Here is a 112,897-nt window from a genome sequence, read left to right as displayed (position 1 = left end):
TCGCGCACACGAAGATTCTCATGGCTGATGCGCTGCGAGCGGGTGAGCAGCGAATAGTTGAACTGAACTGGATCAAGTCCGAGATATCGTTCGACTTCCTCGAACCATTCGAGAGAGTTTCGCGCCGCCGATTGCAGCTTCAGCACCTCGGTGCGCCGCGCATCCTCATATTTGCGGAAGGCGGCTTCGAGGTCAGGCTCGGATTCGACATAGTCGGCCAGCGCCACAGCACTCTCCAGCGCCAGCTTGGTACCGGAGCCGATCGAGAAATGCGCCGATGCCGCCGCATCGCCCATCAGCGCCAGATTCTTGTATGACCAGCGCTCGCACAGCACGCGCGGGAAATTGATCCAGGCCGAACCTCTGATGTGGTTGGCGTTGGTCATCAGCGCATGGCCGCCGAGATGTTTTTGGAAGATGCGTTCGCAGACCGCGATCGATTCCTGCTGCGTCATCTGGCCGAAGCCGAAGGCGTTCCAGGTCTGCTCGCTGCATTCGACGATGAAGGTCGCCGTCTCGCTGTCGAACTGGTAGGCATGCGCCCACACCCAGCCATGCTCCGTCTTCTCGAAAATGAAGGTGAAGGCGTCGTCGAATTTCTGCGTGGTGCCCAGCCACACGAACTTGCATTTGCGGGTGTCGATGTCGGGCTTGAACACATCGGCGAAAGTGGCGCGGGATTTCGAGTTCAGCCCATCCGAAGCAACCACCAGGTCATGCGTTTCCATGAAGGGCCGGGGATCGGATATCTCGGTCTCGAACTGCAGCTTGATGCCCAGCTCGCGCGCCCTGCGCTGCAAAAGGATCAGCAGCCGCTTGCGGCCGATGCCGCAAAAACCATGGCCGGAAGACACGGTGCGCACGCCGTCATGGATGACGGCGATGTCGTCCCAATAGGCAAAATGCTTCTTGATCCAGACGGCGCTGACCGGATCGTTTTTCGTCAGATTCTCCAGCGTCTCCGCCGACAGCACCACGCCCCAGCCGAATGTGTCGTCCGGGCGGTTGCGCTCATAGACCGTCACCTCATGCGCGGCGTCGCGCAGCTTCAGCGAGATGGCAAAGTAGAGTCCGGCCGGTCCGCCGCCGAGAACCGCAACCTTCATGTCTTGCGATCTCCTCTTCGCTTCTGGAACCGCCGGATCGGACCAGCGGTTCCGACTTTCAGTATTGCGCCCGGGGCTAATTATTTCAAGCTTAAAGTTTTATAATTGAACGATGGTTTGGGCGCGGGCGGTCGAGGTCATTTGGCCGGATCTTTCGGACTCCACAATACGGTCTCCGCACTCTTCTCATAGGCCATACCCTGCGGGTAGCTGATCGCTTCGAGCTGCAGGCCCCAGGGCGCCTGGAAATAGAGGATGGTCTGGCCGGCCGCTGGTCCTTCCTTCACAGGCAGTGGTCCCAGCCTGGTCTTCACGCCCTTGCCGTCCAGATAGGCTTTCGCGGCGGCGACGTCGTCGACATAGAAAGCGATGTGGAAGCCGCCGATGTCGCTGTTCTTCGGCGTCAGGTCCTTCTGATCGGGCGCGGTGTATTTGAACAGCTCGATGTTCGATCCGGTGCCGCAGCGGACCAGGGTGATCTCCTGGATCACCGCCTTCGGATCGACGCCGAGCAGGTCCTGCATGAAGGTCCCCTTGTCGTCGGCGAACGGCCCGAACGACATCGCCTTCTTGCAGCCAACGACGTTGGTGAAGAAATCGACGGCCTGCTTCATGTCGGGCACGGTGATGCCGGTATGGTCGTGCCCGCGCATGCCGGGGATCGAATCCGCCGATGCCGCTCCCATTGCGCCGAACAAGGAGGCCGCGAGGACCGCTGCCTGGATTGCGTATTTCATGTCACCCTCCGTTGGCGGGCTGACTTGTCTTTGCGCACATCCGAGGCCCGCTGGTCGGCGTGCGGATATCGAAGCTCAATTCATGCCGGCCTTGGGCCGTAGCCAGTCCGCGTCGATCTCCGGCAGCGGAATGGCGGCGAGCAGGTCGCGCGTGTAGGTCTCCTGCGGATTGTCGAACAGCGCATCCGTTGCGCTGGCCTCGACGATCCTGCCCTCGCGCATGACGATGACCTGCTGGCAGAGCCGCCGGATCACCGACAGATCGTGGCTGATGAAAGCGACCGTCAGCCCCATCTCGCCCGCCAGCTTTTCCAGCAGCGTCAGGATCTGCGCCTGTGTCGAGACATCGAGGCCGGAGACGATCTCGTCGGCCAGCACGAATTTCGGCGACAGCGCCAAAGCCCGCGCTATGCCGACGCGCTGGCGCTGGCCGCCCGACAGTTCGTGCCGGTAGCGGCTGGCGAAACTCTGCGGCAGGCCGACGCGCTGCAGCGCTTCCGCGACGCGTTCCTTCAGCTGGTCGCCGAGGCCGTTCTGCCGCAGCGGCGCCGCGATGATGTTGAAGATCGTATGGCGCGGATTGAGCGAGGACATAGGATCCTGGAAGATCATCTGCAGGTCGCGGCGCAGCGGCCGAAGCTCTCCTTCCGAAAGACGGCTGATGTCGCGCCCCTCGAAGCCGATCGAACCGGCGCTCGGCTCGAGCAGCCGCACCAGCGCACGGCCGAGCGTCGACTTGCCGGAACCGGATTCGCCGACGATGCCGGTTACCGAACCCCGGGGCAGGTCGAAGTCGAGACCTTTCAGGATCTCGACCAGCGGCGCGCGGCCGATCAGCGGCTTGCGCGTCATGTCGGGCAGCGCCACTTTCAGCCCGCGCACCGAAAACAGCGGCTCAGCCATGGCTTGGCCTCCACGCCTTGTCGGCCGCCGCGATCTCGGCAGACAACCCGGCAAGCACGCTCTCATCCACCGGCTTCAGCGATGCATAGGGATCGGTGTAGCGTGGCGTCGCCGCAATCAGCGCCCGTGTGTAAGCGTGCTGCGGAGCCGCGAAGAGCCGCGCGGTCTCGGCCTCCTCCACCACCTTGCCGGCATAGAGCACGGACACTTTCTGGCTGAGTTTGGCGACGACGCCGAGATCGTGGGTGACGAACAGGATCGCCGTGCCGTGGTCGCGCTGCAGTTGTGCGATCAACCGCAGGATCTGCTTCTGCACCGTCACGTCCAGCGCTGTCGTCGGCTCGTCGGCGACGATCAGCCTCGGCTCCGCCGCAAAGGCGGCCGCGATCAGCACGCGCTGGCGCATGCCGCCGCTGAGCTCGTGCGGATAGCTTTTCAGCACCCGTTCGGGCTCGCGGATATGCACCTCGTCGAGCAACTGACGAATGCGTGTGCCGGCTCTCTCGCCGCTCCAGCCAAGGATGCGCACCAGCCGGTCGGTCATCTGCGCGCCGATGCGGCGCGACGGGTTGAGCGCGGTAAGCGGGTCCTGCGGGATCAGCGCCGTGCGCGCGCCGATCAGGGTCCGCCGCGCCTTGGCATCGAGGCGGCCGAGATCCTCGCCTTCGATCAGCATCTCGCCTTCGACGATGCGCACGCTTTTCGGCAGCACGCCGAGCACCGCCTTGCCGATCATCGTCTTGCCGGCGCCGCTCTCGCCGACCAGAGCGCGCACCTCGCCCGGCTGCACGCTGAGCGATACAGAGCGCAGCACGCGTTGGCCGTTGGGCAGCACGGCGCTAAGCGAGCGGATGTCGAGACATGGTTCCATATTGGCGCTCATCGCAGCACCGGATCGAAGCGCGCCTTGAGCGCTTCGCCGAACTGGCTGAAGGAGAGCACGGTGAGGATCAGCGTGATCAGCGGGAACACGAGCACCCACCAAGCCTGATGGATCGACAGCCGGCCCTCGGCGATGATGCTGCCCCAGGTCGGATCGTCGGTCGAGATCGACAGATTGACGAAGGACAGGATCGCCTCGACGATGACGGCGATGCCCATCTCCAGCGACAAGAGCGCCACCACCGACGGCAGCACATTGGGCAGCACTTCGCGCAGCATGATGCCGATGCGGCCATAGCCGGCGATGCGGGCGCTCTCGACATAGTCCATGCGAGACTGGCTCATCGCTTCTGCGCGGATCACCCGGCAGAAGCGCGTCCAGTCGATGATCGCAATCGCAAGGATGACGGAGCTCAGGCCCGTGCCCAGCACGGCGACCAGAAGGATCGCGAACAGCACCGGCGGGAAGGCCATCCAGACATCGACGATGCGCGAGATGATCCGGTCGGCCCAGCCGCCGAAATAGCCGGCGATCAGCCCCAGCGCCGAACCGATGAGGCAGGCGGACGTCGCCGCCGCGAAAGCGACGATGAAGGCGATACGCCCGCCGAAGATCAGCCGCGACAACAGATCGCGTCCCAGGCTGTCGGTACCCAGCCAATAGCCGGGCTCGGCGCCGTCCAGCCAGAAGGGCGGCAGCCGCTCCAGCATCAGGTCCTGCGCCAGCGGGTCCTGCGGCGCGATCAGCGGCGCGAAGATCGCCGCGAGCAGCGCCAGCAGAAGCCAGCCGCCGGCCAGCCACAGCCTGGGGCTCAAACCGCGTCGGGCGATACGGGCCTCATCCATGGCGCAGCCTCGGATTGAGCAGCGCATACATCATGTCGACGGTGAGGTTGATCAGAACGAAAAGCAGCGCGAACACCAGCACGATGCCCTGGATCAGCGGCAGGTCGCGGTTGATGACAGCGTCGATCGCCATATTGCCGAGGCCTTCATAGGAGAACAGCCGCTCGACGATGACGGTTCCGCCGATGAGGAAGGTGAACTGCACGCCGACCAGCGTCAGCGTCGGCAGCGCCGCGTTCTTCAACGCTTCGCGCAAAATGACCTGCGTCTCCGAGAAGCCTTTCACTCTGGCCAGCACGACATAGTCGAGGTCGAGCACTTCCTTCAGCGACTGTTTGAGCAGCTGCGCGATGATCGCCGCCAGCGGCAGCGCCAGCGCGAGGGCGGGCATCAGCATGTGCTTGAGCAGATCCCAGGTGAGGTCAAACCGTAGCCTGAGGATACTCTCGACCAGGTAGAATTGCGTTACGAAGGGCAGGTCGAGCTCGGGCGACACCCGGCCGGAAATGTCGAAGACAGGCACCAGCACGCCGAACAAAAGGATCAGCACCAAGCCCCACAGGAAGTCGGGGATGGAGAGCGTCGCACCGCTGGCGACGTCGATGCCGGCCTCGACCGCCGTGCCGCGCGACCGTGCGCCGAGGATCGCCGCCGTGGCGCCGATCGCGATCGCCATCAGCAGCGCCACGGTCGCCAGCTCCAGCGTCGCCGGCAGCCGGTTGAAAACCAGGCCGAGCACGTCCTGGCGCAGCGAGATCGAGGTGCCGAAATCGCCATGCAGCACGCCGCCCAGCCAGATGAAGAATTGCTGCACGATGCTCTTGTCCAACCCGTAGAGCGCGCGCAGCCGGGCGACGTCGTCGTCGCTGGCGCCGGGCGGCAGCATCATGGCGATCGGGTTGCCTGGGGCGACGCGGATGACGACGAAGACGACGATGGCGACGCCGAAAAGCGTCACCAGCATCGTCAACAGACGAACGAGGAATCTCTGCAGCAGCATGCGTGCGTAATCACTCTAAACGGACTCCCCCTCATCCGGCCCTTCGGGCCACCTTCTCCCCGAGGGGAGAAGAGGTCGCGGAAGGCTGAGCTAGTCTCTTCTCCCCACCGGGGAGAAGGTGGCCGCGAAGCGGCCGGATGAGGCGGCCTGCCGGGCGAAGACCGGCAGGGGTAAGGCCGACGATCAGGCCGGGGTCATCAGCGCCGGCAGCAGTGCGCCCGACACATGCTGGACGACATTGACCTTCTTCGAATGCACGATCGGCTGCGCATATTGGATCAGCGGCAGCACGTAGGCCTGTTCGGCGATATATTTGTCGACCGCCTTCCAGCCGGCGATGCGCTTGGCCTCGTCCTTCTCGCCCCAGAGCGGGTTGATCATGTCGACAAGGTCCTTGCTGTCCCACACCGAATGCGGGCTCGGCCCGTACATGGCGAAACCGGTCGAGGTGGTCGGGTCGCCGATGGAGTTGCCCCAATTGTAGAAGGCGGCCGGCGCCAGCTTGTCCGCGGCGCGCAGCTCGTAATGCTTAGCGATCTCATAGACCTCGATATTGGCCTCGATGCCGACCTTGCGCCACATGCCGACGATCGCCTGGATCATCTCATAGTCCTTGGGCTTGAAGCCCTTGGTGGTCTGTATGGTGAACTTGACCGGCTTCTTGGTCGAATAGCCGGAAGCGGCAAGCAATTCCTTGGCTTTCTCCGGGTTGTGCTCGACCTTGATCGAAGGATCGAAGGCCGTGTATTCCGGCGTCTCCAGCGTTGCGATCGGCTGGCCGTAGCCGCGAAGCAGCCGCTTGACCAAAAGCTCCTTGTCCACCGCCATCACGGCCGCTTGGCGGACGTTCTTGTCCAGCATCGCCTCGATGTCGTTGAAGAAGATCATGCCGATGTCGGAGACGTTCTTGATCGAGCCGGCGAGCCCGCTCTTCTTGATGAGGCGGTCATATTCCTCATAGGGGATTTCGAGCGTCACCTGCGAGGAGCCGGATTCGATCTCGGCGACACGGCTCGCCGCGTCGGTGACGAACTTGATCGTCACATTCTCGAAAGCGGGCTTGGTGCCCCAGTAGTTCGGATTGGCCTTGAGCCGCAGGAAGGCGTTGCGCTCGAACTTGTCGACCATATAGGGGCCGGTGCCGATCGGCGCCTTCTCGAAACCTTCGGCGCCGACCTTCTCGTAATAGGCCTTCGGCAGGATGTAGCCGGTCAGGAACGACATCCATTTGAAATAGACCGGGTCGAACTGCACGACGTCGCCGGTGATCTTGTTGCCGTCGATCTTGAAATTATTGACGTTCTTCCAGACGAACTGGATCGGGTTGCCGGTCTTCTCGTCGCCGGCGCGGGTCAGCGACCACACCACGTCTTCCGGCGTGAAGGGCGAGCCATCATGCCATTTGACGCCCTCGCGCACCGTCATCGTCACCTTGGTGCGGTCGTCGTTCCAGCCCCATTCGGTGAGCAGCCCGGGCGTGAAGGAGAGGTCCGGCTTCTGACCGATGATCTGGTCGAACACCGACTGGTAGAGCCCCTGGATGGTCGGGTTGACCGCGGAAGGGCCGGTGGTCGGATCCCAAGACGGCAGGTTGACATTGTAGGCGATGGTGAGCTCGCCAGCCGCCTTGGCCGCCCTCGGCAGGCCGAGCGTCGCGGCACCCAGCGCCACGGCGCCATATCCAAGCAAGTCACGTCTGTTGATGGTCATGGTCGTTCCCCTTGTTGGTTGTCATTGTACGCGCGGCGTTTTCATTCGGTGGTGGGCAACCGCGCCTTGTCCATCCCGGAATTCTTCGGCTCAACTTCCTCCCAGCTGTTGGGCGAGCATGAAGCCGGAGCCCGCGCCCGCGCCGGCACCCGGCCATGTCGCCGCGCCGGTGAGGTAAAGGTTCGAGACCGGCGTGTTCCAGCGTGCGAAGGAGCGCGCCGGACGGAAAAGGAAATTCTGCGCCAGATGGTGGCTGCCGCAGATCTGGTCGCCGCCGACGAGGTTTGGGTTTTCGCGCTCGAGGTCGAGCGGCGAGAAGATCGCGCGGCCTAGAATCTTTTGCCTCAAACCTGGCGCATAGCTCTCGATGATATCGAGCACGTGCTCGGCATAGGCGTCCTTGACCGCATCCCAATGGGCAGGGGCGATCTTGCCGGCTGCATCGCCGAGGATCTCCGCCGGCAGCATGCGCACCTGCACCCACAGCACATGCTTGCCCTGCGGCGCGCGCGAGGGATCGACCGCCGTCGGCTGGCCGACGACCAGCACGGGCTGGTCGGGCAGCAGGCCGGCGATCGCCTGCTGGTAGGTGCGCGACATGGCTTCGAGCGAGGGCGCCAGATGCACATAGGCGAACCGGCGAAGCTCGGCGCCAGCGCTCCAGTCCGGCAGGTCGTCCATCGCCAGATGGATCATCATCGTGCCCGGCGCGTGACGGAATTTCTGCATCGCCGCGTCGAAGCCGGCGTCGCCGGAGCCGTTGGGCAGCAGCTTGCCCGTCAGCGCTTTCGGCGCGACACCCGCAATGACGGCCTTGGTCGCGACATGGGTTTCGCCCGATTCCAGCCGCACCCCATTCGCCTTGCCGCCCGAAACCGTGATCTCGACGACATCCGCGCCGGTCGTGATCTGGCCGCCGGCCGCCTTCACCATATTGGCCAGCGCGCGGATGATCGTATCGGCGCCGCCCTTGCCCAGCACCATGCCGAAACTCTGGTTGGCCATCGATTCCAGATAGGGGAACACAGCACCCCCGGCGATGTCGGGCGCGAAGTCGAGATGCATGCCCCAGGCCGCGAGCGTCGTGCGCACATGCGGCGTCTCGAAGTTTTCCTCCAGCCATGCGCGGGGCGAGGAGAGCAGCAGTCGTCCCGTATCCAGCGCGCCGGCCAAGCCCTTCTTGCGCCAGAGATTCCAGCCCGTGCCGGCCAGCGCCCTCGCGCTCATCGGCGATCCGAGCAGCCGGAACAGATGCTCGGCTTCGCCCGGAAAGGCCGACACCAGCCGGCGCCATGTGGCCGCGTCCGCCGCGGAGAAGGCGGCCAGCCGGGACGCGGTCTTTTCGACGTCGTTGCTGACGCCGAACCACTTCCCGTCCGGAAAGGCGCTGGCGAAACAATCGGCCACGGGCGCGAACTCCAGCCCGTGGCTTTTCAATTCATTTGCATATTTCCGGTGGAAGGCGGAGCCGGCGAACAGGCTCAGATTCATCGCGCCGAAATCGTGCCGGAAGCCGGGAAGCGTATATTCGCCGGTTTGCACAGCGCCGCCGATCGTCTGGTTGCGCTCGAAAACCGCTATTTTCCAGCCCTTGAGCGCCAGATGCGCGGCGCATGCCAGACTGTTGTGGCCCGCCCCGACAAAGATGGCGTCGAACTCGCTCACGCCCCGCCCCGAAAATGCTTTATGCTTAAAGATAATTGCAGATGCATATGTTTTCGTCTAGTAGGTATATTAAGGGCCGCAACGAGCCTTGATGATCACCAGAAAGAGGGAACGAAAGACCATGGACACGCAGAAACTCCTCGGCGAGGTCGCCGGCCAGCTGCTCTCGGGCGCCATCAAGGTGGTCGACCTGACGGCGCCGCTCGGACCGAACACGCCGCTGATCAAGCTGCCGCCGGAGCTCGCCGTCGATACTCCGAAGGTCGAGATCCACGCTATTTCCAAATATGACAAGAACGGTCCGTGGTGGGCCTGGAACTGGCTGAAGCTCGGCGAGCATTCGGGCACGCATTTCGACGCGCCGCAGCACTGGATCACCGGCAAGGACTATCCGGACGGCGCCACCGACACCATTCCGGCACAGAATTTCGTCGGCCCGGTCAACGTCATCGACTGCTCGAAAGAGGCCGCGGCCGATCACGATTTCCTGCTCACCGTCGACCACATCAAGGCCTGGGAAGCCAAGCACGGCGCCATCAATCCGGGCGAATGGGTGGTGATGCGCACCGACTGGTACAAGCGCAACGGCTCCGAAGCCGAGTTCCTCAACGCCAACGAGACCGGCCCGCACACGCCGGGCCCGACGGCGGAAGCCATCCAGTTCCTGATCAGCAAGGACATCAAGGGCTGGGGCTCGGAGACGATCGGCACCGATGCCGGCAAGGCCGGCGGCATGGAACCGCCATTCCCGGCGCACACGCTGATGCACAAGGCCAACCGCTATGGCCTGGCGAGCCTCTGCAATCTCGACCAGCTGCCGCCGAGAGGCGCGATCCTGATAGCTGCCCCGCTCAAGATCGAGCACGGCACCGGCAGCCCGATCCGCGCGCTGGCGCTGGTGCCGCGGGGTTAAAGCCAAGGCCACGACGATGAGCGACGTCGATCACATCATCGTCGGCAGCGGCATCAACGCCCTGGTCTGCGCGGCGATGCTTGGCGCCAAGGGCGCCAAGGTGCTCGTGCTCGAGCGCAACGACCGCATCGGCGGCTGCATGCGCACCGAGGAGGTGACAGTGCCCGGCTTCGTCCATGACGTGATGGCGACGACCTTCGTGCTGTTCATTACATCGCCGGCCTTTGTCGCGCTCGGCAAGGACCTTGCGCGGCACGGGCTGGAATTCTGCCACACGGCGACGCCCACCGGCGTGCTCATGCCGGATGGCAGCCATGCCGTGCTCACCACCGACCGCGCCAACAATATCGCGGCGCTCAACCGGATCGCGCCCGGTGACGGCGATCGCCATGGCGGCGATGTCGGCGACATCGAGCGCAATGCCGGGCTACTCTTCGGCCTGCTCGGCGGCGCGCTCTGGTCCTATCCGACGACCAAGCTCATCGCCGGCGAGGCCTGGCGGCGCGGTCCGCGCAACCTCGCCGCCTCCATGGGCGAGGCGCTGGTGCCCGCGCGCGGCTGGCTGGAAACGACCTATACATCCGATACTGTCCGCGCGCTCTGGGCCCCCTGGGTGCTGCATGCCGGGCTCGGACCGGAAGACGCCTTCTCCGGCCAGATCGCCAAGGTCATCGCCTTCGCCCTGGAGGCGGCAGGCGCGCCGATCGTCAAGGGCGGCGCGAAGAATCTGCTCGCCGCCTTCGAGGGGCTGATAAGGGAACGCGGCGGTGAGATCCGCGTCAATGCCGATGTCGCCTCGATCGTCCAGGCCGGTGGCCGCGCCTCCGGCGTGCGGCTCGCGTCCGGCGAAACGGTGACGGCTACGAAGAGCGTTATCTGCTCGGTCACGCCGACACAGCTTTACGGCCGCCTGCTCGGCAGGGACGCGCCGGAGGCGGCAACCATGGCCACGCAGGCCTATCGCTATGGCAAGGGCAATTTCCAGATCCATTATGCGCTGAACAAGCCGCCCGCCTGGCGCGGCGAGGGCCTCGACAAGGTGGCGCTGCTGCATCTGACGCCGGGGCTCGACGGCGTCTCCAAAGCCTGCAACGAGGCGGTGCGCGGCCTGCTGCCCCAGGTGCCGACCATCTGCGTCGGCCAGCCGCACGCGCTCGACCCGTCGCGCTGCCCGGAGGGCAAGGCGATCCTGTGGCTGCAATTGCCGGAGGCGCCGCGCCACATCAAGGGCGATGCCGCCGGCAAGCTCGAAACGCCCGCCGACGGCCGCTGGACCGAGGCGTTGCGCGAAGCCTATGCCGACCGCGTCGAGGCGATCCTCGCCAACCATATCGACGGTTTTCGCGAGACCATCATCGCGCGCCGCGCCTATTCGCCGGCCGATCTCGAAGCGATGAACATCAACCTCGTCGGCGGCGATCCCTATGGCGGCTCGTCGACCATCGACCAGTCTTTCCTGTGGCGGCCGTTCAAGGCCAGCCGCAACCACGAGACCGGCGTCAAGGGCCTCTACCACATCGGCGCCTCGACCCATCCGGGCGCCGGCCTCGGCGGCGGCTCCGGTTTCCTTTTGGCGGGGAGGCTGTGATGGAACAGAAGCTCCCGGAAAAACGCCAGCGCATCTCGACCCTCGGCCAGATCGGCCTGCAGCAATTCGCGCCCTATCTGATGAACCGCATCATGGGCCGCTACAACGCCACTTTGCGCGACGATTTCCGCAAGCAGGGCCTGACCATCCCGCAGGTGCGGACGCTGGCCGTGCTTTCCGTCACCGACGGCGTCACCGTCAATGACCTCTCGGTCTACACGGTGATCGAGCAATCGACGCTTAGCCGCACGCTCGACACGCTGGAAGGCCAGGGCCTGGTGCGCCGCGAGCAGGGCGTGACCGACAGCCGCTTCCGCCATGTGTTCCTGACCGATGACGGCCGCGCGCTGTTCACCCGCGCCTGGCCGGCGATGCACGACGCGTTCGAGGCGATGTTCGATGGTGTCGACGATGCCGAATATGCGGCGCTGATCGCGACGCTCCAGAAAATGCTGAAGAACATCCGCAGACACGAAATCTAGATGTACGCGCCGCCCGGCAACGGCGGCAACGGAAGGAGGCAGACATGGCCGAACGGTCTTTTGCCAAGGAAGTCGAAAAGCTGAGGCTGGGCGCCGGCGAGGAGTTCGCCGGCGAGGGCATCCTCGCCATCACCAAGGCGCTCTTGCAGTGCGGCGTCGGCTATGTCGGCGGCTATCAGGGCGCGCCGATCAGTCATCTGATGGACGTGCTTGCCGACGCGCAGGACATTCTGGGCGAACTCGGCGTGCATTTCGAGGCGAGCGCCTCGGAAGCGACTGCAACCGCCATGCTTGCGGCCTCCGTGCATTATCCGATCCGTGGTGCCGCCACCTTCAAGTCGACCGTCGGTACCAATGTTGCTTCCGACGCGCTGGCCAATCTGGCGTCCGGCGGCGTCACCGGCGGCGCGCTGATCATCGTCGGCGAGGACTATGGCGAAGGCTCCTCGATCATGCAGGAGCGCAGCCACGCCTTTGCCATGAAGAGCCAGGTCTGGCTGCTCGACCCGCGCCCGAACCTGCCCTCGATCGTCAAGGCGGTCGAGGACGGCTTCGAATTGTCGGAGGCCTCCAACACGCCGGTGATGCTGCAGGTGCGTATCCGCTGCTGCCACGTCCACGGCCACTTCATCGCCAAGGACAACAAGCGTCCGCCAATGTCGGTCGCCGACGCGCTGTCCGCGCCGCGCCGCGACACGGGTCGCATCGTCCTGCCGCCCGCCTCCTTCCTGCACGAGAAGGAGAAGGTCGCCAAGCGCTGGCCGGCGGCGGTCGATTTCATCAAGAGCCGCAAGATCAACGAGATGTTCGGGCCGGACCACGGCTCGGTCGGCATCGTCATGCAGGGCGGCATGTATAATTCGGTCATCCGCGCGCTGCAGCGGCTCGGCCTTGCCGACACCTATGGCGACACCGACGTCCCCCTCTACGTGCTGAACGCCGTCTATCCGCTGGTGGACGACGAGTTCCTGTCCTTCTGCGAAGGCAAGCAGGCCGTGCTGGTCGTCGAGGAAGGCCAGCCCAACTATATCGAGCAGGCTTTCGCAGCCATGCTGCACAAGGCCGGGCGCGGCACGAAACTGGTCGGCAAGGAGGATCTGCCGATGGCCGGCGAATATACCGGCCAGGTCATGCTCGACGGCATCGGCTCCTTCCTGCGCGCCAACGCTCCGCATCTCTTGCCGGGCGAGGTGCGTGCTCCGAACAAAACGGGTGAGGGCGTCGATACCGCCGATCTCACCAATGTCGTCCCGGGCCGCCCGCCAGGCTTCTGCATCGGTTGCCCCGAGCGGCCGATCTTCGCCGCGACCAAGCTGGTCGAGCAGGAGCTTGGCAAGCACCACATCGCTTCCGACATCGGTTGCCATCTGTTCTCGATCATGCCGCCCTTCGAGCTCGGCGCCACCACCATGGGCTACGGGCTAGGGCCGGCCTCGGCCTCCGCCTTCAACTCGCCGGAAGCAAAACGCCGGTCGATCTCTTTCGTCGGCGACGGCGGCTTCTGGCACAATGGCCTGACCTCATCGATCGGCAACGCCGTCTTCAACCGGAATGACGGCGTCATCGTCATCGTCGACAATTTCTACTCGGCCGCCACCGGCGGCCAGGACATCCTGTCGTCGCGCGCTTCGAACCGCACCAAGTCCACGAAACATCCGATCACCGAAGCGGTGAAAGGCATGGGCGTCAAATGGCTGCGCCACATCGACCGCACCTATGATGTCGGCAAGATGCAGGCCACTTTGCGCGAGGCGCTGACCACCGACGAGAAGGGGCCGAAGGTCATCGTAGCCTCTTCCGAATGCATGCTGAACCGCCAGCGCCGCGAAAAGCCGCTGGTCGACAAGGCGATCAAGGGCGGCGAGCGGGTGGTCAAGCCGAAATTCGGCGTCGACGAGGACATCTGCACCGGCGACCACGCCTGCATGCGCCTCTCCGGCTGTCCGTCGCTCTCGGTGAAGACACTCGACGATCCGCTGCGGGACGATCCTGTCGCATCGATCGACCAGAACTGCGTCGGCTGCGGCAATTGCGGCGAGGTGGCGGATGCCGCCGTGCTCTGCCCGTCCTTCTACCGCGCCGACGTCGTCCACAATCCCGGCCGCTGGGACCGCTTCCTGGAAAGCGCGCGCCGCGCCGTGATCGGCCTGTTGCAGCGGCGCCGCGAGAGCCGCCGTTTGATGTTCGCCGATGCTTGACCCCAGTGCACCGCTGCGCCCGAAGACGGGCGCTTCAAACGACGAGCGGGTGATAAAGCTCGCCGTGCTCGCCGTAGGCGGCCAGGGCGGCGGCGTGCTCGCCGACTGGATCACCGACGTCGCCGAGCGCAGCGGCTACATAGCCCAGTCGACATCCGTGGCGGGCGTCGCCCAGCGTACCGGCGCCACGATCTACTATATCGAGATGGCCCGCGACACCGGCCGCCTGCCGGTCTTCGCGCTGTCGCCCTCGCAGGGTGACGTCGATATCCTGATCGCCGCCGAGCTGATGGAAGCCGGTCGCGCCATCATCCGCGGCTTCGTCACGCCCGAGCGCACCACGCTGATCACCTCATCGCATCGCATCCCCGCCGTCTCGGAAAAGATCGAGCCGGGCGATGGTCGCGCCTCGTCGGAAAAAGTGCACGCGACGGCGCAAGCGGCGGCCAAGCGCTTCATCGCCTTCGACATGGAAAAGATCGCCGCCGACAACGGCACCATGATCTCGGCCAGCCTGCTCGGCGCGCTGGCCGGCTCCGACGCGCTGCCGTTCCCGCGCGAAAACTACGAACAGGCGATCGGCGCCGGCGGCCGTGGCGTCAAGGCGAGCCTCGCCGCCTTCGGCGCCGCCTGCGACCGAGCGCGCGGCATCGCGGCCGCGCCAGCCGACGATAAGGCAGCGGCGCCTGCCGCTTCCGAAGCCCAGCTGACGCCAAAGGTCAGCGGCCCGGAAACCCTGCTGAAGGGGTGGCAGGGTCTCGCCGCCCGCGTCGCGGCGCTGCCGGAGCCGGTGCGCGACATGGCCGAACGCGGCCTGAAGAAGGTCGTCGACTTCCAGGACATCGCCTATGGCGGCGAATATCTCGACCGGCTGGACAAGGCGCTCGCGCTGGATACGCCGGAACGTAACTATGCGCTGTCGATCGCCGCGGGAAAGCATCTCGCCAACGCCATGTGCTATGACGATATGATCCGCGTCGCCGATCTGAAGACGCGCTCGACGCGCGACAAGCGGGTGCGCAAGGAGATCGGCGTCAAGGAAGGCGCGGTGCTGCAGGTCACCGAATATTTCCATCCGCGCATCGAGGAGTTCTGCGGCACTCTGCCGGCAGGCCTTGGCAGCTATATCGAGAGCCGGCCGAAACTCGCCGCCTTCCTCGACCGCCGCATCAATCGCGGCCGTCACATCCGCACCGACAGTTTCACTGGTTTTGCGACGCTGTGGTTCATCGGCGGACTGCGCCGCTGGCGTCGCGCTCTGCTACGCCACAAGGTCGAGGTCGAGCATCTGGAGCGCTGGTACGAACTGGCGCTGAGCCACGCTCGCCAGGACTACGCTTTGGCCACCGAGATCCTGAACTGCCGCCGCCTGATCAAGGGCTACAGCGACACCCATGCCCGCGCCCAGTCGAAATTCGACCGCGTGCTCTCGGCGCTGCCCATGCTCAAGGGCCGCGACGACGCCGCCGACTGGATCCGCCGCCTGCGCGAGGCCGCGCTGAAGGACGAAAAGGGCGAGATGCTGGATGGCGCGCTGAAGACGGTGGCGACGCTGGGCGACAGCCGGGTTCAATAAGCGTCGAGCTGCTTATTCAGAAGCCTCTCGTCCCGAGACCTGCTCGACGAGGATCCGGAAAAAGACGTGCGGCAGGCTGTCCGACGGGGGTGGCGTGACGGGCTTGAGCGCGCCCGGTTCCCACCACTCCGTATGCTTGCTCAACACCGCCCAGGCGTGGTCGCGCTGAACCTTGTGGCCGACCCGGTCCGGCAGTTCCTCATAGCGGCCCTCGACGATCACGCTTCGCCAACCGCGCCCCTGCGTGTGTTCTCCCACCTGCGCGCACACCAGGGGATTCTCCCGCATCCAGTCGATCTTCTTGCCGAGCAGGGAAAAGGCGTAGAGGTGGCTGTCGGCGTAGGCGTAGTTGAAGGGCACGACATAGGGTTGTCCGTCCTTCGCGCATGCCAGATGTCCAGTGCGGTTTGCCGCCAGCATTTTCGTGCATTCCAAGGTGGAGAGCGTGCGGATCATCATCGGTGTGATCTCCTGTTTCAGCGGGCCTTCGGTCTTGACGATCTCCGTCGGTCGCTTCTCATCGACCCTAGTGCGAGACGCGTCCAGGCTCATTGATATGGATCAATTCGATATGGTGCCGAGGGTCTGCGAGACCGATCGCTTCGGATCGAAACAATCGACCGGCGCTGCCGCGAACCGATCTAACGAACATGTGATCCATCCCGCTCCGACGGATTTCGCCCCGGTCCTCCGTTTCAGGGAGGTAGGGACGAATTACGGAGAGAAGCATGTTCACAAAACACTTGCTGCCCATTGCCTTGACCGCCGGCACTTTGATGCTGCCCGGCGTCGGCTCGCAGGCCATGCCGCTTGTCAAGCCGGGTGCCGCCCCGCTGCCGATCGAGACCGTCGGCTGGCGCTGCGGCCCCGGCTGGCACATGAACCGCTGGGGCAGGTGCGTGCCGAACGGCCGGGTGATCATCCGCCCGATGCATGTGCGCCATTGGCACCCCGGCTTCTGGTATCACGGCCGCTGGCACCCGGGTTTCTGGAGTTGATGATCGCTTTGGAGAGCGACGAGAAAGCCCGCGCTGGCAACGGCGCGGGCTTTTTTTGTCCTAACAGGGGCGAAGTTCGGTCATTCGCGTCCGTAGCTTAAGCGCGTTGCAGTGGTGGAGAGGCTTTGAGACCTCGGCGGGACAGCGCCCCCCTCTGTCCTGCCGGACATCTCCCCCACAAGGGGGGAGATCAGCCGTCACGCCCGCTTTCGCCAATCTTGTACGTCGTAGATTTGGGCGGAGCGCCGCAGCTGCCAATCTTCCCCCCTCGTGGGGGAGATGTCCGGTAGGACAGAGGGGGGCGCGAAGGATCGCGACCGATCTCATTTTGCATTGCTTCGTCCCAGGACAAATTGACAGACACTTGGCGCCTGTCACCGATGGGCCAAGTCGAGGCTCACATCACCAGATCCCGCATCGGCTTCACCGCCGCCGACTCCGGAAACACCTTGTCGCCGAGCACCGCGGCGGACAATCCGAACTGATCCGCCAGCAACCCCTTCAGCACCGCGCGCACATCGCTGGTCGGCGCAAGGTCGCGGCCATCATAGAGCTGCGCCGGCTTCAGTCCTGGCCAGTCGGCGATGACACGGCCGCCTTTGACCGCGCCGCCGGCGAGCAGCACCACCGTGCCCGTGCCGTGGTCGGTGCCGACCGTGCCGTTGATGCGCGCCGTGCGGCCGAATTCGGTGATGGCGACGATTGCCGTGTCTTTCCAGCGTTCGCTCAGCCCTTTCTCGAATTCCTCGAAGGCGCCGTCGAGGCCGCCGAGCAGGTTGGCGAGCCGGCCGGTGGCGCCGCCTTCGTTGACATGTGTGTCCCAGCCGTCGAAGGCGAGCGCGGCGATGCGCGGGCCGTCATCGGCCGCCATCAGCCGCGCGGCGCCTTGCGCCGACTGCCGCATGCCGGCGGCATTGCCGAGGCCGCCCTTCGGATTCATCGTCTGGCCGTCGAGCTGGTCGCCCATCGCCATCCGGTCGGCGTCGAGACCTTTCTGCAGGGCTGCAGCCAGCACCGGATCGCGATGGTTGTAGAGGTCGAGCACGCGCTCGGCCAAGGCGTCGCCGGGGGTCGGCAGCGCCTGCGGCGCCCAGCCGAGAACGGGGGCGGCACCGCGGATCACCAGCGGCGTCGAAGGCCCGACCGCCAGCCCGCCGGCCTTCGCGATCCTGTCGCCCGCCGGCAGGTTGGCCAAAGCTCGGTTGAGCCAGCCGGTTGTCGCATTGCCGGGGCCGGGGAGGCCGCTCTCCAGCACGTCCTGGCCGTCGAAATGCGAGCGGTCGCGATAGCCGGTCGCCGCCGCATGCACCACCGCCGCCTGGCCGGCCTTGAAAAGGCGCGCAAACACCGGCATTGCCGGGTTGACGGCGAAGAAACCGTCAAGCGGCAATGCCGGGTTGGCGCCTGAGAGCGAAAGCGCGATGTCGCCATGCAGGCCGGCATAGTCCGGGTCGCCGACCGGCCCGACCGTCGACAGCCCGTCCAGAGCGCCGCGCAGCAAGATAACGATCAGGCGTGGATCGCGGTTGTCGGCCGCGCGGGCAAAGCGCGGCAGATAAGCCCAGGCGAACAGCGCGCCGCCGGTCATCAGTACCGCCCGGCGGGATGGATTAGGGGTTTCGCAAAGAAGGCTCATGGCCGCATCTCCACTAACTCTTTGTTTTTACGCAATTCCGGACGGAAAGCCGCTGCACACTTTTCGTGGAATTGCTCCAGGTCACCGCCGTTGGAACTCGGGCGCCATCAGCAGCAGCGCCAGGCTCTGCTGTTTGGACTCGGCGCGCGAAATCGCCTGCCGTGTCTCGGCCGAAACGGAATTGCCGATCAGCGACGCCAGCGTCTCGTCCGGATCGCCGATATCGTTCGCCTGCTTCGCGGCCTGCCAGGCGATGTCCAGCCGCGTCTTGAGGCCCTCGGCGGAAGCCCATGCATCCGTCTGGTCGGAAAAGCCGTTCGGCCCCGGCGGCTGCCACAGCGGTTGACCGAGCGCCCTCAGCCAGCGCAGCGACCGTTGCGGTTCGTTGCCGGTGGAGGGGCCGACCGCGCGCCGCAACGCGACCACATAGTCCAATGGCGTGAGCAGCTTCGTGAGCGGCGCCGACCAGGCTTCTGGCAAATCGATCAGCGTCAAGGCGATCGAGCGCAGATCGCCGTCGGTCTTGGTGAAGACCGCGGCCAGGCGAGCGACAGCCGCAGGCGGCGGATCGTCGGCGATGAAATGCCGGGCAAGCTTGTTGGCAATGTGCCGCGCGGTGGCCGGGTGGCGTGCAATGTCGTTGAGCGCTGCCTCTGCCTGGCCCATGCCGCCGCCCGGATAGGTCTTGCCGAGCAGCATTGCCTCGCCCGGCTGATGCGCATTGGGGTTGAAGACGAACGTGCCGGGTTCTCCCAGACGTCCCTCGCGGCCTGCCATGGTCCAGCCGGTCAGCATGTCGGCGAAGCTGGTGACGTCGGCCTGGGCATAGCCGCTGCCGACGCCCAGCGTATGCAGCTCCAGGATCTCGCGGGCAAGGTTCTCGTTGAGGCCGCGTCCGCGCCGCCGGCCGGCGCGCGAGTCCGGCCCGATCGACTGCTGGTTGTCGAGATAGAAAAGCATCGCCGGATGATGCTCGACCGCCAAGAGCATATCGGCGAAACGGCCGAGCACGAAGGGGCGAATTGCCTCGCGCTCGAAGGCGCCGGCGCTCGCCCGCACCACCGGGGCCTTGGCGGCTGAGACGCAGAAATGGTTCGACCAGAAGCCGACCAGACGCTCGACGAAGCCGGGCGTCGCGGCAAGTGCCTTGTCGAAACGCGCCTGTGCCTCGTCGCGGTAGATATCGGCCTCGATACGCGGCACCGCGGGCCTGGCTTTTGCCATGGCCGGGCCGGCTGGATCATCCGCCGGCTGCATGGCCACCGCCGCCTTCTCGTCCCGCGCCGCCTTGCGCTCCATGGCGGCCGCCATGCTGGCCTGGATCGCCGCGGTGCTGTCGAGCAGCCCGGCATTGCGCGGATCGTCGGGAGGGATGAGCGTGATATCCTGCTGCTTGACCTCTGCCTTGAGGTAGCCGCGCGGATCGGCGGCGATCTTGCCGAGCTCGTCGCCCGGTCTTGCGCCGAGGCCGAAGCGGTGAAGCGCGACCAGGGCTTTATCCGGTGGTACGGGATTTGAAACCGGTGCGGCCAACGAAGCCTCCGTTCGAAGCCGGCTCGAATTCAAGGGATTGCGCCGGCCGGCATGTTCCAGGGATCGCTAAAGGGCGCTCATGATGCCGGCCGCAGCACCGGCATCACGAGGCGGTTCTTACCAGCGGCGCAAGTGGTGCCAGCGGTGGTACGGATGCCAGACCGGGCCGATATAGACGCGCGGTCCGCCCCAGTAATAATAGCCGGGATAGATCACGCGGCGATTGGGCACGCAGCGGCCCCAGTAGTTGGGATGCCAACCCGGACCGCAGCCCCAGGCGACATGCTCAATCATTGCGGGCGCCGGCGCGACCGGTGCGACCGGCATCGCCGAGGCAGCACTTGCCGCGGCCGTCCCGCCGATGGCGAGCGCTGCCGCGAGCGAATATTTCGTCAGACGTTTCATGGGATACTCCCGAAAGGGTTTCGAGGTTGAAGAGAACCTGCCGGCATCGATGGACGGCAGGCCTGTCCCTCTTTCCCTTGAACGGAGCGTGTTCGCCCTTTCCGTCGCTGCCTATGGCGATTTTTTTGCCGGCCTGCCGGCGCGTCGAAGCAGGGCATCCGCCAGCAGTTGGCGATCCTCAGGCGAGCTCGACGCCGCGAAGTCGATGATGCGCTGTTCCAGCCGCGTGCGGATGGTGGCATCGGCGTTGCGCGCCCGCTCCAGGGCGGCGGCAAGCGCGGCACGGTCGAGGGTCGGCTGTTGCAGGAGGCTGGCGGCCTCGCGCCGCGCGGCCTGGCCATCGAGGATGACGTCGCGGGAGTCGCGGCGCACCTCGCGCAGCGCCTGGCGGAAGGCCTTGCGGTCGGCGGCGGGCAGCCTGCCCCCCGCCGATTCCAGCGAATAGCCCGGATTGGATTTACCGATCAGCCAGCCGGCTCCGCCGGCGAGCGCGCCGATTAGAAAGACGTTGAGCACCAGGGATGCGGCGACGAGACGGGGGTTCATAGGTCCTCCTCGGTCTGGTCGGCGTCGGGACCGGCATCGCCGAACGACGTCGCATTGGCGTCCATCACATAATGGTCGGACTGGATATCCGGATTGACCACGGTGACCAGCGCCAGGCCGGCCACGGCGCCGGCGAGACCGACGCCGGCAAGCCCGAAGCCCAGCCACCAGAACCGCCGACGGCGCCCTTGCCTGACGTCTGCCGTCGCCCTGGCGACGATCGCGCCATAGAGCGCTGGGCTAGGGGCCTCGACGCGATGCCGGTCGAGCACGGCGTCGAGCCTGCCGGCGCGCCGCAGAATGGCGCGGCCTTGATTGGTCTCGGCAAACAGCGTGGCGGCGGCCTGCTCGGCCTGCGGCCAGCGGTGCAGGGCGCTGCCATAGGCGTCCGCCAACACGGCGAAGCGCGCTGCATCCATCAGCCCTTTCGTAGTCTTCTCAGCCATCTCGTTCCCCCTTCCACCGTCTTGACGTGGCCCCCCACGTCCTCATCCGCGAGGCCGCCAGTTCCCTTGCTGTCTCAGTCATCGCCATCGTCTCCGACGAGCATCGCCTGCAAGGCGCGGCGGCCCCGCGCGAGCAGGCTTTCCAATGCATCGACGCTGACCCGCATGGCGCTGGCGGCCTCGATGTTGGACAGGTCCTGATAATACACCAGCACGATCGCCTCGCGCTGGCGCGGCGCGATGCGCTGCAGGGCCTGGCTGACCCGCCGCTCTTCATCGCCCGGCAGGGCATCCGGAAGCGGCGTCTCATCGGCTACCTCCGGCAGCTCGTCCGTTACCCATTCGCGCCGGCGCCGCAGCCGGTCGTAGCAAAGGTTGAGCGCGACGCGGTGGACCCAGGTGTCGAAGCGCGCGCCCTTCCAGCGCCAGCCCGAGGCGTGGCGCCAGATGCGCACGAAAGTCTCCTGGGCGACATCCTCGGCCTCCGCCGCGTCGCCCAGCATCCGCCTGGCCAGCCCCAGCACGCGCGGCAGCTTGCGCGCCACCATCGCCTGCACGGCGGCGGGGTCGCCGGCGCCGATGCGCCGTACCAGTTCCTCGTCCGGATCGGCGCCCATCAATCAAGGCGCTCGCGACTGTCATTATGCAGCATAGCCTCTTGGTCATTGCTCCTCATTGGAAGCGGATTTGTGGCCCGGCCTCTCGTCGTCGCTGAGCACGCCGTCTCCGTTCTTGTCGAGCTTGGCGAAGCGTTTTGCCAGGAAGGCGTCGAGCTCAGCCTTATCGACGAAGCCGTCCTTGTTGGTGTCCAGGTGCGCGAAGGTTTTAGCCGGATCGCCCTTGGCCTTGCGCGCGCTCTGGAAAGCGGTCCATTCCGCGAGGCTGACCTTGCCGTCGTTGTCGGTGTCGGCCCGCATGAAAGCCTTTTCCCGCCGCTTCTCGAACTTCTCCAGCGTCAGGCCGGACTTGGCGGCGGCGGGAGCCGAGCTGGTCGGGGCCGGTGCAGGGGTAGGTGTCGACGTCGTCGTCTGCGCGACCGCGGCCGCGGTCTGCAAACCAAGGGCAACGATGAATAGGGTAGGGCGGATCATGCTCTCGTCTCCGGTTGGGCGCGGCCATTGGCGGCTACGCTTCAGCCGTTAAACGCGGGGCAGAGCAAAATCCGTCGGTCGTTCAGCGACACAAAAAGCCATCTCCGGCCAAGCCGGAAACGAGCTACTTCCGGGTAAAATCTACCTCGGTTGATCGACCATCACCAGTTGGTCCGGCTTGAAGCCGGCATGCTGCGGGATCCAGACGTCGCCCTCGCGGTTGAACCAGTGGCACAGATACATGCCCGAGGCCGCCCCGTCGCTGACGGTCATTTGCGGGCCTCCGGACTTCAGCCTGACGACGTCTCCGGTCTTGAAACTATTGGGCATTTCGACCTCCCATGCTGACAAAGGGAGTGTCCCACCAACGGCGATTCCCGACAATGGCCGAGATGCGCCGAGGCGTTGTGCGGAAGCAGGAAACGCAAGGAAAACTGGTGCCGCTTGCGTGACTCGAACACGCGACCCCATCATTACGAATGATGTGCTCTACCAACTGAGCTAAAGCGGCCCGGGAAGCATCGCGCTTCCAGAATGCGCTGGGTGATAGACTCAACCGCTCGCTAATTCAAGATGGGCAGCGGCGAATTCCGGCCCTGAGCCCGGCAATTCCCGTATACGGTTAGCGCGCAACGGAAGCGGCCGAGGCCTGTGGCAGCCTGCGAGCCAGCTTGTGAATGGCGGCTCTGCCGATGGATTGCGGCAGCGCCTGCGAGGAAAAATGTTGATTCTTCAACAAAAAATGCCGAAATGGTTTTGAATGCGGCAAGGCAGCCGCCCGCCCGTTGATTGATCGGTCGCCTGCGGCTAACGATCGGGCAACCGGGAGCGGACGCTGAGAGGGAGCTCGCTTGGACGCCATCGAGAAAGCGATCCGCAATGCCTTCGAGAAAGGCAATGCCGAGGACCGGGCGTTTCGCGAGAAGGTCTATCGATCGGCCTTTGCCGCGCTCGACCGCGTGTTGCAGGCCAATCCGAACGTCACCGTCGAGGCCGCAATCAGCCGCCGCAAGGCGGTGCAGGCCAAGATCACCGAGATCGAATCCGAGTTCCTGCCGGCCGTCCCCGATGTGACGCTGCCGCCGGAAAACGTCGCGCCGGCCGGCAGTGCCGCGCCGGCTCCTGGCGTCGAGGCTCCTGCCGATTCGGCCGCGCCTCCGGTCGATGCGCCGCTGCCGCCATCGCAGACCGCGCCGTCGCCCTCGATCACCGTCGACGGGCCGGTCCAGCCCGATGATTCCGACCAGCCGCGCTCGCGCGTGCTGCCGCGTGTGCCCGACATCATGCCGGACGAGAATGCGCTTCCCGACGCGCCGTCGCTCGATGATTCGCCCGGCACTCCGGTCGGCAATGGCGCCGAGGTCACGCCCGACCGCGACGAGCGGCGCATCAGGGGCAGGCGGCTGCCGCTGACCGCGATCTTCGTCGTCGCGACGCTGCTCGCGGCCGCAGGCATCGGCCTCTATTTCGCCAAGCAGACCGGTGTCTTCAAGACGGCGGCAGAGCTCAACACCGGCCCGCCCGAACCGACGCCGACGCTGGATGACGAGGATTCCTCCTCGCAGCCGGTCGAACCCGGCTCGCCGCAGAAGACAGGCCAGGCGGACCAGTCGAAGAACTGGATCAACGTCTTTTCGCCGGCCGACCCGACCCGCGTCAGCACGCCTTCCGACGCCAATGCCGAGGTGATGAAGGACGACACCGGCCAGTTCCTGCGCATCCGCTCAGGCGCTTCCGGTTCGGCCATCGTCTTCGATGTCGGCCAGGGTGTGCTGGAAAAGCTGGCCGGCAAGCATGCCGTGTTCGACGTCGTCGCCCGCTCGGAAGAGGGCAAGGAGACGCAGATCTCGATCGACTGCAATTTCGGCGACCTCGGCGATTGCGGCCGCAAGCGCTACGCGGTCGGCCATGAGCGCAACGAATATCTGTTCGACGTGCAGTTCCCCAACAAGCATCCGGGCGCCGCCGGCACCATCGCCGTCAACTCCGACTTCGACCAGAAGGGCAAGTCGGTCGATATCTACGAGATCCGCGTTTCGATCGCGGAGTGAGCGCGCCGCTCTACCCACGGACGCTCGCGCTCCACCCCGCCCGCGCCTTCGGCGCGACCTCCCCATCGAGGGGAGGTAGGGGTTGGCGCGGCCTTCTACCTCCCCTTGATGGGGAGGTCGGCGCGAAGCGCCGGGTGGGGTGACGGCGCCGATGCTGGTCTACTACCGATCCAGCAGTGCCTGCAGCGTCTCGATGCGATCGGCCTCGGCCGCCGGCTTGTCCCAGCGCAGCCGCGAGATGCGCGGAAAGCGCATCGCGACGCCCGATTTATGCCGGGTAGAGCGGTTGAGGCCTTCGAATGCCACCTCCAGCACGAGCCCGTTCCGGCGGTCGGCGCGCACCGAGCGCACCGGCCCGAACCGCTCGATCGTGTTGTCGCGCACGTACTTGTCGATCTCTCTCAGCTCCTCGTCGGTGAAGCCGAAATAAGCCTTGCCGACCGGCACCAGCTCTTCAGCGCCCTCCGGTCCGGCCCAGACGCCGAACGTGTAGTCGGAGTAGAAGCTCGAGCGCTTGCCGTGGCCGCGCTGCGCATACATCAGCACCGCATCGACGGTATGCGGATCGCGCTTCCACTTGAACCACGGGCCCTTCGGCCGGCCGGCGAGATAGGGCGAATCCCAGCGCTTCAGCATCACCCCTTCGATGATCGGATGCGGCGGCGCCTGGCGCAGCCGTTCCAGCGTCTCCCAATCGGTGAACGCGACCAGCGGCGAGAGGTCGAAGCGGCCGGGATCGAGTGTCTTGACGAAGGCTTCCAGATGCTTGCGGCGCTCGGCGAAGGGCAGCGCGCGCAAATCCTCGCCATTGATCTGCAGCGCGTCGTAGCAGCGCATGAAGGCCGGATATTGCTGCTGGATCTTCGGCGATACGCTCTTGCGGTTCAGCCGCTGCTGCAGGTCGGAAAAGGTCCCGGTCGCCTCGCGCGGATCGCCGACCAAAAGCTCGCCGTCGAGCGCGGCTTCGAAAGTCATCGCCGCGGCAAGGTCCGGGAAGGCGCCGGAGACGTCGTCGCCGGTTCGCGAATAGAGCCGGCGCACGCCGCCTTCGCACACCGCCTGCACGCGGATGCCGTCCCATTTCCATTCCGCCGCATAGTCGGCCGGTTCGAGTTTTTCGAGGTCGCCGTCGTCGACGGCGTTGGAGAGCATAACCGGCCGGAACAGCGCGAGCGCCGCGCTCCTCGGCTTTTCCGCCCGGCCTTCCAGCCAGGCGAACAGCTCGGTGTAAGGCGGCGCCAGCCCGTGCCAGAGCTCCTCGATCTCGGCGATGTCGACCTTGCCGAGGTCGGCCAGCGCCTGCTTGGCGAGCCGCGCCGAAACACCGATGCGCAAGCCGCCCGTCACCAGCTTGATGATGGCGAAGCGCGCCGAAATGCTGGCGTCGTCGAGAAGGCGTGCCAGCACCTTCGGCCCGTCGGACCGGCTGGCCGCCTGCAATTTGCCGACCACCTCGGCCAGCGTCGGCACCTGGTTGGGAATGTGCCCTTGCGGCTGCGGCCAGACCAGCGACACGGTCTCGGCGAGGTCGCCGACATAGTCGTAGGAATAGCCGAACAGCACCGGGTCCATGCGCTCGACCACCAGCGCGCGCAGCATCGCCGGCTTCACCGCGGCGATGTTGAGATCGCCCGTGATCGCCGCCAGCGCCAGCCCGCGGTCGGGGTCCTCGACGCTGTGGAAATAGTCTCTGAGCAGTGTCAGCTTACCGTTGCGCGACGGCGTCAGAACGAGGCGGTCGAGTAGCTCGGCGAAGCGGTTCATGCGCGCCACGCCAAGGGCAAAAGCCGGCGCGAGGCCCCCCTCTCTGTCCTGCCGGACATCTCCCCCGCAAGGGGGGAGATTGGCAGTTTCGGCCCTGCCGCGCACCTTGCAACGTTGATGGTTGGCGAAAGCCGTCGCGACATCTGATCTCCCCCCTTGCGGGGGAGATGGCCGGCAGGCCAGAGGGGGGTGTGAAGGATCGCTGCGTTCGCGATTTCTGGATCAAAAGACTGCATCAATCGCCCTCGTCCTCATACCCCACCAGATGCAATGGCCGCGCCGCGATCCCCTCCAGCTCGCACCAGCGCACCAGCGCCTCCTCGCGGCCATGCGTGACCCAGATTTCCGCAGCACCCGTTTCCTTGATGGTGATGATCAGCTCGTCCCAGTCGGCGTGGTCGGAAATGATCAGCGGCAGCTCGACGCCGCCCTGCTTGGCGCGCTGGCGGATGCGCATCCATCCCGAGGCGAAGCAGGAGATCGGGTCCGGAAAACGCCGCGCCCAGCGGTCGGCGAAGGCCGATGGCGGCCCGACCACGATCGCGCCGGCGAAATCGGCCTTGGCGCCGCTCTCCACCGTCCCCGGCTCCAGCCTGCCGAGATCGATGCCCTGGCTCTGGTAATATTCGCTGAGCTTCGCCAGCGCGCCGTGGATATAGATCGGCCTGTCATAGCCCGCGTCGCGCAGCAGCCGCATCACTCGCTGCGCCTTGCCCAGCGCATAGGCGCCGATCAAATGCGAGCGTTCAGGAAACTGCGCCGCCGATTTGAGCACGCGCGCAATCTCCTCATGGTCCGGCGGATGCCGGAACACCGGCAGGCCGAAGGTCGCTTCGGTGATGAAGACATCGCAGGGGATCGGCTCGAACGGCAGGCAGGTGGCGTCCTTCTGGCGCTTGTAGTCGCCGGAGGCGACGATGCGGATGCCCCTATGCTCGACGCAGATCTGCGCCGAGCCCAGCACATGCCCGGCCGGATGGAAGGTGACGGCGACGCCGTTGATGTCGGTCGTTTCGCCAAGCGTCGCGGCCTGCGTCGTTCCGGCGAAATCCTCGCCATAGCGCAGCCCCATGATGTCGAGCGTTTCCTGTGTGGCGAGCACCGAGCGGTGGCCGGAGCGCGCATGGTCGGAATGGCCGTGCGTGATCAGCGCCCGCTCGACCGGGCGCACCGGGTCGATGAAAAAATCGCCTGGCGGGCAATAAAGCCCTTCCGGCCGGGATTTGAACAGGTCGCTGGCGCGCATCGCCTCAAGATAGTGGCTAAATTTGCCGCGGGAAGCCTGTTGCAAGAGACTGCTGACTCATCCTAAACCCGCCCGCCGGCCCGGCTCGCCGGTGGGATTCTTTGCAGATGAAACCGCTCCAGGCCTCGTCGGGTGATCTGAACGCCGACCGTCGCGCCGATTTCGCCGAAATGCTGCTTGCCTCGGGCGAGCCCGCGCAGGCGGCGGAGCTTCTGCTCGGCGCGCTGGAGCTGGCGCCGCAATGGGCCGCCGGCTGGTTTCGCCTCGGCGAAATGCAGGAGGCGGCCGGGCTGCCCGACCTGGCCGCGCGAGCCTGGGCCATGGCGCTGGAGCTCGAGCCCGCGGACCGCCTCGGCGCCGCGTTGAAGCTTCAGCTGATCGGCAGAGCGCCGGCTGCCGCGGCACCGCCAAGCGCCTTCGTCGAGACCTTGTTCGATCACTACGCCGACAGTTTCGAGGAATCGCTTGTCGGGAAGCTCGGCTACGGACTGCCAGATTTTCTGAGCCAGGCCATCCGCAAGGCACGGCACGGCCGGTTCCGGCTGGCCCTCGACCTCGGTTGCGGCACCGGCCTGATGGGCGAGAGGCTGCGCCCGCTCGCCGACCGGCTGGAGGGTTACGATATCTCGGCCGGCATGCTGAGGAAGGCAAAAGCCAAAGGCATCTACGACCTGCTGGCCAAGGCCGATCTTCAGAATTTCACTCGCGCCGGCGAGCGGGCCGACATCGTGGTCGCGGCAGACGTGTTCATCTATATCGGCGCGCTCGAACGCATCGTCGGCGCGGTGGCCGGCATGCTAGCCGAGGACGGGCTGTTCGCATTTTCGGTCGAGAGGCTTGCCGGCGGCGGTGATTTCGCTCTGCAGCCGTCACGGCGTTATGCGCACTCCGAGACCTATGCTTGGCGCGTGCTTGCCGCCAACAGGCTTGCGGTTCTGTCGCTGGACCGCACGGTTATCCGGCACGACCGGCGTGATCCCGTCGAGGGCCTGGCCATCGTGGCCGGCTTCCCCACCACCGCATCTGCCGGGTTGAGCACTCAGGCACCCGCATGAGCCCGTGCTTGCTGCGAAAAAGCCTGAATGGCATGGTCGGGGTGGCGCGGGGCAGACATCACGAGGAGAAATCCATGCGCTGGACCATGGTCGTGTTGGCGTCCTGCCTGACGGTCGCCGGCTGCGTCGGCGGCACGTCGATGGCCGAGCGCCAGGACGAGGACGTTCAATCCTCATTGAAATATGACGATGTGCCTTGCGATCAATTGCTGGCACAGCGCAACCAACTGGCGCAGCAGAACAATCTGCCGATCACGGCCAAGCCGAGCTTCTCCAATCCGGCGATGGGCTTCGGCCCGTTCACGCCGGACATGCGCTCCAAGGCGCAACGCGCCAGCAACAAGGCGAGCGGCGAGATCGACGCCATGAACCGGTCGATCGAGCGCCGCGATTGCGGCAAGCCTAAGAAGAAGGAGAGTTTCGGGTTGCCTGGTTCGAAACCGTCCTGAGAATTCGCTGCCGCTCGCCTGGATCGCTATAATCCGATGAACCTCACGGACCTCGGCGGCCGCGTCTGTATCCTGGGACTATTCAACAGCGGCAAGTCTACCCTTGCCAACGCGATCGCAATCAAGCGATGCTTTCACGCCTGGGGTCTGCCCCCGAATTAATATCCGGCCTCGCGGTCGACCAGGTTTTCGAGCTTCTCGCCGCGCTCGAAGGCCGCCATCTGGCGCAGCATGATCGGCACCAGATGGGCGGGATCCGACGTCGCCGCCGCATGCGGCGTGATGAACACTTTCGGATGGCTCCACAGCGGGCTGGTTTTCGGCAGCGGTTCGACCTCGAACACGTCGAGGCTCGCCTCCTTCAGCGTGCCGTCGTCCAGCGCGCGCAATATGTCGGCATCCTTCTGCAGACGACCGCGTCCGGCATTGATCAGCACCGAGCCGCCAAGGCCGTTACGCTTGCGCAGTTCCTTGAGCAGCCCGTAATTGACGATGCCCTGGGTTTGCGGCGTCAGCGGCAAAAGCACGACCAGGATGTCCGTGGCGTTGAGGAAGGGGATCAGCCCAGCCTCGCCGGAATAGGTCGAAACGCCCTGCATCGGCCGCTCGCCGCGCGACCAGCCGTTGACGGCAAAGCCGAGCGACAGCAGCGCCGAAGCCGCGGCGCGGCCAAGGCTGCCAAGCCCCATGATGCCGACGGAAATGTCGCCGGCCACCCGTTGCGGCGGTTCGTGCCATATCTTCTTTTGCTGCTGGGCGCGGTAGAGCATCGCCTGGCGGTGATGGTCGAGCACCCGCCAGACGACATATTCGACCATGTGCTGGGTGAGATTGTCGGCGACGATCTTGACGATCGGCACATCGGGCAGGCCGGGATCTGCAAAGATGTGGTCGACGCCGGCGCCGATCGAAAAGATGACGCGCAAATTGGGTAGCGACTTGAGAAGATTGGGCTTCTGCTTCCACACCACCGCATAGGTGATCGTCGGATCGTTGGCGCCGTTGGGCTCCAGCACGACCTCCCGCTCGGCCGAGAGCAACTCGCGCCAGCGCTGCGGGTGGATGCCGGTGAGGGCAAGCAGGATTTTGCCTTTTTCCATTCGCGGATTTCTCTTCCCTGTTTGGCTGGCCCTGAAGCAATTCCAGGAAAAGTGTGTAGCGCTTTTCCGTCCGGAATTGCGTGAAATAGATAGCTACTCGCTGACCACGCCGGTCGGCGCCGTCTCGATCTTGAAGGCCGCCGCCATCAGCGCCCGCGTATAGTCCGTTTGCGGGCTGCTGAAAATCTGTTCGGACGGTCCGGCTTCCATGATCCGGCCATTGCGCATGACGATGACGTCATTGGCAAGCGCGCGCACGACCTTGAGGTCGTGGCTGATGAAGAGATAGGCGAGATTGTGCTTGGCCTGCAGGTTGCGCAAAAGGTCGACCACCTGCGCCTGCACGCTCATGTCGAGCGCCGAGGTCGGCTCGTCGAGCATGACGAAGCGCGGATTGAGCACCATGGCGCGAGCGATGGCGACGCGCTGGCGCTGGCCGCCGGAAAACTCGTGCGGATAGCGGTGGCGCGTTTCGGGATCGAGGCCGACCTCTTTCAGCACGGCGACAACCTTGTCGTCGCGCTCATCGGGCGAGAGTTTCGGCTCATGGATTTTCAGCCCTTCCTCGATGATCTCCGAGACCGACAGGCGCGGGCTGAGCGACCCGAACGGATCCTGGAAGACGATCTGCAATTCGCGCCGCAGCGGCCGCATGGCGCTGAAGGAAAGCTGGTTGATGTCGCGGCCGTTGAAATTGATCGTCCCGCTGGAGGAGATCATCCGGGCAAGCGCCAGCCCGAGCGTCGTCTTGCCCGAGCCGGATTCGCCGACCACGCCGAGCGTCTGGCCGGCCCGCACGGTGACGTCGATACCGTCGACCGCCTTCACATGGTCGACCGTCGTGCGGAAGAAACCCTTCTTGATCGGGAACCAGACCTTGATGTCCTTGCCCGTCATGACGGGTTTGGCGCCGGGGTCGGCAGCCGGCGGCTTGCCTTTCGGCTCGGCCGCAAGCAGATGCTTGGTGTAGGCATGCTGCGGGTTGGCGAAGATCTCCCTGGTCGGGCCGCTCTCAACGATCTTGCCCTTGGTCATCACGCAAACGCGGTCGGCGATCCGGCGCACGATGCCGAGATCGTGCGTGATGAACAAAAGCGACATGCCCTTGCGGCTTTTCAGCTTGGCGAGCAGCTCGAGGATCTGCGCCTGCACGGTGACGTCGAGCGCCGTCGTCGGCTCGTCGGCGATCAGAAGTTCCGGTTCGTTGGCCAGGGCCATGGCGATCATGACGCGCTGGCGCTGGCCGCCGGAGAGCTGGTGCGGATAGGCGTCCAGGCGCTTTTGCGGATCGCGGATGCCGACCTCGTTGAGCAGCTCCAGCGTACGCGCGCGGGCCGGCGCGTCGCGCATGCCTTGATGCAGCTGCAGCACCTCGACGATCTGCTGCTCGATCGTGTGCAGCGGATTGAGCGAGGTCATCGGCTCCTGGAAGATCATGGTGATCTTGTTGCCGCGCACCCCGCGCAACGCCTTCTCGTTCATGGCAAGCAGGTCGGCGCCGCCGAACAGGATTTTGCCTGAGGGATGGCTGGCGGCGGGATAGGGCAGAAGCTTCAGCACCGACAGCGCCGATACCGATTTGCCGGAGCCGGATTCGCCGACCAGGGCAACCGTCTCGCCCTTGGCGATGTCGAACGAGATGTGGTCGACGGCGATCGACTGCTTGCCGCCCTGCGCAAAGGCGACGCTCAGATCTTGGACGGAAAGCAGGGCTTGGCTCATTTGAACGTCTTGCGCGGATCGAAGGCGTCGCGTGTCGCCTCGCCGATGAAGACCAGCAGGGACAGCATCACCGAGATGACGATGAAGCCGGAAATGCCGAGCCAGGGGGCGTTGAGGTTGCGCTGCGCCTGTTTCAGCAGCTCGCCGAGCGAGGCCGAGCCCGGCGGCAGGCCGAAGCCGAGATAATCGAGCGAGGTCAGCGTCGAGATAGAGCCCGAGAGCAGGAAGGGTAGGAAGGTCAGCGTCGCCACCATGGCGTTAGGCAACAGGTGCCGGAACATGATGGTGAGGTTTGGCACGCCGAGCGCCCGCGCCGCGTTGACATATTCGAAGTTGCGCGCGCGCAGGAATTCGGCCCGCACCACGCCGACCAGCGCCACCCAGGAGAACAGCAGCATCAAGCCGAGCAGGATGAAGAAGCCGGGCGGCAGGATGGCCGAGACGATAAGCAGGAGGTAGAGCACCGGGATCGCCGACCAGATCTCGATGAAACGCTGGAAGAGAAGGTCGGTCCAGCCGCCGAAATAGCCTTGCACCGCGCCGGCGGCGACGCCGATCAGCGACGAGCCGAGCGTCAGGATCAGGCCGAACAGAACCGAGATGCGGAAGCCGTAGAGCACGCGCGCCAGCACATCGCGAGCCTGGTCGTCGGTGCCCAGCCAGTTCCAGTTGCCGACTACGCAATTGGCGTCGGCCTCGCCTTGCGGATACTGGCTGCAGCGCGTCTTCTTGTCGTAAAGCCAGGATGGCTTCGCCGGTGCCGGTTCCGGAATGGCGTTGTTGACCGTCTGGTAGGAGTAACGGACCGGCGGCCAGATCATCCAGCCATTGGAATTGATCTCGTCCTGGATCACCGGATCGCGATAGTCGGTGACGGCATAGAAACCGCCGAACTTCTCCTCGGGATAGGCCACCAGGACCGGAAACAGGATCTCGCCCTTGTATGAGGCGATGATCGGCTTGTCGTTGGCGATCAGCTCGGAAAACAGCGACAGCACGAACAGGAACAGGAAGATCCAGAGCGACCAGTAGCCCCGCCGGTTGGCCTTGAAGTTCTGCAATCGCCTCTGGTTGAGCGGGGACAGAAATGGCCTCCGAGGCCGCGCCGGCACGCTTTCGAACGCAGCCTCGGCCATCAGATGTCTCTCCGCTCGAAGTCGATGCGCGGATCGACCCAAGTGTAGATCAGGTCGGACAGAAGGCCGACGAACAGGCCGAGCAGCGAGAAGATGTAGAGGGTGGCGAAAACCACCGGATAGTCGCGGTCGATCACCGACTTGAAGCCGAGCAGGCCGAGGCCGTCGAGCGAGAAGATGTTCTCGATCAGCAGCGAGCCCGTGAAGAAGGCCGAGATGAAGGCGCCGGGAAAGCCGGCGATGACGATCAGCATGGCGTTTCGGAAGACGTGGCCGTAGAGCACCTTGCGCTCCGACAGGCCCTTGGCGCGCGCTGTCACGACATATTGCTTGCGGATCTCCTCGAGGAAGGAGTTCTTGGTGAGCAGGGTGGTCGTGGCGAAGGCCGACAGCACCAGCGCCGTCAGCGGCAGCGTCATGTGCCAGAAATAGTCGGCAATCTTGGCGGGCCAGGACAGCTGGTCCCAATTGTCGGACACGATGCCGCGCAGCGGGAACCAGTCCCAGAACGAGCCGCCGGCGAACAGCACCATCAAGAGGATGCCGAACAGGAAGCCGGGAATGGCATAGCCGACGATGACGACGCCGCTGGTCCACACATCGAAGGTCGAGCCGTCCTTCACCGCCTTGCGGATGCCGAGCGGGATCGAGATCAGATAGGACAATAGCGTAATCCACAGGCCAATGGAGATGGAGACGGGCATCTTCTCCAGGATCAGGTTCAGCACCGAGATATCGCGGAAATAGCTGTCGCCGAAATCGAAGCGGATATAGTTCCACAGCATCATGCCGAAGCGCTCGAGCGGCGGCTTGTCGAAGCCGAACTGCTTTTCCAGCTTCTTGATGAATTCGGGGTCGAGCCCCTGTGCGCCGCGATATTTCGAGCTGACATCGCCGGCGACGTCGAAATTGGTGGCACCGGCATCGCCACCACCGCCGCCGAGGCGGTCGTTACCCCCCTGATTGGTCAGACGGGCTATCACCTGCTCGACCGGGCCGCCCGGCGCGAACTGGATGACCGCGAAGGAAACCGCCATGATGCCGAACAGCGTCGGGATCATGAGAAGAATGCGGCGCAGGATATAGGCGCCCATCAGGCGACGGGTCCCGCGCGAACAATCATGTCAGGCTTTGCCAATCTTTGCCGCCTTGCCCTTGTCGACCCACCACAGCGCCTCGACCGGAAAGCCGAAATCGGGTTTCCGTTCGGGAAAGCCGAACATGTCCCAATAGGCGCTTCGGTGATTCGCCAGATACCAACTTGGAATCCAATCGCGCCGCGCGCGCAAGGCCCGGTCCAACGCGCGCATGGCGGTGGTCAGGCTTTCACGATCCTTGGCGGCGCCGACGGCATCGATCAACGCATCGATCGCCGGGCTTGCAACGCCCGGCAGATTGCGCGAGCCCGATACCGAGGCGCTCCGCGAGTGGAAGAAGATTTCCAGATCGTCGCGGGTCGGCGTCGCGCTGAAATTGAAGGCGGCCGAGAGCAGGTCGAAATCGAATGTCGATTGCCTGAGCTGGTACTGGGCTGAATCCACCAGGCGGATCGAGGCATCGATGCCAATGGCTTTCATGTTGGCGACCCAGGGCGAATAGACCTGGACGAATGTCTCGTCGTCGACCAGGAATTCGGCGGCCAGCCGCCCGCCCTTGTCATTGAGCACGAAATCGCCGGAGCGCTTCCAACCGGCCTCGGCGAGTAGCTTCAGCGCCGCGCTCAGTTGCTTGCGGTCTCGTCCGGACCCGTCCGATGGCGGTTGCGTCACCGCCTCGCCGAGGGTCTCCGGCGGCAACTGGTCGCGCAGCGGCTCAAGCAGCGCCAGCTCCTGCGGCGTTGGCATGCCAGCGGCCCGGAAGTCGGATCTTTCGAAGCAGGATTGCGAGCGCTCATAGGAGCCATAGAAAAAGTTGCGCCGCGTCCATTCGAAATCGAAGCAGAGCGCGATCGCCTGCCGCACGCGCGGGTCCTTGAATTGCTCTCGCCGCTGGTTGACCGCCGTAGCCTGCATGGAAGGCGTGGTCTCGGCCGGGAACTCATGCTTGATCACCTTGCCGGCGGTGAAGGCCGGAAAGTCGTAGGCCGTCGCCCAGACGCGCGAGGTAAATTCCTCGCGGTAGAGGATCTCGCCCTTCTTGAAGGCCTCGAACCCGGCCGTACGATCCTGGTAGAATTCGATGCGGATGCGCCCGAAATTGTTCTGGCCGCGGTTGACCGGCAGGTCGTTGCCCCAGTAGTCGGCCACGCGCTCATATTCGATCCAGGCGCCTGCCGACCAGCGCCCGACCTTGTAGGCGCTTGACCCCAGCGGCGGATTGAGCTGGGAGGAGTCGAAGGGATTGGCGGTGAAGAAGGCCTTCGAAAGGATCGGAAAAACGACCACGTTGAGGATGGTGCGGGCCGACTGCTTGCCGGAGAATTTGAGCTCGACCGTATGGGTATCCTTCGCCACCACGTCATCCAGATGCGTCAGCGACAGCGCGTAGTCCGGATGCCCTTTGTCCTTGAGCAGCTTGTAGGTAAAGGCGACGTCGTCGGCGGTGAGCGGCGTGCCGTCGTGGAAACGTGCCTGCGGACGTAGCGAGAAGGTGAAGCCGTTGCGGTCGTCGGAGATCGTGACGCCGTCGGCAATCAGCCCATAGACCGCGTCCGGCTCGTCGAGCGCCCGCACCATCAAGGAATCGAAACACATTTCCATGCGTTGCGGGGAATCGCCCTTGGGGACGAACGAATTCAGCGTGTTGAAGGTCTGCGGGCTCTGGTTTTGGCCCCAATTGGGTGGCGAGAAATTGAAGGTGCCGCCCTGCGGCGCATCGACATTCACGTAGTCGAAATGCGTGAAATCGGGCTTGTATTTGAGGTCGCCGAAGGCTGACAGGCCGTGCAGCTTGACGCCGGTTGGGGTGTCGGCGAAGGCGCGGCCGGGCAGCAGCGCGGCTGCCGTCGCCGCGATGCCGAGCGCCAGGACGTCGCGGCGGGGAAGCGTCGATTGCCGCCGCATCAATTGACGCTCTTGTATTTAGATGCCAACGCCTTTTCCTTCTCGGGGTCGATCCACCAGGAATCGATATCGGCGCCCCGGTAGGCGGGCTGCTTCTCAGGCATGTCGAACTTGTTCCAATAGGCAAGCCACACCACCGCCCGATAATATTGCGGAACGACGTAGTAGTTCCACAAAAGCACGCGGTCGAGCGCTTGGGTGGTGGCGACGAGCTCGTCGCGGTCGGTGGCGAAGATGATACGGTCCACTAGAGCGTCGACCACCGGGTTTTTGATGCCGGAATAGTTGCGCGATCCCGGCGTGTCGGCAGCCTTCGAGCTCCAGAAATCGCGCTGCTCGTTGCCGGGCGATTCTGATTGGCCAAGCTGGCCGATGATGACGTCGTAGTCGAAATTGTTGCGCCGGTTGATGTATTGGGTCGGATCGATGATCCGCAGCGTCGCGTCGACACCGATCTTGCGCAGATTGGCGATCCAGGGGCTGGAGATCACCTGATCCGTGTCGGCCGCGCCGAGGATTTCGAACTTGAATGGCGCGCCGGTTTTGGCGTTCACCATCTTGCCGCCCTTGATCACCCAGCCGGCCTGGGCAAAGAGGGCGACAGCCTGCTTCAGATACTTGCGTTCGGCCTGGGGTGAATCATAGACCGGCAGCCTGAATTCCTGGGTGAATAGCTCCGGCGGCAGCTTGTCGCGGTACTTCTCCAGGATTTCGAGTTCCTTGCCGTGCGGCAATCCGCTCGACGCCAGTTCCGTGCCCTGGAAGTAACTGGTGGTGCGGGTATTGTAACCGTAGAACAATGTGCGGTTCATCGTCTCGAAGTCGAACGGATAGGTCAGTGCCTCACGCACCAGCCGATCCTGGAACAGCGGCCGCCGCTGGTTGAGCATGAAGGCCTGCATTGGCTCGGGCGAGGTGGTCTTGAACTCCTTCTTGATCACGTCGCCGGCCTTGATCGCCGGGAAATTGTAGAATGTCGCCCAACGTCTCGAGCTGTTCTCCGGCTTGATATCCTGAAGCCCGCCCTTGGTGAAGGCCTGCCAAGCGGCGTTGTCGTCCAGGATGTAGGTGAAGCGCTGGGTGTCGAAATTCTCGCGGCCGATCTTCACCGGCAGCTTGGCGCCCCAATAGTCCGGCACGCGCTGCCAGACGATTTCCGAGCCCGGCTTGAAGCTGGCAATCTTGTAGGCCGCCGAGCCCAGCGGCGGCTCGAGCGTCGGCCTGGTGATGTCGCGCTTCTTGCCGCTCGCGTCGGTGCCTTCCCACCAGTGCTTCGGCAGCACGACGAGGTCGCCGAGGATCTTTGGCAACTCGCGATTGCCCTTCTGGTTGAAGTGGAATTCGACCTCCTGATCCGAGACGGCGACCGCCTCGGTCACGTTCTCGAAATAGCGATTGTACATCGGGCTGTTGGCCTTCAGCACCTGAAAGGACCAGATCACGTCTTCGGGGGTGATCGGCTGGCCATCATGCCATTTTGCTTGGGGGTTGAGCCGGTAGGTCGCGGATGAGTAATCCGACGGGTATTTGTACGCCTCCGCGACCAGCGGATGGCTGACGCTGCCTTCGTCGGTCGCCTGATCCATCAACGTATCGTAGAGCAGTCCGCCGCCGAACTCAGCAAAACCGGCGGCGGGCGCTCCCTGCACGATGTAGGGATTGAAGCTGTCGAACGTGCCGGTGACCACGGAGTTGTAGGTGCCGCCCTTGGGCGCGTCCGGATTGACGTAGTCGTAGCGCTGGAAGTTGTCGCCGTATTTGGATGGGCCGATCAGCGAGGACGTCGTGTGCCATTCATCGGCGAAGCTGGCCTGCAGGCTGGAGGCGAAGGCGAGCGCCAACGCCGATGCGAAAAGCGTGCGGAAGCGGCCAACCTTCATGCGTTCTCCTCGTCGCGGAATTTACCCACCGCAATCTAGATCATTTGACGCCGGTGGAAACCGCAAGGGCCGGCTTTGTAACGGTCCATGCAGGTTTCCTAACAGAAAAGCCGGGACGAACCCGGCTTTTCTGAGGATATCTCGATTACAAATTGTTTATTGAGCGGGCGCGGCCGGCTTGGCCGGGGCTGCGCCTTCGGCCGGCTTGGCGGCTTCGGCCGGCTTCGCCGAGGCATCAGCGGCGGCGCCCGGCTGCGGCAGCGGCTTCGGATTGTCCGACAGCGTGCGCAGATAGGCGATCACGTTGGCGCGGTCTTCCTCCTTCGGCAGGCCGGCAAAGCCCATTGCCGTGCCCTTCACGAACTTCTTCGGCGAGGTGATGAAGTGGTTCAGGTTCTCGTAGGTCCAATGCTCCTGGCCGCCCTTGGAGAAATCCTTGATGCCGGCCGAGTAAGCGAAGCCCTCATGCGCGGCGACGGGACGGTCGACGATGTCCCAGAGGTCCGGACCGACTTTGTTCGGGCCGCCCTTCTCGCCGGAATGGCAGGCCTGACACTTCTTGAAAATGGCCGCGCCCGCATCTGCGCTGGCAGTGGCGAGCAGGTCGGCGATCGGCTTTTCGGCGGCGGCGGGCGCGGCGGCACCGCCTTCGGTCGGTTCCTGCGCCTCGATGGCGAAGCCGGGCTTTTCGGGGGCGGGCGAGGCAAACAGACCGTCGGAGACGAGGCCTATCGAAAAGACGACGAAGCAGGTTCCCAGAAATCCGCCGAGCAGCTTGTTGACTTCGTTGGAATCCATACGCCCCTTGCTCCCTTTCCCGGCGGACCGTCCCGTCCACTCCGTCCGTCGGTATCGCGAACTGCCCCTAAAGGCCAGTCAAATCGGGCGGAAACTAGGTCTTTTGCTCTGGCGTTGCAACACCTATAAGGGCGCTTCCAGTGAGACCTTTTGCCACTTTTCCATCCGTGTTTTTCGACTGCTCCAAGATCCCATGTCGACCTTGATCCTGATCCCCGCCCGCATGGCCTCGACGCGCCTGCCGGGCAAGCCGCTGGCCGACATCGCGGGCGCGCCGATGATCGTCCATGTTGCCCGCCGCGCCGCCGAGGCCGGGCTTGGCCGCGTGGTGGTGGCGACCGACACGCAAGCCGTCGCTGAGGCCGTGCGAGCTCACGGTTTCGAGGCGGTGATGACCCGCATGGATCATGAATCCGGCTCGGACCGCATCTTCGAGGCGCTGACGGCTCTCGACCCCGAAAAACAGGTGGAAACGATCGTCAATGTGCAGGGCGACCTGCCGACCATCGATCCCGAGATCATCGGCGCGTCGCTGCGGCCTTTCGCGGACGCCTCGGTCGACATCGCCACGCTTGGCGTCGAGATCGTTCGCGACGAGGAGAAGACCAATCCGAACGTCGTCAAGATCGTCGGCTCGCCGCTGTCGTCGACGCGGCTGAGGGCGCTCTATTTCACCCGTGCCACCGCGCCCTGGGGCGAGGGGCCGCTCTACCACCACATTGGCCTCTACGCCTACCGCCGTGCGGCGCTTGAACGCTTCGTGGCGCTGAAGCCGTCGCCGCTGGAGCGCCGCGAGCGGCTCGAGCAGCTGCGCGCGCTGGAAGCCGGCATGAGAATAGATGTCGAGATCGTCCAGTCGCTGCCGCTTGGCGTCGACACTCCGCACGACCTCGAGCGCGCCCGGCAAATCCTTTCAAGCTGAGACATAAGCATGACCGCCAAGACCAACCGAATCTCCTTCCAGGGCGAGCCCGGCGCCAACTCCGACACCGCCTGCCGCAACATGTTCCCGTCGATGGAGCCGTTGCCTTGCCCGACCTTCGAGGATGCCTTCAATGCGGTCGAGACCGGCAAGGCCGAACTCGCCATGATCCCGATCGAGAACACAATCGCCGGCCGCGTCGCCGACATCCATCACCTGTTGCCGGAGTCGAGGCTGCACATCGTCGGCGAGTATTTCCTGCCGATCCACTTCCAGCTGATGGTGCTGCCGGGCGTGAAGCGCGAAGAGATCAAGACCGTGCACAGCCATATCCATGCGCTCGGCCAGTGCCGCAAATATATCCGCAAGAACGGCTGGAGGCCGGTGGTCGCGGGCGACACGGCGGGTTCGGCCAAGATGGTCTCCGAGGTCAGGGATCGCACCATGGCCTCGCTGGCGCCGGCTCTGGCCGCCGAGCTCTACGGCCTCGACATCATCGAGAAGAATGTCGAAGACACCGACTCCAACGTCACCCGCTTCGTCGTCTTGACCAAGAACAAGCAATGGGTGGAGCGCCCAGCGCCCGACGCCAAGATGATGACGACCTTCATCTTCCGCGTCCGCAACGTGCCGGCCGCGCTCTACAAGGCCATGGGCGGCTTCGCCACCAACGGCATCAACATGACCAAGCTGGAGAGCTACCAGTTAGGGGCCTTCACCGCGACGCTGTTCTATGCCGACATCGAGGGCCATCCCGACGATCCGCTGGTCAAGCTGGCGCTGGACGAATTACGCTTCTTCTCGCGCGAAATGCGCATCCTCGGCGTCTATCCGGCCAGCGCCTCGCGCGAGCAGTGGAAAGTAGCGGACTAGCGCCAGCGCAATTCAGGTCAGGCCGAGTCGAAAATGGTGGCCTCCGAGAACCGGAGCGGAGCGTACTTGAAGTACGTGAGCACCGGAAGCGAAGCAGCCGCCATTTGCAGGCCGGCGTCACCTGAATTTTCAGCCGAACCCCAGCGGCACGTAATCAATCTCCATAAACTTCTCCACCTCGGGCACCCAACGGTCGCGCACGAAGGCGACGTGGTCGGGATGCTCGTTGTAGCGCGTATAGGCCGCCTGGTCGGCGAACTCCATCGAGAAGCCGAACTGGTAGTCGTTCTTGGGGCTCACCTGGCGCAACTGCTCGAAATGCGTAACGCCCTTGATCCCGGTGAGGATCTTTTTCGCATCGTGGAGGAAGCGCTTCGTCTCCAGCGAATGCGGCTCGTGCTTCAAGGTGAAAACGACGGTGTGACGGATCATTCTTGCGCTCCTATTCGTTGTCGACCCAGGCGCGGATGAGGTGGTGGGCGATCGCCCCCTTCGGCGGTGTGATCAAGCCGTCGGCATGCTGCCTGTCCAGCATCGTGCGCACTTCGTCGCGCGGGAACCAGCGGCAGTCCTCCAACTCGTTGAGGTCGGCCTGGATATCCTCATTCAGCGGCTCGCCGAAGCAGCCGATCATCAGCGAATAGGGGAACGGCCAGGGCTGGCTGGCATGGTAGACGACGCGCCCGAGCCGGATGCCCGCCTCCTCCAGCGTCTCGCGCCGCACCGCCGCTTCGATCGTCTCGCCCGGCTCGATGAAGCCGGCAAGGGCTGAATACATGCCCGGCGCGAAATGCTTGCCGCGCCCCAGCAGGCATTTCTCGCGCGTCACCGTCAGCATGATCGCCACCGGGTCTGTACGCGGGAAGTGGTCGGTGCCGCAGGCAGGGCAATGCCGCCTGTAGCCGCCGGCGCGCATCTCCGAACGATTGCCGCATTTCGAGCAGAAGGCGTGGCTGGCATGCCAGGCGAGCAGTGCGGCACCCTGCGCCAGCGCGCCGGCGGCCTCCTCGTCGATCAGCCCTTGCATGTAGACGGAACGGTAGTCGATCGCCTTGATCGTCGCGGGCAATTGTTCCGGCTCGAGGCCGGCGGGCACCGCCAGCACCGGCCCGCTGTCGGAAAGGCCAAGCAGCACGCCTTGGCCGAGCGAAACCTCGAAAGCCTGGCTTTCATCCGCCTTGAACCACGGGTCGAACTTGCCGTCCTCGAGTTTGAGGTAGAGCCGGCCAGCATGCATCAGCATCAGCCACGCGGCCGGGTCGGCGAGCGCCTTTTCGACCACATCGTCAGCGCGGTTTTCGGATTGCCGGTCGATCCGGTTGCCGGCGAAACCAACAAACTGGCTCGGCTCGCGCAAGGGCGCGTCAAACAGGCGAAAGCTCATGGGGACTCAGGTATGCAGGTGAACACTGGTCAGCTTATAGCGCCGCCTTGATCGTTTCGGCAAACCGCCTGATATCGGAGCGCTGGTAGGGTTCGCGTATGCCGTGCCCCCAGACTGGACCCGGCCAGCCGGGATCGCCCTCGGAGCGGGCGACGACATGGACGTGCAGCTGACGCACGATGTTGCCGAGCGCGCCGGTGTTGATCTTGGTGCAGCCGGTCGCCCGCTTCAGGGCCTGCGCCACCATATTGGTCTCGAAGGTCAGCATCGCCTGGTCGAGCGGCGTCATTTCGTGGATCTCCTCCACGCCGGGCCGTTGGGGCACCAGCACCAGCCACGGCCAGCGGCGGTCGTTCATCAGCCTGAGCTCGCAAAGGCCAAGCCACATGAGCTGCTCGCTGTCCGCCTCCAGCCGGGCGTCCAGCGTGAATCCGGCCTTGAGGCCAGGCAGCATGGGCGTTTCCTTTGTTTTTGTATCATTCTTCAAACCGGGGAACGCTAGAGCGGCGGCAAGGTGGCTGCAAGCGATTCATTGACCGCTCTTGGCGATTTGAAGGACTTCCCGGTCTCCATAGGCCGCAGGTTCCGGCTCTCCCCTTGCATTTCGCCGCTGAATTGCCGATATGGAGCCTGGGAGGTTGGTGGTGGACGATCCACTCGCCAACCGGGTCAGGTCCGGAAGGAAGCAGCCCTAACGAGCCCGGAACGGGTCATTGTTCCAGCCTCCCGCCTCTTCGCCTTTCTCCCGCGACATTGACGGCGCCAAGCCGTGCGGGCGAGACTATGCGCAGGAATCGGCCGCCTTCCGTCGCGGTCCTGGGAGCTTTTGACGGCGAATGAGCGAAGCCGGAAATTTGGGGCCAGAAAGCCTGGATGCAGGTAAGGCCGGCGCCTATCGCGTCCTGGCGCGCAAATATCGCCCATCGAACTTTTCCGAGCTGATCGGCCAGGAGCCGATGGTCCGCACGCTCACCAATGCATTCGCCACCGGCCGCATCGCCCAAGCCTGGATGCTGACCGGCGTGCGCGGTGTCGGCAAGACGACCACCGCGCGGATTCTCGCGCGGGCGCTCAACTACAAGACCGCGACCGTCGACCAGCCCTCCGTCGATCTTTCCATCCCTGGCGAGCATTGCCAGGCGATCATGGAAGGCCGCCATGTCGACGTCATCGAGATGGACGCCGCCTCGCACACCGGCATCGACGATATCCGCGACATCATCGACCGCGTGCGTTACGCGCCGGTCTCGGCCCGCTACAAGGTCTACATCATCGACGAAGTGCACATGCTCTCCACTCAGGCCTTCAACGGCCTGTTGAAGACGCTGGAAGAGCCGCCGCCGCATGTCAAATTCATCTTCGCCACCACCGAGATCCGCAAGGTGCCGATCACGGTCCTGTCGCGCTGCCAGCGCTTCGACCTGCGCCGCATCGATGCCGGCGCGCTGGTCGCGCATCTGTCCTCGATTGCCGCCAAGGAAGGCATTTCCGTCGACGACGACGCGCTGGCGATGATCGCGCGCGCCGCCGAGGGCTCGGCGCGCGATTCGCTTTCCATCCTCGACCAGGCGATCGCCCATGGCAGCGGCACCGTCAGCGCCGATGCCGTGCGCGCCATGCTGGGCTTGGCTGACCGCGCCCGCATCATCGACCTGTTCGAGCATGTCATGAAAGGCGATGTGGCGGCGGCGCTTGCCGAATTCCGCGCGCAATACGACACCGGTGCCGATCCGGCCGCGGTGCTGACCGATCTTGCCGAATTCAACCATCTGGTCACCCGGCTGCGCTTCGTGCCTTCAGCCGCCAACGATGCCTCGCTTTCCGAGGATGAGCGCCGGCGCGGCGCCGAATTCGCTGGCACGCTTTCGGTGCGGGTGCTGTCGCGGACCTGGCAAATGCTGCTCAAGGGCATTCCCGAGGTGCAGTCGTCCAACCGCCCGGTCAGCGCCGGCGAGATGGTGCTGATACGCCTGGCGCATGCCGCCGACCTGCCGACGCTGGACGAGGCGCTGAAATCGCTGGAAGGCGCGGGGCCGCTGCCGAACGGCGCGCCGCGCGGCAATGGTGCCCCGGCAAATCCGGGCAATGGCAGCGGCGCAAGCGCCGTCGCCCAGGCCCGGATGCCGTCCTCCGCCGGCGGCGCGCAGACCATGCGTCTGGTCGAAGCGCAGCCGGTGCCGGAGGCCTTCGTTGCGGCGCCGGAGCCGGTCGCCGAGACGCCTGTCGTTCCGGTCAAATCGCTGGCCGATATCGTCGCGCTTGCCGATGCCAATCGCGACATGGCCTTCAAGGTGTTGCTGAAGCGCTGCGTGCGTCCGGTTCGTATCGAGCCCGGCCGTCTCGACGTCACGCTGACCGACGACGCGCCAAAGATGCTGCTCAACGATCTGACCACCAAGCTGCGCGCCTGGACCGGCCGCAACTGGTTGGTGTCGCTGTCGAAGGAAGAGGGCGGCCAGACATTGGCCGAAATGGAGACGACGAAGCGCGAGAACGCCTTCTCCGATGCCAGGAGCGATCCGACGGTCGCCGCCATTCTGGCCCGCTTTCCCGGCGCCAAGATCATCGACGTGCGCATCCCGGACGTACCGGACGTGGAAGAGGCCGAGGTGCCGGTCGAGCCCGCGGCCGACGACGACGAAATCTAGAGCATGATCCACGGCCGATTCCGGTCGGATCACACCTGCAAGCAAACAAAGAGGAACCACAAGGATGAAAGATCTTCTCGGCCTGATGGGCAAGGCGAAGGAAATGCAGGCCAAGTTCCAGGCCATGCAGGATGAGATCGCCACGCTCGAAGCCACCGGCCAGGCCGGCGGCGGCCTGGTCAGCATCACGCTCACCGGCAAGTTCGAAATGAAGGCGCTGAAGATCGATCCGTCGCTGATCAAGGCCGACGAGGCCGAGATCCTCGAGGACCTCATCCTGGCCGCCCACAATGACGCCAAAAATAAGGTCGAGCAGGTCATGCAGGAGAAGACCAAGGCGTTGACGGCAGGCTTGCCGATTCCGCCTGGAATGAAATTGCCGTTCTGAGCCGGCGTCCGCCAGTTAATTGATTATGAACGGAAATCGAGCGCTGAGCGCGTTGTTAACCATTTTGCCGGCAATGCTCACGAGCTCATTTCGCGACATTCATAAAGTTTTACCCAAGTCCAGAAGTTGCTAACCCTCTAGCCATCTTTTTGCCCGAAAGAGTCTCATTCTTGCCACATCTCGGGGCGGGCTGGCATCTGGACATGAGGCTTTTTTGGTGATCGCGACGCGATGGAAGACGCCGCTGCTGCTTATCGGCATCGCCGCTTCCCCCTTGCTCCTGGCCGGCTGCAGCCAGACCACTTCCTCCCATGGCATGTCGGTGTTGGGCCTGACCGACGCACTCACGCCGAGCTTTCTCACCACCCGTACCAGCCACTCGCTGAAGGACAAGGAATGCCTGCAAAGGGCGATGTTCTTCGAGTCCAACCGGTCGAGCCGCGACGGCATGATCGCCGTCGGCACGGTGGTCATGAACCGGCTGCGCTCGGGCCAGCACGGCAACACCATCTGCGAGGTGGTCGGCGAGCCGGGCCAGTTCGCTCCGGGCGTGCTGACGCGGCCGATGAATTCGCGGGCGCTGCCAGATGTCGAAGCAGCGGCGGATGCCGTGCTCAAGGGCGAGCGCAAGGCCAAGCTCAAGAACACGATGTATTTCCACACCGCCGGCCTGCACTTCCCTTACAAGAACATGCATTACACCATGGTGGCCGGCGGCAACGCCTTTTATGAGAAGCGGGGCCGCAACTGGCAGCCGCTGCCGGACGAGCCGATGGTCGCCATGGCCTCCGACAAGCAGCAGAAGATCGATCCTACCGCTCCCGTGCTGATGGCTTCGGCCGAGCCGGTGGTCAAGACGATCGTACGGTCCGATCCGGCCAAGCAGGTCGCGACGGACGCGGCCGAACCGACGCTTCCGGCCACGGCAATCGTTCCGGCGCAGCAGACCTATGTGACGGCCGCCGCGGCGCCGTCGCAGAAATCCGGCCGCCTCGTTCAAAAGCAGACGGTCGTGGCGATGCAGGAGCCGATGGCCGAACCGGACGCCTCGCGTTTCGGCGGTACGATCAAGGGCCGCTACATCACCTCCGTGCCCAACGCGCCGCAGGAAGCCACGATGGGCTTCCAGTCGACGCCTGAGAACACCGACGCCATCGGCGCGATGATCGCTAGCCAGGACCGGCCGCTCGAAATCAACTGAACCCGATTGCATTCGACAGAGGGCCCGCCATGGCAGCATGGCGGGCCTCGTGTCGTCGGGCCTGTTCCAAACCGCGCTGAAAAATCCTAGATCAAGGCGATGTCGAAGAGAATCGCCGGACCGGAAATCGAACGCCTGATCCAGCTCCTGGCCAAGGTGCCGGGGCTCGGGCCGCGTTCGGCGCGGCGCGCGGCACTCCATCTCATTAAGAAGAAGGAGCAACTGCTCGAGCCTTTGGCCGCCGCCATGGGCGAGGCGGTCGACAAGGTGCGCATCTGCTCGACCTGCGGCAATGTCGATACCTCCGATCCTTGCATGATCTGCACCGATCCGCGCCGCGATGCCGGCACGCTGATCGTCGTCGAGGACGTCTCGGACCTGTGGGCGCTGGAGCGGGCGGCAGCCATGAACACGCGCTACCATGTGCTCGGCGGCACACTGTCGCCGCTCGACGGCATTGGCCCGGACCAGCTCAACATCCGCTCGCTGGTCGACCGCGTGGCCGGCGGCGAGGTGAAGGAAGTGATCCTTGCCGTCAACGCGACCGTCGAGGGGCAGACCACGGCGCACTATCTCACCGATCAGCTGTCCGGCTTCGATGTGAAGGTGACGCGGCTGGCGCATGGCGTGCCCGTCGGCGGCGAACTGGATTATCTCGACGAGGGAACGCTAGCCGCGGCGCTCAGGTCGCGGACGGTGTTTTGAGGGAATTGGGGGCAGCTTGGAAATGACAGCATTCCTTCGCGCGCTCGCCACTGTTTTCTTGCTGGCCGCTTTGGCTTTCTTTTTCACCACCCCGACCCACGCCGCACCCATCGACGACCAGTTCCGCTCATGGCTGCAAACCGACCTCTGGCCGGAGGCCAAGTCCAAAGGCATCTCCAAGAAAACCTTCGATGAGGCGTTCCTTGGCGTGAAGCCGAATTTGAGCCTGCCGGACCTCGTGATGCCCGGTGAGACGCCGACCACACCTGAAAAGCAGCACCAGTCCGAATTCGGTCCGCCCGCCAACTATTTCGCCGAAAAAATCGTTCGCGCCGTCACCACGGGCGGGCGCACGCGCGAGAGCGCCAATTCAAGGGTGCTCGGGCTGATCGAGAAGCGCTATGGCGTGCCGGGCGAGATCGTGCTGGCGATCTGGGGTCGCGAGACCGGCTTCGGCGCGGCCAGGATGCCTTACGATGCCTTCGAGGTGCTGGGCACCAAGGCCTTCATGTCGACGAAAAAGGATTTCTTCCGCACCGAGGTGCTGGCGGCGCTCGAGATCGTCGAGCGTGGGCTGGCGCCGGTCAACGCGATGAAATCGTCCTGGGCCGGGGCGCTCGGCCAGCCGCAATTCATGCCGACATCGTTCCTCAAGCATGCCGTCGACTTCGACGGCGACGGCCGGCCCGACATCTGGAATTCGACGCCCGACGTGCTCGCCTCGATCGCCAATTACCTCGTCCATTATGGCTGGGTGAGGGGGCGCGGCTGGGGGACCGAGGTGACGGTGCCTGCCAGTATCTCCTGCTCGCTCGAAGGGCCCGACCAGGGCAAGAAGATATCCGACTGGGTGGCAATGGGCATCAGGCGCGTCGATAACAAGGCATTTCAGGCAAGCGAGATGAAGGCCGAAAGCTCTCTGCTCATGCCGGCAGGACGCAGCGGCCCAGCCTTTCTCGTCACGCCGAATTTCTATGTGATCAAGCAATACAACAACAGCGACCTCTACGGCCTGTTCATCGGGCATGCCGCCGAACGTATCGCCAAGGGCGACGCCACCTTCGTTGGCAACTGGGGGCCGGTCGGCGATCTGCACCGCTCCGACATCGCCGCCCTGCAGCGCGCGCTGGAGGCCAAGGGCTACGATGTCGGCAATGCCGACGGCCTGCCCGGCTTCAAGACGCGCCGCTCGATCGGAGTGTGGCAGGCGAAGAACGGTAAGCCTGCCACCTGTTTTCCCGACTCAGGCTTGGTCGCGCAACTGAAATAGCGGCTGCTTCATGGCCACGGACCCTGGCAAATTTTTTCGGATCGGCTGCTCCATTTAGCCGGCGCATGGGTCGACGGATCGCCGCCCGTTAGGTCCGATATGCCGTCTCGCAAAATGCATGTTGCGGAGCGGGGCACCGTCGAATAGGGAGTTGACCAACTGGACAAAAACCACGACGGTAAGTGGTCCAAGCCGTTGCCGGCTTTGCAAAGAATAATCAAACCCTGAGCCGGGAACTCAGGTCAACAAAACAGGGAACGATCACATGATGCTGGAAAAGTTTGCCGTCCGTAGCTTGCTTGCGGGTGTGGCGATGACTGCGCTTCTCGCAACGCCTGCCTTCGCGGTCACGCCCGCCGATACGCTGGTCGAGGGCTTCGCCATCGACGACATCATCTCGATGGATCCGGGCGAGGCGTTCGAGCTATCGACGGCCGAAGTCACCGGCAACACTTATGATCTCCTGGTCCGTCTCGATCTCAAGGACACCTCCAAGGTCAAGCCCGACCTCGCCGAGAGCTGGACCGTGTCCGACGACGGCCTGACCTACACCTTCAAGCTCAAGCCCGGCATGAAGTTCGCATCCGGCAATCCGATCACCGCGGCCGACGTCGCCTATTCCTTCGAACGCGCCATCAAGCTCGACAAGAGCCCGGCCTTCATCATCAACCAGTTCGGCATCAGCGGCGACAATGTCACCGAGAAAGCCAAGGCCGTGGACGACACCACCTTCCAGTTCGTCGTCGACAAGGCCTATGCGCCGAGCTTCGTGCTCAACTGCCTGTCGGCCACCGTCGCCTCCGTCGTCGACGCCAAGCTGGTCAAGGAGCATGTCGCCGCCGTCACGCCCAGCGCCGACTACAAATGGGACAACGACTTCGGCAATGCCTGGCTGAAGACCGGCTATGCCGGCTCCGGCCAGTACAAGCTGCGCGAATGGCGCGCCAACGAAGCCGTCGTTCTGGAGCGCAACGACAATTACAATGGCGAGAAGGCCAAGCTCGCTCGCGTCATCTACCGCAACATGAAGGAAAGCTCGGCACAGCGCTTGGCGCTCGAAGCCGGCGACATCGACGTCGCCCGCAACCTCGAGCCGAACGACCTCGACGCTATCGCCAAGAACGCCGACCTCACCACCACAAGCGCGCCGAAGGGCACGGTCTATTACATCAGCCTCAATCAGAAGAATCCGAACCTCGCCAAGCCGGAGGTTCGCCAGGCGTTCAAATATCTGGTCGACTATGACGCGCTGAGCACCACCATTCTCAAGGGCATCGGCGAGATCCACCAGTCCTTCCTGCCGAAGGGCGACCTCGGCGCGATCGACGACAACCCGTTCAAGCTCGACGTCGCCAAGGCCAAGGAACTGCTGGCCAAGGCAGGCCTGCCGGACGGTTTCAAGGTAACCATGGATGTGCGTGTCGGCCAACCGACCACGGGCATGGCGGAATCGATCCAGCAGACGCTCGGCCAGGCCGGCATCAAGCTGGAGATCATTCCGGGTGATGGTAAGCAGACGCTTACCAAGTACCGCGCCCGCAACCACGACATCTATATCGGCAACTGGGGCCAGGACTATTTCGATCCGAACTCCAACGCCCAGACTTTTGCCTCGAACCCGGACAATTCCGACGCCGCCAAGATCAAGACGCTGGCCTGGCGCAACGCCTGGGACATTCCGGACCTGACCAAGGAGACTGAGGCGGCGCTTCTCGAAAAGGATTCGGGCAAGCGCGCCGACATGTACAAGGATCTGCAGAAGAAGATCCTCGACACCAGCCCCTTCGTCATCATCCATCAGCAACTGGAAGTGGCGGGCCTGCGCAAGAACCTCAAGGGCTTCGCGCTCGGCCCGAGCTTCGACACCAACTTCGTCGGTCCGGTCTCGAAGGAATAGCGTCCTCGGGCGCCCCGCGTGAGCATAGCTGAAAACCAGGTGGCGGCAGGGCGCGGCAGCGCCCGTGCCGTCGCCATTCTATCGTCGCTTGGCCGCTTCCTGGTCATCGCGGTGACGACCTATCTCGGTCTTCTCGCGGTGACCTTCTTCATCGGCCGCGTCATCCCGATCGATCCGGTGCTGGCGGTGCTCGGCGACCGCGCACCCACCGCTGTCGTCGAGCGCACGCGCCGGGAGATGGGTCTCGATCTGCCCTGGATCGAGCAGTTCTACCTCTACGTCAAAGCAGCGCTGAGAGGCGACTTCGGCACCTCCGTGCTGACCACCAATCCGGTGATGTCCGACATCCGCCGGGTCTTTCCGGCAACCATCGAGCTGGCGACGTTGGGCACGCTGATCGGCGCCGTCATTGGCGTGCCGCTCGGCGTGCTGGCCGCGGTCAGGCGCGGCAGCCTGATCGACCAGATCGCGCGTATCATCGGCCTGATCGGCTATTCGGTGCCGATCTTCTGGCTTGGACTGCTCGGGCTCGTCCTGTTCTACGCCAAGCTGCAATGGGTCGCCTTTCCCGCGCGGCTCGACGTCGTCTACGAATATACCTTCACGCCGATCACCGGATTCTACCTGCTCGACTCGGCCATGCAGGGCCAATGGGACGTCTTCTACGACGCCTACCGTCACATCATCCTGCCGGCCGCGCTGCTTGGCTATTTCGCGCTCGCCTATATCAGCCGCATGACCCGCTCCTTCATGCTGAACGAGCTGGCGCAGGAATATATCGTCGCCGCGCGCGCCAAGGGCCTGTCGGAGACGCGTATCATCTGGGGCCACGCGCTGCGCAACGCCGCCGTGCCGATGGTGACGGTGATCGCGCTTTCCTATGCCAGCCTGCTCGAAGGCTCGGTGCTGACCGAGACCGTCTTCTCGTGGCCGGGCATCGGCCTCTATATCACCAATTCGCTCACGAACGCCGACATGAACGCCGTGCTCGGCGGCACCATCATCATCGGTTCCGTCTTCATCGCCATCAACCTCCTGTCGGACCTGCTTTACCGGCTGCTCGATCCGAGGACGAAGGTCGGATGAGCGCCGAGGCAATCCAGTCACGCCGCGAATGGTTGCTTAGCGACCGCCCAGCCTCACGCGTGCAGGCGAGACTCGGCCGCGCCTATGTCGCCTGGCGGCGATTTTCCGCCAACCGGCTGGCTTTGGTCGGGCTGCTCATCATCCTCGCACTGATGGTGGTTGCAGCCCTTGCCGGTGTGCTGGCGCCCTATTCCGCGACCGTGGGCGACCTGAAGAACGCCCGCCTGCTAGCGCCGAGCGCTGAGCATTGGTTCGGCACCGATGACCTCGGCCGCGACATCTATTCGCGCATCGTCTACGGCTCGCGCTGGACGCTTTATGTCGTCATCCTCGTCGCCATCATCGCCGCGCCCATCGGCCTTTTGGTCGGCACGGTCGCCGGTTACGCCGGCGGCTGGACCGACACGATCCTGATGCGCATCACCGACATCTTCCTCGCCTTTCCCAAGCTGGTGCTGGCGCTGGCTTTCGTCGCCGCCCTCGGCCCGGGCATCGAGAACGCGGTGCTGGCGATCGCCATCACCTCCTGGCCGCCTTACGCGCGCATCGCCCGCGCCGAGACGCTGACGGTGCGCAACTCCGATTACATCAAGGCGGTGCAATTGATGGGCGCCTCGTCCTTCCGCATCGTACTGCGCCACATTATGCCGCTCTGCATCTCCTCTCTGATCATCCGGGTGACGCTGGACATGGCTGGCATCATCCTCACCGCCGCCGGCCTCGGCTTCCTCGGCCTCGGCGCGCAGCCGCCGCTGCCCGAATGGGGCGCGATGATTGCATCGGGCCGCCGCTTCATCCTCGACCAGTGGTGGGTGGCCGCGGCCCCTGGTGCCGCGATCCTCATCGTCAGCCTCGGTTTCAACCTGCTTGGCGATGGCCTGCGCGACGCGCTCGACCCCCGGAGTGGTGACCAATGAGTGGCGACCAATGAGCGACACACTCCTCGAAGTCGACGATCTGCGTGTCACCTTTCCGACGCGCACCGGCCTCGTGCAGGCGGTGCGCGGCGTCTCCTTCTCGCTCGGCCGCGAGCGTCTCGGCATCGTCGGCGAAAGCGGCTCCGGAAAGTCGCAGACCGGCCGCGCCATCATGGGGCTGACCCCGCCGCAGGCGGAGGTTTCGGCCAAGAAGCTCGCCTTTGGTGGCATCGAACTGCTCTCGATCTCATCCCGTCAGCGCCGGTCGCTGCGGGGAAACCGCATCGCCATGATCCTGCAGGATCCGAAATATTCGCTGGATCCGGTGATGACCATCGGCCGCCAGATCGTCGAGACGCTGCGCACGCACGAAAAGGTTTCCAAGGCCGATGCGCGCGAGCGGGCGCTGGCCATGCTGCAGGCGGTGCAGATCCGCGATCCGGCCCGCGTCTTCGACCTTTACCCGCACGAGGTCTCGGGCGGCATGGGTCAGCGCGCCATGATCGCCATGATGCTGATCACAGGACCCGAGCTGATGATTGCCGACGAGCCGACTTCGGCGCTCGACGTGACCGTGCAGCTCGACGTGCTCAAGATCCTCGACAAGCTCGTCGCCGAGCGCGGCATGGGGCTGATCTTCATCTCGCACGATTTGCGCCTGGTTTCGTCCTTCTGCGATAGGGTCGTCGTCATGTATGCCGGCAAGGTTGTCGAGCAGATCAAGGCCTCCGAACTGCGCGACGCCCAGCATCCCTACACGCGCGGCCTGCTCAACTGCATGCCGAGGATCGGTTTCGAGCGCCATCCGTTGCCGGTGCTCGACCGCAAACCGGAGTGGGCTGCATGACGGCCGCCGTCGCCATCGAGGGTTTGGAAGTGGTCTTCGACCGTTTTCGCGCATTGAAGGGCGTCAGCCTGGAAGTGCGCGAGGGCGAGTCTTACGGGCTGGTCGGTGAAAGCGGTTCCGGAAAATCGACGCTGCTGAGGGCAATCACCGGCCTTGCGCCTGTCGCCTCGGGCACCATCACAGTCAACGGCAAGGCCCTCGGCAAAACCCGCGACAAGGCCTTCTACCGCGACGTGCAAATGGTGTTCCAGGATCCGTACGGCTCGCTGCATCCGCGCCAGACGGTCGACCGCCTGCTGCAGGAGCCTTTGGCAATCCACGGCATTGCCGACGGCGAAAAGCGCATCGAGCGCGCGTTGGACGAGGTCGGCCTCGGCAAAGGCTTCCGCTTCCGCTACGCGCACCAGCTGTCCGGCGGCCAGCGCCAGCGCGTCGCCATCGCGCGCGCGCTCATCCTCGAACCCTCGATCCTGTTGCTCGACGAGCCGACCTCGGCGCTCGACGCCTCGGTACAAGCCGAGGTGCTGAACCTTCTCGAAGAGGTACGGCGGCGACACAAGCTGACCTTCCTGATGGTCAGCCACGACCTCGCCATCATCACCCATATGTGCGAGCGGCTGATGGTGATGCAGAATGGCGATGCGGTGGAAACTCTGACGGCGAGCCAGCTGATCGGGCACCGGGTCAGCGAGGATTATACGCGCAACCTGCTCAGGGCGAGCGAAGGGTTTGTGCGGACGGCGTGACGTCGTTCGGACTGTTTGGGGGAATATCATGGGCGAGTGGAAGTTTTCGGATTCGCCCGATGTCGCGGTGTTCGCGGACAGGAGCATATTCTCCAGGGACGACTGGATCGCATATGTTTCGCATATGGAAGACGATGGCAGTTGGCTCTTCTATGGCAGCGATACGCGTGATTGGGATGAACGCGACATAATCCTTGTCGGCTTGCAGGAGGTGGTCCAGCGGGACGAAAGCATCATGGAATTGGCCGATTTGCCGGAGGGCTGGGACGCTTGGCGCAGTTCGAAATCATCGCATTGGCAGCGGGCAAAATCGCCGCCCGTAGGCTTCAATGACAACGACGCCTCCGCAGGAACTTAGGTCGCGCTCTGTAGCGGTTTGTTGGTCTCCAAAACCGGGGCCTCGTCGCTGCCTTTCGGCTCCTTGATCCGGAACCACGTCACGTAAAGCGCTGGCAGGAACAGCAGCGTGATCGCGGTGCCGGCGATGATGCCGCCCATCATGGCGTAGGCCATCGGGCCCCAAAACACTTCGCGCGCGATCGGGATCAGCGCCAGGCTGGCGGCTGCCGCAGTCAGCGCGATCGGCCGCATGCGGTGCTCGGTCGCCTCGATGACCGCCGCCCAGCGATCCTTGCCTTCGGCGACCAGGTCCTCGATCTGAACGATCAGGATGACCGAGTTGCGGATCAGGATGCCGATCAGCGCCAACACGCCGAGAATGGCGACGAAGCCAAGCGGGGCGCCGCTGGGCACCAGCGCCGCCACCACGCCGATCAGGCCGAGCGGCGCAACCGCCACCACCAGGAACAGGCGCTGGAAGCTTTGCAACTGCACCATCAGGATGGTCGCCATGACGAACAGCATCAGCGGCACCACGGCCGCGATCGGTCCCTGGCTCTTGGCGCTTTCCTCCACAGAGCCCGCGGTCTCGACCGAATAGCCGGGTGGCAGCTTGGCGATGAAGCCGTCGACCGACGGCTTCAGTTCGTTGACGACGGTCGCCGGCAGCACGTCGCCGACCAGGCCGGCGCGCACGGTGATCGTCGGCGTGCGGTTGCGCCGCCAGACTGTCGGCTGCTCGAGGTCGTAGCGGAAGTTGGCGATCGCCGCTAACGGGATCGACTCGCCGGTGCCGGTCGGCAATTGCAAGTTCTGCAGCGTCGAGATCGAGCTGCGGTCCGCCTCGCGCGAGCGCGCAACGACATCGATCAGATAGGTGGCGTCGCGCACCTGGGTGATCGTCGCGCCGCCGACCGTGCTGTTCAGGGCGCTGGCGATGTCGGAGGAGGTGATGCCGAGCTGGCGCGCCTTGTCCTGCAGCACGTCGACCCTCAGCACGCGCTGGGGCTCGTTCCAGTCGAAGGCGGGGGCTGCCAGCTTCGGATTGGCGGATATCAGGCCGGCGAATTGTTGCGCGAGTTCCCGCACCGTCTGGATGTCGGGGCCGCCGACGCGGTATTGCACAGGGCGTCCGACCGGTGGCCCGAGCTCGAGCGGCTTGACGAAGGCGTCGGTGCCGACGAATTCCTCGCGCAGCAGCTTTTCCAGCGCCGGCTTCACCCGGTTGCGCGCCTCGATGCTCTTGGTGACGATCACCGTCTGGCCGAAATAGGGATTGGCCGGCTGCACGTCATAGGCAAGCAGGAAACGCACCGCGCCCTGGCCGATATAGGAGCTGAAATGATCGATGTCGGGATTGCCCACCAGCGCCCGCTGTTCGAAGCGCCCCATCTGGTCGCGCGTATCGGTGATCGAGGCGTTCTGCGGCAGGTTCCAGTCGACGACCAGTTCCGGCCGGTCGGAAGGCGGGAAGAATTGCTGCTGCACAAGCCCGAAGCCGGCGATCGAGGCCGCGAACAGAAGCACTGTCACGATAATGGTCAGCCAGTGGCGGCGCACCGACAAGACAAGCACGCGCCGGAACAGCGAGGTAAAGCGTCCGGGCTGGTCGTGATGCTTCTCCTTCATCGTCGCCGGCAGGATGGTCACGCCGAGCAGCGGCGCGAACAGCACCGCCACGATCCATGACACCAGCAGCGACACCGCGATGACGACGAACAGCGTGAAGGTGTACTCGCCCGCCGCGCTCGAGTTGAGGCCGATCGGGATGAAGCCGGCGACCGTCACCAGCGTGCCGGTCAGCATCGGGAAGGCGGTCGAGGTGTAGACATAGGTCGCCGCCTTGCGCAGACTGTCTCCAACCTCCAGCCGCGCCACCATCATCTCGACCGCGATCATCGCATCGTCGACCAATAATCCCAGCGCGATGATCAAGGCGCCGAGCGAAATGCGCTGCAGCGAGATGCCGAGATAGGCCATCACCGTGAAGGTGATGGCCAGCACCAGCGGGATCGACAGTGCCACGACGAAGCCGGCGCGCATGCCGAGGCTGATGAAGGAGACCGCGAGCACGATCGCCACCGCCTCGAACAGCGCCCGCGTGAAGCCCGATACAGCCTCCTCGACGATGACCGGCTGGTCGGCCACCAGATGCACGCCGACGCCGACCGGCAGGTCGGCAAGCACCTTCTGCATCTCCTCATGCAGCGCCTCGCCGAATTTGAGCAGGTTGGCGTTGGGCTTCATGCCGATGGCAAGCCCGATCGCATCCTGGCCGTTGAAACGGAACAGGGTCGTCGGCGGGTCGACATAGCCGCGCCTGATCGTCGCCACATCGCTTAACCGGAAGAAGCGGTCGTTGACGCGCAAATTGATGGCGCGCAGGCTCTCCTCGGAAGTGAACTGTCCGCCGACCCGCACACTGATGCGCTCCGGTCCGGACTCGATGACGCCGGAGGGCGTGATCGCGTTCTGCGCCTGCAGGCTGGCGACGATTTGCTGCTGGTTGAGGCCGAGCGCGGCGATCTGCCGGCTCGAGAACTCGAGATAGATCGCCTCGTCCTGCGCGCCGACCAGATCGACCTTGCCGGCATTCGGCACGGTCAGGATCTTGGTGCGGACATCCTCGACATAGTCGCGCAATTGGCGCGGCGTCAGCCCGTCGGCGGTGAAGGCGTAGATGTTGCCGAAGACGTCGCCGAAGCGGTCGTTGAAGAACGGTCCCTGCACGCCTTGCGGAAACTGCGCCCTGATGTCGTTGACCATGTTGCGCACCTGAAGCCAGTTGGGCACGACGTCGCGGGCCTTGGTGGTGTCCTTCAGGTTGACGAAGACGACGGTCTGGCCGGCGGTGGTGACGGATTTGGTGTAGTCGAGGCTATCGAGCTCCTCGAGCTTCTTCTCGATGCGGTCGGTCACCTGCTGCACCGTCTCCTTGACCGAAGCACCAGGCCAATTGGCCTGGATGATCATGGTCTTGATCGTGAAGGCGGGGTCTTCCTCGCGGCCGAGATTGAGATAGGAGAAAATGCCGGCCACCACGAAGACCAGCATGAAATACCAGACCATGGAGCGGTGGTTGAGCGCCCAGTCGGAGAGGTTGAAGCCCTTCATCAGACGCCGCCCTCCGGCACTTTGACCTTCTGGCCTTCGCTCAGGCTGTGGACGCCGGCGGTGACGACGCGCATGCCGGCTTCAAGTCCCTCTGCCAGGGTGAAGGAGCCGCCATTCTTCGAAGCGACCTTGATCTCGCGCGCGCTCACGCTGGAGGATTGCGGATCGACGATCCAGACTTTCTCCGACCCGTCCTTTTCGAGCAGCGCCGACATCGGCAGTTCGATCGTCGGCGTGACCTTGGTCATGCGCGTTGCCGTGATCGTCGAGCCCAGCCGGAAGGCCGACGGCGGATTGACCAGTGTCAGCCGCACGCGGCGGGTGCGGGTAGAGCCCTCCGATTGCGGTGCGATCTCGCGCAGCTTGGCGTCGGTTTTGATGGTCGGCAGCGACTGCAGGATGATCTCGAACGGCGTCCCGACGGTGAGGTCGCCGATCTGCTGGTCGGGAATGTCGACCACGGCCTCGCGGGGATCGGTACGCGCCACCGTGACGACCGTCTGTCCCGGCGAAACGGTCTGCCCGACCTCGGCGCCGACCGCTGTGACGACGCCGTCGAAATCGGAGAACAGCCGGGCATAGCCGAGCTGCTCCTGCGACTTGGCCAAAGCGGCATTGGCCCGCTCGACACCGGCTTCCGCCGCTTGCCGCGCTTGTTTGGCGGCATCGAACGTGGCTTGCGATGTGTTGGCCGAGGCAAGCAATTGCCGCTGGCGATCCTCGCTGGCGGCGGCGTTGATGAACTGTGCCTGGGCGTTCGACAGATCGGCTTTCGAGGCCTGGACGGCGAGCTCCAGAGCCGTCGGATCGAGCGCGGCGATCGTCGTGCCCTTGGTGACGAGATCGCCGACCTTGACGTCGCGCGAGACGACGCGGCCGAGCAGGCGAAAGGCAAGGTCGGCGCTGTATTGCGGTTCGACCGAGCCGGCGAAGCCGAACGTCTCGACGGTCTTCGGCTCGACCACCACCGAGAGAACCGGCCGGATGACATCCGGCAGCTTCTCTTCCGAACGCGAGCAGGCGGCAAGCGTAGCAAGGATCAGCAAGGAAGCGATGTGCGGCAACCGGTTCATTGGCTCGCCCCCGCCACCTCGACCGTCTGTCCTGGGCTGAGCAACTGCCCGCCGGCGGTGACGACGCTCTGGCCCTCCTGCAAACCCTTGTCGACGGCGACCACGCCGGAATCGAAGGCGAGCACCTCGACCGGCGCCGTGCTTACAGCCTTGCTCGACGGATCGACGATCCAGACGGCGGGCTTGCCTGCGATCGAAGTCAGCGCCTGCCAGGGCAACAGGATGGCCTTGACCGACTTGGCGCTGACCGTGCCGATGACGGCCGCACCCAGTGGCATGCCGGCAGGTGTATCGGGAATACCGATCTTGACTCGGATAGATCCCGACGCGGTATCGACCGCCGGTGAGACCTCGCGCACCTTGCCGGTCGCGCGCACCTGCGGGTCGGAAAGCAGCGTGATCGTCACCGCCGGAGAAGGAGGTGTCTGGACAACCAGCGTTTCATGTACGTTGAAGACCGCGTCACGGTCGCCGTCCTCAGCGACGGTGAACACCGTCTGCGCCGCCTGCACCACCTGTCCGGCCTCGACCTGGCGCGCCGTGATGACGCCGGCGGCGCCCGCCTTGAGCTCAGTGTAGGAAAGGTTCTCCTTGGCATTGGCCAAGGCGCTCTGCGCGGCATCGACGCTGCCTTGCGCCACTTTCAGCGTCTGGTCGGCGACGTCGAAATCCCGTCTCGTCGTAAACCCTTGCGAAAGCAGCGTCTTTTGCCGCTGATAAGTGGCCGTCGCTTGGGTGAGCTGCGCCCGTGCGGCATCAAGGTCGGCCTGCGCCGAGCGCAGATCCGATTGCTGTTCCTGCGGATCGATGCGCGCAAGCACCGCGCCCTGGTCGACATGCTGGCCGACATCGACCAGCCGCTCGGCGACGCGACCGCCGACCCGGAACGATAGATTGTTGAGCGTGCGGGCCGCGATCACGCCGGTCAGCGAGGTCCGAGGCGCATAGTCCGCGAGGGCGACCTTCTGCGTGGTCACCAACACCGGCAGTTTCTTGTCCGCCGCCTGCTGCTTCTGGCAGCCGGTTGCCAGAAGCGCCGCGCCGGCGCAGGCCAGCAGCAACAAGGTTCTTGAACGACAAGGAAGGCGGAGCGGCGAAGACGGCAAGGCGGACGATGTCGCGTTCCAGTTCATGGTTCCCCTCAACCCGTGGGAGCCGCTCCTGACGGCGGCGCGTCGCGGATGAAGCGAGATTAATCGATCGGCGGGAAAAGGAAACCATTTCTGCGGTGCGTATCGGCAAGCTGGTTAAAGGCCTTTCCCAGCCTTGGCCAGGCCCAATCGACTGGGCCATAGTGCCGACTTGAGCAAAACGTGAAATAAGGTCAGAAGGGTTTCGATCAACGGAACGGGGCCGTTCTCGATGAGGGACGGCCCGATGAGGGAAAAGATGAAGAATTCAGCCATTTCCGAACGCAAGAACCAGTCGATCTCGCGCGGCGTCGGCATGACGACGCAGATCTACGCCGACCGCGCCGAGAATTCGGAAATCTGGGATGTCGAGGGCCGCCGTTACATCGACTTCTCGTCCGGCATCGCCGTGGTCAACACCGGCCACCGCCACCCGAAGGTCATCGAGGCGGTCAAGGCGCAGCTCGACCGCTTCACCCACACCTGCCACCAGGTCGTGCCTTACGAAAGCTATGTGCGGCTGGCGGAGCGGCTGAATGGCATGCTGCCCGGCAAGTTCGAGAAGAAGACGGTCTTCGTCACCACCGGCGCCGAGGCGGTCGAGAACGCCATCAAGATCGCCCGCAACGCCACCGGCCGCCAGGCCGTCATCGCCTTTTCCGGCGGCTTCCACGGCCGCACCTTCATGGGCATGGCGCTGACCGGCAAGGTGGTACCTTACAAGGTCGGCTTCGGCGCCATGCCTGCCGATGTCTTCCACGCGCCGTTCCCGATCGCGCTGCATGGCGTTTCGGTCGCGGACTCGCTCGCCGCGCTCGACAAGCTGTTCAAGGCCGATGTCGATCCGAACCGGGTGGCCGCCATCATCGTCGAGCCGGTCCAGGGCGAGGGCGGTTTCTACGAAGCGCCGCGCGATTTCATGACCGCACTGCGCAAGATCTGCGACCAGCACGGCATCCTGCTCGTCGCCGACGAGGTGCAGACCGGCTTTGCCCGCACCGGCAAGATGTTTGCCATGGATCACCATGACGTGGCGGCCGATCTCACCACCATGGCGAAAAGCCTTGCCGGCGGTTTTCCGCTGTCGGCCGTCACCGGACGTGCCGAGATCATGGACGCGCCTGGCCCCGGCGGCCTCGGCGGCACATATGGCGGCAGCCCGATCGGCGTCGCCGCGGCGCACGCCGTGCTCGACGTCATCGAGGAGGAAAAGCTCTGCGACCGCGCCAATGCGCTGGGCGCCAGGCTGAAGCAGCGGCTGGAATCGATCCGCGACGACGTGCCGGAGATCGTCGACATCCGCGGCCCGGGCTTCATGAACGCGGTCGAGTTCAACGACGTGAAGAAAGGTCAGCCGTCGGCCGAATTCGCTAATGCGGTCAGGCTGAAGGCGCTGGACAAGGGCCTCATCCTGCTCACCTGCGGTGTCTACGGCAACGTCATCCGTTTCCTGTCGCCGATCACCATCCAGGACGGCGTCATGACCGAGGCTCTGGACATCCTGGAGACCTCGATCCGCGACGCGCGGGCGGCCTAACCAGCGGCTCTTGCCGGCTCGCTTTCGCTGAAGGCCGCAAGCGCCGCCTTCAGCGCATCCGGCCCGCCCGCGACGGTCTGTGGCGACGGCGAGAAGCCAGCGCCGAGCATCTTGCGGCCAAGCATGTGGTCGGCCGGGCGGTTGACGGATTCGATACCGAGCAGCCGGTTGCCGGCATAGTGGTAGATCGAGAATTTATTCTCGGCGGGATCGCCGAGCACCACGTGGCTGTCCCCGCCTTGCGTCAGGCCGACCATCTGCAGCTTCATGTCGCCGATATCCGACCAGAACCACGGCACGGCGGAGAAGGACTCCAAGCGCCCGAGGATGGTGCGCGCGGCGAGCCGCGCCTGGTCGGTGGCGTTCTGCACCGATTCCAACCGCACGTCGCCGCCGGAAAACCAGTGTCGGTAGGAGGCCGCGTCGCCGATGGCGAGGATTTCGGGAACAGAGCTTTGCATATGCTGGTCGACACGGATGCCGTTGCCGATGGCGAGGCCCGCGGCTTCCGCCAGTTCGACATTGGGCACCACGCCGATGCCGATGATCACCATCTGCGCCGGCAGCCGCTCGCCGCTTGATGTAATGGCGGCTGAAACACGGCCGTTTTCGCCTTCGAGACGCACGACGGTGGTGCCGGTCAGGATACGCACGCCGATCGCTTCCAGGCGCTGGCGCACGTGCGCGGCGATAACCGGCGCCACGGCGCGGCCGAGCAGCCGGTCGACCGCCTCGACGACGGTGACGTTGCGGCCAGCGACCCTCAGCGTCGCCGCGATCTCCAGTCCGATGAAGCCGCCGCCGAGAATGACCACATCCTCGCTTTGCGCGCTGAGCTCGCGGATCAGGTGCGCATCGGCCAATGAGCGCAGCGAGACCACGCCGGCAAGGTCGACGCCGTCGAGCTTGAGCAGGCGCGGCCGCGAGCCGGTCGCCAGGATCAGCCGGTCGAAGGCGAGCGTTCCACCGCCTGCAACATTCAACTGGCCCGCGCCGGCATCGATGCTGTCGATGCGCACGCCCGGCCGGAAATCGATGGCATTGCCCGTATAAAAAGCCTCGCCGCGCAAAGGCTGCGGCTTGGCCTCCGGGTCCTTGATGAAGGTCTTGGACAGCGGCGGCTTGTGATAGGGCAGCTCCTTCTCGTCGCCGATCAGGACGACGGGTCCTTCGTAGCCCTCTTCACGCAGGCTGGCGGCCGCCTGCACGCCGGCATGGCCCGCACCGACAATCACAACCCCGTTCGTCATCGCAATCCTTTTTTGCCTTGAAATCTAGGCCCTTGCGCCAGGTGGCGATTGTCTGCCGCCGCCGCAAGATCCGCCGATCGGGTCGCACCCAGAACGGCTGTCTGTCAATCGGGCCACCGGCGAACTTCCCTGTCTCGGTCAACCTTAAAGTTGACATTTGTAGTTTAGAATAATTCTAAACTATTGTTTCAATTGATTTTTCTCCGTCAGACCAGTTGACTTCCGGCCGATCCATCGCTTTATGGAGGGCTGCGCGCAAAGCGCATCCCCTTTGATGTCTGGGCCTTGAACCCTTTCGATTGGAGGCAAGTGAGTGTCTTTTTATCGCGAAACGCGCATCGGCGCGGCCACCATTTTTCCCGGCTTGCTCATGCCTCGGCGCGGGTGGACACACGCGCCTTTTGTCAAATTTCCAAAGAACTGGAGAAGGATAATGACGGCACGTAATGGCGGCAGGCTGGCTGCAATTTGCGCCACGGCTGCGTTGACGGCGGCGGTGTTCGTGTTGCCGGCCAAAGCCGAGACCGACACGAAGGCGGTGATCAAGACCTATGCCGACATCGCGCTGGCAAAATACGAGGATTCGATGACGACCGCGCAGGCGCTGGACAAGGCGGTCGACGCGCTCGTCGCCAGCCCTTCGGCCGATACGCTGAACGCCGCGCGCGAAGCCTGGAAGGCGGCGCGCATTCCTTACCAGCAGACCGAGGTCTATCGCTTCGGGAACAAGATCGTCGACGACTGGGAGGGCGAGGTGAATTCCTGGCCGCTGGATGAAGGCCTGATCGATTATGTCGCCAAGAGCTATGGCGCCGAGTCGGACGAGAACACGCTCTACACGGCCAACGTCATCGCCAACGAGGAGATCGAGATCAACGGCAAGAAGGTCGATGCCTCGAAGCTGACGCCGGAATTCCTGTCCGGCACGCTGCAACAGGCCGGCGGCGTCGAAGCCAATGTCGCGACCGGATATCACGCCATCGAGTTCCTGCTCTGGGGCCAGGATCTGCACGGCACCGGCCCTGGAGCCGGCGAGCGTCCCTACACCGACTACGACCTCAAGAACTGCACCGGCGGCAATTGCGACCGACGCGCCGAATATCTGAAGTCGGCGAGCGACCTCCTGGTGTCCGACCTGCAGGAGATGGTCAACAACTGGAAGGAAGACGGCGCCGCGCGCAAGAATCTCACCGACGGCGACGCCAATGCCAGCATCTCCACCATTTTCACCGGCATGGGCTCGCTCTCCTACGGCGAGCTTGCCGGCGAGCGCATGAAGCTCGGCCTCTTGCTGCACGATCCGGAAGAGGAGCACGACTGCTTCTCCGACAACACCTATAACTCGCATCTCTATGACGCCGTCGGCATTCGCGACACCTATCATGCCAGCTACAAGCGGCTCGATGGCTCCGTGGTCTCGGGTCCGTCGGTGTCAGACTTGGTGAAGGCTGCCGATCCGGCGATCGACAAGGAGCTGTCGGGCAAGCTCGACACCAGCGTCGCCAAGATGGAGGCCATCAAGGCGCGCGCGCTGGCCGGCGAGGCCTATGACCAGCAGATCGCCGAAGGCAACGCGCAAGGCAACGCCACCGTGCAGGCGGCGATCGACGCGCTGATCGACCAGACCAAGTCGATCGAGCGCGCCGTCGGCTCGCTCAAGCTGAACCAGATCGCCTTCGAGGGCTCCGACAGCCTCGACGCGCCCGACAAGGTGTTCAAGTAAGGCCCGAAGGCATGATCCCAAAAAGTGGAAGCCGGTTTTTGGACAAGATCATGCCTGACTAAGAAACCAGCCAAGCGGCGCTGGACCGGCGCCGTCAGCCAGAGCAAGTGAAATGCTGATCTGCCATTGCAACGTCATCACCGAGAAGGAGATCGAGCAGACGATCGTCGGCCTGCTGGACGAGGATCCGTGGCAGCTGATCGTGCCCGCGAAAGTCTACCACGCGATGCGCAAGCGCGGCCGTTGTTGCGGCTGTTTTCCAAATGTGGTGGAAACGATCATTCGGGTCACCGAGAACTACCACGCCCGCTCAGAGGTGGGCGGCGTGGACATCGTTTCACACTTGGATCGCGTGCGAGGCTTGCGCGGCCAATACGGGAGCAGAACCCATGAAAGGCGAACCGCAGATCATCGAGCGGCTTAATGAAGCTCTGTTTCTGGAGCTTGGAGCCGTCAACCAGTACTGGGTGCATTACCGTCTGCTCGAAGATTGGGGCTACACCAAGCTGGCAAAGAAGGAGCGGGCGGAATCAATCGAGGAAATGCATCACGCCGACCTGCTGATCGCGCGCATCATCTTTCTCGAAGGCCACCCGAACCTGCAGTCCGTCGCGCCGCTGCGCATCGGCCAGAACGTCAAGGAAGTGCTCGAATCCGATCTGGCCGGCGAATATGACGCGCGCAGCGCCTACAAGCGTTCGCGCGAGATCTGCCACGACGAAGGTGATTTCGTCTCGATGAAGCTGTTCGAGGACCTTTTGACCGACGAGGAAGGGCATATCGACTTCCTGGAAACGCAGCTCGACCTGCTTGCCTCGATCGGCGAGGAAAAGTACGGCCTGCTCAACGCCGACTCGGCCAACGAGGCGGAGTAAGGACATGCGGGAATGCGGCGCCCCGTAGATTTTTCGCGCCGTGCGCGGCGGGTCGCAATCGACGGCCTGCCGCCCCAGAAGACCCGGCGACGCCGGATGAGTCGCGGGGCTTTGCTTTTGCTGGCAATCACGCTTTCCGCATCCGCGATAGGTGGTGAGCCGGCCACTCTGCCGACGAGCCGCACCGACCTGACGCCGAAGGATCAGGCGCGGGTTCTGGCCGTCACCAGGCCAACGACCGACTTCACCAGGCCGGAGCCCTTCGAACTGATGCAGGGCGGCGCCGGCACGTCGGAGAAGGACGTCAACCGCGACGTCTTCTCGCAGTCTTCCGCCAACCTCACCTTCGAGGAAGAGGGCAATTTCAAGCTCGGCAATGCGCTCTTCCGAAAGAACTGGGTGTCGTCACCGTCGTCGACCCAGGCTTCGGACGGGCTCGGCCCCCTGTTCAACGAGCGCGCCTGCCAGAATTGCCATCTGAAGGATGGCCGCGGGCGGCCGCCGGAAGGCGATGCCGGTTCGACGTCGATGTTCCTGCGGCTCGCGCGCGACGCGAGCAGCGCAGAGGAAAAAGCAGCAGTTGCCGACCACGAGCTGCTGAACTTTCCTGACCCGGTCTATGGCGCGCAATTGCAGGATCTGGCGGTTCCTGGCCTCAAGGGTGAAGGTCGCATGCGCGTCGTCTACACTAAGGAAAATGTGACGCTCGGCGACGGCACCGTCGTTGCGCTGCGCAAGCCGCGCTATTCCGTCGAAAATCTTGGCTATGGCCCACTCGACCCGCGCACCACGCTTTCGCCGCGCCTGACGCCGCCGATGATCGGGCTCGGCTTGATCGAGCAGATCTCGGCCGCCGATATCCTCGCCCATGCCGATCCGGACGATCGGGACGGGGGCGGCATCTCCGGCCGGCCGAACATCGTGCGCGACGCGCTGAGCGGTAAGGTGACCTTGGGCCGCTTCGGCTGGAAGGCGCAGACCGCCTCGATCCGCCAGCAGGCGGCCGACGCTTTTGCCGGCGACATCGGCATCTCCACGCCGGAAATGCCAAAGCCTTGGGGCGATTGCACGGGGGCGCAGAAGGATTGCCTGGCCATGCCGAACGGTGTCCAGCAGCGTCTGGGCACGGCCGAGGCGCCGCCGCCGGTGATGGATCTCGTCACCTTCTACTCGCAGAACCTGGCCGTTCCGGCGCGGCGCGATGTCGATAAGCCGGAAGTGCTTGCGGGCAAGAAGCAGTTTTATGAGATGGGTTGCATTTCCTGCCACACGCCGAAATTCGTCACCATGCGCGGCACGCCCAACAAGGCGCAGGCTTTTCAACTGATCTGGCCATATTCCGATTTCCTGCTGCACGACATGGGCGAGGGCCTCGCCGACGGGCAACGGGTGGGCGAAGCAAGCGGCAGCGAATGGCGTACCCCGCCGCTCTGGGGCATCGGGCTCACCGCGACCGTCAACGGCAATGCTTTTTACCTGCATGACGGCCGCGCCCGCACGCTTGCCGAGGCGATCCTGTGGCATGGCGGCGAGGGCCAGAAGGCCCGCGACCGATTTGCCGGTGCCGCTGCGGCCGATCGTGACGCGCTGATCAAATTCCTGGAGTCCCTCTGATGTCAAAACGCGTCGCTCTGAGGTCGAAACGCCTGGCCCTTGTTCTTCCGCTCCTTCTGGCCGCTGTGCTGCCCGCATCGGCGGCGGTCAAGGCTTCCGATGTCATTGGCCGTGCGATCGATGGCTTCGTTCGCCCGGCCTATGGCAGTCTTGACGCGCATGCGGTGGGGCTGACCAACGCGATGCACCAGCTTTGCGAAGCGCCCTCCAAGGAGCATCTCGAAGCGGCGCGCTCGGCGTTTTCCGGCACCGTCGAGGCCTGGTCGGTGGCTGAGATCATTGCGTTTGGGCCGATCAAGGAAAACAACCGGCTGGAGCGCATGCTCTATTGGCCGGACCGCAAGAGCATCGGCCTGAGACAAGTGCAGTCGACACTGGCTGCGAAGGATCCCTCAGCCACCGATCCGGCGCAACTGGCGCAAAAGAGCGTCGCCATGCAGGGCCTTGGCGCGCTCGAATACGTGCTCTATGGCGACGGCGCCGAAACGCTTGCAGAGAAAGATGATCCCTATCGCTGCGCATATGGCGCCGCGGTCGCCGGCAACATCGAGACGATGGCGGGTGAGGTGCGCGAAGCCTGGCAAAAGCCCGACGGCTTCGCGTCGCTCTGGGCCAATCCCGGCCCGAAGAACCCGCTCTACCGCGACGGCAACGACGCGGTGGCGGAACTGGTCGGCGTCTTCATCAACGAGCTGGACATGATCCGCAACGTGCGGCTCAAGGGCTTTCTCGGCGCAAAGGCCGATGCCGATAAGCCGAAGCAGGCGATCTACTGGCGTTCGCAGAACACGACGGTTTCTCTAGCTGGGAACATGTCCGGCATCGACCAGTTGTTCGAGGCTTCGAAGCTCGGCGACGCGCTGCCAGCCGATGCGCGATGGATGGCCGAGTCCATCCACATCCAGCTCAGCAACGGCGTGACAACCGTGAAATCGATCGCCGGCCCGATCGACAAGGCCCTCTCCGATTCCGCGCTGCGTGACAAGCTCGAACACTTCGCGCTGATCACCTCCAGTCTGTCGACCCTGATCGGCACCAGGATGACCGCCGAGTTCGGTTTGACCGCCGGCTTCTCGTCGCTGGATGGGGATTGATCGATGGCGTGGACAGGTACGCCCCTCATCGATCGCCGCGACTTCCTGCGCGCCGCCGGCGCGAGCTTTGCCGCCGCGATGGCGCCGCGAGCCTGGGCCGACACCCTCGCCGCGGATGCGGTGTTTGCCACGGCTTTCGTCAAGCGCGACGGCAGTTTTGGCGCCGCCGTGCTCTCCGAGGCGGGAAAGATCCTGCACAGCATCGATCTGCCGGATCGCGGCCATGACGTCACCTTCGATCCGGTGTCGAAACGCTCGGTCGTTTTTGCCCGCCAGCCCGGCACCTTCGCTGTCGTCTTCGACCATGCCGGCCGCGACAAGCCGCTCACCATTGCCAGCATCACCGGCCGGCATTTCTTCGGCCATGGCGTGTTTTCGCCCGACGGCGCCTTGCTCTATGCGACGGAGAACGACTTCGACAACGCCGCCGGCGTCGTCGGTGTCTACGATGTGAAGGCAAAGTTCAGCCGCATCGGTGAGTTCCCCACCTACGGCATGGGGCCGCACGAGCTGCTCCTGCTCGGCGATGGCCGAACGCTGGCTATCGCCAATGGCGGCATCGAAACCCATCCCGACTATGGTCGCGCCGAGCTCAACATCGCGACGATGAAGCCGTCCTACACGCTGGTGGACCGCGTGACCGGCGACCTGATCGAAAAGCACGAATTGCCGCCGGCGCTGCATCAGCTTTCGATCCGTCACATGGATCGCGACCAGGCGGGCACCGTCTGGTTCGGCTGCCAATATCGCGGGCCGGCGAACGACCGGCCGGCGCTGGTTGGCCGCGCCGCGCGCGGCAAGGAACTCGAGCTCCTGGAGATGCCGCAGGACGTGCTCTCCGGCTTTCGCAACTATATCGGCTCGGTCGCTGCCAATGCCGCGACGGGCACGGTCGCCGTCACCTCGCCGGAGGGCAATTCGCTGGCCGTCATCGATACCGCCGGCGGCCGCGTGGTTGCGACCAGATCGCTGGTGGAGGTCTGCGGCCTGGCACCCGACGGCGCCGGCTTCATGGCGACGACCGGCGCCGGCGAAATCGTCGGCCGCGCCGGCGACACCCGTTCGGAGCCGGATTATGTCTGGGACAACCACATGCTGCGCATTGTCGCGACGGCGTGATCGCCGCGCGTAGATGCAAAGCCGCTTAACATTTCTCTGCCTTGGCCCTTGCGGTGATCGCCTATGCCGGGCAGAGGGAATTGTGTTTCGATCCAGTTCGTTAACCGGCCTATGAAGCTGCCCGCATGACGCTGCTTGCCATCGATTGCGCCGCCAATCTCTGCGCCGCCTGCGTCTATGACGCGGACGCGGCTGCGGAGCTTGGCCGTGAGGTGCGCAATCTCGGCAAGGGGCATGCCGAGCATCTGATGGCCGTCATCGAGACCGCGCTGCAAGCCGGCGGCGTCGGCTACCCTGACGTCGACGCCATCGCCGTCTCGATCGGACCCGGTTCTTTCACCGGCCTGCGCGTCGGCGTCTCGACGGCGCGCGGCCTGGCGCTCGCTCTAAAGATTCCAGCCATCGGCGTGGCGACGCTGGAAGCCCTGGCCGCCGAGGGGGCGTATGCCTTTCCCGAGCGCGCGGTGCTTGCCGCGCTCGACGCCGGTCGCGAGGAAATCCACGCGGCGCTCTATGATAGAGCGTTAGTCGAGACTTACGGACCATCCGTAGCCACGCTTGCCGAGGCAGTGACCATGGCCATCAACGCCGACGCGATCCTTGTCGGAACCGCCGCGCCGCAGATTGCCCAGGCGGCGGGTCGTGCCTTTGACATCGGTCCTGTTGCCGCCACCGCCGACATCGCGACCTATGCCAGGCTGGCCTCGGCCAAGCAGCCGGGCGAAAAGCCGAAGCCGCTCTACCTGCGCGGCGCCGACGCCAAGCCGCAGGCGGGCTTCATTCTGCCAAGACAAGATCCAGGGGAGAAAAATCCCTGATGCGCATCCCGTTCTTTCAGCCGCGCCGCAGGGACTATGCGCTGGAACCGCTGACGGTCGCCGACAGCCCCGCCGTTTCAGTGCTGCATCGGGAAGATTTCGTCCGGCCCTGGACCGATGGCGAGTTCGCCGCCCTCCTCGAGCAGGACACGGTGTTCGGCTATGCGGCGCGTGAGACCGGCCAAGGCTCCAAGCCGCCGGCCGGCTTCGTGCTGGCGCGGCTCGCGGCCGGGGAGGGCGAAATCCTGACCGTGGCCGTCGCGCGTGCGCATCGCCGCCAGGGTCTGGGCTGGCAATTGATGGACGCGGTGCTGCGCGAACTGCATGCGCAGCGCGCCGAAGCGCTCTTCCTCGAGGTCGACGAGACCAATGCGCCGGCGATCGGGCTTTACCGCAGGCTTGGCTTCCGACAGGTAGGCCACCGGCCGAACTATTATCGCTCGACCGAGCACGGTCCGACCGGCGCGCTTGTCATGCGCCGCGATCTTCGCTAGCGACAGTCGCGCATGACCCCGAAAATCGGCTCCGATTTTCGCAAAGGATCATGCGCCAGGTGGGTGTTACAGCGTCCTTTGCGCGCCCTAAGGCGCGCGGCGCTGTAATGTTGGGGCCGGAGCGAATGATCAAGAAATTACGGGTTTTCCTGGCGCTCTTCTATGTCGTCGTCTGTTCCCTGGTGCTGGTGCCGCTGCAGATACTGTCGATGAAGACGGGGCTGTGGCCTGAAACCTTCATCCTGAAAATCTGGCACAGCATGATCCTGCAAGCGCTGGGCATGCGCGTGCATGTGAAAGGCGCGCTCGCCAAGGACCGCCCTCTGCTGGTGGCGGCCAACCACATTTCGTGGACCGACATCATGGTGCTCGGCTCCTTCGTCGATGTGAAGTTCATCGCCAGGGCCGACATGGAAGGCTGGCCGCTGATCGGCATGCTGTCCAAGCTGCAGCGCACCGTCTTCATCGAGCGCGAGCGCAAGCGCACCTCCGGTGACCAGGCGAGCGAGATCGCCAAAAGGATGGCAAAAGGCGATGCCATGGTGCTGTTCGCCGAAGGCTCGACCGGCGACGGCAACCTCGTGCTGCCGTTCAAGAGCACGCTGTTCGGCGCCGCCTCCATGGCGATTTCGGAAGGCGCGGCAGAACAGGTCTTTATCCAGCCCGTGGCGATCGCCTATACGCGCCTGCACGGCATGCCGATGGGACGCCGCCATCGGCCGCTTACCGCCTGGATCGGCGACCAGGATCTGATGCCGCATCTCAACGGTCTGCTTGCCGAAGGCGCGATCGATGCCGAGGTGCATTTCGGCCAGCCGGTGCCGTTCTCCAAGGGCTCGAACCGCAAGGAAACGGCAAGGCTGATGGAAGCCAAGGTGCGCGAGATGATGCAGGCCATCCTCGCCGACCCGGCCAAGAGCCGGTGAAGCCGGGCCGCACGACGCGCCACAAGGCAGAATCGTCTGTTTTTTGTCACGGAAAGGCGCTAGAAGCCGCCCGATGGAATTGAACACGATTGAAAGCCACGACATCGGCGCTGCCGCCGAGCACTCGGCCAGCGCCGACCGGACGGTGAAAAAGGTCTTCGTCAAGACCTATGGCTGCCAGATGAACGTCTATGATTCCCAGCGCATGACCGATGCGCTGGCCGCGGACGGCTATGTCGCCACCGACGCCGTCGAGGACGCCGATCTGGTGCTGCTCAACACCTGCCATATCCGCGAGAAGGCGGCGGAAAAGGTCTATTCCGAGCTTGGCCGCATCCGCGACATGAAGGCTGAACGCGCCGAGGCCGGCCGCGAGCTCTTGATCGGCGTCGCCGGCTGCGTGGCGCAGGCCGAGGGTGCCGAGATCATCAGGCGTTCGCCCGCCGTTGACCTCGTTATCGGCCCGCAAACCTATCACCGGCTCCCCAATGTTCTGGCGCGCGTTCGCGGCGGCGAAAAGATCGTCGAGACCGAATACGCCATCGAGGACAAATTCGAGCATTTGCCGCAGCCGAAGCGCGCGGAACTTGCAAAACGCGGCGTCACCGCCTTCCTGACGGTGCAGGAAGGTTGCGACAAATTCTGCACCTTCTGCGTGGTGCCTTACACGCGCGGCTCCGAAGTTTCGCGCCCGGTAGCGCAGATCCTCGCCGAGGCCGAGCGCCTCGCCGAAGCCGGCGTGCGCGAGGTGACGCTGCTTGGCCAGAACGTCAACGCCTGGCATGGCGTGGGCGCAAACGGTGAGGAATGGGGCCTCGGCCGCCTGCTGTTCCGGCTTGCGGAAATCCCTGGCCTGGCGCGGCTGCGCTACACCACCAGCCATCCGCGCGACATGGACGACGAATTGATTGCCGCGCATCGTGACCTGCCCGCCTTGATGCCCTATCTGCATCTGCCGGTGCAGTCGGGCTCCGACCGGATTTTGAAGGCTATGAACCGCAGGCACACGGCACGCGACTATTTGGCGCTCATCGAGCGTATCCGCGCAGCCCGTCCCGACATCGCCATGTCGGGCGACTTCATCGTCGGCTTTCCCGGTGAGACGGATGAGGATTTCGAGGCGACGCTGAAATTGGTGCGCGAGGTGAACTATGCCTCAGCCTTTACCTTCAAATATTCTCCACGTCCCGGCACGCCGGGCGCCGAGATGGACGGCCATCTTTCCGAAACCGTGAAGGACGAGCGGCTGCAGCGCCTGCAGGCGCTTATCAACGAGCAGCAGCAGCATTTCATCGCGAGCCGAGTCGGCCGAACCGTCAGCACCCTGATCGAGAAGCCAGGTCGCCGCCCCGGCCAGGTTGTCGGCCGCTCGCCATGGCTGAACCCGGTGATTGTTGACGACAAGGCCGGTGGAATCGGTGACATTATCGACGTACGAATCACGAAGACAGGCCCAAACAGCCTGTTCGCCGAGTTGGTCTGATGCATGTCGCTAGAAATGTGCCCGCGGTTTTGGGACAACGACATGCATAGCCACAAGCCTCGGCAGATGAGGAGAGACGGTTGAGCGCTGCTGAACTGAAGAATCCGCCCCAGAACCAGGCGTCCGGGGCTTCCGACATGGCGCACATCGTACTGACCTTCGACAACAACAAGCTTGCCAGCGCCCTTTACGGTCAGTTCGACGAGAATTTGGCCCGGCTCGAGCAGAAGCTTGGCGTCGACATCCGCTCGCGCGGCAACCAACTGACGATCAAGGGCTCGGCGGCGGCCGCCGAACAGGCGCGCCGCGCGCTGGATACGCTCTACGGCATCCTGCAGAAGGGCGTCGATATCGGCCAGTCGGATGTCGACGGCGCCGTGCGCATGGCGATTGCCGCCGACGACCAGCTGACGCTGCCGACGATGGAGCGCAAGGGCAAGGTCTCGGCCGCCCAGATCGCGACGCGCAAGAAGACGATCTATGCCCGCTCGCTCAATCAGGACGCCTATATGCGGGCGCTGGAGCGCTCCGAAATGGTGTTCGGTATCGGGCCGGCCGGCACCGGCAAGACCTATCTGGCGGTGGCGCATGCCGCGATGCTGTTGGAGCGCGGCATGGTCGAGCGCATCATCCTGTCGCGCCCGGCTGTCGAGGCCGGCGAGCGGCTGGGCTTCCTGCCTGGCGACATGAAGGAAAAGGTCGATCCCTATCTGCGGCCGCTTTACGACGCGCTCTACGACATGATGCCGGCCGACAAGGTCGAGCGGGCGATCGCGGCCGAGGTGATCGAGATCGCGCCGCTGGCATTCATGCGCGGCCGCACTCTGGCGCATGCGGCGGTGATCCTCGACGAGGCGCAAAACACCACGCCGATGCAGATGAAGATGTTCCTGACGCGTCTGGGCGAGAATTCGCGCATGATCGTCACCGGCGATCCGACCCAGATCGACCTGCCGCCCAACACCAAGTCCGGGCTGGTCGAAGCGCTGCGCATCCTCGACGGCGTTCCGGGCATCGTCACTGTCCGCTTCAACGAGGGTGACGTCGTGCGCCATCCGCTGGTCGCCGAGATCGTCAAGGCCTATGACCGCGACGGCAAGTTGGCGCGAGGCCTCGGCGCCGAAAGCTAGAGCATGATCCCGAAAAGTGTGCGCGGTTTTCGGGAAAGATCATGCTCAAAACGAAGATAGCCCCTATGGCTCAAAACCCGGAATCTTGCGGCGAAGCGCTGGTCGATATCGATGTTTTCGTCGAGGCCGGCGTCTGGCCCGCGGAAGCCGAGTTGACGCGGCTCGTCGATCGCGCCGTTGCTGCCGCTTTTGCCCAGACGGGCACGAGCGGCGCTTCCGAACTCAGCATAGTTTTTTCCGACGATGCCCATATCCAGGCGCTCAACGCCGAATGGCGCGGCAAGGACAAGCCAACCAACGTCTTGTCTTTCCCGGCCTTTTCCTTCCCGAAGGGCGGCCCGCTGCCGCCGATGCTGGGCGACATCGTGCTGGCTTCCGAGACCGTGGCGCGCGAGGCCGCACTGGAAGACAAGCCGATTGTGAACCATATCACCCATCTCGTCATCCATGGCCTGCTACATCTGCTGGGCCATGATCACGAGACCGACGCCGAGGCCGAGGAGATGGAAGCGATGGAGCGCGCGGCGCTTGCGAGACTTGCCATTCCCGATCCCTACGCGTAACAAAAAAGCTCAATTGACCCGATGGCGATGAACGACACACCAGAAACTGCCGCCCGTCCGGACGCCGGCAGTGCTGCCAAGCCTTCCGAGAAGACGGAAGAGGGCTCCAGTCCGAGTATTGCGACCGGCAGCGCGGCCGCCGAGCCGACGCATGCCGGTCCTTCCCTCTTCGATCGCGTGCTAGGCCTGTTCCGGCACCGCAACGGCACCAGCCTGCGCGAGGAAATAGCCGGCGCGCTCGCCGAAACGGCGACCGATGCGGAATCCTTCTCGCCCGGCGAACGCGCCATGCTCAACAACATCCTGCGCCTGCGCGAAGTGCGGGTAGAGGACGTCATGGTGCCGCGCGCCGATATCGAGGCGGTCGAGATCAACACCACGCTGGGCGACCTTCTTGGCCTCTTCGAGCAGTCCGGCCATTCGCGCATGCCGGTCTATTCCGAGACGCTCGACGACCCGCGCGGCATGGTCCACATCCGCGACGTGCTCGCCCACATCACCAAGGTCGCCCGCGTCAAGAAGGGCCGCGCCAGAGCGAAGGCGCCCGTGGCGACGGCGCTCGACCTCGCGCAGGTGGATCTTGCGCGCACCATCGGCGATCTCAATCTGATCCGCGAGGTGCTGTTCGTGCCGCCTTCTATGCTGGCCTCCGACCTGATGGGCCGCATGCAGACGACGCGCACGCAGATGGCGCTGGTCATCGACGAATATGGCGGCACCGATGGCCTCGCTTCGTTGGAAGACATCGTTGAGATGGTGGTCGGCGACATCGAGGACGAGCATGACGACGACGAGCCGATGATCACTCAGATCGGCGAGGGCGTCTTTGTCGTCGACGGCAAGGCCGAGATCGACGAGGTCGCCAAGATGATCGGCGAGGATTTCACCGCCGGCGAGCATGGGGAATATGTCGACACCATCGGCGGCATGATCTTCAACACGCTTGGCCGCGTTCCCGCCCGTGGCGAGGTCGTGCAGGCCATCCCCGGCTTCGAGTTCCATGTACTCGACGCCGATCCGCGCCGCGTCAAGCGCGTTCGCATCGTGCAGAGCCCGAAGGGCGAGCGCCAGCGCCGCCGCGCCGCCCGCGCCGAACAGGCCTGATATTGTCGCCAGCGCCGGTCGACGATCCGTTCAAGCACGCGGTCCTCGGTTCAGGCGTCTTCTATCGCGATCCGCGCGCGGCGCTGGCCTGGCTAAAGGCCGCCTTCGGCTTCGAGCCGAGCATGCTGGTAAGCGACGCCGATGGCCGGCTTGTCCATGCCGAAATGCGTTTTGGCGACGGCTATATCATCGTCGATTCCGAGTGGGCCGACCATGTCGCCAGCCCCGCCTCGGTCGGCGGCAAGAACACGCAAGCCGTCTACATCCGTCTGCAGCAAGACCTCGACGCGCATTGCGAACAGGCACGCAAGGGGGTGCGGAAATTCTGGAAGAACCGACGGACCATTTCTACGGCGAACGCCAATATCGCGCCCGCGATTCCGAAGGCCATATCTGGACATTCACCCGGACCGTGCGCGTCGTGCCGAAGGACGAGGCCGAGCGACTGAGCGGCCTGCGGATCGAGGGCTGGCACAGATAGCGCTACCCTTGTATCAGGCCGCGCTCATCTGGGTTTGGATCGTGCGGCGCGGCCTGTTAAACCTCTGACTCCCTGATTCGCGCGACTTGGGAAGCTGGATGCAGCGCTTTGCCGGCCGGATAATTCTGCTGTGGGGGTGGCGGCGGGCGCTGGTGGCGTTTGCCGCCGGAGCGCTGGCGGTGCTTGCCCAGGCGCCTTACGATTTCTTCGCCGTCTGCTTCGTTTCGTTCCCGGTCCTGGTCTGGTTGCTCGACGGCGCCACCGGCGAAGCTTCCGATGGCTGGTTCAGGCGGTTGAGGCCGGCTTTCGCCACCGGCTGGTGGTTCGGTTTCGGCTATTTCCTTGCCGGCCTCTGGTGGATCGGCCAGGCATTGCTGGTCGAGGCCGACAACTTCGCCTGGGCCTTGCCATTCGCCGTTGTCGGCATCCCATTCGCGCTCGCCTTCTTCTATGGCTTTGCCGCCGTCGTGGCGCGCCTGTTCTGGAGCAGCGACATCGGCCGCATCGCGGCCCTTGCCTTCGGGTTCAGCCTTGCTGAATGGCTGCGCGATTTCCTCTTCACCGGCTTTCCCTGGAATGCTGTCGGCTACGCGGCGATGCCGGTGCCGCTCCTGATGCAGAGCGTGTCGGTGACCGGCATGATCGGCATGAACGCGCTCGCGGTCTTCGTGTTTTCGCTGCCTGCGCTGGTCGCGGCGCGCCGGCATCTGAGGCTGGGTGTTGCGCTGTTCGTCATCCTCGTCACCGCCCATGTCGGCTTCGGCTATGTCAGGCTCGCCGCCCCGGTCAAACCGACCCGCTCGATCGATGTCCGCATCGTCCAGCCCGCGGTCGATCTCAGCGAAAAATGGGACGCCTCGGTGCGCGACCGCATCTTCGCAACCTTGCTGGGGATATCGGGGAAAGCGCCGGAAGAGGGGCACGCCAAGCCGCAGCTCATCCTGTGGCCGGAAACATCGGTGCCGTTCCTGTTCACAGAGCGTCCGGACGCGCTGACGGCGCTGGGCGACATGCTGGCCGACGGCCAGATGCTGATTGCCGGTATCGTGCGCGAGGAGGGCGGGTCGGCCAATGCCGGCAGCCGCTATTACAATTCCGTGGTGGCGATCGACGACAAGGGCGAGATCGTCGATGCCGTCGACAAAGTGCATCTTGTGCCCTTCGGCGAGTATCTGCCTTTCGCCGACCTGTTCGAACGCTTCGGCATAGGCCAACTCGTCGCCGGACCGATGAATTTCGCCGCCGGCAACGAGCGGCATCCGATCGGCGTGCCGGGTGGCCTGCGCGCCGCTCCGTTCATCTGCTACGAGGTAATCTTTCCTGATCTCGTGGCTGGCGACGCGGCGTCATCTGACGTCATTGTGAATGTCACCAACGACGCCTGGTTCGGCGACACGCCGGGCCCTTATCAGCACTTCAGACAGGCCCAGGTCCGCGCGGTCGAAAATGGCTTGCCGCTGTTGCGCGCGGCCAACAATGGCATCTCCGCCGTGGTCGATTCGCGCGGGCGCATCGTCGATGCGTTAGCCGTCGACGCGCGCGGCGCAATCGACGCGCATGTGCCGGTCTCTGGGCGCGCCCTGCTGTCTCCTGAACAGCGGCGAATTAACGGATTGCTGATCATGTTGGTGTTTGCGCTGGCGGCCCTCACATTGAATGTAAGGCAGCGGCTACGGGTGAATTGACAGTCGGCACATTAGAAACTCATACTGTAACGCCTAAAATTTTCTCGAAGTCGGTTGGAGGGTTCTGTTGGGGCAGGTGGCTCCGGCTTCATTTGGGCGGAACAAAATAGAAAAAGCCGGAAAAATTCGGCGAGGAAAAAATGACAGAAGAGAACAAGAAGAAGCCGAATCCGATCGACATCCATGTCGGGAGTCGCATTCGGCTGCGTCGCAATATGCTTGGAATGAGCCAGGAAAAGCTGGGTGAAAATCTCGGCATCACGTTTCAGCAGATCCAGAAGTACGAGAAGGGCACGAACAGGGTTGGCGCCAGTCGTCTTCAGGCGATCGCCTCCATCCTGAGCGTTCCCGTCGCCTTCTTCTTCGAGGATGCGCCGGGCGAGGAGACCGTCGGCGGCAATCGGGGATTTGCCGAAGACTCCTCGATGGCGTTCGCCATCGAATTCTGCGGCAGTCCCGAAGGGCTTCAGCTTAACCGGGCCTTCGTCAAGATCGGCGACGTCAAGGTACGCCGCAGGATCATAGATCTGGTGAAGGCGCTGTCCGCCGAAGACGCCGAATGATTTTTGCCTATGGCGCCGGCGGCGCGCTGCCGCTGGTGGCATAGCCAGCTTTGCCTACATTCATGCCAGATCCGTCGCGCCGCTTGACGAGCAGCGCCCGGCACCGCTAACACGTGGCGCGCCAAAATCGGCAGCCTGCCGATCCTTTCAAGAGGGGACACCCGTGACGCGGCACAATTATCTCTTCACCTCGGAATCCGTCTCCGAGGGTCATCCCGACAAAGTCTGTGACCGTATCTCCGACGAGATCGTCGATCTGGTCTATCGCGAAGCCAAGAAGACGGGCATGGACCCGTGGAAGGTTCGCGTCGCCTGCGAAACGCTGGCCACCACCAACCGCGTCGTCATCGCCGGCGAGGTCCGCGTCCCCGACACGCTTTTGAAGAAGGACAAGGCAGGCAACATCCTGAAGGATGCTTCCGGCCACCCTGTCGTCAACCCGACCAAGTTCAAGTCGGTTGCCCGCAAGGCAATCCGCGAAATCGGTTACGAGCAGTCCGGCTTCCACTGGAAGACCGCCAAGATCGACGTGCTGCTGCACGGCCAGTCGCCCGACATCGGCCAGGGCGTCGACAATGCCGCCGACCGCCAGGGCGAGGAAGGTGCCGGCGACCAGGGCATCATGTTCGGTTACGCTTGCCGCGAGACGCCGGACCTGATGCCGGCGCCGATCTATTACAGCCACAAGATTCTCGAATTGCTGGCCGCCGCGCGCCATGAAGGCAATGGCGAGGCAGGCAAGCTCGGCCCTGACGCCAAGAGCCAGGTCACCGTGCGCTATGCCGACGGCAGGGCGGCCGAAGTCACGCAGATCGTGCTTTCCACCCAGCATCTCGATTCGAGCTGGGATTCCAAGAAGGTCCGCAAGGTCGTCGAGCCTTACATCCGCGAAGCGCTTGGCGACCTCAAGATCGCCGACGACTGCAACTGGTACATCAACCCGACCGGCAAGTTCGTTATCGGCGGGCCCGACGGCGATGCCGGCCTCACCGGCCGCAAGATCATCGTCGACACCTATGGCGGCGCAGCACCCCATGGCGGCGGCGCATTCTCCGGCAAGGACACCACCAAGGTCGACCGTTCGGCCGCCTATGCGGCGCGCTACCTTGCCAAGAATGTGGTGGCGGCCAAGCTTGCCGACCGCTGCACCATCCAGCTCTCCTACGCCATCGGCGTCGCCCAGCCGCTGTCGGTCTATGTCGACCTGCACGGCACCGGCAAGGTCGACGAATCGAAGCTCGAGGAGGCGCTGCGCAAGGTGATGGATCTGTCGCCGTCTGGTATCCGCCGGCATCTCGACCTCAACAAGCCGATCTATGCCAAGACATCGTCCTACGGCCATTTCGGCCGCAAGGCCGGTCGCGATGGGTCTTTCTCGTGGGAAAAGACCGATCTCGCCAAGGCGCTCAAGGACGCCGTCGCCGCCTGACGCCAGTTGACGCCAAGGATCGGCCGAGCCGGGCGACCGAAGGATTTTTCGGTCGCCGGCACGGCAAAACCATACGCCCGCAGCAGGCGATCGCCCTCGAAAGCGGTCTGCGCGCATACCGGCTCGACCTGACGGCGCAAGCGCCGGCTGACCTCAAGACCTTGTTCAAGGCTGAGGTTTCGGCGCTGCAGCTGGAGATCGGCTTCGGCGGCGGCGAGCATCTCCTGCACCGCGCCAAGGAAGCGCCAGAGACCGGCTTCATCGGCGTCGAGCCCTTCGTCAACGGCATGGCCAAGATGATGACGGTGCTTGCCAAGGTCCCGCTTGGCAATCTGAGAGTCTATGACGACGACGCCACGCGCCTGCTCGACTGGCTGCCGTCAGCCTCGCTTGACGGCATCGACCTGCTCTATCCCGATCCGTGGCCGAAGAAGAAGCACTGGAAGCGGCGCTTCGTCGGTGCCGCCAATCTCGGGCGCTTTGCCCGGGTGCTGAAAGCCGGAGGCAGGTTCCGCTTCGCCTCCGACATTGACAGCTACGTGAATTGGACGCTGCTTGCCTGCCGCGCTCACGGCGCCTTCGAATGGCAGGCTGGAGAGGCTGCGGATTGGCACCGGCCTTATGCGGGCTGGCCCGGCACACGCTACGAGGCCAAGGCCATCCGCGAGGGACGGCGGCCTGCTTACCTGACCTTTATCCGCAGATAGGCGGCAGCTCCCAGCTTCGTCCGCTTCAGAAGCGCTTCTTCAGGTCGCCGCCGCGTGGCTTACGTTCAGCCTCCACGCCTCTGGCCGTAACCGCAGTGCTGCCGAATGTGTTGAAGAAGTTACCGATGACGAAAAACAATCCACGGTCCATGTGATTATCTTGGCGCGCCACCGCGCGCCCCTTTTCTTTGCATCGCAACATAAATGGTGACGACATGTTAGTCCGCCAAGGTTTGCATGGCCTCTATGCCCGGCGCGCAACGCAGCTGAAGCCAGGTTCTGCGGATGATATGCGGATTGACGAACCATCTTGGTTCCACCAAGTTCATCGTGAACCAGAATGAGTAGAGACAGGATGATGAGCGCTTTCACCGTACGGCTTCCTGATGAGACTGTGGCCAAGCTCGACCGATTGGCCGAAAAGGTGGATCGCTCCCGCTCCTACGTGGCGGCCCAAGCAATCGAAGACTATGTCGCCAGGGAAGAATGGCAACTTGCCGAGATCGAAGCCGGCCTCGAGGAAGCTGACCGAGGGGAATTTGCAAGCGAGCAGGACTTGGCTGGCGTCATAGCGAAATACGTCAAACCGGCCTCCGGGCGATGAAGCGAATCCGCTGGACCGAGCGCGCCGTGCGCCGGCTCGACCAGATTGGCGCGTTCATCGAAAAGGACAGTCCAATAACCGCGGCACGGGTCGTTGCCCGTATCGTTTCTGCTGCGGACAATCTAGCTGAGCAACCCGCCATGGGGAGGGTCGGGCGGGTTAAAGGGACACGAGAGCTGGTCCTGGCTGATATCCCATACATAATTCCCTACCGTGTCGTCGGCGGTGACATTGAGATACTCACGGTGATGCACGCGGCCCAGCGATGGCCACGCCAATTGTAGACATCGTCGCAAGTCTTGCCTGAAGGCTTGAAACACCGGCGGCAATCGTCTATATGACCGTCAAATTCTTGGTCGGTATGACGAAGAGTGGGTCCACCCGGTCCCGCTCTTTTTTATTACCTGCCGGCCGGAGCGACAAAGCGACAGGAATCTGATGACTGCAGCGGCAAGCGAGGCCGACGACCGTATCATCCGCGAAAGCGGCATCGATGCGCGTATTGCGCTGATCGTACAGCCGGTGCTCAAGGCAATCGGCTTCCGTCTCGTGCGGGTGCAACTGACCGGCCAGAACGGGCTGACGCTGCAGATCATGGCCGAACGCGAAGACGGCACCATGACCGTCGAGGATTGCGAAGAGGTCAGCCGCGCGGTGTCGCCGGCGCTCGATGTCGATGATCCGATCGAAAAGGCGTATCATCTGGAAGTCTCGTCGCCCGGCATCGACCGGCCGCTGGTGCGCAAATTGGATTTCACCACCTGGACCGGCCATCTGGTCAAGCTGGAAACGTCGGTTCTCATCGGCGACCGCAAGCGCTTCAAGGGCAAGATCGCCGAGGCCGACGCCGATGGCATCCTGGTCGAGCGCGACAAGGCGGCCTATGGCGAAGAGCCGACGGTGCGCGTGCCTTTTGACGCGATTGCCGAGGCGCGGCTGGTGCTGACCGACGATCTTATCCGCGATGCCCTGTCGAAGGACAACCGGGCGCGCAAGGAAGCCAAGAAACGCCGCGGCGAAGCGCAAGACGCCGCTGAGGAAAACGAAACCGAACAGGAAAGTTGATAGCGCCGACGGGCATGTCCGAGGCGAAATCGGGAGAAAGACAATGGTTGTAAGCGCCAACAGGCTTGAACTGCTGCAGATCGCCGATGCGGTCGCGCGTGAAAAGTCGATCGACAAGTCGATCGTCATCGCCGCCATGGCCGATGCGATCCAGAAGGCGGCGCGCTCGCGTTACGGCCAGGAGACCAACATTCGCGCCGACATCAACCCGAACACCGGTGAGATGAAGCTGCAGCGGTTGATGGAAGTGGTCGAGAAGGTCGAGGACTACGCCACACAGATCGCGCTTTCCACCGCGCGCGAGCGCAACCCCGACGCCCAGCTCGGCGACTTCATCGCCGAGCAGCTGCCGCCGATGGATTTCGGCCGCATCGCCGCCCAGTCGGCTAAGCAGGTCATCGTGCAGAAGGTGCGCGAGGCCGAACGCGATCGCCAGTATGACGAATACAAGGATCGCATCGGCGAGATCGTCAACGGCACCGTCAAGCGCGTCGAATATGGCAACGTCATCGTCGATCTCGGCCGGGGCGAGGCGATCATCCGCCGCGACGAGCTGATCCCGCGCGAGAACTACAAATATGGCGACCGCGTGCGGGCCTATGTCTATGACGTGCGCCGCGAGCAGCGCGGCCCGCAGATCTTCCTGTCGCGCACCCACCCGCAGTTCATGGCCAAGCTCTTCACCATGGAAGTGCCGGAAATCTATGACGGCATTATCGAGATCAAGTCGGTTGCTCGCGATCCGGGCTCGCGCGCCAAGATCGCCGTCATCTCGCGTGACTCGTCCATCGATCCGGTCGGCGCCTGCGTCGGCATGCGCGGCAGCCGCGTCCAGGCGGTTGTCGGCGAATTGCAGGGCGAGAAGATCGACATCATTCCGTGGTCGCCTTCGGCCGCCTCCTTCATCGTCAACGCGCTGCAGCCGGCCGAGGTCGCCAAGGTGGTGCTCGACGAGGATGCCGAGCGCATCGAAGTGGTGGTGCCGGACGACCAGCTCTCGCTGGCCATCGGCCGCCGCGGCCAGAACGTGCGCCTTGCCTCGCAGCTCACCGGCTGGGATATCGACATCCTGACCGAGCAGGAAGAGAGCGAGCGCCGCCAGAAGGAATTCGTCGAGCGTTCGGCGCTGTTCATGGAAGCCCTCGACGTCGACGAAATGGTCGGCCAGGTGCTGGCCTCTGAAGGCTTCACCAGCGTCGAGGAAGTCGCCTATGTCGACTCCGGCGAGATCGCCTCGATCGACGGTTTCGACGAGGACACCGCTTCGGAAATCCAGACCCGCGCCCGCGAGTATCTGGAAAAGATCGAGGCCGAGCATGACGAAAAGCGCAAGGCGCTGGGCGTCAAGGACGAGCTGCGCGAGATCCCCGGCGTCACCACCGCCATGATGGTGACGCTCGGCGAGGACGGCGTGAAGACGATCGAGGACTTCGCCGGCTATGCCGCCGACGACCTGATCGGCTGGAAGGAACGCAAGGACGGCGAGACCAAGGTCTATCCGGGCGTGCTCGCCAGCCACGGCGTGTCGCGCGCCGATGCCGAGCAGATGGTTCTGGCAGCCCGCCTCAAGGCTGGCTGGATCAGCGAAGACGAGCTTGCAGCCGAACAAGTCGCGGCTGACGAAGCTGTTGGTGCGTGAGGTGAAACCGCATCGCACACAACCCTCCCCAGGACGAGATGAACGATCGCACTTGCATCGTTACGCGCAGGCAGGCCGAAGCGGATGAGCTGATCCGCTTCGTCGTCGGCCCCGATTCGGCCGTCGTTCCGGACATCAAGAGGAATCTGCCCGGCCGTGGTTGCTGGGTCACCGCCGATCGCCTACATATCGACAAGGCAGCGGCGAAGAACCTGTTTGCCCGTGCGTTCAAGGCACAGGTGACCGTTCCGGCCGATCTCGGCGGCATGGTCGACGGACTGCTCTCCAGATCCGCTCTGGGCATGCTTGGCCTTGCTCGCAAGGCCGGCGCCGTCGTTCTTGGCGCCGCCAAGGTTGAGGGCGCGGTGCGCGACGGGCAGGCGCTGCTTGTGCTGCATGCGACCGAGGCTTCGGACGACGGTGTCCGCAAGATCAGTCAGGCGCGGCGGGCTACCGTCCATCTCGGCGGCCCCGCCATCCTTGCCTACAAACTTTTCTCCGAGGCCGAGTTGAGCTTGGCATTGGGGGGTACAAATGTGATACATGCTGCCGTCCTCGCGCAGGACGCGGGACTGGCGGTTGAGAAGCGCGTTGTTGCGCTCGACCGATATCGGGGCGGTACCCCGAACGATCTGGCAATGCTTGCGGTCGTTGCTGACGAAGATGATGCCGCAGAGGATATGGAATGAGCGATACGAAATCGGGCGACGACAAGACGTTGAGTGTTACGCCGAAGAAGACCTTGACGCTGAAGCGCCCCGGCCTCGAGCAGGGCACCGTGCGCCAGAATTTCTCGCATGGCCGCACCAAGTCGGTCGTGGTCGAGACCAAGAAGCGCAAGTTCTCACTGCCTGGCGACAAGCCGGAGCCGGTGGCCGCTGCATCCGTCTTCACGCCGAAGCCCGCTCCCGCGCCCGTTGCCGCCGCGCCTGCCGTGCGGGAAGCGCCGAAAGCGCCGCCCCCGCCGCCCGAACGTTCCGGCATGGTCCTGAACGAACTCTCGCGCGGCGAGATGGAAGCACGCCGCAAGGCGCTGGAAGGCTCCAAGGCCCGCGAGGCGGAGGATCGCCTGCGCGCTCAGGAAGATGCCAAGCGCCGCGCCGAGGAAGAAGAACGCCGCAAGCGCGAGCGTGACGAATCCGCGCGCCGTCAGGCCGAGGAAGAAGCGCGCCTGCAGGCCGAGGCCGAGTCCCGGCGCCGCGCGGAGGAAGAGGCTCGCCGCCGCGCGCCGCAGGCAGCGGATGTTGCCACGGCTGACGACGAGGAGGAGGCCAAGCCGAGGCGTACAGGCGCCGGTGCCGGCGCGAGTGCGCCGCCGCGCCGTCTTGCGACGCCGGAAGTGGCGCGGCCGGCTAAGCCGACCAAGGGCGAGGAAGATCGCCGCCGCGGCAAGCTGACGCTGAATTCGGCGCTGTCGGATGACGATGCGCGCGGACGCTCGCTGTCGTCGATGCGTCGCCGCCAGGAAAAATTCAAACGCGCGCTCCACAATGAGCCGCGCGAGAAAGTTATGCGCGAAGTGATCCTGCCCGAAACCATCACCATCCAGGAACTGGCGCAGCGCATGTCCGAACGCGCCGTGGACGTGGTCAAGTTCTTCATGAAGCAGGGCCAGATCCTGAAGCCGGGCGACGTCATCGACGCCGACACGGCCGAGCTGGTCGCTTCCGAATTCGGCCATACGGTCCGCCGCGTCGCCGAGTCTGACATCGAGGAAGGCCTGTTTAACATCGCCGACCGCCCGGAAGACCTGGTGTCGCGTCCGCCGGTCGTGACCATCATGGGCCATGTCGACCACGGCAAGACCTCGCTGCTCGACGCCATCCGCAACGCCAATGTCGTGTCCGGCGAGGCCGGCGGCATCACCCAGCATATCGGTGCCTACCAGATCGAGAAGAACGGTCAGAAGATCACCTTCATCGACACGCCCGGCCACGCCGCCTTCACGGCCATGCGCGCCCGCGGCGCGCAGGTCACCGACATCGCCGTGCTGGTGGTGGCGGCTGACGACAGCGTGATGCCGCAGACGATCGAATCGATCAGCCACGCCAAGGCGGCCGGCGTGCCGATCATCGTGGCCATCAACAAGATCGACAAGCGCGACGCCGACCCGCAGAAGGTGCGCACCGAGCTGCTGCGCCACGAAGTGTTCGTGGAATCGATGGGCGGCGAGGTGCTGGACGTCGAGGTTTCGGCGACCAAGGGCACCAATCTCGACAAGCTGCTGGAAGCGATCCTGCTGCAGGCCGAAGTCCTCGACCTCAAGGCCAACCCCGACCGCACCGCCGAAGGCGCGGTCATCGAGGCGCAGTTGGATAAGGGCCGTGGTCCCGTCGCCACCGTGCTGGTGCAGACCGGCACGCTGATGCCGGGCGATATCATAGTCGCCGGCAACGAGTGGGGCCGTGTGCGTGCGCTCGTCAACGATCGCGGCGAGCATGTACCGGAAGCGCCGCCGGCAATGCCGGTCGAGGTGCTTGGCCTCCAGGGCACGCCGCAAGCGGGCGACCGTTTCGCCGTCGTCAACAACGAGGCGCGCGCCCGTGAGATCACCGAGTATCGTCAGCGCCTGGCGCGCGACAAGGCGGTGGCCAGGCATGCCGGTCAGCGCGGCTCGCTCGAGCAGATGATGTCGCAGTTGCAGACGAGCGGACTGAAGGAATTCCCGCTGGTCATCAAGGGTGACGTGCAGGGTTCGATCGAGGCGATCAATGCCGCCCTTGAAAAGCTCGGCAACGACGAGGTGCGTGCGCGCATCGTCCATGCCGGGGCCGGCGGCATCACCGAAAGCGATGTCTCGCTCGCCGAGACGTCCGGAGCGGCGATCATCGGCTTCAACGTCCGCGCCAATGCGCAGGCGCGTGCGGCCGCGGCAGCCGCGGGCATCGAGATTCGCTACTACTCGATCATCTACAACCTCGTCGATGACGTGAAGGCAGCCCTTTCCGGGATGCTCTCGCCGGAGCGGCGCGAAACCTTCATCGGCAATGCCGAGATCCTCGAGATCTTCGACATCTCCAAGGTCGGCAAGATCGCCGGCTGCCGTGTCACCGAAGGCAAAGTCGAGCGTGGCGCGGGCGTTCGCCTGATCCGCGACAATGTCGTCATCCACGAAGGCACGCTGAAGACGTTGAAGCGCTTCAAGGACGAGGTTTCGGAAGTGCCGGGCGGCCAGGAATGCGGCATGGCCTTCCAGAACTACGAGGACATGCGCGTCGGCGACATCATCGAGTGCTTCCGCATCGAGATGGTAACCCGGACGCTCTAAATCCGGTATACTTGCCGAAATGAAACGGGCGGCGGCCGCAAGGCTGCCGTCCACACCCGTTGTGCATGTTGAGACATGTAGCGCGGTCCCATCCCGCGCTCCACGCTTTCAGGATCGAAGAAAATGTCCCGTTCGACAACCTCAGGCCCCTCCCAGCGCATGCTGCGCGTCGGTGAGCAGGTGCGCCATGCCCTGTCCGAAACGCTGCAGCGCGGCGAGATCATCGATCCGGTGGTTGAAAACAGCGTCGTCTCGGTGTCCGAAGTGCGCATGTCGCCCGATCTGAAGATCGCCACCGCCTTCGTCTCGCCGCTCGGCACCGGCGATGCCGGCGCGGTGATCGAGGCGCTCAACAGGCATTCGAAGTTCATCCGCGGTCGTGTTTCCGGCGCACTCAGGCAAATGAAATACATGCCGGAGTTCCGCTTCCGGCTGGATACCTCCTTCGACAATTTCGCGAAGATCAATGAACTGCTGAAATCGCCCGAAGTGGCGCGCGATCTCGGTGACGGCAAGAACAACGACAAGGACGAGGAATAGGTGGCGCGTCGCGGCAAGAAGAAGGGGCGGCCGGTCTCCGGCTGGGTGGTGCTGGACAAGCCGGTCGGCATGGGCTCGACCGAGGCCGTCTCCAAGATCAAATGGCTTTTCCAGGCCGAGAAGGCCGGTCATGCCGGCACGCTCGATCCGCTGGCCTCCGGCATGCTGCCGATCGCCTTGGGCGAGGCCACCAAGACGGTTCCCTACGTGCAGGACGGCGCCAAGATTTATCGCTTCACCGTCGCCTGGGGCGAGGAGCGCTCGACCGACGATCTCGAAGGCCCGGTGATCAACAGCTCCGACCGGCGCCCGGCCGAGGCCGAGCTGCGGGCGCTGCTGCCGAAATACACTGGCGTCATCATGCAGACGCCGCCACAATTCTCGGCCATCAAGATCGCCGGCGAACGCGCCTACGATCTTGCCCGTGAAGGCGAGACGGTCGAGATACCCGCGCGGGAAATTGAGATCGGCCGTTTGGATATTATCGAGCACGGCGCCGACAAGACCATCTTCGAGGTCGAATGCGGCAAGGGCACCTATGTGCGCTCGCTGGCGCGGGACATGGGCCGCGACCTCGGGTGCTTTGGCCATATCGCCGAATTGCGCCGTGTCGAGGTCGAGCCGTTCACATCGGATGATTTTGTCACCGTCGCCGAACTCGAAGCCGCCCGTTTTGGCGACAAGACCGAAGAGAAAGCGGACGATGCCGAGACGCCAGTCGATTTCAGCGCCATCGACGCGCTGCTGGTCGAGACCGCGGCGGCGCTCGACTGCCTGCCTCAGGTCGCCGTCAGCGACGACGCGGCCACCAAGATCCGCCTCGGCAATCCCGTCATCATTCGCGGCCGCGATGCACCGGTCGAAGCCGAAGAGGCCTGTGCTACCGCGCGCGGCAGGCTCGTTGCCATCGGTGCCATCGAGCAGGGCATGTTCAAGCCCAAGCGGGTCTTTGCCGGGTGAACTCGGTCGTCTAGAGCGTTTCACCGTTTCGCGGAAACGGCGAACCGCTCTATCTCTTTGTTTTGACGCAATTCCTGACGGAAAACCGTGTCACGCTTTTCCTGGAATTGCTCTAACCTCCGGCTGAGCGCGGAAGTTCCAGGGATCTCATGGCAAAGGCTGATACAGGCAAGAAGCGGGCGCCGCTGAAAACCCGTCGGCCACCGGTCGGGGCGTCGCCCGGCACGTTGATCGCCGATCCGGGGGCGCGGCGCAGCGAGCTTCGTCTGACGCTGATCTCGCCCGAGAAATACAAGACCATCGACAATGCCTCGATCGACGATCTCAACACCCATTGCGAGAAATGGCCGGTCGTCTGGCTGGATTGCACCGGGCTTGCCAACATCCCGCTGATCGAGGAGATCGGCCGCATCTTCAATCTGCATCCGCTGGCGCTCGAGGATGTCGTCAACACCGGGCAGCGGCCCAAGGTGGACTTCTTCGAAGATCATGCTTTCGTCGTCATGCGCATGATCGACGACGTCGCCTCGCATCGCTACGAGCAGATCGCGCTGTTCTTCGGCGGGAATTTCGTCGTCACTTTCCAGGAGCGCGAAGGCGATCCGTTCGACCCCGTGCGCAAGCGCATCGCGGGCGCGATGCCGAACCGGCTGCGTTCGCGCGGCTCCGATTACCTCGCCTATGCGCTGATCGATGCCATCGTCGACAGTTATTTCCCGCCGATCGAGGCGGCGAGCGAATTGGTCGACGGCATCGAGGACGAGATGCTGAACAAGCCGCACAAGCATCAGATGCGGCAACTGCATGAATTGCGGCGCGACGCCGGCGTGCTGAAAGGCGTGCTGTGGCCGATGCGCGACACGCTGGCGACGCTGATCCGCAACGACGTGCCTTTCGTGAAGGCCGAGACCAAGATTTTCTTCAACGACACGCTCGACCATTCGCTGCGCCTGATCGAACTGGTCGAGAACCAGCGCGATATGCTCACCGGCCTGATCGAGATGCACGTCTCGCTGACCCAGGCCCGCACCAACGACGTCATCTCCTATCTGACGATCGTTTCGGTGATCTTCATGCCACTGACATTCCTGGTCGGCGTCTGGGGCATGAATTTCGATCCGGGAAGCTCACCCTGGAACATGCCAGAACTGAAAGCCTATTACGGCTATCCTCTGTCGCTGGTTTTCATGGCTCTGGTCGCCGCCGGTTTGATCGCGTTCTTCAAGTGGAAGAAATGGCTGTAGCCTTTGAAATCTCCTGTTTTCGCAGCAAGAACCTGCGACAAGCCGGCTTGACAATTGGGCTGGTGTTTTATCCGGAATTGCACTATATGCGCCGCAGCTTCGCGCCCTGACGCGTTGCTTGCACTGGCCCCTGCTGGACGACATCCCGGCTGTGGGCGTCCGGTTTCCTCCAACAGATAAGGAAAAGCACGATGTCGATCACTGCCGATCGCAAGAAGGAATTGATGACCGAATTCGCAACCGCCAAGGGCGACACCGGATCTCCGGAAGTCCAGGTTGCCATCCTTTCCGAGCGCATCAAGAACCTGACCGAGCACTTCAAGGACCACAAGAAGGATAACCATTCCCGCCGTGGCCTGCTTGCTCTGGTTTCCCAGCGCCGCAGCCTGCTTGACTACCTCAAGCGCAAGGATGACGCGCGCTACCAGACGTTGATCGACAAGCTCAGTCTGCGTCGCTGACGAATTGACCGGCGGGCTCTCCAAGGGGGCCCGCCGGTCGCGCATTGGCGCATCGGATGGTCCGGTGCCGCAATGCTGGAAAAGGAAATTCGCCTCCGCGCAGGACGCGTTCCGGAAACAGCGGTTTTCGGCGTCAAGCGCAAGGCCGGCCGACCAGCCGGCCGATCGGGTTCCGGACCGCAGAGGGCTATCCGGAGCCGCCCATGGACGGTCATGGGGCAGGATTGCAGGATGCTCGCTCGGCTCACGAGCCGGACTTTATCGAGCTTCCCGTTGTCTTGCCCGTGGCTGCCCGAAGGAAGCCAGCGAAGGGAGAACCCGCGACCGGTAAGACGGCGTGGCCCCTTCCGCATTTGAAGGACAAGATATGTTCAACCAACACAAAGTGGAAATCGAATGGGGCGGCCGTCCGCTCATCCTGGAAACCGGCAAAATCGCCCGCCAGGCTGACGGCGCTGTGCTCGCGACCTATGGCGAGACCGTGGTTCTGGCCACCGTCGTCTCGATGAAGGAGCCGAAGCCCGGCCTCGATTTCTTCCCGCTGACCGTCAACTACCAGGAAAAGACCTACGCCGCCGGCAAGATCCCGGGCGGCTACTTCAAGCGCGAGGGCCGTCCGAGCGAGAAGGAAACGCTGGTTTCCCGCCTCATCGACCGTCCGATCCGTCCGCTTTTCGCCGACGGCTACAAGAACGACACCCAGATCGTCGTCACCGTCGTCCAGCATGACCTCGAGAACGATCCGGACATCCTGTCGATCGTCGCCACCTCCGCCGCTCTGACGCTTTCCGGCGTGCCCTTCATGGGCCCGATCGGCGGCGCCCGCGTCGGCTACATCAACGGCGAATATGTGCTCAACCCGCACATCGACGAAATGGAGGAATCCAAGCTCGACCTCGTCGTCGCCGGCACCGGCGACGCCGTGCTGATGGTCGAGTCCGAGGCCAAGGAACTCTCCGAGGACCTGATGCTCGGCGCCGTCATGTTCGGCCACAAGAGCTTCCAGCCGGTGATCGAGGCGATCATCAAGCTGGCCGAGGTCGCCGCCAAGGAGCCGCGCGACTTCACCGCGCCCGACTACTCCGCGCTTGAAGCCGAGATGCTGAAGGTCGTCGGCGACGAGCTCCGCGACGCCTACAAGATCATCGACAAGCAGTCGCGCTATGCCGCGGTCGACGCCGTCAAGGCCAAGGTCAAGGCCGCCTTCGCTCCGGCCGAGGGTGAGGAAGCCAAGTACACTTCCGAGCAGATCGGTAGCGTCTTCAAGGAGCTCCAGGCCAAGGTCGTGCGCTGGAACATCCTCGACACCGGCTCGCGCATCGACGGCCGCGATCTCAAGACCGTGCGCAAGATCGTTTCGGAAGTCGGCGTCTTGCCGCGCACCCATGGTTCGGCGCTGTTCACCCGCGGCGAGACCCAGGCGCTGGTGGTTGCCACGCTGGGCACCGGCGAGGACGAGCAGTTCGTCGATTCGCTGACCGGCATGTACAAGGAGAAGTTCCTTCTCCACTACAACTTCCCGCCCTACTCGGTCGGTGAGACCGGCCGCATGGGCTCGCCGGGCCGCCGCGAAATCGGCCACGGCAAGCTTGCCTGGCGCGCCATCCATCCGATGCTGCCTTCGGCGGAGCAGTTCCCCTACACGCTGCGCATCGTCTCGGAGATCACCGAATCCAACGGCTCGTCCTCGATGGCGACCGTGTGCGGCACCTCGCTGGCGCTGATGGACGCGGGCGTTCCGCTGGCAAAGCCGGTCGCCGGCATCGCCATGGGCCTGATCAAGGAAGGCGAGCGCTTCGCGGTGCTCTCCGACATCCTCGGCGACGAGGACCATCTCGGCGACATGGACTTCAAGGTCGCCGGCACCGCCAACGGCGTCACCTCGCTGCAGATGGACATCAAGATCGATGGCATCACCGAGGAGATCATGGGCATCGCGCTTGCCCAGGCCAAGGACGGCCGCCTGCACATCCTGGGCGAGATGGCGCACGCCATCTCCGGCGCCCGCGCCGAGCTCGGCGAGTTCGCGCCGCGCATCGAGGTCATGCATATCCCGACCGACAAGATCCGTGACGTTATCGGCTCCGGCGGCAAGGTGATCCGCGAGATCGTCGAGAAGACCGGCGCCAAGATCAACATCGAGGACGACGGCACGGTCAAGATCGCTTCCGCCAACGCCAAGGAGATCGAGGCGGCGAGGAAGTGGATCCACACCATCGTCGCCGAGCCGGAAGTCGGCGAGATCTACGAAGGCACCGTCGTCAAGACGGCCGACTTCGGCGCTTTCGTCAACTTCTTCGGCCCGCGTGACGGCCTCGTCCATATCTCGCAGCTCGCCAATGAGCGCGTCGCCAAGACCTCTGACGTCGTCAAGGAAGGCGACAAGGTTTGGGTCAAGCTGATGGGCTTCGACGAACGCGGCAAGGTCCGCCTGTCGATGAAGGTCGTCGACCAGGCGACCGGCAAGGAAATCGTTCAGGACAAGAAGAAGCCAGAAGGCGAGGAAGACGCCGCCTGATCGGCTTGATCGCATAATCCAAGACGGGCGCGCCGCAAGGTCGCGCCCGTTTTGTTTCAAGGGTGGATGAATGGCCGCGGAGCCGCTGAAGACGTTGTTCTATCCTTTCGAGGCCGAGGCGCTGCCTCTGCCGCCAAAGGATGCTCGTGTTCTTTTCCTCGGCGCCGAGCCCGGCTTCCGCCTGCCCACGGGCTTCGAGGCGGGGCTGCATCTGGTGCAAGGATTCCGGCCGCATTTCCGCGCCTTGCAGGCCGCAGGCCACAATGTGACGCCGCGGGCGGAAGGGCAGGGCTATGACATGGCGCTCGTGCTCGCCGGGCGGCATCGCGGACAGAATGAGTTGCGCATCGCCGAGGCCATCGAGCGCACTGCGCCGGGCGCGCCGATCGCTGTCGCCGGCGGCAAGGACGACGGCATCGACAGCCTGCGCAAGCGGATCAACGTACTTGCGCCGCTCGAAGGCCATCTGCCGAAGCATCACGGCGTTGTCTTCTGGTTCCGGCGGGCAGGCGTGGAGGCGGCTGCGACGCTGCGCGCCGGCAACCCCGACTTGACCGTTGACGGCGGCTTCAGAACCACCCCTGGCATGTTCTCTTTCGACCGGGTCGACGCCGGCTCGAAATTGCTCGCGGCAAACCTGCCCAATGATCTGAAAGGCAACGTCGCCGATTTCTGCGCCGGCTGGGGTTACCTGGCGGCGGAGGTCCTGCAGCGCTCGCACGGTGTCACCGCGCTCGATCTCTATGAAGCGGATTTCGAAGCTCTTGAGGCGGCGAAACTGAACGTCCATGGCGCTATCGAGCCGCGCTTCTTCTGGACCGATCTTCTCACCGAGACGGTCGACCGGCGCTACGACGCGATCGTCATGAACCCGCCCTTCCACAGCGGCCGCGCGGCCGAGCCCGGCATCGGCGCCGGCATGATCCGCGCGGCGTCGAAGGCACTGAAACCGGGCGGCCGACTGTTCATGGTCGCCAATCGCCAGCTTCCCTACGAACAGATACTGGGCGCGGCCTTTGCCAGCCATGCCGAAATCGCCCGCGACAACATGTTCAAGGTGTTTTCGGCGCGCCGCTGAAATGCTTGTTGCGAGGTGCTCTACTGCACGCTGACGATGCGGGCCGGTTCGCGAGCGCCGAAGGCAGGCTGCGCTTCGCCCAACTCGACCTTGAGCGGCGCCGGCCGGCCGAACAGATAGCCTTGCACCACCTCGCAGCCGGCGGCCCTGAGCAGCGTGGCCTGGTTCTCGGTCTCGACGCCTTCCGCGATGATGCCGACGCCGAGCGCCCGTGACAGGCCGACAATGGTCGAAACGATCGCTCCGGAATTGGAGTCGGTGTCGATGCGGCTGACGAAGGACCGGTCGATCTTCAGCTTGCCGAATGAGAAGTCGATCAGGTAGCTCAAATTGGAATAGCCCGTGCCGAAATCGTCGACGGCCACGGAAATGCCCATCTTGGCAAGCTGCTCCAGGATCGCCGCGGCGCGGTCGCGGTCCTGCATCATCGCCGTCTCGGTGACCTCGAGCTCCAGCCGCGACGGCTTGATGCCGGTCGATTCCATCACTTCGCGCACGATGCCGACGAAATCCCTGGTCATGAACTGGACCGGCGAGATGTTGACGGCGACGAAGCAGTCCTGAGGCAGGTAGCGGGCGTCGCTGCAGGCCTTGCGCAGCACCCATTCGCCGATCGGATTGATCATGCCGGTTTCCTCGGCGATCGGAATGAACTCCATCGGCGGGATCATGCCGCGCTCCGGGTGCTTCCAGCGGATCAGCGCTTCGTAGCCGATGACGCGGCCGCTCGGCAGGTTGAGCTGCGGCTGATAGTGCAGACTGAAGTCGCCACGGTCGAAAGCGGTCTTCAGTTCCGACTCGATCCACTGTCGATAGTCAGCCACGCGGCCCATATCGGCGTGGAAGACGGACCAGTTGCCGACGCCGCTGGCGCGCGCGTTCTGCAGCGCCAGGTTCGAGCGCCGCAGGATCAGGACCGGGTCGACGCCGTCCTTCGGCATCGCCACGATGCCGACCGACAGGCTGACCGACTGCAGATGGCTCTGCAGCTGATAGGGCTCCATCATGTCGTTGATGAGCTTTTCGATGAGCCGCTCGATCGATCCCTTGATGTCGCGATCGGGCAATAGCACGCAGAACTCGCCGGCGCCTATGCGACCGATCTCGGCATCTTTCGGCATGTTCTCCTTCAGCCTGGTGGTGAAGGCGCGGATCAGTTCGTCGCCCTGGCTGTAGCCGATGGCGTCGTTGATCTGCTTGAAGCGGTCGATATCGATGTCGATCAGGAACACGGGTTCGCCGGTGCGGATCGTGCTGGAAGCGGCATCGGCAATCCTGCCGACCATGGCCTGGCGCGACAAAAGCCCGGTCAGCTTGTCGAAATGGGTTTCCTTAACGACATAGGCCACCGATTCATCGACGCCCGCAAAGAACGACAGCGCGGCGCCCCCAGCGGCAAGGGCGCAGAGTGCAGCAATCATGCCCGCCATCGTTTCGGCCGGTATGCCGGCCATGCCGTCACCAAAGCCGAAGCGCAGCCCCCACAAACCAAGGATGAAACTGCCCATGCCCGAGCTGGCGATGGTGATCAGCCGGAAGAGCGGTGTTCGCTTCGGGTTGCTGACTGCAGACATGCAAGGTCCCTAGGTTAGGAAACCCTATAACGGATATCTCCTTAAAATCAGTTTCCGCCAATGCCTCGAATTTTACCGGAACGCGCGTGAAGCAATTCCAGCAAAAATGCGTGGCGGTTTCCGTCCGGAATTGCACGAAAACAAAACTCAGAAGGGGCGGTTGTTCCGTGAACCGTCCCAGCACGCTTGCGAACTATTCGCGGCCGCCGTCGTTCTGCTTCAGTTCTTCCAGCGCCGGCATCGAAACAATGTGATAGCCGGAATCCACATAGTGGATCTCGCCGGTGACGCCCGATGACAGATCGGAGAGCAGGTAAAGCGCCGAACCGCCGACCTCGTCGATGGTCACGGTGCGCCTGAGCGGCGAATTGCGCTGCTGGTAGGAGAACATATGGCGAGCGTCGGAAACGCCGGAGCCGGCCAGCGTCCGCACCGGCCCAGCCGAGATGCCGTTCACCCTGATGCCGCGCGGGCCGTAGTCATTGGCAAGATAGCGCACGCTTGCCTCAAGCCCGGCCTTGGCGACGCCCATGACGTTGTAGTTGGGCATGACCCTGACCGAGCCGGCATAGGTGAGCGTGATCATCGAGCCGCCATTGCCCATAAGCGCGGCAGCGTTGCGGGCGACCTCGGTGAAGGAGTAGCAGGAGATCACCATGGTGCGCACGAAATTGTCGCGGCTGGTGTCGGCGTAGAGGCCCTTGAGCTCGTTCTTGTCGGAAAAGCCTATGGCGTGCACCACGAAATCCAACTCGCCCCAGGCCTTGCCGAGGGTCTCGAAGGTCGCGGTGACCGAAGCGCTGTCCTCGACATCGCAGGGCACGATCAACGAGGCGCCAACCTTCTCGGCCAGCGGCTTGACCCGCCGCCCGAAGGCATCGCCCTGATAGGTGAAAGCCAGCTCCGCCCCATGTTCCGAAAGCTTCTTGGCGATGCCCCAGGCAATCGAGTGGTCGTTGGCGACGCCCATGACAAGCCCGCGCTTGCCCTTCATCAACCCGTCCATAAAAGGCAATCCCTATAAAAACGCTGGCCTATGCGGAATAGCGCTGGAAAATCAGCGTGGCGTTGGTGCCGCCAAACCCGAATGAGTTCGACAGGACAGTGTCGATCTTCGCGTTGTCGATGCGCTTGCGTACGATCGGCATGCCCTCGAATTCCGGATCGAGCTCCTCGATATGGGCGCTCTCGCCGATGAAGCCGCCCTGCATCATCAGGATCGAATAGATCGATTCCTGCACGCCCGCCGCACCCAGCGAATGCCCAGTGAGCGACTTGGTCGAGGTGATGTAAGGCATCTTGTCGCCGAACACCTCGCGGATGGCGCCCATTTCCTTGGAATCGCCGACCGGTGTCGAGGTGCCGTGGGTATTGATGTAGTCGACCGGGGTCGAGACGGTGGCAAGCGCCTGGCGCATGCAGCGCACCGCGCCTTCGCCCGACGGCGCCACCATGTCGTAGCCGTCGGAGGTCGCGCCGTAGCCGACAATCTCGGCATAGATCTTGGCGCCGCGCGCCTTGGCGTGCTCCAACTCCTCCAGGATCAGCACACCCGCGCCGCCGGCAATGACGAAACCATCGCGGTTGACGTCATACGCGCGCGAAGCGGTGGATGCCTTGTCGTTGTACTTCGACGACATCGCGCCCATGGCGTCGAACAGGTCCGACATCGTCCAGTCGAGGTCCTCGTGGCCGCCGGCGAACATCACATCCTGCTTGCCCCACTGGATCAGCTCATAGGCATTGCCGATGCAATGCGCCGAGGTCGAGCAGGCCGACGAGATCGAATAGTTGACGCCGTGGATCTTGAACCAGGTGGCCAGGGTGGCCGAGGCCGTCGACGACATTGCCTTTGGCACGGCGAACGGGCCGATGCGCTTCGGGCTATTGTTCTTGATCGTGGTCTCCGCCGCCTCGACGATGGTGCGCGTCGACGGACCGCCCGAACCCATCACGATGCCGGTGCGCTCATTGGTGATGTCGTTTTCTCCCAAGCCGGCATCGGCGATCGCCTGGTCCATGGCGACGTGGTTCCAGGCAGCGCCCTGGCTCAGGAAGCGCATGGCGCGGCGGTCGATCATCGCGGTCGGATCGAGCGTCGGCGCGCCCCAGACCTGGCAGCGGAAGCCGTGTTCGGCGAAGGAATTGGAAAAGCTGATGCCGGATTTTGCATCGTAAAGCGAGCTCTGCACCTCATTGGCATTGTTGCCGATCGACGACACAATGCCGAGCCCTGTCACCACGACCCGTCTCATTCGCAACTCCTTCCGGCGTATTCGGGCGGAAAACCTAGCCGGTTTTCGCCCATGATCATACGCAAATAAACTGACCTGGCGTCCATTGGGTACGCGGACGCCGTGGCGAAAACGGTCAGGCGGCCGACTGCTTGGACAGGCCGACCTTCAGATCCGTAGCGGCGTATATGGGTTCGCCATCCGCCTTGAGCCAGCCGTCGGCGATGCCGAGCACCAGTCTGCCACGCATCACACGCTTGAAGTCGACACCGTATTCGACCTTCTTCACCGACGGCGTCACCATGCCCTTGAACTTCACCTCGCCGGTCGAAAGCGCCATGCCCTTGCCCGGCTCGCCAAGCCAGCCGAGATAAAAACCCGTCAGCTGCCACATGGCGTCGAGGCCGAGACAGCCCGGCATGATCGGATTGCCGATGAAGTGGCAGGCGAAAAACCACAGGTCCGGCTTGATGTCGAATTCGGCACGGATGAAGCCCTTGTCGAAAGCGCCGCCGGTCTCGCTGATCTCGGTGATGCGGTCGAACATCAGCATCGGCGGGTAGGGCAACTGGGCGTTGCCTGGCCCGAACAGGTCGCCGCGGGCGCAGGCAAGCAGTTCCTCGTAATCGTAGCTGGACTTTTGATCCGCCATTAAACTTCCGTCCCCGTGTTCTTCGCGGGCGGCAGGGCGCCCTTGTCGGTGGTTTCCTAACACACTCTGTTTGCGGCCGGAAACCGGCGTTTGCGCTTAACGCGTGCGCCTGCTCGGGTCAATGCGCGCTATTGATCGCATTCGGACTACAGAATATATGTCGATTGGTGTCCGGTTTTGGCTTTTGACGTCTTTTTGCCATCCTGGACCTGTTGATGGGCTGGGCAACAAGCTTCGAAGCGAAGATGGATTCGGGCTACCGGAAGGAAAATGTCGCTGTGGACAAGCGGGTTCGCGAAGCCGGCCTGAGGCCGACGCGCCAGCGCATCGCGCTGGCCGATCTGCTTTTCGCCAAGGGCGACCGCCACCTTTCGGCCGAGGAACTGCACGAGGAGGCGATCGCCGCCGGCGTGCCGGTTTCGCTGGCGACGGTCTACAACGCGCTGCATCAGTTCACCCAGGCCGGCCTGCTGCGGATCCTGGCCGTCGAAGGTTCGAAAACCTATTTCGACACCAACACCTCCGACCATCATCACTTCTACATTGAAGGCGAGAACCGGATTTTCGACATCGAAAGCGGACCGGTCACCGTCTCCAACCTGCCGGCACCGCCGGAAGGCATGGAGATCGCCAATGTCGACATCGTCGTGAGGCTGCGCCCGAAGCGCGTCGACTGATCCCGTGGTGATGCGGCCCGTCGATCTGATCGTCCGGTTTGAGTGGGTCACCGTCGCCGCGTTGGCCATCGTTTGCTACGCGATGTCCGGCTTTTCCTGGTGGCTGTTTGTGCTGCTCATCCTGGCGCCGGACCTGTCGATGCTGGGCTACCTCGCCGGGCCGCGCCTCGGCGCCGTCACCTATAACGCCCTGCATATCCTGATTGCCCCGCTCGGCCTTCTGCTCGCGGGCGCGTTGCTTGCCGGCCCGGTCACGACCGCCGTGGCGCTGATCTGGATCGCGCACATCGCCGTCGACCGTGCCCTCGGCTACGGCCTCAAGCTGCCCACCGGTTTTCAGGATACGCATCTCGGCCGCATCGGTCGCGACCGCAATCGCACGGCCGGTTAAAGCACGTCTCCCGAAAGTGGGAACCGGTTTCGGGATAAAGACATGCGCAAAATCAAAAATCTAAAGCGCATGGAGCGAATCTGAAAGATCGCCACGCACTTTAGGGTATGTTGAATTCAGGTCAGCCCGGCATCGCCTGGATATCGACACGCCTAGTTCTTGAATTTCTCGCCGGGGTAAGCGCCCCACACCTGAGACTGGGCCATCCAGCCAGTATGGCCGTCGAAAGTCATTTCGCACCATTGGCCGTCGCATTTCTTGATCGACCCGATCACGCCCGGCTCGATGATGGCGACGACACCGGCGTCCTTGTCGGGTTCGTTGAGCAGGTTGACCTGCCCGCCCTTGCCGCGCTGCCAGGGTGCGACGATCGCGGTGCGGCGGCCGGAGAGCAGCGATTGGTTGATCCAGCCTTCCGACCCGTCGGCGTCGCGCACGCGCCGCCAGGTGTCGAATTCCTGGATGATTTCCATCGGCAGCCCGGCCTTCATATACATCCAGTTGACCGAATAATTGGCGCCGGGGCCGACGCGCGAATTGACGCGGGCCGGCTTCAGGCTGACGAATCGCGGCAGCGGCAGGCCGCTCGGGCCGAGCGTCACCGTCTGCGCGGGTGCGGCCGCGCTCTGCGCGAATGCCTGCGGCGCGCAGAGGAGTGCGCCAAGAATGGCCGCGCTGAAGGCCAGGCGAAGCGACGCGAAACCAGACACTTTCGTTCCTTTCGGCGCCGGTCCGTCGGGAAGAGCGCCCCTTTTTCTTTGTCTTCGGCGGCACCGCTTGTTACAGGAGTGGGCTGATGCCGCGACTGGCTACAAGTTTCGCCGGTCTTGGTTAAAGAGGTCTCAACAAGATCGGTTTCGAGAGCATGATCCCGAAAAGTGGGAGCCGGTTTTCGGAAAAGATCATGCTCCAAAAAAGAGTAGGATCGGGAAGTCGATTCGACGAAACGTCATCCTGATCGAGGAAGCTTCGGGGATAAAATGGCAGGCAAAAAACGGCCCCTCGTCGTCATCACGCGCAAGCTGCCCGACCCGGTTGAGACCCGCATGCGCGAGCTGTTCGACGCGCGGCTGAATGTCGAGGACCGGCCGATGACGCAGCCGGAACTGGTCGCGGCGGTCAAAGAAGCCGATGTGCTGGTTCCCACCATCACCGACCATATCGATGCCGCGCTGATCGCCCAGGCGGGCGAAAACCTCAAGCTGATCGCGAATTTCGGCAACGGCGTCGACAAGATCGATGTCGCGGCGGCGGCCAAGAAGGGCATCACCGTTACCAACACGCCGAATGTGCTGACCGAAGACACTGCCGACATGACCATGGCGCTGATGCTCGCGGTGCCGCGGCGTCTGGCCGAAGGCGCCAATGTGCTGACCGGCGACAAGAAGTGGGCGGGCTGGTCGCCGACCTGGATGCTCGGCCGGCGCATCTGGGGCAAACGTCTCGGCATCGTCGGCATGGGCCGCATCGGCACGGCGGTCGCCAAGCGGGCCAAGGCCTTCGGCCTGTCGATCCACTACCACAACCGGCACCGTGTGCTGCCGGCGGTCGAGGAGGAGCTGGAGGCAACCTATTGGGAAAGCCTCGATCAGATGCTCGCCCGCATGGACATCATCTCGGTCAACTGCCCGTCGACGCCGGCGACGTTCCATCTGCTGTCCGGCCGTCGCCTGGCGCTGATGCAGCCCTCGGCCTACATCGTCAACACCGCGCGCGGCGACATCATCGACGAGGAATCGCTGATCAAGCTCATCCATGACGGCAAGATCGCCGGCGCCGGCCTCGACGTATACGAGCACGAGCCGGCGCTGAACAGCAAGCTGTTGAAGCTTGCCGCCAAAGGCAAGGTGGTGCTGTTGCCGCATATGGGCTCGGCCACGCTCGAGGGCCGCATCGACATGGGCGAGAAGGTGATCATCAACATCCGCGCCTTCTTCGACGGCCACCGCCCGCCGGACCGCGTTCTGCCGCTCAGGACCTGAAAGGGCGCTAAAAGTCCAGCTTCATCATGACCCATTGATTTGGGCCACTTCTGCCGCCGTAAGGCACCCAGGGAAGGCTCTCCGCTGGGGCGAAGCCGAGCCTCCGGTAGACGGAGATCGCATCGAGGTTGGTGTCTTCGACAGTCAGGCAAAGGCCCTTGGCGCGGACCGCTTCTGCCAACTCGCCGGCATGCGAGAGCAGCCGTCCCGCCAGTCCCTTGCCGCGATATTCGGCATAGACAGCGATCGCGAGGATCGACCAGTAACCGACGAGCCGAGTTTCCAGAGTCACGAGCGGCATCAAAGCAGGTGAGATTTCCGCCCCATAGTCATCAACCGGCCCAAGCAGTTCGCCGACCAATCCTCCGGCGATCACACCCTCGACCTCAACGAGATATGCCTTGGAAAAATGATATGGCGAACCGGGGTCGGCGGATGCGGCGCGCCGTGCCGCCTCCAGCACAGCGTGATCCCCTCCGCTGTTTTTGATCCAGCTATCGAGATCGATGCCATGCCCGGCAATGTCGACGACCGCCGCGACATGCAGCGCGTCGTTTTTGGTCGCCGGGCGAATGACGACATTCATGCCGGCCTATCATAGGTATTTGGGACCAGATCGATCGAGCCGTTCGTGTCGACGACTGTCCTGCTGTCTCGAAAGCCATCAAACCGGTCCCGCTCAAGCCGCACGGCCATAGGCGTTTCCCAGCCCATTTCCCGGGCGGAGATCAGGCCGAGCAGCAGGATCGCGTCCGGCTCGTGCAGCACCAGGGCGGCCGGCGCCCGACCGTTGTGGACCAGCTCCATCAGCACCGCCGATGCCGATGACGAGCCGATGGTGCCCGGCAGAAACAGCACCTTGCCCGCAATGACCTCGCCATGCTGCGGATGGCGGACATCGGCGATGCGTCCGGTCTTGGGGTCGACTCCGCCCCAGAAGCTGATCGGCGCCGTCAGCACCAGCGCTTCGCCTTCGCCTGCCTTCCCCGGCACCAGGATTTCGGCTGGGGCGCTCATGCGGCGATATCCGTGAAGACCGGCCTGCCGAGGACTGCGCTTTCGACGCAGTCGGCAAGCGAGGCGTAGAGCACCGCGTAGCCGGTGTTGCCCGGCGCGTAATGCGCGAACTTGCCCGAATTGGTCATCAGCACGCCGTTGCCGAGGTCCGGCATGATCGGCGTCACCACAACACAAGTGTCGGCCACGATGACCACGCCGCTGCCTTCGAGTCTCTTTCGCCCACCGTCCTGCTCCAGCAGGGCGAGCGCGTGGCGGCCGGTGCAGGCATAGATCGGCACGGCAAGCCGCCGTCCTGCGATCAGCCGCTCCAGGCTGTCGAGCTCGGCAGGCGACAGATGCGGGCTGCCGATCGCCACCGCATCGATGGCTTTTGGCGCAGCCGCGGTCGACAGGCCGCCGCGGGCCTTCGCCACCATCTCGGGCGTCACGCGGATCACCGCCTCCGGTTCCGGCGCGGCCAGAATGGTTTCGGCGTCGGGGGCCTCGGGTGTCACGCCGGCGATGTGGAACAGGCCTACCGCGCCGGACGACGCGGCGGCCGCGCCGAAGGCCTTCAGCGCGTCCTCGCCGGGGTGACCGGCCACGCCGGTGACCACACCGATTGCGTTGCCCACCTCGCGGCCGTAGAGGCTGCCCAGAACAGGCCAGGCGATCTCCGAGGCAAGGAAGGACGGCGACAGGCCCGAGACGTCGAACACGAGCCGCGCCCGGCGGTTGTCAGGCCGGTGCAGGCCGTAGTCCGGCGCGCGGCCGGTGATGGCGCAGGCAATGTCCAGAAAATCGCCATAGCGGTTGGTGCGCGCGCCCAGCACCGAATTGCAGAAGACGACCGCGTTGGACTCGCCCCAGGCGACGTCGCTGCCCTGTGCCGGCCGGTGTCCGGCCTGATAGGGGGCACAGGTCCAGCTCTGCTCGCAGCCGAGCTTGCGATAGGCCTCCATCATCCGCCGCGCCATGCCGCGCCGCGGCTCTTCGAGACGAATGCGCGAGCAGCCCATGAGGTCGAGCGCTCCGACATTGAGCGTCGAGCGCACCGCGACCTTGGCGCCGCCTTCGACCAGCCTCTCGGCGAACAACGTGCCGGAATCACCGTGGTACAACGCGCCGTCGATATGGGTGGAAGCGATCGGGATGAGGCGCGGCGCGCCGAGCAGGCGGGCGCTTTCGGCAACAATGCGCATCGCCATGCCTGCACCGTCCTGGCCGGCGGCGATCGCCTGTTCTTCCGGGCTGAGTGAAAGGCTCAAGTCAGCACCTTGCGCATGGTGATCGAGGTCGGCCTGTCATAGCCCTCATGCGCCGTGCGCCCGGCCTCGCGAAAGCCGAGCCGGGCGAAGGCTGCATGGTTTGCGGTCAGTTCGATGCGGGTCTGCAGCTCGATGGCATCCTTGCCGCGTTCGCGGGCAAGATCCTCGACCGCCCGCATCAGCAGGGTTCCGATGCCCTGGCCCTGCAGCTCCGGCTCGACCGCCAGCTTGCCAACATAGAAATCCCGCGCCCGCTCCAGCGCGAAAACGCAACCGACGAAGCGGCCGTTCTCGACGGCCAGAAACCCCGTCTCCTTTTTCGCTTTCTCCGCAAGGCTGTCGGCGGTCAGAAGATGCGCCGAGGACGGCGGGTCGATGACGCCGTCCATATAGGTGAAGGCGCGCCGGATCAGCGCGAGCAAGTCGTCCCATTGGCCAAAATCAGCAGGAAGCCCGACTTTGGAGATGCCGACGGTCTGGTCCATTGTCAGACGGCCTTGTAGCGGATGGTGTCGAAACGGGCCGTGAGCCCGTCATAGAGCAGCAGCCGGCCGATCAGCGGCTCGCCTATACCGGCAATCAGCTTGATCGCTTCCATCGCCTCCAGCGTGCCGATGACGCCCGTCAGCGCGCCGACGATGCCGGCAACGGCGCAGGACGGCACCAGCCCTTCGGGCGGTGCCTCCGGGAACAGGTCGCGATAGCTGGGGTTGCGCTTGCCATCGGCACCTGTCTCGAACGGCTTCAGCACCGTCACCGAGCCGTCGAAGCGACCAACGGCCGCGGTGACAAGGGGTTTCTTCTCGCTGGCACAGGCATCGGCGACCGCGTAGCGCGTCTCGAAATTGTCGGAGCCGTCGACGACGACATCGTAGCGGGCGACAAGGGCAGGGGCGTTTTTGTCGGTCAGCCGCAGGCGATGCGCTTCCACCGTGACGTTGGGGTTGATGCGCATGATCGCCGCCGCGGCGCTGTCGGTTTTGGCCATGCCGATCGTATCGCCGCCATGGATCACCTGCCGCTGCAGATTAGATAGCGAAACCGTGTCGTCATCGACGATGCCGAGCGTGCCGACGCCGGCCGCGGCAAGATATTCCAGCACCGGCGCGCCGAGCCCGCCGGCGCCGACCACCAGCACCCGCGCCCGTTTCAGCTTCTGCTGGCCCGCCCCGCCGATCTCGGGCAGCACGATGTGGCGGGCATAGCGTTCGAGCTCTTCGTCGGTCAGGGCGGCACTGGTCATGGCCGGACCATATCGCCGGCAAGCAGCTTTGTCATTCGCTGGCAGGCAGTGGACAGCTTTGGCCCTTCAAGTGTCAGGCGGTCGGCTCGACGCTGCCATGATCGACCGTCAGGAACTGCGCCCGCCCGGCGAGGCTGGAAAACAGAGCCGCATCCGTGCCGGTCATGAAGGCCTGGCAATTCAGCTCCTCGAGGATGGAGAACAGCGCCGCGCGCCGGCCGGCGTCGAGATGCGCGGCGATCTCGTCCAGCAGCAGGATCGGCGTCAGCCCCGACATCTCGCCGGTCAGCCTGGCATGCGACAGCACGATGCCGACCAGCAGCGCCTTCTGCTCGCCGGTCGAGCAGAGTTCCGCCGGCATCGACTTCGGTCGGTGCCGCACCACGAGGTCGGAGCGATGCGGGCCGTCCAGCGTGCGGCCGGCGGCGCGGTCGCGCTCACGGCCATTGGCAAGGGCAGTGCGATACTGCTCCTCGACATCGACCGCCGCTGCGCTGCCGAGCGCGGTCTCCAGATCGCCGGCAAGGCTGATGTCGGCCTGCGGAAACGGTCCGCTACCGGGCAATCTGTCGATCATGGCTGCAAGCAACCGCACCAACTCGGCCCGCGCCGCCGCGATCGCCACCCCGGTCTCGGCCATCTGCGTCTCGATCGCGTCGAACCAGGCGCCGTCGCGCGAGCCTTCGGTAAGCAGCCGGTTACGGCCGCGCATGGCTTTCTCATAATCGAGCGCGCGCTGGCCGTGGCCGGGGTCGATCGCGAGCACCAGCCGGTCGAGGAAGCGGCGGCGGTCAGCCGCCGGCCCGGGAAACAGCCCGTCCATCGCAGGTGTCAGCCACACGACCCGCAGCCATTCCAGCATGTCTTCGGCCGATCGCGCCGGCGCTCCGTTGATGCGCACGCGCCTGCCGCCTTCTCCGCTGGCATCGCCGCCGGAAATGCCGGTGCCGATCTCGACCTCGCCTTCCGGCCCCTCGATGCGCGCATACAAGGCGAAGCCGCCATCGCCGCCTTCGCGCGCCACATCAGCATAGGGCGCGCGGCGCAAGCCTCGGCCCGGTGTCAGAAACGAGATCGCTTCCAGGAGATTGGTCTTGCCGGCGCCATTGTCGCCTGACAGCACCACCGCGCCGGGCGCAAGCTCAAGCGACAGCGCCGCATAGTTGCGGAAATTCGTAAGTGTCAGCTTACTTATATGACTTTGCTGCCGAAGCTGTTTCGCATCCGCGGTCACGACGATACATCAGGTCCGTTAGAGCAATTCCAGGATAAGTGCACGGCGGTTTTCCGTCCGGAATTGCGTCGACAGAGACCTAGACCCGCATCGGCATCAGCACGTAGAGCGCCGTTTCGTCGGCCATATCGTGGATCAGCGTCGGCGAGCCGGCATCAGCCAGCATGAACTTGGCCTCCGAACCGGTGAGCTGGGCCGCGACGTCGAGCAGATATTTGGCGTTGAAGCCGATCTCGATCGGGTCCGACGAATAGTCGGCCGCCAGCTCCTCGGTGGCGCTGCCCGAGTCCGGGTTGTTAACGGCCAAGGTGAGCTGGCCGTCATTGATCGAAAGCTTCACAGCCCGGCCACGTTCGGAGGAAATGGTCGAAACGCGGTCGACGGCCGCGGCAAAGCTCTGGCGATCGATGATCAGCTTCTTGTCGTTGCCGGTCGGAATGACGCGCTGATAGTCGGGGAAGGTGCCGTCGATCAGCTTCGAGGTCAAAACGACGCTGCCGATGGTGAAGCGGATCTTGGTGTCCGACAGTTCCGTCGTCACCGCCACGTCGGGATCGTCGACCAGCTTCTGCAGCTCGCTCACCGTTTTGCGCGGAATGATGATGCCAGGCATCCCTTCGGAGCCTGCCGGCGCGTCGATCTCGGCGCGCGCCAGGCGGTGTCCGTCGGTCGCCACCGAACGCAGCTTCAGTTTGCCGCCGACCTCATGCGTGTGCAGGAAGATGCCGTTGAGATAATAGCGTGTCTCCTCGGTGGAGATGGCGAATTGGGTCTTGTCGATCAGCCCCTTGAGCGCCGCCGATTCCAGCCGGAAGATGTGCGAGAACGAACCGGCCGAAAGCTCCGGAAAGTCGGATTGCGGCAGGCATTGCAGGCGGAAGCTCGAGCGGCCGGAAGTGACGGTCATCGCATTGCCGTCCTCGTCCGTTTTCAGCATCACCTCGGCGCCGTCGGAAAGCTTGCGCACGATGTCGTAGAGCAGATGCGCCGGCACAGTCGTCGCGCCGCCGCGTTCGACCTTGGCGGGCGTCGCCTCGGTCACTTCGAGATCGAGGTCGGTGGCCTTCATCTCGAGGCTGGCGCCCTCGGCGCTGAGCAGCACGTTGGACAGGATCGGAATGGTGTTGCGCCGCTCGACCACGCGGTGCACGTGGTTGAGGGACTTCAGGAGATTTGACCGTTCCAGGATAACACGCATGACGAACAGGCTCGCTTCAATGAAAGAACGGGTCACCGGCAGGCGGCGTTCCCGCGAAAGCTCTGAAAGGCTTTCAGAATCTCTGTAAGCTGACAGTAAAAAGCCCGCGAACGCAAGCCCGCGGCACCGGTTACGGCCGGCAGCGCGGGCTTTCTGGGGATAAAGCCGGCGAACGGCGCCGTCGACCGTTTTCGAGCCGCTCAGGCCTGGTCGTTGATCAGCCTTCTCAGCAGTTCGAGCTCCTGCGCCAGCGTGTTGTCGCCGCCCGAAAGATCCTCGATCTTCCGCACCGCATGCAGCACGGTCGTGTGGTCGCGGCCGCCGAAACGCCGCCCGATCTCCGGCAGCGAGCGCGGCGTCATCACTTTCGACAGATACATCGCCACCTGTCGCGGCTTGACGATGGTGCGCGTGCGCCGGTTGGACAGAAGCTCCGTCTTCGACACGTTGTAATGGCGCGCCACGATGCGCTGGATGTCCTCTATGCGCACCCGCTTCGGCTCGCCCGAGCGGTAGATGTGGCCGAGAATCTCGTCGATGCGATCGATGGTGATCTGCGGCTCGAAAGACTGACGGAACAGAAGCTGGTTGAAGGCGCCTTCGAGCTCGCGGCCGCTGCCGGTCACCGTGCGGGCGACATGCTCCAGAATCTCATCCGAGATATCGAGCGAAGTATCATCGGTCTTGGCGGTGGCGCGGCGCAGCTTCAGCATGCCAAGCCGCATGGCGAAATCCGGCGCCGACATTTCCAGCGCCACGCCGCCATTGAGGCGTGAACGCACGCGCGGCTCGAGCGATTCCAGTTCCGACGGCGGCCGGTCGGCCGCGACCACGACCTGCTTGGCGCTGTCGAGCAGCATGTTGATCAAGTGGCAGAACTCGTGCTGGATCGACTTGCCCTGCAGGAACTGCATGTCGTCGATGATCAGGAGATCGATGTCGCGCAACTGCTCCTTGAGCGTCAGCGCGTTGTTGTCGCGGATCGCGGTGGCGAAGCGCCACATGAAGTATTCCGCGGTCAGATAGACGACACGCGACTTGGGGTTGTGCCGCAACGATTCCGCCGCGATCGCCTGCAACAGGTGCGTCTTGCCGAGCCCGACGGTCGCATGCAGGAAAAGCGGGTTGAAACGCACCGCGCTCGATTGCGATTCCGCCACCGCCCTGGCCGCCGCGAAGGCCACCCTGTTCGACGGTCCCTCAATGAAGGAGGCGAATGTGTAGCGCGGGTCGAGCGGCGACCCCAGCACATTGTGACGAAACTCCGGTTCGGCGGAAGCCCCCTGGCGGGGTGCCGGCGCGCGTTGTTCCACGCGTCCGGCGCTCGCGGTGCCGTTGGCGAGTGCGGTATGCGTCTGCTTGGTCATCTTGCGCGACGGCGCGATCTCCGGCTCGACAGGATTGCGCCCCTGGCGCGTCGCCGTGCGCACAACGATCTCGATCTTGAGGACGTCCGGATCCTCATGCCGCCACAGCTCCGCGATCAGCTCGAGATAATGGCCGTTGATCCAGGAGCGCAGGAAGGCCGTGGGCACGGAGATGCGGACAATGCCACGGGAGGCCTCGGCAACCTTCATGCGGCCGAACCAGCTCGAATAGACCTCAGCCCCGAGACGTGCCTTCAGCTGGGTCTTGACCCGCTCGAACTTCTGTTCCGCGTCGCTGGATGCCGCCACGTCGTGCCCCCCGACAAATGTTGCTGGAAATGGAAGCTCACCCGCGATCTCCCTTTCAATGCCGCTCTGCATCATCAACGTTCCTTGTCTTCTCGTACCCTTTTCTACCGGGGATGCGCCTCCTGCATCCTTGTTCCGGCGACCCTCATTGCCGCGCCGCCACTGCCGCCGCCGGCAATGATCGTCGCAACGCGCGCAGGGAACCGTCTGCCGGCTCCGCACGCCGGCTTCCGACAACGACAAGGCAATACCTCACCTTCCGGCGAAAACGCCGGCGAGACATCGACTGCCATGTACAATTACGCCAGTCCCCTACCCGCACCGAAGAGACAAAACCAAGCCGCGCGCGGAATTGCTCCACGTCATGAATTCTGCCATTTTGTGCTGGCCGATTCAGGCTGGGTCAGGGGCTTAGTGCCCGTCCCTTCGATGAATGGACATTACCGAAATCGCTGTGGACAGGGCAAGGCCACGTCTAACGGATTTTTAACGAATCTGGTTACCGGACGGGGTTTGAAATCGGCTGCCGCGACGGCACGTTTTGCCAAAGCCATTGTGATTCAAACCCTTTTCCGACGAATATGAAAAAGGCCGCCCGAAACGAAATATTTTGAAATAATTCTCTTGACAGCTACTTCTCCCCCGCCGCCCGATGGTGCGTTGAACAAGCTGTGGATGACCGCGTGTAAGTCTTTGAAAAAAATGTAGATTTTCTGACAGGGGAATTCAGACAGGTGCCGCGTGGGAGGCGCGCAGATATAAGCGGCGCTGTATATGCCGGCAAAACAATAGCGGCATTGGAATCGCCTAACAAGTGCAGCCTGTGAGCAAACTTTTTAAGTACTTGCCGGCAAACGAAAAAACCCGGCCTGTACGGCCGGGTTCAGTATCGATGGAGTGAAAGTGGAAGACGGTCAGGCCGACAGCGTCTTGACCCGCTGCGCCAACCGCGAAACCTTGCGGGAGGCCGTGTTCTTGTGAACGACACCCTTGGTGGCGGCGCGCATCAATTCCGGCTCGGCCGCCTTGAAGGCTTCGACCGCCGCGGCCTTGTCGCCGGCGGCCAGCGCCTCTTCGACCTTGCGGACATAGGTGCGCACGCGTGAGCGGCGGTTCTTGTTGACCGCGGCGCGGCGGGCGATCTTGCGCGTAGCCTTTTTGGCCGAGGAAGTATTGGCCATGATGCCTCTCTTCTGATCTGGTGAACGCCAGCGATGTCGCAGGGCGCAAAAAACAAACGGGCAGCCACGGGCCGCCTCGGTTGGTGCGGCTTATAGTTCAGGTTTTCCGACGCGTCAACGCCGCTTTGCGGTCTTTTTGGAGAAGTTCCAATGCATGTTGCGCAAATGTGCGCGGCGGTTTTGGGACAACGACATGCATCAAGAAATAGAGCCTAGCTGTGCCGCCGGAATAAACGTCCGCGCCGCGCACTTCAGCGATTGGTGAAATTGGGCTTCCGCTTCTCGACGAAGGCGGCCATGCCTTCTTTCTGGTCGTCGAGCGCGAACAGCGAATGGAACAGCCGGCGCTCGAAGCGCAGCCCCTCGGCAAGCGTCGTCTCGTAGGCGCGGTTGACGGCCTCCTTGGTCATCATGACCGAAGGCAGTGAGAACTCGGCGATCTTCGCCGCAGCCTTCAGCGCTTCCTCGGTGAGGTCGGCCGCCGGCACCACCCGCGAGACCAGTCCGCAGCGCTCAGCTTCGGCGGCGTCCATCATCCGCCCGGTCAGGCACATGTCCATCGCCTTTGACTTGCCGACGAAGCGCGTCAGTCGCTGCGATCCGCCCATGCCCGGCATGACGCCGAGCGTGATTTCGGGTTGGCCGAACTTGGCGTTGTCGCCGGCAATGATGAAGTCGCACATCATGGCCAGCTCACAGCCGCCGCCGAGCGCATAGCCCGCGACCGCCGCGATGATGGGCTTGCGCGCGCGCGTCAGTTCCTCCCAGCCGACGAAGAGGTCCTGCGTGTAGGCGTCGACGAAGGCGATCGCCTGCATTTCCTTGATATCGGCGCCGGCGGCAAACGCCTTCTCCGAACCGGTGAGCACCATGGCGCCGATGCCGGCATCGGCGTTGAAAGCGTTCACCGCCGCGACGACTTCCGCCATCACCTGCGAATTGAGCGCATTGAGCGCCTTCGGCCGGTTCAGCGTGATCAGCCCGACCTTGCCGCGTGTCTCGACGAGAATGGTTTCATAGGTCATGGCGTACGTCTCCTCGCTTCTTTTGGAGAGACCGGTCTAGCTCACCGCTGACAGGTGCGGCAATAGAAGGTCGATCGGCCGCTTTGCACGATGCGCTCGATTTGTCCGCGGCAGCCCGGCTTCGGACATGGCTCCCCCTCGCGATCATAGACCGCGAAGGAATGCTGGAAATAGCCGAGCGATCCATCGGCCTGCACATAGTCGCGAAGCGAGGAGCCCCCGGCGGCGATCGCATCGGCGATGACCGAACGGATCGCTTGCGCCAGGCGCTCGCTTTGGTCCTTCGCTTTCCTGGCCGATCCGGCGAGGGTGCCGGCTTCGCGCAACGGCGACAGGCCGGCGCGCCACAAGGCCTCCGCCACATATATATTGCCAAGTCCGGCGATCAGCCGCTGGTCGAGCAGCGCCGCCTTGAGCGGCGACCTGCGATCCTTCAGCAGCGAGGCGAGCAGTGGACCGTCAAGCGCATTGCCGGTTGGCTCGATGCCGAGCCCCGCCAGCATCGGATGGGTGTCCGGCGCCCCTTCGGCAAACAGCATGAAGCCGAAGCGGCGTGGGTCGTTGAAGATGACGCGCGATCGCTCGCCCTTTTGCGAGACGACGTCGAACACGACATGGTCGTGCGCGGCACTTTTCGAACGCTCGTGATGGAAGGTGCCGGGGATGTCGCCGCCCCCTGTGGCTTCGACGCGGAACGATCCCGACATGCCGAGATGGCAGATCAGCACCGGACCGTTTTCGATATGCATCGTCAGATATTTGGCGCGTCGGCCGAGCGCCGTCACGGTCTTGCCGGTAAGCCGCTGCGAAAAACGCGCGGGAAAGGGAAAGCGAAGGTCGGGCCTGCGTGCCTCGACCTTGACGAGCCGCGCCCCCTCCAGCACCGGCTGCAGCCCGCGCCGGACGGTCTCGACTTCAGGCAGTTCCGGCATGGCCGCCTATCGTTGCAAGGAAGGAGGTACCATGACGGCCAGGCGCCAGGCCGAGGTGATCCGCGACGGTTTCGCCTATATCGGCGAAGGTTGGCCTCAACCCGATGTCGCCGCCCCTCAGCCCCGCACCGATGCCGAACACGGGAACGCGCTCGCGGGTGTGGTCGGTGCCGCGCCAGGTCGGGTCATTGCCGTGATCGGCGGTCAGGATGAGAAGATCGCCAGGCCTGATGCGCGACAATGCCTCCGGCAGCCGCCGATCGAACGCTTCGAGCGCGCCCGCATAGCCGGCGACGTCGCGCCGGTGGCCGAACTCGGTATCGAAGTCGACGAAATTGGCGAAGACCAGGTCGCCTTCGCCGGCATCGTCCATGGCACCGAGCGCCTTGTCGAACATTGCCATGTTGCCACCGGCCTTGCGCACCTCGGAGATGCCGCGATGGGCGAAGATGTCGCCGATCTTGCCGACGGCGATCACCTTGCTGCCGCGGCCGGTCAAACGGTCGAGCAGGGTCTCCTCCGGCGGCGGCACCGCATAGTCGCGGCGGTTGTGGGTGCGTTGGAACGTGGCCGGCGTCTCGCCCACGAAGGGACGCGCGATCACGCGCCCGATCCTCAGGGGATCGACCAGCCGGCGCACTGTCAGGCAGAGCGCGTAAAGCCTGTCGAGGCCGAAGTGCGTTTCATGCGCGGCGATCTGCAACACGGAGTCCACCGAGGTATAACAGATCGGCTTGCCGGTGCGGATGTGCTCCTCACCGAAGCGCTCGATGATCTCGGTTCCCGGCGCATGGCAATTGGCAAGGATTCCCGGCACCTTGCCCTCGCGGATGATCGCCTCGGTCAGATCGGCTGGAAAGGCAGGCACCGTATCGGGAAAATAGCCCCAGTCGAAACGCACCGGCAGGCCGGCGATCTCCCAGTGGCCGGAAGGCGTGTCCTTGCCGCTCGACACTTCCTGGGCGGCGCCATGGAAGGCCGAGGCGATCAGCGGCGCGTCAATGCCTGGTCTCAGTCCCGTTGCGGTTTGCGCCGCCCGGCCAAGCCCGAGCGACATCATATTGGGCACCGCGAGCGGTCCGTTGCGCAGCCCTTTCCGATCGGCCCGACCGTCGGCGCAGGCCTGAACGATATGTCCGAACGTATTGGCGCCGGCGTCGCCATAGTGTTCGGCGTCGGCCGCGCCGCCGATGCCGAAAGAATCGAGAACGAACAGGAAAGCGCGCGACATGGGTATCGTTGTTGTCAGTGTTGGCTCCCAGACATAAGGTTCGTCGGCGGCGTTGGCAAATCGGAAACCAAACCGCAACCGCTTTGCGCCATAGTTGCGGCGAGGCGCGGATCCGGCGGGAGCAAGGCAGGTATGGCTAGGCGCGGCAAAACCGCGGCAATGCAGGCCGCGAAGCTATGCGCGGTCGCTCTCGCGGCATTCGGCGCGGCCTCCTTGCCGGCACGCGCCGACTGGCGGGACGACATCGGCACGTTCCGCATCGGCATCGTCGCCGAGCCGGGCGGCGGCAACACCATCCCGGGGCTGGCGCGCCTGACCGACGCCTATGCCAATGCGCTCGGCATGAAGGTGGAGTTCGTCGTTGCCCGCGACTACGCGGCGCTGATCGAGGCACAGGCGAGCGGGCGCGTGCAGTACGCGGTCT

108 protein-coding genes, 1 tRNA gene and 1 other RNA gene (2 of these 110 only partly in view) are annotated in these 112,897 nt (G+C 64.2%); 58 read left to right on the top strand and 52 right to left on the bottom strand.

From position 1 onward, the window contains the following. The 8 genes from EN869_RS21470 to EN869_RS21435 form a co-directional block, all read right to left on the bottom strand. Positions 1 to 1,106, bottom strand: partial view of a bifunctional salicylyl-CoA 5-hydroxylase/oxidoreductase gene (locus EN869_RS21470; RefSeq protein ID WP_127227707.1) — the start only. Its footprint begins 1,189 nt before the window's first position; the window shows 1,106 of its 2,295 coding nt (coding positions 1-1,106); its start codon is at positions 1,104 to 1,106; the stop codon falls past the left edge of the window. A gap of 137 nt (positions 1,107 to 1,243) precedes the next feature. Beyond that, positions 1,244 to 1,843, bottom strand: a complete 600-nt coding sequence (locus EN869_RS21465) for a VOC family protein (protein WP_127227706.1) — start codon at positions 1,841 to 1,843, stop codon at positions 1,244 to 1,246. Positions 1,844 to 1,918: 75 nt separating this feature from the next. Continuing rightward, positions 1,919 to 2,746: an ATP-binding cassette domain-containing protein gene (locus EN869_RS21460; RefSeq protein WP_127227705.1), complete on the bottom strand. Its 828-nt coding sequence runs from the start codon at positions 2,744 to 2,746 to the stop codon at positions 1,919 to 1,921. Further along, a complete protein-coding gene (locus tag EN869_RS21455; RefSeq protein WP_127227704.1) occupies positions 2,739 to 3,629 on the bottom strand; it encodes an ABC transporter ATP-binding protein in 891 nt (296 codons plus the stop codon). The genes EN869_RS21460 and EN869_RS21455 overlap by 8 nt, the downstream gene beginning before the upstream one ends. Next, on the bottom strand, positions 3,626 to 4,474 hold the full coding sequence (locus EN869_RS21450; RefSeq protein ID WP_127227703.1) for an ABC transporter permease: 849 nt from the start codon (positions 4,472 to 4,474) through the stop codon (positions 3,626 to 3,628). The genes EN869_RS21455 and EN869_RS21450 overlap by 4 nt, the downstream gene beginning before the upstream one ends. Beyond that, entirely contained in the window at positions 4,467 to 5,474 is a 1,008-nt protein-coding gene (locus tag EN869_RS21445; protein WP_127227702.1) for an ABC transporter permease, read from the bottom strand. The genes EN869_RS21450 and EN869_RS21445 overlap by 8 nt, the downstream gene beginning before the upstream one ends. 183 nt (positions 5,475 to 5,657) lie before the next feature. Further along, entirely contained in the window at positions 5,658 to 7,184 is a 1,527-nt protein-coding gene (locus EN869_RS21440) for an ABC transporter substrate-binding protein (protein ID WP_127227701.1), read from the bottom strand. A gap of 90 nt (positions 7,185 to 7,274) precedes the next feature. Further along, complete coding sequence (locus tag EN869_RS21435; RefSeq protein WP_127227700.1) at positions 7,275 to 8,849, bottom strand: NAD(P)/FAD-dependent oxidoreductase; 1,575 nt, start codon at positions 8,847 to 8,849, stop codon at positions 7,275 to 7,277. A 121-nt stretch (positions 8,850 to 8,970) separates the two neighbouring features. On the opposite strand from EN869_RS21435, the gene EN869_RS21430 reads away from it, so the two are divergent. Genes EN869_RS21430 through EN869_RS21410 form a run of 5 tightly spaced genes read left to right on the top strand, consistent with a single transcriptional unit; the run spans position 8,971 to position 15,606 of the window. Continuing rightward, complete coding sequence (locus tag EN869_RS21430; protein WP_127227699.1) at positions 8,971 to 9,762, top strand: cyclase family protein; 792 nt, start codon at positions 8,971 to 8,973, stop codon at positions 9,760 to 9,762. Positions 9,763 to 9,778: 16 nt separating this feature from the next. Then, positions 9,779 to 11,350 (top strand): NAD(P)/FAD-dependent oxidoreductase, encoded by a 1,572-nt coding sequence (locus EN869_RS21425; RefSeq protein WP_127227698.1) that lies wholly within the window; start codon positions 9,779 to 9,781, stop codon positions 11,348 to 11,350. Continuing rightward, positions 11,350 to 11,832 (top strand): MarR family transcriptional regulator, encoded by a 483-nt coding sequence (locus EN869_RS21420; protein WP_127227697.1) that lies wholly within the window; start codon positions 11,350 to 11,352, stop codon positions 11,830 to 11,832. Before EN869_RS21425 ends, EN869_RS21420 begins: the two co-directional genes overlap by 1 nt. Before the next feature lie 44 nt (positions 11,833 to 11,876). Further along, a complete protein-coding gene (locus tag EN869_RS21415) occupies positions 11,877 to 14,030 on the top strand; it encodes an indolepyruvate ferredoxin oxidoreductase subunit alpha (protein ID WP_127395042.1) in 2,154 nt (717 codons plus the stop codon). Next, complete coding sequence (locus EN869_RS21410; RefSeq protein WP_127227695.1) at positions 14,023 to 15,606, top strand: indolepyruvate oxidoreductase subunit beta family protein; 1,584 nt, start codon at positions 14,023 to 14,025, stop codon at positions 15,604 to 15,606. The genes EN869_RS21415 and EN869_RS21410 overlap by 8 nt, the downstream gene beginning before the upstream one ends. Before the next feature lie 12 nt (positions 15,607 to 15,618). Here EN869_RS21410 and EN869_RS21405 read toward each other — a convergent pair whose 3' ends face one another. After that, positions 15,619 to 16,065, bottom strand: coding sequence for a pyridoxamine 5'-phosphate oxidase family protein (locus EN869_RS21405; RefSeq protein ID WP_127227846.1), 447 nt, complete (start codon positions 16,063 to 16,065; stop codon positions 15,619 to 15,621). Between the two features lie 269 nt (positions 16,066 to 16,334). Between EN869_RS21405 and EN869_RS21400 the strand changes: the two genes are divergently transcribed. Beyond that, positions 16,335 to 16,604 (top strand): hypothetical protein, encoded by a 270-nt coding sequence (locus EN869_RS21400; RefSeq protein WP_127227694.1) that lies wholly within the window; start codon positions 16,335 to 16,337, stop codon positions 16,602 to 16,604. A gap of 397 nt (positions 16,605 to 17,001) precedes the next feature. Here EN869_RS21400 and EN869_RS21390 read toward each other — a convergent pair whose 3' ends face one another. The 9 genes from EN869_RS21390 to EN869_RS21350 all read right to left on the bottom strand — a co-directional run bounded on the left by EN869_RS21390 (position 17,002) and on the right by EN869_RS21350 (position 22,772). Then, complete coding sequence (locus tag EN869_RS21390; RefSeq protein WP_127227693.1) at positions 17,002 to 18,240, bottom strand: DUF1501 domain-containing protein; 1,239 nt, start codon at positions 18,238 to 18,240, stop codon at positions 17,002 to 17,004. 81 nt (positions 18,241 to 18,321) lie between these two features. After that, on the bottom strand, positions 18,322 to 19,773 hold the full coding sequence (locus tag EN869_RS21385; RefSeq protein ID WP_127227692.1) for a DUF1800 family protein: 1,452 nt from the start codon (positions 19,771 to 19,773) through the stop codon (positions 18,322 to 18,324). A gap of 117 nt (positions 19,774 to 19,890) precedes the next feature. After that, the gene (locus EN869_RS21380; protein WP_127227691.1) at positions 19,891 to 20,178 is read right to left on the bottom strand and encodes a hypothetical protein; all 288 of its coding nucleotides are present in this window, start codon (positions 20,176 to 20,178) and stop codon (positions 19,891 to 19,893) included. 111 nt (positions 20,179 to 20,289) lie between these two features. Beyond that, a complete protein-coding gene (locus EN869_RS21375) occupies positions 20,290 to 20,724 on the bottom strand; it encodes a periplasmic heavy metal sensor (RefSeq protein WP_127227690.1) in 435 nt (144 codons plus the stop codon). Then, positions 20,721 to 21,170, bottom strand: coding sequence for a hypothetical protein (locus EN869_RS21370; protein ID WP_127227689.1), 450 nt, complete (start codon positions 21,168 to 21,170; stop codon positions 20,721 to 20,723). The genes EN869_RS21375 and EN869_RS21370 overlap by 4 nt, the downstream gene beginning before the upstream one ends. A 74-nt stretch (positions 21,171 to 21,244) precedes the next feature. Then, entirely contained in the window at positions 21,245 to 21,787 is a 543-nt protein-coding gene (locus EN869_RS21365; RefSeq protein ID WP_127227688.1) for an RNA polymerase sigma factor, read from the bottom strand. A gap of 45 nt (positions 21,788 to 21,832) precedes the next feature. Then, the gene (locus tag EN869_RS21360; protein WP_127227687.1) at positions 21,833 to 22,261 is read right to left on the bottom strand and encodes an EF-hand domain-containing protein; all 429 of its coding nucleotides are present in this window, start codon (positions 22,259 to 22,261) and stop codon (positions 21,833 to 21,835) included. A 141-nt stretch (positions 22,262 to 22,402) separates the two neighbouring features. Next, on the bottom strand, positions 22,403 to 22,591 hold the full coding sequence (locus tag EN869_RS21355; protein ID WP_127227686.1) for a YodC family protein: 189 nt from the start codon (positions 22,589 to 22,591) through the stop codon (positions 22,403 to 22,405). Between the two features lie 105 nt (positions 22,592 to 22,696). Next, a tRNA-Thr gene (locus tag EN869_RS21350) sits at positions 22,697 to 22,772 on the bottom strand. A 340-nt stretch (positions 22,773 to 23,112) separates the two neighbouring features. Between EN869_RS21350 and EN869_RS21345 the strand changes: the two genes are divergently transcribed. Next, the gene (locus tag EN869_RS21345) at positions 23,113 to 24,312 is read left to right on the top strand and encodes a hypothetical protein (RefSeq protein WP_127227685.1); all 1,200 of its coding nucleotides are present in this window, start codon (positions 23,113 to 23,115) and stop codon (positions 24,310 to 24,312) included. A 162-nt stretch (positions 24,313 to 24,474) separates the two neighbouring features. On the opposite strand, the gene EN869_RS21340 is transcribed toward EN869_RS21345, so the two are convergent. Together EN869_RS21340 and EN869_RS21335 are read right to left on the bottom strand one after the other, a co-directional pair. Then, positions 24,475 to 26,076 carry a cisplatin damage response ATP-dependent DNA ligase gene (locus EN869_RS21340; RefSeq protein WP_127227684.1) on the bottom strand — a complete coding sequence of 534 codons (1,602 nt, stop codon included), beginning with the start codon at positions 26,074 to 26,076 and terminating at the stop codon, positions 24,475 to 24,477. Between the two features lie 235 nt (positions 26,077 to 26,311). After that, entirely contained in the window at positions 26,312 to 27,322 is a 1,011-nt protein-coding gene (locus EN869_RS21335; RefSeq protein WP_127227845.1) for a ligase-associated DNA damage response exonuclease, read from the bottom strand. Positions 27,323 to 27,429: 107 nt separating this feature from the next. Between EN869_RS21335 and EN869_RS21330 the strand changes: the two genes are divergently transcribed. Next, positions 27,430 to 28,377: a methyltransferase domain-containing protein gene (locus EN869_RS21330; protein WP_127227683.1), complete on the top strand. Its 948-nt coding sequence runs from the start codon at positions 27,430 to 27,432 to the stop codon at positions 28,375 to 28,377. Between the two features lie 74 nt (positions 28,378 to 28,451). Next, positions 28,452 to 28,826 carry a hypothetical protein gene (locus tag EN869_RS21325; protein WP_127227682.1) on the top strand — a complete coding sequence of 125 codons (375 nt, stop codon included), beginning with the start codon at positions 28,452 to 28,454 and terminating at the stop codon, positions 28,824 to 28,826. Positions 28,827 to 28,984: 158 nt separating this feature from the next. Here EN869_RS21325 and EN869_RS21315 read toward each other — a convergent pair whose 3' ends face one another. The 7 genes from EN869_RS21315 to EN869_RS21285 form a co-directional block, all read right to left on the bottom strand. Further along, positions 28,985 to 29,926 carry a glyoxylate/hydroxypyruvate reductase A gene (locus tag EN869_RS21315; protein ID WP_127227681.1) on the bottom strand — a complete coding sequence of 314 codons (942 nt, stop codon included), beginning with the start codon at positions 29,924 to 29,926 and terminating at the stop codon, positions 28,985 to 28,987. 93 nt (positions 29,927 to 30,019) lie between these two features. Beyond that, positions 30,020 to 31,648, bottom strand: a complete 1,629-nt coding sequence (locus EN869_RS21310; protein ID WP_127227680.1) for an ABC transporter ATP-binding protein — start codon at positions 31,646 to 31,648, stop codon at positions 30,020 to 30,022. Continuing rightward, positions 31,645 to 32,784, bottom strand: a complete 1,140-nt coding sequence (locus EN869_RS21305; protein ID WP_127227679.1) for an ABC transporter permease — start codon at positions 32,782 to 32,784, stop codon at positions 31,645 to 31,647. Before EN869_RS21305 ends, EN869_RS21310 begins: the two co-directional genes overlap by 4 nt. Next, entirely contained in the window at positions 32,784 to 33,878 is a 1,095-nt protein-coding gene (locus tag EN869_RS21300; protein WP_127227678.1) for a microcin C ABC transporter permease YejB, read from the bottom strand. Before EN869_RS21300 ends, EN869_RS21305 begins: the two co-directional genes overlap by 1 nt. 30 nt (positions 33,879 to 33,908) lie before the next feature. Further along, positions 33,909 to 35,786 (bottom strand): extracellular solute-binding protein, encoded by a 1,878-nt coding sequence (locus EN869_RS21295; RefSeq protein ID WP_127227677.1) that lies wholly within the window; start codon positions 35,784 to 35,786, stop codon positions 33,909 to 33,911. After that, on the bottom strand, positions 35,786 to 37,666 hold the full coding sequence (locus EN869_RS21290; RefSeq protein WP_127227676.1) for an extracellular solute-binding protein: 1,881 nt from the start codon (positions 37,664 to 37,666) through the stop codon (positions 35,786 to 35,788). Before EN869_RS21290 ends, EN869_RS21295 begins: the two co-directional genes overlap by 1 nt. A 156-nt stretch (positions 37,667 to 37,822) precedes the next feature. After that, positions 37,823 to 38,464 carry a cytochrome c family protein gene (locus EN869_RS21285; RefSeq protein ID WP_127227675.1) on the bottom strand — a complete coding sequence of 214 codons (642 nt, stop codon included), beginning with the start codon at positions 38,462 to 38,464 and terminating at the stop codon, positions 37,823 to 37,825. 193 nt (positions 38,465 to 38,657) lie between these two features. Here EN869_RS21285 and EN869_RS21280 point away from each other — a divergent pair, with 193 nt between their 5' ends. Together EN869_RS21280 and EN869_RS21275 are read left to right on the top strand one after the other, a co-directional pair. After that, entirely contained in the window at positions 38,658 to 39,386 is a 729-nt protein-coding gene (locus tag EN869_RS21280; protein ID WP_127227674.1) for a 3-deoxy-manno-octulosonate cytidylyltransferase, read from the top strand. 9 nt (positions 39,387 to 39,395) lie between these two features. Further along, positions 39,396 to 40,259: a prephenate dehydratase gene (locus EN869_RS21275; RefSeq protein ID WP_127227673.1), complete on the top strand. Its 864-nt coding sequence runs from the start codon at positions 39,396 to 39,398 to the stop codon at positions 40,257 to 40,259. Between the two features lie 129 nt (positions 40,260 to 40,388). On the opposite strand, the gene EN869_RS21265 is transcribed toward EN869_RS21275, so the two are convergent. Genes EN869_RS21265 through EN869_RS21255 form a run of 3 tightly spaced genes read right to left on the bottom strand, consistent with a single transcriptional unit; the run spans position 40,389 to position 42,097 of the window. Continuing rightward, on the bottom strand, positions 40,389 to 40,691 hold the full coding sequence (locus tag EN869_RS21265; RefSeq protein WP_112127997.1) for a Dabb family protein: 303 nt from the start codon (positions 40,689 to 40,691) through the stop codon (positions 40,389 to 40,391). Between the two features lie 10 nt (positions 40,692 to 40,701). Then, a complete protein-coding gene (nudC, locus tag EN869_RS21260) occupies positions 40,702 to 41,643 on the bottom strand; it encodes an NAD(+) diphosphatase (protein WP_127227671.1) in 942 nt (313 codons plus the stop codon). Between the two features lie 34 nt (positions 41,644 to 41,677). Beyond that, a complete protein-coding gene (locus EN869_RS21255) occupies positions 41,678 to 42,097 on the bottom strand; it encodes an HIT family protein (RefSeq protein WP_127227670.1) in 420 nt (139 codons plus the stop codon). Positions 42,098 to 42,276: 179 nt separating this feature from the next. On the opposite strand from EN869_RS21255, the gene ffs reads away from it, so the two are divergent. From ffs to EN869_RS21195, 12 genes are all read left to right on the top strand, one after another. Continuing rightward, positions 42,277 to 42,373, top strand: an RNA gene (gene ffs, locus EN869_RS21250) — signal recognition particle sRNA small type. A 106-nt stretch (positions 42,374 to 42,479) separates the two neighbouring features. Next, on the top strand, positions 42,480 to 44,291 hold the full coding sequence (locus EN869_RS21245; RefSeq protein WP_127227669.1) for a DNA polymerase III subunit gamma/tau: 1,812 nt from the start codon (positions 42,480 to 42,482) through the stop codon (positions 44,289 to 44,291). Between the two features lie 64 nt (positions 44,292 to 44,355). Continuing rightward, a complete protein-coding gene (locus EN869_RS21240; RefSeq protein ID WP_040993963.1) occupies positions 44,356 to 44,679 on the top strand; it encodes a YbaB/EbfC family nucleoid-associated protein in 324 nt (107 codons plus the stop codon). A 217-nt stretch (positions 44,680 to 44,896) separates the two neighbouring features. Further along, on the top strand, positions 44,897 to 45,880 hold the full coding sequence (locus tag EN869_RS21235; protein WP_127227668.1) for a cell wall hydrolase: 984 nt from the start codon (positions 44,897 to 44,899) through the stop codon (positions 45,878 to 45,880). A 99-nt stretch (positions 45,881 to 45,979) separates the two neighbouring features. Beyond that, positions 45,980 to 46,585: a recombination mediator RecR gene (gene recR / locus EN869_RS21230; protein ID WP_127227667.1), complete on the top strand. Its 606-nt coding sequence runs from the start codon at positions 45,980 to 45,982 to the stop codon at positions 46,583 to 46,585. Between the two features lie 22 nt (positions 46,586 to 46,607). After that, the gene (locus EN869_RS21225) at positions 46,608 to 47,855 is read left to right on the top strand and encodes a lytic murein transglycosylase (RefSeq protein ID WP_127227666.1); all 1,248 of its coding nucleotides are present in this window, start codon (positions 46,608 to 46,610) and stop codon (positions 47,853 to 47,855) included. A 265-nt stretch (positions 47,856 to 48,120) separates the two neighbouring features. Further along, complete coding sequence (locus tag EN869_RS21220) at positions 48,121 to 49,752, top strand: ABC transporter substrate-binding protein (protein ID WP_127227665.1); 1,632 nt, start codon at positions 48,121 to 48,123, stop codon at positions 49,750 to 49,752. 18 nt (positions 49,753 to 49,770) lie between these two features. After that, positions 49,771 to 50,838 (top strand): ABC transporter permease, encoded by a 1,068-nt coding sequence (locus EN869_RS21215; RefSeq protein ID WP_127395043.1) that lies wholly within the window; start codon positions 49,771 to 49,773, stop codon positions 50,836 to 50,838. Further along, positions 50,835 to 51,755 (top strand): nickel transporter permease, encoded by a 921-nt coding sequence (gene nikC, locus EN869_RS21210; protein WP_127227663.1) that lies wholly within the window; start codon positions 50,835 to 50,837, stop codon positions 51,753 to 51,755. The genes EN869_RS21215 and nikC overlap by 4 nt, the downstream gene beginning before the upstream one ends. A 10-nt stretch (positions 51,756 to 51,765) precedes the next feature. Next, entirely contained in the window at positions 51,766 to 52,602 is an 837-nt protein-coding gene (locus tag EN869_RS21205) for an ABC transporter ATP-binding protein (protein WP_127227662.1), read from the top strand. Continuing rightward, positions 52,599 to 53,348: an ABC transporter ATP-binding protein gene (locus EN869_RS21200; protein ID WP_127227661.1), complete on the top strand. Its 750-nt coding sequence runs from the start codon at positions 52,599 to 52,601 to the stop codon at positions 53,346 to 53,348. The genes EN869_RS21205 and EN869_RS21200 overlap by 4 nt, the downstream gene beginning before the upstream one ends. A 28-nt stretch (positions 53,349 to 53,376) precedes the next feature. Continuing rightward, positions 53,377 to 53,706 carry a hypothetical protein gene (locus tag EN869_RS21195; protein ID WP_127227660.1) on the top strand — a complete coding sequence of 110 codons (330 nt, stop codon included), beginning with the start codon at positions 53,377 to 53,379 and terminating at the stop codon, positions 53,704 to 53,706. Here the strand turns inward: EN869_RS21195 and EN869_RS21190 are convergent. From EN869_RS21190 to EN869_RS21180, 3 genes are read right to left on the bottom strand one after another with little or no spacing between them, the layout of a single operon-like run. Next, positions 53,703 to 56,801: an efflux RND transporter permease subunit gene (locus EN869_RS21190; RefSeq protein ID WP_127227659.1), complete on the bottom strand. Its 3,099-nt coding sequence runs from the start codon at positions 56,799 to 56,801 to the stop codon at positions 53,703 to 53,705. The two genes, EN869_RS21195 and EN869_RS21190, sit on opposite strands and share 4 nt — an antisense overlap. Next, complete coding sequence (locus tag EN869_RS21185; RefSeq protein WP_127227658.1) at positions 56,801 to 57,874, bottom strand: efflux RND transporter periplasmic adaptor subunit; 1,074 nt, start codon at positions 57,872 to 57,874, stop codon at positions 56,801 to 56,803. The genes EN869_RS21190 and EN869_RS21185 overlap by 1 nt, the downstream gene beginning before the upstream one ends. Next, positions 57,871 to 58,935 (bottom strand): efflux RND transporter periplasmic adaptor subunit, encoded by a 1,065-nt coding sequence (locus tag EN869_RS21180; protein WP_245489465.1) that lies wholly within the window; start codon positions 58,933 to 58,935, stop codon positions 57,871 to 57,873. The genes EN869_RS21185 and EN869_RS21180 overlap by 4 nt, the downstream gene beginning before the upstream one ends. Positions 58,936 to 59,263: 328 nt before the next feature. Here EN869_RS21180 and EN869_RS21175 point away from each other — a divergent pair, with 328 nt between their 5' ends. Then, the gene (locus EN869_RS21175) at positions 59,264 to 60,541 is read left to right on the top strand and encodes a 4-aminobutyrate--2-oxoglutarate transaminase (protein ID WP_127227656.1); all 1,278 of its coding nucleotides are present in this window, start codon (positions 59,264 to 59,266) and stop codon (positions 60,539 to 60,541) included. On the opposite strand, the gene EN869_RS21170 is transcribed toward EN869_RS21175, so the two are convergent. Continuing rightward, positions 60,538 to 61,791 carry an FAD-dependent oxidoreductase gene (locus tag EN869_RS21170; protein ID WP_127227655.1) on the bottom strand — a complete coding sequence of 418 codons (1,254 nt, stop codon included), beginning with the start codon at positions 61,789 to 61,791 and terminating at the stop codon, positions 60,538 to 60,540. The two genes, EN869_RS21175 and EN869_RS21170, sit on opposite strands and share 4 nt — an antisense overlap. 433 nt (positions 61,792 to 62,224) lie before the next feature. Here EN869_RS21170 and EN869_RS21165 point away from each other — a divergent pair, with 433 nt between their 5' ends. From EN869_RS21165 to EN869_RS21080, 18 genes are all read left to right on the top strand, one after another. Next, entirely contained in the window at positions 62,225 to 63,514 is a 1,290-nt protein-coding gene (locus EN869_RS21165) for an imelysin family protein (RefSeq protein ID WP_127227654.1), read from the top strand. Between the two features lie 112 nt (positions 63,515 to 63,626). Continuing rightward, on the top strand, positions 63,627 to 63,938 hold the full coding sequence (locus EN869_RS21160; RefSeq protein WP_127227653.1) for a (2Fe-2S)-binding protein: 312 nt from the start codon (positions 63,627 to 63,629) through the stop codon (positions 63,936 to 63,938). Further along, complete coding sequence (gene bfr / locus EN869_RS21155; RefSeq protein WP_127227652.1) at positions 63,904 to 64,389, top strand: bacterioferritin; 486 nt, start codon at positions 63,904 to 63,906, stop codon at positions 64,387 to 64,389. The genes EN869_RS21160 and bfr overlap by 35 nt, the downstream gene beginning before the upstream one ends. Before the next feature lie 12 nt (positions 64,390 to 64,401). After that, the gene (locus EN869_RS21150) at positions 64,402 to 66,003 is read left to right on the top strand and encodes a di-heme oxidoredictase family protein (protein WP_127227651.1); all 1,602 of its coding nucleotides are present in this window, start codon (positions 64,402 to 64,404) and stop codon (positions 66,001 to 66,003) included. After that, a complete protein-coding gene (locus EN869_RS21145) occupies positions 66,003 to 67,097 on the top strand; it encodes an imelysin family protein (RefSeq protein ID WP_127227650.1) in 1,095 nt (364 codons plus the stop codon). Before EN869_RS21150 ends, EN869_RS21145 begins: the two co-directional genes overlap by 1 nt. 3 nt (positions 67,098 to 67,100) lie before the next feature. Next, entirely contained in the window at positions 67,101 to 68,216 is a 1,116-nt protein-coding gene (locus tag EN869_RS21140) for a DUF1513 domain-containing protein (protein WP_127227649.1), read from the top strand. 125 nt (positions 68,217 to 68,341) lie between these two features. Continuing rightward, positions 68,342 to 69,034: a tRNA (adenosine(37)-N6)-threonylcarbamoyltransferase complex dimerization subunit type 1 TsaB gene (tsaB, locus tag EN869_RS21135; protein ID WP_127227648.1), complete on the top strand. Its 693-nt coding sequence runs from the start codon at positions 68,342 to 68,344 to the stop codon at positions 69,032 to 69,034. After that, entirely contained in the window at positions 69,034 to 69,528 is a 495-nt protein-coding gene (locus EN869_RS21130) for an N-acetyltransferase (RefSeq protein ID WP_127227647.1), read from the top strand. The genes tsaB and EN869_RS21130 overlap by 1 nt, the downstream gene beginning before the upstream one ends. Positions 69,529 to 69,653: 125 nt before the next feature. Further along, positions 69,654 to 70,454 (top strand): lysophospholipid acyltransferase family protein, encoded by an 801-nt coding sequence (locus tag EN869_RS21125; RefSeq protein ID WP_127227646.1) that lies wholly within the window; start codon positions 69,654 to 69,656, stop codon positions 70,452 to 70,454. A 73-nt stretch (positions 70,455 to 70,527) separates the two neighbouring features. Then, complete coding sequence (miaB, locus tag EN869_RS21120) at positions 70,528 to 71,937, top strand: tRNA (N6-isopentenyl adenosine(37)-C2)-methylthiotransferase MiaB (RefSeq protein WP_127227645.1); 1,410 nt, start codon at positions 70,528 to 70,530, stop codon at positions 71,935 to 71,937. 137 nt (positions 71,938 to 72,074) lie between these two features. After that, positions 72,075 to 73,067 (top strand): PhoH family protein, encoded by a 993-nt coding sequence (locus tag EN869_RS21115; RefSeq protein ID WP_245489469.1) that lies wholly within the window; start codon positions 72,075 to 72,077, stop codon positions 73,065 to 73,067. Between the two features lie 65 nt (positions 73,068 to 73,132). Continuing rightward, entirely contained in the window at positions 73,133 to 73,630 is a 498-nt protein-coding gene (ybeY, locus tag EN869_RS21110) for an rRNA maturation RNase YbeY (protein WP_127227844.1), read from the top strand. 27 nt (positions 73,631 to 73,657) lie between these two features. Beyond that, on the top strand, positions 73,658 to 74,734 hold the full coding sequence (locus tag EN869_RS21105; protein WP_127227643.1) for a hemolysin family protein: 1,077 nt from the start codon (positions 73,658 to 73,660) through the stop codon (positions 74,732 to 74,734). A 2-nt stretch (positions 74,735 to 74,736) separates the two neighbouring features. Further along, positions 74,737 to 75,183: a hypothetical protein gene (locus EN869_RS21100; protein ID WP_348630830.1), complete on the top strand. Its 447-nt coding sequence runs from the start codon at positions 74,737 to 74,739 to the stop codon at positions 75,181 to 75,183. 130 nt (positions 75,184 to 75,313) lie between these two features. Further along, positions 75,314 to 76,900, top strand: coding sequence for an apolipoprotein N-acyltransferase (gene lnt / locus EN869_RS21095; protein WP_127227642.1), 1,587 nt, complete (start codon positions 75,314 to 75,316; stop codon positions 76,898 to 76,900). Between the two features lie 140 nt (positions 76,901 to 77,040). Beyond that, a complete protein-coding gene (locus EN869_RS21090) occupies positions 77,041 to 77,463 on the top strand; it encodes a helix-turn-helix transcriptional regulator (protein WP_127227641.1) in 423 nt (140 codons plus the stop codon). Positions 77,464 to 77,626: 163 nt separating this feature from the next. Beyond that, positions 77,627 to 78,892 (top strand): methionine adenosyltransferase, encoded by a 1,266-nt coding sequence (gene metK / locus EN869_RS21085; protein ID WP_127227640.1) that lies wholly within the window; start codon positions 77,627 to 77,629, stop codon positions 78,890 to 78,892. Further along, positions 78,889 to 79,599: a tRNA (guanosine(46)-N(7))-methyltransferase TrmB gene (locus tag EN869_RS21080; RefSeq protein WP_127227843.1), complete on the top strand. Its 711-nt coding sequence runs from the start codon at positions 78,889 to 78,891 to the stop codon at positions 79,597 to 79,599. The genes metK and EN869_RS21080 overlap by 4 nt, the downstream gene beginning before the upstream one ends. Positions 79,600 to 79,624: 25 nt before the next feature. On the opposite strand, the gene EN869_RS21075 is transcribed toward EN869_RS21080, so the two are convergent. Next, entirely contained in the window at positions 79,625 to 79,816 is a 192-nt protein-coding gene (locus tag EN869_RS21075) for a hypothetical protein (RefSeq protein ID WP_127227639.1), read from the bottom strand. Positions 79,817 to 79,954: 138 nt separating this feature from the next. Between EN869_RS21075 and EN869_RS21070 the strand changes: the two genes are divergently transcribed. The 12 genes from EN869_RS21070 (at position 79,955) to EN869_RS21015 (ending at position 92,976) form a co-directional block, all read left to right on the top strand. Next, positions 79,955 to 80,203 carry a CopG family ribbon-helix-helix protein gene (locus EN869_RS21070; RefSeq protein ID WP_167498527.1) on the top strand — a complete coding sequence of 83 codons (249 nt, stop codon included), beginning with the start codon at positions 79,955 to 79,957 and terminating at the stop codon, positions 80,201 to 80,203. Continuing rightward, entirely contained in the window at positions 80,200 to 80,487 is a 288-nt protein-coding gene (locus EN869_RS21065) for a type II toxin-antitoxin system RelE/ParE family toxin (RefSeq protein ID WP_127227637.1), read from the top strand. Before EN869_RS21070 ends, EN869_RS21065 begins: the two co-directional genes overlap by 4 nt. 154 nt (positions 80,488 to 80,641) lie before the next feature. Further along, positions 80,642 to 81,268: a ribosome maturation factor RimP gene (rimP, locus tag EN869_RS21060; RefSeq protein ID WP_127227636.1), complete on the top strand. Its 627-nt coding sequence runs from the start codon at positions 80,642 to 80,644 to the stop codon at positions 81,266 to 81,268. 43 nt (positions 81,269 to 81,311) lie between these two features. Further along, positions 81,312 to 82,907, top strand: coding sequence for a transcription termination factor NusA (gene nusA / locus EN869_RS21055; protein WP_127227635.1), 1,596 nt, complete (start codon positions 81,312 to 81,314; stop codon positions 82,905 to 82,907). A gap of 38 nt (positions 82,908 to 82,945) precedes the next feature. Then, positions 82,946 to 83,596, top strand: a complete 651-nt coding sequence (locus EN869_RS21050; protein ID WP_127227634.1) for an RNA-binding protein — start codon at positions 82,946 to 82,948, stop codon at positions 83,594 to 83,596. Further along, on the top strand, positions 83,593 to 86,175 hold the full coding sequence (gene infB, locus EN869_RS21045) for a translation initiation factor IF-2 (protein WP_127227633.1): 2,583 nt from the start codon (positions 83,593 to 83,595) through the stop codon (positions 86,173 to 86,175). Before EN869_RS21050 ends, infB begins: the two co-directional genes overlap by 4 nt. A gap of 123 nt (positions 86,176 to 86,298) precedes the next feature. Then, positions 86,299 to 86,715 carry a 30S ribosome-binding factor RbfA gene (gene rbfA, locus EN869_RS21040; protein WP_127227632.1) on the top strand — a complete coding sequence of 139 codons (417 nt, stop codon included), beginning with the start codon at positions 86,299 to 86,301 and terminating at the stop codon, positions 86,713 to 86,715. Then, positions 86,716 to 87,675: a tRNA pseudouridine(55) synthase TruB gene (gene truB / locus EN869_RS21035; RefSeq protein WP_127227631.1), complete on the top strand. Its 960-nt coding sequence runs from the start codon at positions 86,716 to 86,718 to the stop codon at positions 87,673 to 87,675. Between the two features lie 149 nt (positions 87,676 to 87,824). Beyond that, positions 87,825 to 88,919, top strand: a complete 1,095-nt coding sequence (gene corA, locus EN869_RS21030; protein WP_127227630.1) for a magnesium/cobalt transporter CorA — start codon at positions 87,825 to 87,827, stop codon at positions 88,917 to 88,919. Between the two features lie 149 nt (positions 88,920 to 89,068). Further along, positions 89,069 to 89,380 (top strand): 30S ribosomal protein S15, encoded by a 312-nt coding sequence (gene rpsO, locus EN869_RS21025; protein ID WP_281015747.1) that lies wholly within the window; start codon positions 89,069 to 89,071, stop codon positions 89,378 to 89,380. 367 nt (positions 89,381 to 89,747) lie between these two features. Further along, the gene (gene pnp / locus EN869_RS21020; RefSeq protein WP_127227628.1) at positions 89,748 to 91,898 is read left to right on the top strand and encodes a polyribonucleotide nucleotidyltransferase; all 2,151 of its coding nucleotides are present in this window, start codon (positions 89,748 to 89,750) and stop codon (positions 91,896 to 91,898) included. Positions 91,899 to 91,968: 70 nt separating this feature from the next. Then, positions 91,969 to 92,976, top strand: coding sequence for a class I SAM-dependent methyltransferase (locus tag EN869_RS21015; protein ID WP_127227627.1), 1,008 nt, complete (start codon positions 91,969 to 91,971; stop codon positions 92,974 to 92,976). Positions 92,977 to 92,996: 20 nt separating this feature from the next. Here EN869_RS21015 and EN869_RS21010 read toward each other — a convergent pair whose 3' ends face one another. From EN869_RS21010 to fabA, 4 genes are all read right to left on the bottom strand, one after another. After that, entirely contained in the window at positions 92,997 to 94,550 is a 1,554-nt protein-coding gene (locus EN869_RS21010) for a bifunctional diguanylate cyclase/phosphodiesterase (protein WP_127227626.1), read from the bottom strand. Between the two features lie 193 nt (positions 94,551 to 94,743). Further along, a complete protein-coding gene (fabI, locus tag EN869_RS21005) occupies positions 94,744 to 95,556 on the bottom strand; it encodes an enoyl-ACP reductase FabI (protein ID WP_127227625.1) in 813 nt (270 codons plus the stop codon). Between the two features lie 28 nt (positions 95,557 to 95,584). Next, the gene (gene fabB, locus EN869_RS21000; RefSeq protein WP_127227624.1) at positions 95,585 to 96,805 is read right to left on the bottom strand and encodes a beta-ketoacyl-ACP synthase I; all 1,221 of its coding nucleotides are present in this window, start codon (positions 96,803 to 96,805) and stop codon (positions 95,585 to 95,587) included. A gap of 115 nt (positions 96,806 to 96,920) precedes the next feature. Further along, the gene (fabA, locus tag EN869_RS20995; RefSeq protein ID WP_040985924.1) at positions 96,921 to 97,436 is read right to left on the bottom strand and encodes a 3-hydroxyacyl-[acyl-carrier-protein] dehydratase FabA; all 516 of its coding nucleotides are present in this window, start codon (positions 97,434 to 97,436) and stop codon (positions 96,921 to 96,923) included. A gap of 245 nt (positions 97,437 to 97,681) precedes the next feature. Between fabA and irrA the strand changes: the two genes are divergently transcribed. Continuing rightward, positions 97,682 to 98,113 carry an iron response transcriptional regulator IrrA gene (gene irrA / locus EN869_RS20990; RefSeq protein WP_127227842.1) on the top strand — a complete coding sequence of 144 codons (432 nt, stop codon included), beginning with the start codon at positions 97,682 to 97,684 and terminating at the stop codon, positions 98,111 to 98,113. A 10-nt stretch (positions 98,114 to 98,123) separates the two neighbouring features. Beyond that, a complete protein-coding gene (locus tag EN869_RS20985) occupies positions 98,124 to 98,504 on the top strand; it encodes a DUF4260 domain-containing protein (RefSeq protein WP_127227623.1) in 381 nt (126 codons plus the stop codon). 152 nt (positions 98,505 to 98,656) lie between these two features. On the opposite strand, the gene EN869_RS20980 is transcribed toward EN869_RS20985, so the two are convergent. Beyond that, a complete protein-coding gene (locus tag EN869_RS20980) occupies positions 98,657 to 99,214 on the bottom strand; it encodes an SH3 domain-containing protein (RefSeq protein ID WP_127227622.1) in 558 nt (185 codons plus the stop codon). 270 nt (positions 99,215 to 99,484) lie between these two features. Between EN869_RS20980 and EN869_RS20975 the strand changes: the two genes are divergently transcribed. Beyond that, positions 99,485 to 100,486: a D-glycerate dehydrogenase gene (locus EN869_RS20975; protein WP_127227621.1), complete on the top strand. Its 1,002-nt coding sequence runs from the start codon at positions 99,485 to 99,487 to the stop codon at positions 100,484 to 100,486. A gap of 7 nt (positions 100,487 to 100,493) precedes the next feature. Here EN869_RS20975 and EN869_RS20970 read toward each other — a convergent pair whose 3' ends face one another. From EN869_RS20970 to EN869_RS20915, 12 genes are all read right to left on the bottom strand, one after another. Next, positions 100,494 to 101,072 carry a GNAT family N-acetyltransferase gene (locus tag EN869_RS20970; RefSeq protein WP_127227620.1) on the bottom strand — a complete coding sequence of 193 codons (579 nt, stop codon included), beginning with the start codon at positions 101,070 to 101,072 and terminating at the stop codon, positions 100,494 to 100,496. Further along, on the bottom strand, positions 101,069 to 101,503 hold the full coding sequence (locus EN869_RS20965; protein WP_127227619.1) for a DUF126 domain-containing protein: 435 nt from the start codon (positions 101,501 to 101,503) through the stop codon (positions 101,069 to 101,071). Before EN869_RS20965 ends, EN869_RS20970 begins: the two co-directional genes overlap by 4 nt. Next, entirely contained in the window at positions 101,500 to 102,753 is a 1,254-nt protein-coding gene (locus EN869_RS20960; protein ID WP_127227618.1) for an aconitase X catalytic domain-containing protein, read from the bottom strand. The genes EN869_RS20965 and EN869_RS20960 overlap by 4 nt, the downstream gene beginning before the upstream one ends. Then, positions 102,750 to 103,238 (bottom strand): GNAT family N-acetyltransferase, encoded by a 489-nt coding sequence (locus EN869_RS20955; protein ID WP_127227617.1) that lies wholly within the window; start codon positions 103,236 to 103,238, stop codon positions 102,750 to 102,752. The genes EN869_RS20960 and EN869_RS20955 overlap by 4 nt, the downstream gene beginning before the upstream one ends. Before the next feature lie 2 nt (positions 103,239 to 103,240). Beyond that, complete coding sequence (locus tag EN869_RS20950; protein WP_127227616.1) at positions 103,241 to 103,996, bottom strand: molybdopterin-synthase adenylyltransferase MoeB; 756 nt, start codon at positions 103,994 to 103,996, stop codon at positions 103,241 to 103,243. Between the two features lie 73 nt (positions 103,997 to 104,069). Further along, positions 104,070 to 105,230, bottom strand: a complete 1,161-nt coding sequence (gene recF / locus EN869_RS20945; protein WP_127227615.1) for a DNA replication/repair protein RecF — start codon at positions 105,228 to 105,230, stop codon at positions 104,070 to 104,072. 79 nt (positions 105,231 to 105,309) lie between these two features. After that, a complete protein-coding gene (dnaN, locus tag EN869_RS20940) occupies positions 105,310 to 106,428 on the bottom strand; it encodes a DNA polymerase III subunit beta (protein WP_040994017.1) in 1,119 nt (372 codons plus the stop codon). A gap of 200 nt (positions 106,429 to 106,628) precedes the next feature. Beyond that, a complete protein-coding gene (dnaA, locus tag EN869_RS20935; protein ID WP_127227841.1) occupies positions 106,629 to 108,176 on the bottom strand; it encodes a chromosomal replication initiator protein DnaA in 1,548 nt (515 codons plus the stop codon). Positions 108,177 to 109,018: 842 nt separating this feature from the next. Further along, a complete protein-coding gene (gene rpsT, locus EN869_RS20930) occupies positions 109,019 to 109,285 on the bottom strand; it encodes a 30S ribosomal protein S20 (protein ID WP_040985913.1) in 267 nt (88 codons plus the stop codon). A 251-nt stretch (positions 109,286 to 109,536) separates the two neighbouring features. Beyond that, a complete protein-coding gene (locus tag EN869_RS20925; RefSeq protein ID WP_127227614.1) occupies positions 109,537 to 110,310 on the bottom strand; it encodes an enoyl-CoA hydratase in 774 nt (257 codons plus the stop codon). Positions 110,311 to 110,351: 41 nt separating this feature from the next. Then, positions 110,352 to 111,242, bottom strand: coding sequence for a bifunctional DNA-formamidopyrimidine glycosylase/DNA-(apurinic or apyrimidinic site) lyase (mutM, locus tag EN869_RS20920; RefSeq protein ID WP_127227613.1), 891 nt, complete (start codon positions 111,240 to 111,242; stop codon positions 110,352 to 110,354). Further along, on the bottom strand, positions 111,226 to 112,473 hold the full coding sequence (locus EN869_RS20915; protein WP_127227612.1) for a phosphopentomutase: 1,248 nt from the start codon (positions 112,471 to 112,473) through the stop codon (positions 111,226 to 111,228). Before EN869_RS20915 ends, mutM begins: the two co-directional genes overlap by 17 nt. A 159-nt stretch (positions 112,474 to 112,632) precedes the next feature. On the opposite strand from EN869_RS20915, the gene EN869_RS20910 reads away from it, so the two are divergent. Further along, positions 112,633 to 112,897, top strand: the 5' portion of a protein-coding gene (locus EN869_RS20910; protein WP_127227611.1) for a PhnD/SsuA/transferrin family substrate-binding protein. 644 nt of this gene lie beyond the right edge of the window; only the first 265 of its 909 coding nucleotides appear in the window; its start codon is at positions 112,633 to 112,635; its stop codon lies beyond the right edge, outside the window.

Origin of the sequence: Mesorhizobium sp. M2D.F.Ca.ET.226.01.1.1 (assembly GCF_004022705.2) — a bacterium.
Taxonomy (GTDB): domain Bacteria; phylum Pseudomonadota; class Alphaproteobacteria; order Rhizobiales; family Rhizobiaceae; genus Mesorhizobium.
This window is presented reverse-complemented; position numbering and strand designations above follow the sequence as displayed.

What these genes read in the sequence shown, in the direction of transcription:
- EN869_RS21070 (WP_167498527.1), top strand. Translation starts at nt 79,955, where the DNA reads ATGATGAGCGCTTTCACCGTACGGCTTCCTGATGAGACTGTGGCCAAG.
- EN869_RS21310 (WP_127227680.1), bottom strand. Translation starts at nt 31,648, where the DNA reads ATGAGCCAAGCCCTGCTTTCCGTCCAAGATCTGAGCGTCGCCTTTGCG.
- EN869_RS20965 (WP_127227619.1), bottom strand. Translation starts at nt 101,503, where the DNA reads ATGAGCGCCCCAGCCGAAATCCTGGTGCCGGGGAAGGCAGGCGAAGGC.
- EN869_RS21315 (WP_127227681.1), bottom strand. Translation starts at nt 29,926, where the DNA reads ATGGAAAAAGGCAAAATCCTGCTTGCCCTCACCGGCATCCACCCGCAG.
- EN869_RS20925 (WP_127227614.1), bottom strand. Translation starts at nt 110,310, where the DNA reads ATGACCTATGAAACCATTCTCGTCGAGACACGCGGCAAGGTCGGGCTG.
- EN869_RS20915 (WP_127227612.1), bottom strand. Translation starts at nt 112,473, where the DNA reads ATGTCGCGCGCTTTCCTGTTCGTTCTCGATTCTTTCGGCATCGGCGGC.
- nusA (WP_127227635.1), top strand. Translation starts at nt 81,312, where the DNA reads ATGGTTGTAAGCGCCAACAGGCTTGAACTGCTGCAGATCGCCGATGCG.
- EN869_RS21175 (WP_127227656.1), top strand. Translation starts at nt 59,264, where the DNA reads ATGAAGAATTCAGCCATTTCCGAACGCAAGAACCAGTCGATCTCGCGC.
- EN869_RS21410 (WP_127227695.1), top strand. Translation starts at nt 14,023, where the DNA reads ATGCTTGACCCCAGTGCACCGCTGCGCCCGAAGACGGGCGCTTCAAAC.
- EN869_RS21365 (WP_127227688.1), bottom strand. Translation starts at nt 21,787, where the DNA reads ATGGGCGCCGATCCGGACGAGGAACTGGTACGGCGCATCGGCGCCGGC.
- pnp (WP_127227628.1), top strand. Translation starts at nt 89,748, where the DNA reads ATGTTCAACCAACACAAAGTGGAAATCGAATGGGGCGGCCGTCCGCTC.
- EN869_RS21185 (WP_127227658.1), bottom strand. Translation starts at nt 57,874, where the DNA reads ATGAACCGGTTGCCGCACATCGCTTCCTTGCTGATCCTTGCTACGCTT.
- EN869_RS21050 (WP_127227634.1), top strand. Translation starts at nt 82,946, where the DNA reads ATGAACGATCGCACTTGCATCGTTACGCGCAGGCAGGCCGAAGCGGAT.
- irrA (WP_127227842.1), top strand. Translation starts at nt 97,682, where the DNA reads ATGGATTCGGGCTACCGGAAGGAAAATGTCGCTGTGGACAAGCGGGTT.
- fabB (WP_127227624.1), bottom strand. Translation starts at nt 96,805, where the DNA reads ATGAGACGGGTCGTGGTGACAGGGCTCGGCATTGTGTCGTCGATCGGC.
- EN869_RS21390 (WP_127227693.1), bottom strand. Translation starts at nt 18,240, where the DNA reads ATGAGCCTTCTTTGCGAAACCCCTAATCCATCCCGCCGGGCGGTACTG.
- EN869_RS21115 (WP_245489469.1), top strand. Translation starts at nt 72,075, where the DNA reads ATGGCGCACATCGTACTGACCTTCGACAACAACAAGCTTGCCAGCGCC.
- EN869_RS21170 (WP_127227655.1), bottom strand. Translation starts at nt 61,791, where the DNA reads ATGACGAACGGGGTTGTGATTGTCGGTGCGGGCCATGCCGGCGTGCAG.
- EN869_RS21440 (WP_127227701.1), bottom strand. Translation starts at nt 7,184, where the DNA reads ATGACCATCAACAGACGTGACTTGCTTGGATATGGCGCCGTGGCGCTG.
- EN869_RS21295 (WP_127227677.1), bottom strand. Translation starts at nt 35,786, where the DNA reads ATGCGGCGGCAATCGACGCTTCCCCGCCGCGACGTCCTGGCGCTCGGC.
- EN869_RS21255 (WP_127227670.1), bottom strand. Translation starts at nt 42,097, where the DNA reads ATGCTGCCTGGCCTCAAGGCCGGATTCACGCTGGACGCCCGGCTGGAG.
- EN869_RS21415 (WP_127395042.1), top strand. Translation starts at nt 11,877, where the DNA reads ATGGCCGAACGGTCTTTTGCCAAGGAAGTCGAAAAGCTGAGGCTGGGC.
- EN869_RS21460 (WP_127227705.1), bottom strand. Translation starts at nt 2,746, where the DNA reads ATGGCTGAGCCGCTGTTTTCGGTGCGCGGGCTGAAAGTGGCGCTGCCC.
- EN869_RS21075 (WP_127227639.1), bottom strand. Translation starts at nt 79,816, where the DNA reads ATGTCGTCACCATTTATGTTGCGATGCAAAGAAAAGGGGCGCGCGGTG.
- EN869_RS21160 (WP_127227653.1), top strand. Translation starts at nt 63,627, where the DNA reads ATGCTGATCTGCCATTGCAACGTCATCACCGAGAAGGAGATCGAGCAG.
- EN869_RS21205 (WP_127227662.1), top strand. Translation starts at nt 51,766, where the DNA reads ATGAGCGACACACTCCTCGAAGTCGACGATCTGCGTGTCACCTTTCCG.
- EN869_RS21375 (WP_127227690.1), bottom strand. Translation starts at nt 20,724, where the DNA reads ATGAACCCCCGTCTCGTCGCCGCATCCCTGGTGCTCAACGTCTTTCTA.
- EN869_RS21165 (WP_127227654.1), top strand. Translation starts at nt 62,225, where the DNA reads ATGACGGCACGTAATGGCGGCAGGCTGGCTGCAATTTGCGCCACGGCT.
- EN869_RS21300 (WP_127227678.1), bottom strand. Translation starts at nt 33,878, where the DNA reads ATGGGCGCCTATATCCTGCGCCGCATTCTTCTCATGATCCCGACGCTG.
- EN869_RS21380 (WP_127227691.1), bottom strand. Translation starts at nt 20,178, where the DNA reads ATGAAACGTCTGACGAAATATTCGCTCGCGGCAGCGCTCGCCATCGGC.
- EN869_RS21305 (WP_127227679.1), bottom strand. Translation starts at nt 32,784, where the DNA reads ATGGCCGAGGCTGCGTTCGAAAGCGTGCCGGCGCGGCCTCGGAGGCCA.
- EN869_RS21400 (WP_127227694.1), top strand. Translation starts at nt 16,335, where the DNA reads ATGTTCACAAAACACTTGCTGCCCATTGCCTTGACCGCCGGCACTTTG.
- corA (WP_127227630.1), top strand. Translation starts at nt 87,825, where the DNA reads ATGGCAAAGGCTGATACAGGCAAGAAGCGGGCGCCGCTGAAAACCCGT.
- EN869_RS21065 (WP_127227637.1), top strand. Translation starts at nt 80,200, where the DNA reads ATGAAGCGAATCCGCTGGACCGAGCGCGCCGTGCGCCGGCTCGACCAG.
- EN869_RS21125 (WP_127227646.1), top strand. Translation starts at nt 69,654, where the DNA reads ATGATCAAGAAATTACGGGTTTTCCTGGCGCTCTTCTATGTCGTCGTC.
- EN869_RS21405 (WP_127227846.1), bottom strand. Translation starts at nt 16,065, where the DNA reads ATGATGATCCGCACGCTCTCCACCTTGGAATGCACGAAAATGCTGGCG.
- miaB (WP_127227645.1), top strand. Translation starts at nt 70,528, where the DNA reads ATGGAATTGAACACGATTGAAAGCCACGACATCGGCGCTGCCGCCGAG.
- EN869_RS21455 (WP_127227704.1), bottom strand. Translation starts at nt 3,629, where the DNA reads ATGAGCGCCAATATGGAACCATGTCTCGACATCCGCTCGCTTAGCGCC.
- fabI (WP_127227625.1), bottom strand. Translation starts at nt 95,556, where the DNA reads ATGGACGGGTTGATGAAGGGCAAGCGCGGGCTTGTCATGGGCGTCGCC.
- recR (WP_127227667.1), top strand. Translation starts at nt 45,980, where the DNA reads ATGTCGAAGAGAATCGCCGGACCGGAAATCGAACGCCTGATCCAGCTC.
- bfr (WP_127227652.1), top strand. Translation starts at nt 63,904, where the DNA reads ATGAAAGGCGAACCGCAGATCATCGAGCGGCTTAATGAAGCTCTGTTT.
- EN869_RS21195 (WP_127227660.1), top strand. Translation starts at nt 53,377, where the DNA reads ATGGGCGAGTGGAAGTTTTCGGATTCGCCCGATGTCGCGGTGTTCGCG.
- EN869_RS21275 (WP_127227673.1), top strand. Translation starts at nt 39,396, where the DNA reads ATGACCGCCAAGACCAACCGAATCTCCTTCCAGGGCGAGCCCGGCGCC.
- EN869_RS21340 (WP_127227684.1), bottom strand. Translation starts at nt 26,076, where the DNA reads ATGAACCGCTTCGCCGAGCTACTCGACCGCCTCGTTCTGACGCCGTCG.
- EN869_RS21325 (WP_127227682.1), top strand. Translation starts at nt 28,452, where the DNA reads ATGCGCTGGACCATGGTCGTGTTGGCGTCCTGCCTGACGGTCGCCGGC.
- infB (WP_127227633.1), top strand. Translation starts at nt 83,593, where the DNA reads ATGAGCGATACGAAATCGGGCGACGACAAGACGTTGAGTGTTACGCCG.
- dnaN (WP_040994017.1), bottom strand. Translation starts at nt 106,428, where the DNA reads ATGCGTGTTATCCTGGAACGGTCAAATCTCCTGAAGTCCCTCAACCAC.
- EN869_RS21420 (WP_127227697.1), top strand. Translation starts at nt 11,350, where the DNA reads ATGGAACAGAAGCTCCCGGAAAAACGCCAGCGCATCTCGACCCTCGGC.
- EN869_RS20985 (WP_127227623.1), top strand. Translation starts at nt 98,124, where the DNA reads ATGCGGCCCGTCGATCTGATCGTCCGGTTTGAGTGGGTCACCGTCGCC.
- nudC (WP_127227671.1), bottom strand. Translation starts at nt 41,643, where the DNA reads ATGAGCTTTCGCCTGTTTGACGCGCCCTTGCGCGAGCCGAGCCAGTTT.
- EN869_RS21430 (WP_127227699.1), top strand. Translation starts at nt 8,971, where the DNA reads ATGGACACGCAGAAACTCCTCGGCGAGGTCGCCGGCCAGCTGCTCTCG.
- rbfA (WP_127227632.1), top strand. Translation starts at nt 86,299, where the DNA reads ATGTCCCGTTCGACAACCTCAGGCCCCTCCCAGCGCATGCTGCGCGTC.
- EN869_RS21245 (WP_127227669.1), top strand. Translation starts at nt 42,480, where the DNA reads ATGAGCGAAGCCGGAAATTTGGGGCCAGAAAGCCTGGATGCAGGTAAG.
- EN869_RS21105 (WP_127227643.1), top strand. Translation starts at nt 73,658, where the DNA reads ATGAACGACACACCAGAAACTGCCGCCCGTCCGGACGCCGGCAGTGCT.
- EN869_RS21465 (WP_127227706.1), bottom strand. Translation starts at nt 1,843, where the DNA reads ATGAAATACGCAATCCAGGCAGCGGTCCTCGCGGCCTCCTTGTTCGGC.
- EN869_RS21330 (WP_127227683.1), top strand. Translation starts at nt 27,430, where the DNA reads ATGAAACCGCTCCAGGCCTCGTCGGGTGATCTGAACGCCGACCGTCGC.
- EN869_RS21150 (WP_127227651.1), top strand. Translation starts at nt 64,402, where the DNA reads ATGCGGCGCCCCGTAGATTTTTCGCGCCGTGCGCGGCGGGTCGCAATC.
- EN869_RS20975 (WP_127227621.1), top strand. Translation starts at nt 99,485, where the DNA reads ATGGCAGGCAAAAAACGGCCCCTCGTCGTCATCACGCGCAAGCTGCCC.
- EN869_RS21225 (WP_127227666.1), top strand. Translation starts at nt 46,608, where the DNA reads ATGACAGCATTCCTTCGCGCGCTCGCCACTGTTTTCTTGCTGGCCGCT.
- rpsT (WP_040985913.1), bottom strand. Translation starts at nt 109,285, where the DNA reads ATGGCCAATACTTCCTCGGCCAAAAAGGCTACGCGCAAGATCGCCCGC.
- EN869_RS21240 (WP_040993963.1), top strand. Translation starts at nt 44,356, where the DNA reads ATGAAAGATCTTCTCGGCCTGATGGGCAAGGCGAAGGAAATGCAGGCC.
- mutM (WP_127227613.1), bottom strand. Translation starts at nt 111,242, where the DNA reads ATGCCGGAACTGCCTGAAGTCGAGACCGTCCGGCGCGGGCTGCAGCCG.
- EN869_RS21090 (WP_127227641.1), top strand. Translation starts at nt 77,041, where the DNA reads ATGACAGAAGAGAACAAGAAGAAGCCGAATCCGATCGACATCCATGTC.
- EN869_RS21370 (WP_127227689.1), bottom strand. Translation starts at nt 21,170, where the DNA reads ATGGCTGAGAAGACTACGAAAGGGCTGATGGATGCAGCGCGCTTCGCC.
- EN869_RS20970 (WP_127227620.1), bottom strand. Translation starts at nt 101,072, where the DNA reads ATGAATGTCGTCATTCGCCCGGCGACCAAAAACGACGCGCTGCATGTC.
- EN869_RS21015 (WP_127227627.1), top strand. Translation starts at nt 91,969, where the DNA reads ATGGCCGCGGAGCCGCTGAAGACGTTGTTCTATCCTTTCGAGGCCGAG.
- EN869_RS21280 (WP_127227674.1), top strand. Translation starts at nt 38,658, where the DNA reads ATGTCGACCTTGATCCTGATCCCCGCCCGCATGGCCTCGACGCGCCTG.
- tsaB (WP_127227648.1), top strand. Translation starts at nt 68,342, where the DNA reads ATGACGCTGCTTGCCATCGATTGCGCCGCCAATCTCTGCGCCGCCTGC.
- EN869_RS21285 (WP_127227675.1), bottom strand. Translation starts at nt 38,464, where the DNA reads ATGGATTCCAACGAAGTCAACAAGCTGCTCGGCGGATTTCTGGGAACC.
- EN869_RS21425 (WP_127227698.1), top strand. Translation starts at nt 9,779, where the DNA reads ATGAGCGACGTCGATCACATCATCGTCGGCAGCGGCATCAACGCCCTG.
- rimP (WP_127227636.1), top strand. Translation starts at nt 80,642, where the DNA reads ATGACTGCAGCGGCAAGCGAGGCCGACGACCGTATCATCCGCGAAAGC.
- EN869_RS21265 (WP_112127997.1), bottom strand. Translation starts at nt 40,691, where the DNA reads ATGATCCGTCACACCGTCGTTTTCACCTTGAAGCACGAGCCGCATTCG.
- EN869_RS21190 (WP_127227659.1), bottom strand. Translation starts at nt 56,801, where the DNA reads ATGAAGGGCTTCAACCTCTCCGACTGGGCGCTCAACCACCGCTCCATG.
- EN869_RS21130 (WP_127227647.1), top strand. Translation starts at nt 69,034, where the DNA reads ATGCGCATCCCGTTCTTTCAGCCGCGCCGCAGGGACTATGCGCTGGAA.
- EN869_RS21200 (WP_127227661.1), top strand. Translation starts at nt 52,599, where the DNA reads ATGACGGCCGCCGTCGCCATCGAGGGTTTGGAAGTGGTCTTCGACCGT.
- EN869_RS21010 (WP_127227626.1), bottom strand. Translation starts at nt 94,550, where the DNA reads ATGTCTGCAGTCAGCAACCCGAAGCGAACACCGCTCTTCCGGCTGATC.
- EN869_RS20950 (WP_127227616.1), bottom strand. Translation starts at nt 103,996, where the DNA reads ATGACCAGTGCCGCCCTGACCGACGAAGAGCTCGAACGCTATGCCCGC.
- EN869_RS20955 (WP_127227617.1), bottom strand. Translation starts at nt 103,238, where the DNA reads ATGGACCAGACCGTCGGCATCTCCAAAGTCGGGCTTCCTGCTGATTTT.
- EN869_RS21355 (WP_127227686.1), bottom strand. Translation starts at nt 22,591, where the DNA reads ATGCCCAATAGTTTCAAGACCGGAGACGTCGTCAGGCTGAAGTCCGGA.
- lnt (WP_127227642.1), top strand. Translation starts at nt 75,314, where the DNA reads ATGCAGCGCTTTGCCGGCCGGATAATTCTGCTGTGGGGGTGGCGGCGG.
- ybeY (WP_127227844.1), top strand. Translation starts at nt 73,133, where the DNA reads ATGGCTCAAAACCCGGAATCTTGCGGCGAAGCGCTGGTCGATATCGAT.
- EN869_RS21140 (WP_127227649.1), top strand. Translation starts at nt 67,101, where the DNA reads ATGGCGTGGACAGGTACGCCCCTCATCGATCGCCGCGACTTCCTGCGC.
- EN869_RS21220 (WP_127227665.1), top strand. Translation starts at nt 48,121, where the DNA reads ATGATGCTGGAAAAGTTTGCCGTCCGTAGCTTGCTTGCGGGTGTGGCG.
- nikC (WP_127227663.1), top strand. Translation starts at nt 50,835, where the DNA reads ATGAGCGCCGAGGCAATCCAGTCACGCCGCGAATGGTTGCTTAGCGAC.
- EN869_RS21290 (WP_127227676.1), bottom strand. Translation starts at nt 37,666, where the DNA reads ATGAAGGTTGGCCGCTTCCGCACGCTTTTCGCATCGGCGTTGGCGCTC.
- EN869_RS21360 (WP_127227687.1), bottom strand. Translation starts at nt 22,261, where the DNA reads ATGATCCGCCCTACCCTATTCATCGTTGCCCTTGGTTTGCAGACCGCG.
- EN869_RS21335 (WP_127227845.1), bottom strand. Translation starts at nt 27,322, where the DNA reads ATGCGCGCCAGCGACCTGTTCAAATCCCGGCCGGAAGGGCTTTATTGC.
- fabA (WP_040985924.1), bottom strand. Translation starts at nt 97,436, where the DNA reads ATGGCGGATCAAAAGTCCAGCTACGATTACGAGGAACTGCTTGCCTGC.
- EN869_RS21450 (WP_127227703.1), bottom strand. Translation starts at nt 4,474, where the DNA reads ATGGATGAGGCCCGTATCGCCCGACGCGGTTTGAGCCCCAGGCTGTGG.
- EN869_RS21145 (WP_127227650.1), top strand. Translation starts at nt 66,003, where the DNA reads ATGTCAAAACGCGTCGCTCTGAGGTCGAAACGCCTGGCCCTTGTTCTT.
- dnaA (WP_127227841.1), bottom strand. Translation starts at nt 108,176, where the DNA reads ATGCAGAGCGGCATTGAAAGGGAGATCGCGGGTGAGCTTCCATTTCCA.
- EN869_RS21445 (WP_127227702.1), bottom strand. Translation starts at nt 5,474, where the DNA reads ATGCTGCTGCAGAGATTCCTCGTTCGTCTGTTGACGATGCTGGTGACG.